General features: G+C 42.0%; 105 protein-coding genes, 2 other RNA genes and 2 pseudogenes (1 of these 109 running past the window's edge). 48 read left to right on the top strand and 61 right to left on the bottom strand.

Going from position 1 to position 115343, the window contains the following annotated elements:
- The 4 genes from CSQ79_RS14230 to CSQ79_RS14215 form a co-directional block, all read right to left on the bottom strand.
- Positions 1 to 1750, bottom strand: partial view of a PAS domain S-box protein gene (locus tag CSQ79_RS14230; RefSeq protein ID WP_099701834.1) — the 5' portion only. The gene continues 1772 nt to the left of window position 1, outside the view; the window shows 1750 of its 3522 coding nt (coding positions 1–1750); it begins with the start codon at positions 1748 to 1750; its stop codon lies beyond the left edge, outside the window.
- A gap of 59 nt (positions 1751 to 1809) precedes the next feature.
- Positions 1810 to 2238 (bottom strand): response regulator, encoded by a 429-nt coding sequence (locus CSQ79_RS14225; RefSeq protein ID WP_099701833.1) that lies wholly within the window; start codon positions 2236 to 2238, stop codon positions 1810 to 1812.
- A 116-nt stretch (positions 2239 to 2354) separates the two neighbouring features.
- Positions 2355 to 4625: an MHYT domain-containing protein gene (locus CSQ79_RS14220; RefSeq protein ID WP_099701832.1), complete on the bottom strand. Its 2271-nt coding sequence runs from the start codon at positions 4623 to 4625 to the stop codon at positions 2355 to 2357.
- 312 nt (positions 4626 to 4937) lie between these two features.
- Positions 4938 to 7088, bottom strand: a complete 2151-nt coding sequence (locus CSQ79_RS14215) for a PAS domain-containing protein (RefSeq protein WP_099701831.1) — start codon at positions 7086 to 7088, stop codon at positions 4938 to 4940.
- Positions 7089 to 7686: 598 nt separating this feature from the next.
- On the opposite strand from CSQ79_RS14215, the gene CSQ79_RS14210 reads away from it, so the two are divergent.
- Complete coding sequence (locus CSQ79_RS14210) at positions 7687 to 8409, top strand: response regulator transcription factor (protein WP_099701830.1); 723 nt, start codon at positions 7687 to 7689, stop codon at positions 8407 to 8409.
- 379 nt (positions 8410 to 8788) lie between these two features.
- Positions 8789 to 9220: a hypothetical protein gene (locus CSQ79_RS14205; protein ID WP_099701829.1), complete on the top strand. Its 432-nt coding sequence runs from the start codon at positions 8789 to 8791 to the stop codon at positions 9218 to 9220.
- 35 nt (positions 9221 to 9255) lie between these two features.
- Here the strand turns inward: CSQ79_RS14205 and CSQ79_RS14200 are convergent, their stop codons facing one another.
- Positions 9256 to 9681 carry a nuclear transport factor 2 family protein gene (locus tag CSQ79_RS14200; RefSeq protein WP_099701828.1) on the bottom strand — a complete coding sequence of 142 codons (426 nt, stop codon included), beginning with the start codon at positions 9679 to 9681 and terminating at the stop codon, positions 9256 to 9258.
- A 120-nt stretch (positions 9682 to 9801) separates the two neighbouring features.
- The gene (locus CSQ79_RS14195; protein WP_099701827.1) at positions 9802 to 10323 is read right to left on the bottom strand and encodes an orange carotenoid protein N-terminal domain-containing protein; all 522 of its coding nucleotides are present in this window, start codon (positions 10321 to 10323) and stop codon (positions 9802 to 9804) included.
- Positions 10324 to 10650: 327 nt separating this feature from the next.
- Here CSQ79_RS14195 and queG point away from each other — a divergent pair, with 327 nt between their 5' ends.
- On the top strand, positions 10651 to 11595 hold the full coding sequence (gene queG / locus CSQ79_RS14190) for a tRNA epoxyqueuosine(34) reductase QueG (protein ID WP_099701826.1): 945 nt from the start codon (positions 10651 to 10653) through the stop codon (positions 11593 to 11595).
- A 12-nt stretch (positions 11596 to 11607) separates the two neighbouring features.
- A complete protein-coding gene (locus CSQ79_RS14185; protein ID WP_099701987.1) occupies positions 11608 to 12300 on the top strand; it encodes an HAD-IA family hydrolase in 693 nt (230 codons plus the stop codon).
- 102 nt (positions 12301 to 12402) lie between these two features.
- Here CSQ79_RS14185 and CSQ79_RS14180 read toward each other — a convergent pair whose 3' ends face one another.
- Positions 12403 to 12771 (bottom strand): hypothetical protein, encoded by a 369-nt coding sequence (locus tag CSQ79_RS14180; RefSeq protein ID WP_099701825.1) that lies wholly within the window; start codon positions 12769 to 12771, stop codon positions 12403 to 12405.
- A 214-nt stretch (positions 12772 to 12985) separates the two neighbouring features.
- On the opposite strand from CSQ79_RS14180, the gene CSQ79_RS14175 reads away from it, so the two are divergent.
- Together CSQ79_RS14175 and CSQ79_RS14170 are read left to right on the top strand one after the other, a co-directional pair.
- Complete coding sequence (locus CSQ79_RS14175; protein WP_099701824.1) at positions 12986 to 13516, top strand: orange carotenoid protein N-terminal domain-containing protein; 531 nt, start codon at positions 12986 to 12988, stop codon at positions 13514 to 13516.
- A gap of 91 nt (positions 13517 to 13607) precedes the next feature.
- On the top strand, positions 13608 to 14657 hold the full coding sequence (locus tag CSQ79_RS14170; protein ID WP_099701823.1) for a hypothetical protein: 1050 nt from the start codon (positions 13608 to 13610) through the stop codon (positions 14655 to 14657).
- A gap of 126 nt (positions 14658 to 14783) precedes the next feature.
- Here the strand turns inward: CSQ79_RS14170 and CSQ79_RS14165 are convergent, their stop codons facing one another.
- The 4 genes from CSQ79_RS14165 to CSQ79_RS14150 all read right to left on the bottom strand — a co-directional run bounded on the left by CSQ79_RS14165 (position 14784) and on the right by CSQ79_RS14150 (position 19551).
- Complete coding sequence (locus CSQ79_RS14165) at positions 14784 to 15557, bottom strand: ABC transporter ATP-binding protein (protein ID WP_099701822.1); 774 nt, start codon at positions 15555 to 15557, stop codon at positions 14784 to 14786.
- Between the two features lie 97 nt (positions 15558 to 15654).
- Positions 15655 to 16704, bottom strand: coding sequence for a Rieske 2Fe-2S domain-containing protein (locus tag CSQ79_RS14160; protein ID WP_099701821.1), 1050 nt, complete (start codon positions 16702 to 16704; stop codon positions 15655 to 15657).
- A gap of 55 nt (positions 16705 to 16759) precedes the next feature.
- The gene (locus CSQ79_RS14155; RefSeq protein ID WP_099701986.1) at positions 16760 to 17977 is read right to left on the bottom strand and encodes an ABC transporter permease; all 1218 of its coding nucleotides are present in this window, start codon (positions 17975 to 17977) and stop codon (positions 16760 to 16762) included.
- Positions 17978 to 18087: 110 nt separating this feature from the next.
- Positions 18088 to 19551, bottom strand: coding sequence for an efflux RND transporter periplasmic adaptor subunit (locus CSQ79_RS14150; protein ID WP_099701820.1), 1464 nt, complete (start codon positions 19549 to 19551; stop codon positions 18088 to 18090).
- Positions 19552 to 19893: 342 nt separating this feature from the next.
- Here CSQ79_RS14150 and CSQ79_RS14145 point away from each other — a divergent pair, with 342 nt between their 5' ends.
- Entirely contained in the window at positions 19894 to 20952 is a 1059-nt protein-coding gene (locus CSQ79_RS14145; protein ID WP_099701819.1) for a mannose-1-phosphate guanylyltransferase, read from the top strand.
- Positions 20953 to 20979: 27 nt separating this feature from the next.
- Entirely contained in the window at positions 20980 to 22626 is a 1647-nt protein-coding gene (locus tag CSQ79_RS14140) for an ABC1 kinase family protein (protein ID WP_099701818.1), read from the top strand.
- A gap of 4 nt (positions 22627 to 22630) precedes the next feature.
- On the opposite strand, the gene CSQ79_RS14135 is transcribed toward CSQ79_RS14140, so the two are convergent.
- Together CSQ79_RS14135 and CSQ79_RS14130 are read right to left on the bottom strand one after the other, a co-directional pair.
- Positions 22631 to 23386 (bottom strand): peptidylprolyl isomerase, encoded by a 756-nt coding sequence (locus tag CSQ79_RS14135; RefSeq protein WP_099701817.1) that lies wholly within the window; start codon positions 23384 to 23386, stop codon positions 22631 to 22633.
- Between the two features lie 111 nt (positions 23387 to 23497).
- Positions 23498 to 23845 carry a DVUA0089 family protein gene (locus tag CSQ79_RS14130; protein ID WP_099701816.1) on the bottom strand — a complete coding sequence of 116 codons (348 nt, stop codon included), beginning with the start codon at positions 23843 to 23845 and terminating at the stop codon, positions 23498 to 23500.
- A 1258-nt stretch (positions 23846 to 25103) separates the two neighbouring features.
- On the opposite strand from CSQ79_RS14130, the gene CSQ79_RS14125 reads away from it, so the two are divergent.
- From CSQ79_RS14125 to CSQ79_RS14110, 4 genes are all read left to right on the top strand, one after another.
- Positions 25104 to 26918 carry a caspase family protein gene (locus tag CSQ79_RS14125; RefSeq protein ID WP_099701815.1) on the top strand — a complete coding sequence of 605 codons (1815 nt, stop codon included), beginning with the start codon at positions 25104 to 25106 and terminating at the stop codon, positions 26916 to 26918.
- A 117-nt stretch (positions 26919 to 27035) separates the two neighbouring features.
- A complete protein-coding gene (locus CSQ79_RS14120; RefSeq protein ID WP_099701985.1) occupies positions 27036 to 27758 on the top strand; it encodes a pyridoxine 5'-phosphate synthase in 723 nt (240 codons plus the stop codon).
- 72 nt (positions 27759 to 27830) lie between these two features.
- A complete protein-coding gene (locus CSQ79_RS14115) occupies positions 27831 to 28163 on the top strand; it encodes an MgPME-cyclase complex family protein (RefSeq protein ID WP_099701814.1) in 333 nt (110 codons plus the stop codon).
- Between the two features lie 28 nt (positions 28164 to 28191).
- Positions 28192 to 28812, top strand: coding sequence for a hypothetical protein (locus tag CSQ79_RS14110; protein WP_289501131.1), 621 nt, complete (start codon positions 28192 to 28194; stop codon positions 28810 to 28812).
- Positions 28813 to 28875: 63 nt separating this feature from the next.
- Here CSQ79_RS14110 and CSQ79_RS14105 read toward each other — a convergent pair whose 3' ends face one another.
- The 3 genes from CSQ79_RS14105 to folD form a co-directional block, all read right to left on the bottom strand.
- Positions 28876 to 29331 carry a divergent PAP2 family protein gene (locus tag CSQ79_RS14105; protein ID WP_099701813.1) on the bottom strand — a complete coding sequence of 152 codons (456 nt, stop codon included), beginning with the start codon at positions 29329 to 29331 and terminating at the stop codon, positions 28876 to 28878.
- A gap of 44 nt (positions 29332 to 29375) precedes the next feature.
- Positions 29376 to 30302 carry a geranylgeranyl diphosphate synthase CrtE gene (crtE, locus tag CSQ79_RS14100; protein WP_099701812.1) on the bottom strand — a complete coding sequence of 309 codons (927 nt, stop codon included), beginning with the start codon at positions 30300 to 30302 and terminating at the stop codon, positions 29376 to 29378.
- A 178-nt stretch (positions 30303 to 30480) separates the two neighbouring features.
- Positions 30481 to 31356, bottom strand: a complete 876-nt coding sequence (gene folD, locus CSQ79_RS14095) for a bifunctional methylenetetrahydrofolate dehydrogenase/methenyltetrahydrofolate cyclohydrolase FolD (protein WP_099701811.1) — start codon at positions 31354 to 31356, stop codon at positions 30481 to 30483.
- Between the two features lie 160 nt (positions 31357 to 31516).
- Between folD and CSQ79_RS14090 the strand changes: the two genes are divergently transcribed.
- Both CSQ79_RS14090 and CSQ79_RS14085 read left to right on the top strand, forming a co-directional pair.
- Positions 31517 to 31945 carry a hypothetical protein gene (locus CSQ79_RS14090; RefSeq protein ID WP_099701810.1) on the top strand — a complete coding sequence of 143 codons (429 nt, stop codon included), beginning with the start codon at positions 31517 to 31519 and terminating at the stop codon, positions 31943 to 31945.
- A gap of 8 nt (positions 31946 to 31953) precedes the next feature.
- The gene (locus tag CSQ79_RS14085) at positions 31954 to 32388 is read left to right on the top strand and encodes an NUDIX hydrolase (protein WP_099701809.1); all 435 of its coding nucleotides are present in this window, start codon (positions 31954 to 31956) and stop codon (positions 32386 to 32388) included.
- Here the strand turns inward: CSQ79_RS14085 and CSQ79_RS14080 are convergent.
- Positions 32366 to 33241, bottom strand: coding sequence for a DMT family transporter (locus CSQ79_RS14080; RefSeq protein ID WP_099701808.1), 876 nt, complete (start codon positions 33239 to 33241; stop codon positions 32366 to 32368). The two genes, CSQ79_RS14085 and CSQ79_RS14080, sit on opposite strands and share 23 nt — an antisense overlap.
- Before the next feature lie 565 nt (positions 33242 to 33806).
- Here CSQ79_RS14080 and mutS point away from each other — a divergent pair.
- Positions 33807 to 36389: a DNA mismatch repair protein MutS gene (mutS, locus tag CSQ79_RS14075; RefSeq protein ID WP_099701807.1), complete on the top strand. Its 2583-nt coding sequence runs from the start codon at positions 33807 to 33809 to the stop codon at positions 36387 to 36389.
- Positions 36390 to 36442: 53 nt separating this feature from the next.
- Here the strand turns inward: mutS and CSQ79_RS14070 are convergent, their stop codons facing one another.
- Positions 36443 to 37171 (bottom strand): metallophosphoesterase family protein, encoded by a 729-nt coding sequence (locus CSQ79_RS14070; protein ID WP_099701806.1) that lies wholly within the window; start codon positions 37169 to 37171, stop codon positions 36443 to 36445.
- Between the two features lie 343 nt (positions 37172 to 37514).
- Here CSQ79_RS14070 and CSQ79_RS14065 point away from each other — a divergent pair, with 343 nt between their 5' ends.
- Positions 37515 to 37715: a hypothetical protein gene (locus tag CSQ79_RS14065; RefSeq protein WP_099701983.1), complete on the top strand. Its 201-nt coding sequence runs from the start codon at positions 37515 to 37517 to the stop codon at positions 37713 to 37715.
- Positions 37716 to 37837: 122 nt separating this feature from the next.
- On the opposite strand, the gene CSQ79_RS27805 is transcribed toward CSQ79_RS14065, so the two are convergent.
- Entirely contained in the window at positions 37838 to 38029 is a 192-nt protein-coding gene (locus tag CSQ79_RS27805; protein ID WP_289501162.1) for a hypothetical protein, read from the bottom strand.
- On the opposite strand from CSQ79_RS27805, the gene CSQ79_RS14060 reads away from it, so the two are divergent.
- The 6 genes from CSQ79_RS14060 (at position 38010) to proB (ending at position 43726) form a co-directional block, all read left to right on the top strand.
- Positions 38010 to 39308, top strand: coding sequence for a GNAT family N-acetyltransferase (locus tag CSQ79_RS14060; RefSeq protein WP_099701805.1), 1299 nt, complete (start codon positions 38010 to 38012; stop codon positions 39306 to 39308). The genes CSQ79_RS27805 and CSQ79_RS14060 overlap by 20 nt on opposite strands.
- A complete protein-coding gene (gene ruvX, locus CSQ79_RS14055) occupies positions 39301 to 39846 on the top strand; it encodes a Holliday junction resolvase RuvX (RefSeq protein ID WP_289501130.1) in 546 nt (181 codons plus the stop codon). The genes CSQ79_RS14060 and ruvX overlap by 8 nt, the downstream gene beginning before the upstream one ends.
- A 188-nt stretch (positions 39847 to 40034) precedes the next feature.
- Positions 40035 to 40607: a DUF3727 domain-containing protein gene (locus CSQ79_RS14050; RefSeq protein ID WP_099701804.1), complete on the top strand. Its 573-nt coding sequence runs from the start codon at positions 40035 to 40037 to the stop codon at positions 40605 to 40607.
- A 70-nt stretch (positions 40608 to 40677) separates the two neighbouring features.
- Positions 40678 to 41760, top strand: a complete 1083-nt coding sequence (gene mltG, locus CSQ79_RS14045; protein ID WP_502693931.1) for an endolytic transglycosylase MltG — start codon at positions 40678 to 40680, stop codon at positions 41758 to 41760.
- A 107-nt stretch (positions 41761 to 41867) separates the two neighbouring features.
- A complete protein-coding gene (locus tag CSQ79_RS14040) occupies positions 41868 to 42404 on the top strand; it encodes a YqeG family HAD IIIA-type phosphatase (protein ID WP_099701803.1) in 537 nt (178 codons plus the stop codon).
- 218 nt (positions 42405 to 42622) lie between these two features.
- On the top strand, positions 42623 to 43726 hold the full coding sequence (gene proB, locus CSQ79_RS14035; protein ID WP_099701802.1) for a glutamate 5-kinase: 1104 nt from the start codon (positions 42623 to 42625) through the stop codon (positions 43724 to 43726).
- Here proB and CSQ79_RS14030 read toward each other — a convergent pair.
- The 19 genes from CSQ79_RS14030 to CSQ79_RS13940 form a co-directional block, all read right to left on the bottom strand.
- Entirely contained in the window at positions 43723 to 44505 is a 783-nt protein-coding gene (locus tag CSQ79_RS14030) for a DUF8692 domain-containing protein (protein ID WP_099701801.1), read from the bottom strand. The two genes, proB and CSQ79_RS14030, sit on opposite strands and share 4 nt — an antisense overlap.
- Before the next feature lie 963 nt (positions 44506 to 45468).
- On the bottom strand, positions 45469 to 46056 hold the full coding sequence (locus tag CSQ79_RS14025; RefSeq protein ID WP_099701800.1) for a TetR/AcrR family transcriptional regulator: 588 nt from the start codon (positions 46054 to 46056) through the stop codon (positions 45469 to 45471).
- Positions 46057 to 46121: 65 nt separating this feature from the next.
- Positions 46122 to 46568, bottom strand: coding sequence for a cyanase (gene cynS, locus CSQ79_RS14020; RefSeq protein ID WP_099701799.1), 447 nt, complete (start codon positions 46566 to 46568; stop codon positions 46122 to 46124).
- Between the two features lie 20 nt (positions 46569 to 46588).
- Entirely contained in the window at positions 46589 to 47470 is an 882-nt protein-coding gene (locus tag CSQ79_RS14015; RefSeq protein ID WP_099701798.1) for an ABC transporter ATP-binding protein, read from the bottom strand.
- A gap of 185 nt (positions 47471 to 47655) precedes the next feature.
- Positions 47656 to 48477 (bottom strand): nitrate ABC transporter permease, encoded by an 822-nt coding sequence (gene ntrB, locus CSQ79_RS14010; RefSeq protein WP_099701797.1) that lies wholly within the window; start codon positions 48475 to 48477, stop codon positions 47656 to 47658.
- Positions 48478 to 48500: 23 nt separating this feature from the next.
- Positions 48501 to 49988, bottom strand: coding sequence for an ABC transporter substrate-binding protein (locus CSQ79_RS14005; RefSeq protein ID WP_289501128.1), 1488 nt, complete (start codon positions 49986 to 49988; stop codon positions 48501 to 48503).
- Between the two features lie 225 nt (positions 49989 to 50213).
- Positions 50214 to 51383, bottom strand: coding sequence for an acyl-CoA dehydrogenase family protein (locus CSQ79_RS14000; protein ID WP_099701795.1), 1170 nt, complete (start codon positions 51381 to 51383; stop codon positions 50214 to 50216).
- Positions 51384 to 51489: 106 nt separating this feature from the next.
- Positions 51490 to 52032: an OsmC family protein gene (locus tag CSQ79_RS13995; protein WP_099701794.1), complete on the bottom strand. Its 543-nt coding sequence runs from the start codon at positions 52030 to 52032 to the stop codon at positions 51490 to 51492.
- Between the two features lie 140 nt (positions 52033 to 52172).
- Positions 52173 to 53045 carry a sulfurtransferase gene (locus tag CSQ79_RS13990; RefSeq protein ID WP_099701793.1) on the bottom strand — a complete coding sequence of 291 codons (873 nt, stop codon included), beginning with the start codon at positions 53043 to 53045 and terminating at the stop codon, positions 52173 to 52175.
- A 322-nt stretch (positions 53046 to 53367) separates the two neighbouring features.
- Positions 53368 to 53756, bottom strand: a transfer-messenger RNA (tmRNA) gene (ssrA, locus tag CSQ79_RS13985).
- A 122-nt stretch (positions 53757 to 53878) separates the two neighbouring features.
- Positions 53879 to 54823 (bottom strand): F0F1 ATP synthase subunit gamma, encoded by a 945-nt coding sequence (locus CSQ79_RS13980; RefSeq protein WP_099701792.1) that lies wholly within the window; start codon positions 54821 to 54823, stop codon positions 53879 to 53881.
- A 134-nt stretch (positions 54824 to 54957) separates the two neighbouring features.
- Positions 54958 to 56475 carry a F0F1 ATP synthase subunit alpha gene (atpA, locus tag CSQ79_RS13975; RefSeq protein ID WP_099701791.1) on the bottom strand — a complete coding sequence of 506 codons (1518 nt, stop codon included), beginning with the start codon at positions 56473 to 56475 and terminating at the stop codon, positions 54958 to 54960.
- Positions 56476 to 56595: 120 nt separating this feature from the next.
- Positions 56596 to 57147 carry an ATP synthase F1 subunit delta gene (gene atpH / locus CSQ79_RS13970; protein ID WP_099701790.1) on the bottom strand — a complete coding sequence of 184 codons (552 nt, stop codon included), beginning with the start codon at positions 57145 to 57147 and terminating at the stop codon, positions 56596 to 56598.
- Complete coding sequence (locus CSQ79_RS13965) at positions 57144 to 57701, bottom strand: F0F1 ATP synthase subunit B (protein ID WP_099701789.1); 558 nt, start codon at positions 57699 to 57701, stop codon at positions 57144 to 57146. The genes atpH and CSQ79_RS13965 overlap by 4 nt, the downstream gene beginning before the upstream one ends.
- A 105-nt stretch (positions 57702 to 57806) precedes the next feature.
- Positions 57807 to 58298 carry a F0F1 ATP synthase subunit B' gene (locus CSQ79_RS13960; RefSeq protein WP_099701788.1) on the bottom strand — a complete coding sequence of 164 codons (492 nt, stop codon included), beginning with the start codon at positions 58296 to 58298 and terminating at the stop codon, positions 57807 to 57809.
- 126 nt (positions 58299 to 58424) lie between these two features.
- Positions 58425 to 58670, bottom strand: coding sequence for an ATP synthase F0 subunit C (atpE, locus tag CSQ79_RS13955; protein ID WP_006102085.1), 246 nt, complete (start codon positions 58668 to 58670; stop codon positions 58425 to 58427).
- 116 nt (positions 58671 to 58786) lie between these two features.
- Positions 58787 to 59548 (bottom strand): F0F1 ATP synthase subunit A, encoded by a 762-nt coding sequence (gene atpB, locus CSQ79_RS13950; protein ID WP_099701787.1) that lies wholly within the window; start codon positions 59546 to 59548, stop codon positions 58787 to 58789.
- Between the two features lie 41 nt (positions 59549 to 59589).
- Entirely contained in the window at positions 59590 to 60087 is a 498-nt protein-coding gene (locus tag CSQ79_RS13945) for an ATP synthase subunit I (protein WP_502693930.1), read from the bottom strand.
- Positions 60088 to 60138: 51 nt separating this feature from the next.
- Positions 60139 to 61320 carry a class I SAM-dependent methyltransferase gene (locus CSQ79_RS13940; RefSeq protein WP_099701786.1) on the bottom strand — a complete coding sequence of 394 codons (1182 nt, stop codon included), beginning with the start codon at positions 61318 to 61320 and terminating at the stop codon, positions 60139 to 60141.
- Between the two features lie 503 nt (positions 61321 to 61823).
- Between CSQ79_RS13940 and CSQ79_RS13935 the strand changes: the two genes are divergently transcribed.
- The 7 genes from CSQ79_RS13935 to CSQ79_RS13905 all read left to right on the top strand — a co-directional run bounded on the left by CSQ79_RS13935 (position 61824) and on the right by CSQ79_RS13905 (position 70845).
- Positions 61824 to 65213: a phycobilisome rod-core linker polypeptide gene (locus CSQ79_RS13935; RefSeq protein WP_099701785.1), complete on the top strand. Its 3390-nt coding sequence runs from the start codon at positions 61824 to 61826 to the stop codon at positions 65211 to 65213.
- A 523-nt stretch (positions 65214 to 65736) separates the two neighbouring features.
- Positions 65737 to 66222: an allophycocyanin subunit alpha gene (gene apcA / locus CSQ79_RS13930; protein ID WP_015187506.1), complete on the top strand. Its 486-nt coding sequence runs from the start codon at positions 65737 to 65739 to the stop codon at positions 66220 to 66222.
- Between the two features lie 63 nt (positions 66223 to 66285).
- Positions 66286 to 66771 (top strand): allophycocyanin subunit beta, encoded by a 486-nt coding sequence (gene apcB / locus CSQ79_RS13925; RefSeq protein ID WP_099701784.1) that lies wholly within the window; start codon positions 66286 to 66288, stop codon positions 66769 to 66771.
- Positions 66772 to 67086: 315 nt separating this feature from the next.
- Positions 67087 to 67290 carry a phycobilisome linker polypeptide gene (locus CSQ79_RS13920; protein ID WP_099701783.1) on the top strand — a complete coding sequence of 68 codons (204 nt, stop codon included), beginning with the start codon at positions 67087 to 67089 and terminating at the stop codon, positions 67288 to 67290.
- A 178-nt stretch (positions 67291 to 67468) separates the two neighbouring features.
- A complete protein-coding gene (locus CSQ79_RS13915; RefSeq protein WP_099701782.1) occupies positions 67469 to 68641 on the top strand; it encodes an FtsW/RodA/SpoVE family cell cycle protein in 1173 nt (390 codons plus the stop codon).
- Between the two features lie 64 nt (positions 68642 to 68705).
- The gene (locus CSQ79_RS13910; RefSeq protein ID WP_099701781.1) at positions 68706 to 69443 is read left to right on the top strand and encodes a cytochrome c biogenesis protein CcdA; all 738 of its coding nucleotides are present in this window, start codon (positions 68706 to 68708) and stop codon (positions 69441 to 69443) included.
- A gap of 4 nt (positions 69444 to 69447) precedes the next feature.
- Positions 69448 to 70845 carry a cytochrome c biogenesis protein gene (locus CSQ79_RS13905; protein ID WP_099701780.1) on the top strand — a complete coding sequence of 466 codons (1398 nt, stop codon included), beginning with the start codon at positions 69448 to 69450 and terminating at the stop codon, positions 70843 to 70845.
- On the opposite strand, the gene queF is transcribed toward CSQ79_RS13905, so the two are convergent.
- The 5 genes from queF to CSQ79_RS13880 all read right to left on the bottom strand — a co-directional run bounded on the left by queF (position 70842) and on the right by CSQ79_RS13880 (position 72720).
- The gene (queF, locus tag CSQ79_RS13900) at positions 70842 to 71309 is read right to left on the bottom strand and encodes a preQ(1) synthase (RefSeq protein WP_099701779.1); all 468 of its coding nucleotides are present in this window, start codon (positions 71307 to 71309) and stop codon (positions 70842 to 70844) included. The genes CSQ79_RS13905 and queF overlap by 4 nt on opposite strands.
- A 5-nt stretch (positions 71310 to 71314) precedes the next feature.
- Positions 71315 to 71710, bottom strand: a complete 396-nt coding sequence (locus CSQ79_RS13895; RefSeq protein WP_099701778.1) for a hypothetical protein — start codon at positions 71708 to 71710, stop codon at positions 71315 to 71317.
- A 133-nt stretch (positions 71711 to 71843) separates the two neighbouring features.
- Positions 71844 to 72221, bottom strand: a complete 378-nt coding sequence (locus tag CSQ79_RS13890; RefSeq protein ID WP_099701777.1) for a phasin family protein — start codon at positions 72219 to 72221, stop codon at positions 71844 to 71846.
- A gap of 25 nt (positions 72222 to 72246) precedes the next feature.
- Positions 72247 to 72343, bottom strand: an RNA gene (gene ffs / locus CSQ79_RS13885) — signal recognition particle sRNA small type.
- Positions 72344 to 72453: 110 nt separating this feature from the next.
- On the bottom strand, positions 72454 to 72720 hold the full coding sequence (locus CSQ79_RS13880) for a YciI family protein (protein WP_099701776.1): 267 nt from the start codon (positions 72718 to 72720) through the stop codon (positions 72454 to 72456).
- Positions 72721 to 72776: 56 nt separating this feature from the next.
- Between CSQ79_RS13880 and CSQ79_RS13875 the strand changes: the two genes are divergently transcribed.
- On the top strand, positions 72777 to 73331 hold the full coding sequence (locus tag CSQ79_RS13875) for a 2'-5' RNA ligase family protein (protein WP_289501127.1): 555 nt from the start codon (positions 72777 to 72779) through the stop codon (positions 73329 to 73331).
- Between the two features lie 7 nt (positions 73332 to 73338).
- Here the strand turns inward: CSQ79_RS13875 and CSQ79_RS13870 are convergent, their stop codons facing one another.
- From CSQ79_RS13870 to CSQ79_RS13855, 4 genes are all read right to left on the bottom strand, one after another.
- Entirely contained in the window at positions 73339 to 74727 is a 1389-nt protein-coding gene (locus CSQ79_RS13870) for a RuBisCO small subunit-like domain-containing protein (protein WP_099701774.1), read from the bottom strand.
- A gap of 117 nt (positions 74728 to 74844) precedes the next feature.
- Positions 74845 to 75195, bottom strand: a complete 351-nt coding sequence (locus CSQ79_RS13865; protein WP_099701773.1) for a ribulose bisphosphate carboxylase small subunit — start codon at positions 75193 to 75195, stop codon at positions 74845 to 74847.
- 44 nt (positions 75196 to 75239) lie between these two features.
- On the bottom strand, positions 75240 to 75641 hold the full coding sequence (gene rcbX / locus CSQ79_RS13860; RefSeq protein WP_099701772.1) for a RuBisCO chaperone RbcX: 402 nt from the start codon (positions 75639 to 75641) through the stop codon (positions 75240 to 75242).
- A gap of 103 nt (positions 75642 to 75744) precedes the next feature.
- Positions 75745 to 77175 carry a form I ribulose bisphosphate carboxylase large subunit gene (locus CSQ79_RS13855; protein ID WP_099701771.1) on the bottom strand — a complete coding sequence of 477 codons (1431 nt, stop codon included), beginning with the start codon at positions 77173 to 77175 and terminating at the stop codon, positions 75745 to 75747.
- Between the two features lie 475 nt (positions 77176 to 77650).
- Between CSQ79_RS13855 and panB the strand changes: the two genes are divergently transcribed.
- Positions 77651 to 78427: a 3-methyl-2-oxobutanoate hydroxymethyltransferase gene (gene panB, locus CSQ79_RS13850; RefSeq protein WP_099701770.1), complete on the top strand. Its 777-nt coding sequence runs from the start codon at positions 77651 to 77653 to the stop codon at positions 78425 to 78427.
- 132 nt (positions 78428 to 78559) lie between these two features.
- Here panB and CSQ79_RS13845 read toward each other — a convergent pair whose 3' ends face one another.
- Both CSQ79_RS13845 and CSQ79_RS13840 read right to left on the bottom strand, forming a co-directional pair.
- Positions 78560 to 79840 carry an MFS transporter gene (locus CSQ79_RS13845; RefSeq protein WP_099701769.1) on the bottom strand — a complete coding sequence of 427 codons (1281 nt, stop codon included), beginning with the start codon at positions 79838 to 79840 and terminating at the stop codon, positions 78560 to 78562.
- A gap of 103 nt (positions 79841 to 79943) precedes the next feature.
- Positions 79944 to 82877, bottom strand: coding sequence for a zinc-dependent metalloprotease (locus CSQ79_RS13840; protein ID WP_099701768.1), 2934 nt, complete (start codon positions 82875 to 82877; stop codon positions 79944 to 79946).
- 250 nt (positions 82878 to 83127) lie between these two features.
- On the opposite strand from CSQ79_RS13840, the gene CSQ79_RS13835 reads away from it, so the two are divergent.
- The 3 genes from CSQ79_RS13835 (at position 83128) to CSQ79_RS13825 (ending at position 85864) form a co-directional block, all read left to right on the top strand.
- Complete coding sequence (locus CSQ79_RS13835) at positions 83128 to 83610, top strand: pentapeptide repeat-containing protein (protein WP_099701767.1); 483 nt, start codon at positions 83128 to 83130, stop codon at positions 83608 to 83610.
- Between the two features lie 219 nt (positions 83611 to 83829).
- Positions 83830 to 84990 (top strand): formate-dependent phosphoribosylglycinamide formyltransferase, encoded by a 1161-nt coding sequence (purT, locus tag CSQ79_RS13830; RefSeq protein WP_099701766.1) that lies wholly within the window; start codon positions 83830 to 83832, stop codon positions 84988 to 84990.
- A 4-nt stretch (positions 84991 to 84994) separates the two neighbouring features.
- Entirely contained in the window at positions 84995 to 85864 is an 870-nt protein-coding gene (locus CSQ79_RS13825) for an alpha/beta fold hydrolase (protein WP_099701765.1), read from the top strand.
- 64 nt (positions 85865 to 85928) lie between these two features.
- Here the strand turns inward: CSQ79_RS13825 and lnt are convergent, their stop codons facing one another.
- Complete coding sequence (gene lnt, locus CSQ79_RS13820) at positions 85929 to 87485, bottom strand: apolipoprotein N-acyltransferase (RefSeq protein WP_099701979.1); 1557 nt, start codon at positions 87483 to 87485, stop codon at positions 85929 to 85931.
- A 69-nt stretch (positions 87486 to 87554) separates the two neighbouring features.
- Positions 87555 to 90140 (bottom strand): DNA topoisomerase (ATP-hydrolyzing) subunit A, encoded by a 2586-nt coding sequence (gyrA, locus tag CSQ79_RS13815; protein ID WP_099701764.1) that lies wholly within the window; start codon positions 90138 to 90140, stop codon positions 87555 to 87557.
- A 365-nt stretch (positions 90141 to 90505) separates the two neighbouring features.
- On the opposite strand from gyrA, the gene CSQ79_RS13810 reads away from it, so the two are divergent.
- The 6 genes from CSQ79_RS13810 (at position 90506) to CSQ79_RS13790 (ending at position 94537) form a co-directional block, all read left to right on the top strand.
- Positions 90506 to 90694, top strand: coding sequence for a hypothetical protein (locus CSQ79_RS13810; protein WP_099701763.1), 189 nt, complete (start codon positions 90506 to 90508; stop codon positions 90692 to 90694).
- Between the two features lie 44 nt (positions 90695 to 90738).
- Complete coding sequence (locus CSQ79_RS13805; RefSeq protein WP_099701762.1) at positions 90739 to 91662, top strand: histone deacetylase family protein; 924 nt, start codon at positions 90739 to 90741, stop codon at positions 91660 to 91662.
- A 234-nt stretch (positions 91663 to 91896) separates the two neighbouring features.
- Positions 91897 to 92061 (top strand): hypothetical protein, encoded by a 165-nt coding sequence (locus tag CSQ79_RS27795; protein ID WP_289501126.1) that lies wholly within the window; start codon positions 91897 to 91899, stop codon positions 92059 to 92061.
- 87 nt (positions 92062 to 92148) lie between these two features.
- On the top strand, positions 92149 to 92538 hold the full coding sequence (locus tag CSQ79_RS13800) for a hypothetical protein (protein ID WP_099701761.1): 390 nt from the start codon (positions 92149 to 92151) through the stop codon (positions 92536 to 92538).
- 64 nt (positions 92539 to 92602) lie between these two features.
- Complete coding sequence (locus CSQ79_RS13795) at positions 92603 to 93952, top strand: UDP-N-acetylmuramoyl-tripeptide--D-alanyl-D-alanine ligase (RefSeq protein ID WP_099701760.1); 1350 nt, start codon at positions 92603 to 92605, stop codon at positions 93950 to 93952.
- Positions 93953 to 93982: 30 nt separating this feature from the next.
- Complete coding sequence (locus tag CSQ79_RS13790) at positions 93983 to 94537, top strand: GNAT family N-acetyltransferase (RefSeq protein ID WP_099701759.1); 555 nt, start codon at positions 93983 to 93985, stop codon at positions 94535 to 94537.
- Here the strand turns inward: CSQ79_RS13790 and mutL are convergent.
- Positions 94534 to 96246: a DNA mismatch repair endonuclease MutL gene (gene mutL / locus CSQ79_RS13785; protein ID WP_099701758.1), complete on the bottom strand. Its 1713-nt coding sequence runs from the start codon at positions 96244 to 96246 to the stop codon at positions 94534 to 94536. The genes CSQ79_RS13790 and mutL overlap by 4 nt on opposite strands.
- Positions 96247 to 96770: 524 nt before the next feature.
- Here mutL and CSQ79_RS13780 point away from each other — a divergent pair.
- Positions 96771 to 97217, top strand: coding sequence for a rhodanese-like domain-containing protein (locus tag CSQ79_RS13780; RefSeq protein ID WP_099701757.1), 447 nt, complete (start codon positions 96771 to 96773; stop codon positions 97215 to 97217).
- Between the two features lie 150 nt (positions 97218 to 97367).
- Here the strand turns inward: CSQ79_RS13780 and CSQ79_RS13775 are convergent, their stop codons facing one another.
- From CSQ79_RS13775 to CSQ79_RS13765, 3 genes are all read right to left on the bottom strand, one after another.
- Complete coding sequence (locus CSQ79_RS13775) at positions 97368 to 98870, bottom strand: thioredoxin-like domain-containing protein (protein ID WP_099701756.1); 1503 nt, start codon at positions 98868 to 98870, stop codon at positions 97368 to 97370.
- Positions 98871 to 99044: 174 nt separating this feature from the next.
- Positions 99045 to 99428, bottom strand: a complete 384-nt coding sequence (locus tag CSQ79_RS13770) for a hypothetical protein (RefSeq protein ID WP_099701755.1) — start codon at positions 99426 to 99428, stop codon at positions 99045 to 99047.
- Between the two features lie 317 nt (positions 99429 to 99745).
- Positions 99746 to 101305: a hypothetical protein gene (locus tag CSQ79_RS13765; RefSeq protein WP_289501124.1), complete on the bottom strand. Its 1560-nt coding sequence runs from the start codon at positions 101303 to 101305 to the stop codon at positions 99746 to 99748.
- Between the two features lie 552 nt (positions 101306 to 101857).
- Here CSQ79_RS13765 and psaA point away from each other — a divergent pair.
- From psaA to CSQ79_RS13735, 7 genes and pseudogenes are all read left to right on the top strand, one after another.
- The gene (gene psaA, locus CSQ79_RS13760) at positions 101858 to 104116 is read left to right on the top strand and encodes a photosystem I core protein PsaA (protein WP_099701754.1); all 2259 of its coding nucleotides are present in this window, start codon (positions 101858 to 101860) and stop codon (positions 104114 to 104116) included.
- 77 nt (positions 104117 to 104193) lie between these two features.
- Positions 104194 to 106407 carry a photosystem I core protein PsaB gene (gene psaB, locus CSQ79_RS13755; protein ID WP_099701753.1) on the top strand — a complete coding sequence of 738 codons (2214 nt, stop codon included), beginning with the start codon at positions 104194 to 104196 and terminating at the stop codon, positions 106405 to 106407.
- A 190-nt stretch (positions 106408 to 106597) separates the two neighbouring features.
- Positions 106598 to 108343, top strand: coding sequence for an ABC transporter ATP-binding protein (locus CSQ79_RS13750; protein WP_099701752.1), 1746 nt, complete (start codon positions 106598 to 106600; stop codon positions 108341 to 108343).
- Positions 108344 to 108726: 383 nt separating this feature from the next.
- Positions 108727 to 109377 (top strand): HupE/UreJ family protein, encoded by a 651-nt coding sequence (locus tag CSQ79_RS13745; protein WP_099701751.1) that lies wholly within the window; start codon positions 108727 to 108729, stop codon positions 109375 to 109377.
- 265 nt (positions 109378 to 109642) lie between these two features.
- Positions 109643 to 109924, top strand: coding sequence for a DUF6196 family protein (locus tag CSQ79_RS27790; protein WP_289501123.1), 282 nt, complete (start codon positions 109643 to 109645; stop codon positions 109922 to 109924).
- A 47-nt stretch (positions 109925 to 109971) separates the two neighbouring features.
- Positions 109972 to 110118, top strand: a complete 147-nt coding sequence (locus CSQ79_RS27785; protein ID WP_289501122.1) for a DUF6196 family protein — start codon at positions 109972 to 109974, stop codon at positions 110116 to 110118.
- Positions 110119 to 110204: 86 nt separating this feature from the next.
- Positions 110205 to 110447, top strand: a pseudogene (locus tag CSQ79_RS13735) (hypothetical protein); the annotation flags it as partial.
- An 83-nt stretch (positions 110448 to 110530) separates the two neighbouring features.
- Here the strand turns inward: CSQ79_RS13735 and CSQ79_RS13730 are convergent.
- The 6 genes and pseudogenes from CSQ79_RS13730 to CSQ79_RS13705 all read right to left on the bottom strand — a co-directional run.
- A complete protein-coding gene (locus tag CSQ79_RS13730) occupies positions 110531 to 111115 on the bottom strand; it encodes a hypothetical protein (protein ID WP_099701750.1) in 585 nt (194 codons plus the stop codon).
- A complete protein-coding gene (locus CSQ79_RS13725) occupies positions 111087 to 112328 on the bottom strand; it encodes an urease accessory protein UreH domain-containing protein (protein WP_099701749.1) in 1242 nt (413 codons plus the stop codon). The genes CSQ79_RS13730 and CSQ79_RS13725 overlap by 29 nt, the downstream gene beginning before the upstream one ends.
- Before the next feature lie 4 nt (positions 112329 to 112332).
- Positions 112333 to 112821, bottom strand: coding sequence for a hypothetical protein (locus CSQ79_RS13720; protein WP_099701748.1), 489 nt, complete (start codon positions 112819 to 112821; stop codon positions 112333 to 112335).
- 187 nt (positions 112822 to 113008) lie between these two features.
- Positions 113009 to 114352 carry a UDP-N-acetylmuramoyl-L-alanine--D-glutamate ligase gene (gene murD, locus CSQ79_RS13715; RefSeq protein WP_099701747.1) on the bottom strand — a complete coding sequence of 448 codons (1344 nt, stop codon included), beginning with the start codon at positions 114350 to 114352 and terminating at the stop codon, positions 113009 to 113011.
- 209 nt (positions 114353 to 114561) lie between these two features.
- Positions 114562 to 115194, bottom strand: coding sequence for a TenA family protein (locus tag CSQ79_RS13710; RefSeq protein ID WP_099701746.1), 633 nt, complete (start codon positions 115192 to 115194; stop codon positions 114562 to 114564).
- 47 nt (positions 115195 to 115241) lie between these two features.
- Positions 115242 to 115343: pseudogene (locus tag CSQ79_RS13705) on the bottom strand (IS1 family transposase); the annotation flags it as partial.

The raw sequence follows: 115343 nt of genomic DNA, 5'->3' as shown, positions 1-115343 counted from the left end.
CTACTTGACGTAGAGTTTTGTCTTCGTCTACGACATAGATGGTACACCAATCAGCTAGCTGAGGAACGATGAGATCAGCAAGATTTTCTAGTGTAGTTTGGTAATCTAAAGAAGATCCCAGCAAACCGCTAGCTTCAGCAAGAAAGCGTTCTTGTTCTTCAATACGCTTACGTTCGGTAATATCTAGATAAGCACCGATGCTACCTCGACATTGACCTTGCTCGTCGAATAACGGCGCAGCATAGGAAAGCAGCTTGATTGAGGAATTAGTATCAGTAACAACATCAAATTCTTGATCTAAAACATCAACACCGTGCGCAGCAGCATACTGCATTGGTAATTCTGCGGCTGGGATTTCTCTACCCTGAGAGTAAATCTTAAAAAATGGTTGTTCTTCAAGAGGGGCACTTTTGGAAGCGTTAGCGTCAATCGGATGATTGAGTAATTTGGCAAGGGCTGGGTTAATCCGCACAAATCGACATTCAGGATCTTGGGCGATCGCAATTCCAATTGGAATCACATCAAATAACGTTTGTAACTCGTTGACACGTAGTTCTAGATCGCGGTTTAGTTTAACAATTTCTGCTTCAGAACGCTTGCGATCGCTCAAATCTAAGACATAACAAATGCCAATTTCTTTAACGTTATCAATCAAAGCACCACCAATGAGAATTGGCACTCTACTACCGTCTTTACGAATGTATTCTTTCTCAAACGGCGTTAATATCCGAGACGAGCGCATTTGAGCCGCAGCTCGTCGATCAATTTCCTCGTATTCTGGTGGGGTAATGTCTTTCCAGTACAATCCTGAGATGACATCTTGTTTTGTGTAACCCATCATTTGTAGAAAAGCATCGTTGGCATCGAGGATTTTGCCTTGCATATCTGCAATGATGATCCCAAGTACGTTAGATTCTGCCAGATAGCGAAATCGCGATTCACTTTCTCTCAATGCATTTTCGAGTTGCTTACGCTCAGTAATATCACTGATCACTCCTGACATTCTCACTGGGCAATTGTTGGCATCGCGCTGGGCTTTCCCTCTTGCTAAACAGTAACGATATTCTCCTGAACTATGAATGAAGCGAAACTCTGCTTCACATTTTTCGTTATTTGTCAAGTGATGGCGAATAGTTTCACGGATACGCGGCACATCTTCGGGATGTATCCGTTCCATAAAAGCTGTCGTTGTATGATCGAATTCTGAACGCGATACACCTAAAATTTCTAGCAGGCGGTCATTACAATAAACCTGCTTTGTAGCACAATGCCAATCCCAGATGCCATCGTTGGCACCTTCTAAAACAAGTCGATAACGTTCTTCGCTTTCTTTTAAGCGTTGATTAGCGATCGCCGCAGCTTGTTCAGCACGATACACGCGGATTGTTTGTCGGAGGACTTGAGCTAAATTTTCTGGTGTGATGTTGGCTTTAGAAAGATAATCATGCGCTCCTGCTTTAATCAGTTGTACAGCTATTTGTTCGTCTCCTTGTCCTGTGAGAACTACCAAAGGAACTGTAATTCCCAAGGCTCTTAATTGCTGTACTAAACTCAAACCATCGCCGTCTGGAAGAAAGTAATCAAGGAATACACAATCAAAGAATTGCGTTTGTAGTGTTGCGATCGCTTTTTCACAATCACTAACTTCTGATAGTTCAGTTTGCACGCCAGCAGCCTTTAGCGCACGGCGTACTGCCATTCGGTCAACTTCATCGTCATCAACTACCAGAATTTTTACTGTTTGTTCCATAATTCAGTATTGGAAAGCGATTGGCGAACAACCAAAGAGCATGGTAAAAATGCCAACTGTCAGGGAATTTCACTTAAAGTCCAATACTTATTGAGAGTTGCCACAGCCTCCACAAAATTTGCGAAGGTAACTGGCTTCAGAATATATCCAGCGACATTCAAGTTGTAAGCTTCTACTTTGTCACGATCTTCGTTCGATGTTGTCAGAACAATCACAGGGGTGAAACGAAGTTCTGAATCAGCACGCAATTCTCGTAAAAATTCAATGCCATTCATTTTTGGCATATTTAAGTCGAGTAAGACCAGTCTCCTCTCATAGGGAATTTGAAAGTCACTGTTTTCGCCACGAAGCATAGCTAATGCTTCTAAGCCGTTGGCAGCCAGATAAAGTGGATTAGTAATGTTATTTTTTTTAAAAGCACGTTTGACATTCATTACATCCACTTCGTCATCTTCAACAAGCAGGATGTTTGTCATTTTATGATTCATCTTGATTGTAATTTATATTTATTTTTGCCGTTAATTTTGTTGATATACCTCAATCGTTAGCAAGATTTCTGAATATAGCAATAAATACTTAATACTTTTGAGCTATTTCTTATTACTTAGTTTTGAGTTTTTAACCAAGTGAAGTAAAACGCTGCGCCTTTTCCTGCTTGAGATTCTAGCCAAATGCTACCTCCTTGGCTTTCAACAATTTTCTTGACAATCGATAATCCAATCCCAGTATTTTCTTTTTGGTCGCGAGCAGATAAGGTCTGAAAAATGCCAAACACTTTAGCTTGATATTGTAAGGCGATTCCATCACCATCATCAGCTACTGTGAATTGATAGAAATCACCGACATCTGTAAATGAAATATGTATTGTGCCATCTAACCTAGGGTGATGTTTGATAGCATTACTGATGAGATTACTAAATACTTGCTCTAAGAGCAATCTATATGTCCATAGCGTCGGCAGATTTGATGCGACTTGAATCATAAAAGTTGCTGGAGGATCTAGGGAGTCAATAACTTCTGCAAGCAGAGTCGCAACTGACACAGAAGTCAGAGGAGTTTCAAGACGTCCGACTCGCGAGTATTGCAATAAACCATTAATTAAAGCCTCCATACGATAAACTCGCCCGCGTAATAAGTTCATTTGCTGGCGAGTTTCCTCTGTTAAACTTTCTTCTAGATCTTCTTCAATCCATTCAGATAAATTGGCGATCGCCCGCAACGGTGCTTTAAGGTCGTGAGAAACGACGTAACTAAACTCATCGAGTTCCTGATTGCGCTTTTGGATGTCGTAATTTGTTTGTGCCAGCATCGCAGTTAGACGAACGAGTTCAGCAGCGCGGTGGACAAGTTCTGCTTCAGTTTGTTTTTGCTGAGTGACATCTAAAATCAAAGACAGCACGGAAACTAAATTGCCCGCTTCGTCGAGTAATCCTGAATTATACCACTCACAATAAACGACTTTGCTATCTTTAGTGTAGTTACGATTGAGCGCAACATTGCGTTGTTGGCTGCCATCGATGAGTCGATCGATAACTTGAGTGACAGTTGCTCGATCTTCTGGAAAAATAAAATTCCACTCACTGGGTAGTTTTCCTAGCACTTCTGCAGCTTGCCAACCAAACAGCGTTTCAGCCGCGCGTGACCACCGCACCACACGAAAATCGCGATTCCATTCAATCACAGCAAGCGGGGAATTTTCGACATGAAAGGTCAGTCGCTGTAGTGCACTCCATAAATTCGCTTCAGTTTGCTTGCGTTTACTAATATCGCGATACGTAATGACAACACCATTAATACTCGGTTCAGTCAGTAAATTACACGCGATCGCCTCAAAATCACGCGGTTCTCCATTAACGTGTTGCAAACGAAACTCAGCAACTATATTAGCGGCAGGATGCGATAAAGCTTCTTGTAATAACTTTTTTGCCTGGGCGAGATCCTCTTGATAAACAAAAGTAAATGCCTGTTTTTCATGGCACTCTTGTGGCGTGTAACCTAAAATCCGTTGCATTGAACAACTGGTGTATGTCATAAACCCTGCCGCATTGACAACTTGAATGACATCAGAGGAGTTTTGTTCTAAGGCACGAAATCGCGCTTCGCTTTGACGCAAAATTTCAGTTCTGGCATTTTCAGCCGCGATCCGTTGGGCGATCGCTGCGCTGATGAATGTTAGTGCTAATAATATGAGAGTCGCAACTCCAATTGAGACAGCAAGTGTAGAGTTATCCGGTTGTGCCGCACTCAAAAAAGTTGACTTGTCAAGTTCAAACTTGACCGATGCCATTGCGGTGTAGTGCATTCCGGCGATCGCAATTCCCATGACAACTGCACTAGCCAACTTGCGAATCGTTCCTTGAGCGATCGTCTTGGTTTGATGATAAGCTAACCATAAAGCCGTAAATGAAACTCCAATTGCAACTGCAATCGAGAAAGTAACATTTTTTAAGCTATACAATGGTGTCGCTGCTAACCGCATTGCCTGCATCCCCGTGTAGTGCATTGCTGCAATACCCAGCCCCATAAATATGCTGCCAGTTGCTAGCTTTAACCAACTCAATTCCTGAATGACGAGGAATAAAGCACCTCCAGAAGCGAAAACAGCAAGAAGCATTGACACTTCAACAATGGGAAAGTTGTAACTTACTGGTACGGGTAAGCGATAAGCCAATATACCGATAAAGTGCATCGACCAAATGCCAATTCCCATTGCTAGCGAACCACCAATCAACCAAAGGGCAGTGCGCCATCCTGACGTTGTTTTGACTTGTGCCACAAGATCGAGTGCTGTGTATGAAGCAACGATCGCTATACCAATTGAGAGAATAACTAAGTTAAGGTTGTGTGTACCTGTGATGGTGTCTGGATTGGTCATGTGAGAGAGTTGAGCAGAATTTGATCGATAGCTGGATGACTAGCCGCTGAACAAACGAAGTCCACCTCCGTGGACTAATGAAGAAACAAAAGTTGTAGAAATTTATGAAGATAAGTCAAGTTTAGATTAGCCGAGGAGTCATGCGCTAAGCCTTTGCTGTCGAACTGACGTTGCTGGGATTTGACAAATATAGCAATGGTCAAGATGATTAAAATGTTATTTAAAGTTTTGAAGATTCAACACTCATAACTTTCTTCAACTCAAAACTCATAACTCATAACTCATAACTTCCTCACCCCTGCTATACTATTGCTACTTTGACCAAGTAAAGCGAAAAGTGGCTCCTTGACCTTCTTGAGACGCAAGATAGATGCGTCCTCCTTGACTTTCTACAATTTTTTTGACAATCGCAAGACCAACCCCAGTGTTTTCGACTTTATCACGCGCTTCTAATGTTTGAAAGATGCCAAACACTTTTTCGTGATACACTGCTGCGATGCCTGGACCATCATCTGCCACTGTAAACTCGTAAAAATCTCCTCGATCTGTTGCAGAGATCCTGATATTGCCATCAAGTCGATCGTGGTGTTTAATCGCATTACTGATGAGATTGCTGAACACTTGAAATAGTGGCATCTTTTGAGTACGCAGTGCAGGTAAATCCTGAGCGATCGCGATTGTAAATTCTGGTGGTGGTGCAAGCATCGTTAACACTTCATTGAGCAAGTTTTTCACACTGACAAATTCAGTAGGTGTTGCTATGCGTCCTACACGGGAGTACTGCAATAAACCATCAATTAATGCTTCGAGTCGATGTACGCGCCCGCGCAACAACTCCATCTGACGCCTGTTTTCGGCACCGAGTTGCTCTGCAATATCATCCTCAATCCACTGCGACAGATTAGCGATCGCTCTTAAGGGTGCTTTCAAGTCGTGGGAGGCGACATAAGCAAATTGATCCAACTCTTGGTTACGCTTTTCTAAAGCAGTATTTGTCGTTGCTAACATTTTTGTTAAATAAGTCAGTTCCTCGGCACGATGCCTCAGCGCTTCTTCATTAGATTTACGTTCAGTAATATCAATACAAGAGCCAATGTATCCCGCGAAGTCGCCACTTGGTGTAAAACGCGGTACACCAGTATCAACTAACCAGCGATACTCGCCATCTGCACGTTGAAAGCGATATTCCATCTCAAAGCGCTGACGGGTTGCAAATGCTTTGAGGTAAATATTGAGGCAAGGTTCTTTGTCTTCAGGATGAACTCTTTGTGCCCAGCCATCACCAACTTCTTCCTCCATCTTCCGTCCTGTGAACTCTAGCCACGGTTGATTGAACCAATGACATTGCGTATCGGTTCCAGATACCCAAATCATGACTGGCGCATTGTCTGCCATACTCCGAAAGCGGGCTTCGCTTTCTTTGAGGGCTTCCTCGAAGCGTTTGCGATCGTCAATGTCTGTTGCAGTTCCTACCCAAGACAAAATTTGTTCGTTAGTGTCGCGTACAGGTAAAGCTCTTCCTAAGTGCCAGCGATAGATACCATCTTTACGCCGAAAACGATATTCAATTTCATAAAAGGTTCCAGTACTGACAGCATGATGCCAATGATGGAGACACTCAGGTAAATCATCAGGATGAATAATTGCTTGCCACTGCGAACCTGTGTTTTGCTCAGGCGTCAATCCGGTATAGTCAAACCACCTTTGATTGTAATAATCCATTGTGCCGTCTGGTTGTGCTGTCCACACAATCAAAGGCATTGCATTTGCTAAATCGCGGTAGCGTTTTTCACTTTTTTTGAGTTCTTCCTCCACCTGCTTGCGTTCGTGAATATCCGCACAAATACCTACCCATTCGCGGATGGAGCCGTCTTCGGCAATAACTGGAACGCCCCGCGCCCAAAAATAACGATAGTTGCCATCAGCACCACGAATGCGATATTCAGTGTTGTAAAGCGTTTTGTGCTCTACTGCGCTATTCCACGTTTGCGCAGTGCGATCGCGGTCTTCAGGATGCACTGCACTTATCCAACTCCAACCTTGAACTTCGGCAACAGTTTGACCTGTATACGCCCGCCAAGCTGGTATATCGTCTACTTTACCTTCAGCATCAGTTGTCCAAACGATTTGTGATGTGGCAATAACTAACGAACGATATCGCTGTTCGCTTTCTTGCAAAGCTTTTAAGGGTTCTTCTAATCCATTCTCTTTGTCAACAGGAGTGCAACTGACTATCCAATCTTGAATTTGACCTGCTGCAATGACGGGTGTACCTTGTTCGCTGAACCAGTGATAGTGACCATCCGCAGCTAGTAATCGGTATTTAATTTCGTATTGTTGCCCTTGCGCGATCGCGGAGGTGCGTTGAGTTATCCGGTGTCGATCTTCCGGATGTAGTGCTTTAACGAAACCCCACAACTGATTTGCACCTAATTTATCACTGTCTTCTTGTCGAGTATCCATATGTCATGTTGTTAATTTATGCAACAATATTTTGCGGTACTGGCATTTCTAAACCACTTTTTGGAGTCATGTTCTACTTTTATAAATAACGCCGCTGATACTCGCTTGCAGGTTGAGTGTGAAGCTCTAAGAAACTACTACATTTGGCATTGACAAAGTAGGATAGCGAACAATAAAACATAGGCGCCGACTTGCTTGTCTTAAATACTGAAATCTAAGCCTCTCCAATTGATACAATAATCTCCACAACCCTTAGTAGCAAACATAAGAGCCTTATTAAAAATTAACTATGGCGAATTGAGATTATTTCACAAATTGAGCTAATGAATTGACGAACTTAGACAAGCCTCATGTGTTTGTGTACTTGTATGTATAACTAGGAGTAACAAAGCATACATTTTTCTGGTTTTTTTGAGCAGAGATTTTAAGCGATCGCTTGTTGAGGAGACGTTTCAGAAAAACTAAAAAAATTTGCCGTTAAATTGCTTTAGATTAGAGAAATCTCTACTTCTGTTAATGGGTGATCTTAACTAAACTAATCCTGTCAGATTAGTAAACTCGGTTTTAAATTTAAGAATTGTACAAGCGGTTATTGACAATGAATAAAATTCGTGTTGCTCTAATTGAAGACCATGACCTCACCCGTGTAGGTATTCGTACAGCCCTGCAACAGCGGCAAGAGATTGAAGTGGTTGGAGAAGCTGCTAATGCTAGTGAAGGGTTGAAATTATTACAAATCAGCCATCCTGACATCGCAATTGTTGATATTGGCTTACCTGATAAAGATGGCATTGAACTGACACGGCAAATCAAAGCGAATCAAGATGGTGATGATGATAGCAACACCAAAGTATTGATTTTAACGTTACGCGATAACAAAGAAGCTGTGCTAGCAGCGTTTGCTGCGGGTGCTGACTCTTACTGTATGAAGGATATTAGTTTTGACAACTTACTAGAAGCATTACGAGTGACACATGGTGGTAATTCTTGGATTGATCCTGCGATCGCACGGATTGTTCTCCAACAAGCCAAAGAAACTCCTGAAGCTATAGAGCCAGTCACTATAGATAGTAAAACAGTTGCAATTAATGCTGCTGATGCAGAATATGACCAAATGATTGCTGCTTACCCCCTCACAGAAAGAGAACTAGAGGTGTTACAACTGATTGTTGAAGGTTGCAGTAATGCAGTAATTGCAGAAAAGCTGTATATCACTGTAGGTACAGTGAAAACTCATGTACGCAATATCCTCAATAAGCTTTGTGCCGATGATCGTACTCAAGCTGCCGTTCGCGCATTACGTTCTGGTTTAGTAGGGTAATACGATTAGGACGATCAGCAGAGTTGTGTGGGCAGGCAAGACGCCTATCCCACATCTCCTATTATTTTTTTTAATCTAGTTTAGATACAGTATGAGAGTTTCAAGTTTTCCTTTGCTTCTGCTAACTAGTGTTTCTATCTCCCCATATAGCTTTCTTGAGCTTTCAGGTCACTACTTATTAGAATAAGTTTTCTGTATTACAGTGACTCTTTATTAATTATTATTATAACTTTTATTAAAAAGAGTTTATAAATACAAGTTTTTATTGAAAACTTGATCTTAATAGTTACACAGTATGGTAAACAACGTCTTTTCCATAAAAAGAAAAATTTGCTTTACCTGCGGTTAGTTGTAGATCGAGTTCATTAAAGCTTTTGTTATGACACCATCAATTTCTTTAGCACCTCGTTATCGTCTGGATGATGAATTGCCTTGGTTGGTAGGAATTGATCCAGCACGGTACTACTGGATTACAGTCAATGGTGATGTATATACACCGGTTGCACTGCCAGGATTAATGGTGTCTTCGCTCAGTGAGTTGAAACAGACAATTCGCAGATTTCGTTCGTTGCAACCGCAACAGCAAATGCAAGTAACGCGGACGGCTAGCAGTTGTACAATTCACTGCATTAACTCAAACTGCTACGCAGTAGAAATTGAGAGTGAAATACCTGTGTGGCATCTCTTCGATCAAGAAGCATTAGAAAGTTTATTGATGAGTGCTCACCCCGACTGGCAATGTGCAGAGCGAGATATCGATCTCGGACGTCAGATGCTCATGCGATCGCTCGAACAATCACTTGTAGCTTAAGAACAGAAAAATGTAAGCTGATTATTTCATCAGCTTTAAGGGCGCTGAATATTGAGTAATTCTTGAGGTGAAGCAAGAAGTTTTACCGTAGCTGCAAGAATTTCACGTTGTTGATTGAGTAAAAATATCCAAGAGACGTTGACACCACACCAAGAAGTTTGTACTTTTCCAGCGACTTGAACTTTAAATGCGTCGTCTTGTGGCTCAATGATGCCTTGAGTGGGTGCAAGACTCATGCCTTGTGCTTCTTGATGAAGGTAAGCAGCGATCGCCTCTTGCCCGACAATAGGAGATTCAAAAGGTGCTTTGAGTGTTCCATTAGCAGCAAACAATGCGGCTGTTTCATCAAACTTACCTGCGTTTAAAGTTTCAAAGTAATTTAATATCGTTGGCTCAGTGATGCCTTCAATACGCATCGAGTGTTCAATAGAACCTTGGGTTGAAGAGGGATCGGGGTTCATAAGCAGGCAGTCTAGGAGCAAGGTAAGACACAAAAAAAGAACAGGATAGCAACCTGCTCTTTTAAAAGATTGTATTAGAGAACAGTAATGGAAAGGGAAGAAAATTAACGTTACGTCAAGTTAGTCAGCTAAAGGATCGACCCCCATGTCAACTACTGTGTTACGAAGCACTGTAATTTGTTGACCAAAATCAAGACTCTTAATAGCCTGTAAAACTTCTGTTACATCTGAAGAAGGTTGGTATCCACGAGGCATTGGGGCAACAATGCCTTGTTCCATCAGCACAGAAAGTTCGTACCAAAAAGCTAGCTTTGTGTTTGTGCTCAAAACTCCGTAGCCACGGCTGATTGCAGTATTTCTATTTGCTGCTAAATCGCGCATGACCTGCAACTGCTCAGCATGGGACATTTTTTTGATCTGACTTAGTAGACCTTCAGCTAACTGCAAACGCGCAGCACCAGGGGCTGCAGGTGTAATTGAGCTTCCCATTTCAGTGTACGCATACCAAAGCAGTGCTAGCTGATCGTCCACACTGAGGCGCTTGAATAAAGCTACGGTGGCAGGCACGGCGTCAGCGAACTGAGTGCTGGAATCGAAGCGGTTAGAGAAAGTTGTTGAAGCTGACTCTGTTGTGTATGTCATGTCTGCTCTGGAGATTCTTGACAAGAGTTGGTTCGTATGCATGAATCTCTCCTCCTTGATTTCTAGTATGCAACGTTTCTTTACAAGTTGCAAATAAAATTTACAAATCAAACTATTAGGCAATGTTAAACAGACAAACAAAGCTTGCACTCTAGCACAAGGGAACTTGTGAACAGGGAAATATTGGCTCTTTATTGATTAGCAAAATGAATCAATCTCCAATTTCTTTTCTCTTTCCGTCTCCTAGTCTCATCTGTAGCAACTTGCAAGCAAAACAGTATGAGATGATAGCGTGGATGTAAGGCTTTGATATAGGAGAAGGTTGATATCGATACGTCTTGGATCAAGCAGAAAGCCTTAGAATTAGGGTTTCATCGAGTCGGTATTGCCTCTGTTGACGATGACGCAACAGAGAGTCAACGTTTACAAGCATGGCTAGCACTTGGGTATCAAGCAGATATGGCATGGATGGCAAACCCTAAGCGACAAAATATCCAATTAGTTATGCCAGACGTGCGATCGCTAATTTGTGTTGCCTTAAACTACTACACTCCACACCAGCGCCCTCTAGATCCTAAATATGCCAAGCTATCCCGTTACGGCTGGGGTAGGGATTATCATAAAGTTTTACACAAAAAGCTGAAGTTGTTGAGTCATTGGTTAGAAGCACAAATACAAGGAATTCAAGTACGATACTATGCCGATACAGGTCCAGTACAAGATAAAGTCTGGGCACAGAAAGCAGGGATTGGTTGGATTGCCAAGAATGGCAATGTGATTACACGCGAATACGGTTCTTGGGTGTTTCTGGGCGAAATCTTGACCAACTTAAACTTAACTCCAGATCGCCCTCACACAGAACATTGCGGCAATTGCACGCGCTGTATTGATGCTTGTCCGACAGGTGCAATTACACAGCCGTTTGTTGTAGATGCAAATCGTTGTATCGCTTATCATACAATTGAGAATCGGAGTGAAAAATTACCTGAAGCAGTAGCATCGCAACTCAACGGTTGGGTTGCAGGTTGTGATATCTGCCAAGACGTTTGCCCCTGGAATCAGCGTTTTGCTAAAGAAACAGATGTAGCAGAATTTCAGCCTTATCCCTGGAATATTGCCCCTACATTAGCAGAACTTGCTGAGATTTCTGATACCGAGTGGAACAAGCAATTTCCAGCTTCAGCACTACGGCGTATTAAACCAGAAATGTTACGGCGAAATGCTAAAGCAAATCTGCAGGGCACAGCGAGAATGTCCACAAGCCAACAATAAATGCGCCCTACAATGACAGCAAAAGTGATTATTTTTGATTTTGATGGTACATTAGCCAACACAATTGACGTTATTGTTGATATTACAAATCGTTTGGCATTGGAGTTTGGCTATAAACAAACAACTCAAGTCGAACTTGAACAACTAAAAAAATTGAGTTCCAGAGAAATTGTCAAGCACTCAGGAATATCAATTTTAAAGCTACCTTTTCTGATTAGAAAAGTTAGGGCAGAACTTAACAAGGAAATTAACAATATTAGTCCTATCTGTGAAATTACAGACATCTTGAGCGAGCTAAGTTTTATGGGACATCGCTTGGGAATTATTACGTCTAATTCAAAAGAGAATATTGTGGAGTTTCTCGAAAAGAACGATTGGCAACACTTATTTGATTTTATTTACTCAGGAACAACTCTTTTCGGTAAGAGCAAAGTAATTAATAATCTTATTAAACAGGAAGACCTGAACCGCGAACAAATTGTTTATATAGGCGACGAGACAAGAGATATTGAAGCAGCGAGAAAGAGTAACGTTAAGGCGATCGCCGTGGCTTGGGGATTTAATTCTCCAGAGGTTTTAGCACAACAGAACCCAGATTTTTTAGTGCATCAACCACAAGAATTATTATCAGCAGTCATAGCCTTAAATTCTAGCGAAATTCAGTTAAATTCTGATTTGAGTAATCAAGGCACATTGAAGTTCTAGCTATATGATCTCTTTTATATACAAACAAATAATGCTCAACTTACTGTAGTTGAGCAAAAGATTATAAGCTGTGATATCAATATAGTTTGACAGAAAGATTTACTATGAATTACCAGCTTTACCCTTGTCCATAGCTTTCTTGATTAGATCGTCAGAAACTTCTGTTCCAGATTCAGCTACACTGTCTTGTGCCATTTGTTTATAATCATCTGGATTACCTGTGGTTGCTTCAGTTTGAGTTTCTTCTTGCTGAGACACTTCAAATTGTGGTGCTGTTGCTTCTTGTGCAGCTTGTGCGCCTGCTTCTGTACGATCCACGTCACTCACACTCATTTGCTGAGCAGCTGCGTAATCAGCATCAAAATCTACATTTGTTACTTTCTCTTTGCCTGCAGCTATGTTTTCTGCTGCAAGTTGTGCTTCTTGAGTAGTTGCTTGCTCAGGGTTAGGTTTGATTTCTTCGTCAGCCATAAGTGTCTCCTATGGATTTTTTTTATTTATGCTGCGATCGTATCAGAGGGCGACTACACTGCCATAACCTCATTGAGATAGATCTTGTATCTCTGTTCTAAGAAGTATCCGTAATTAACAACTCACAAAACTAAACTCTCTCTCTTGGAGGGCGAATTAAAGTTGCAAACTTTGATACTCCTGATAATTAGAACGTTTTCTCTGGAGATAAGCTATGACTTCTAGCCCAAATACCAATCAGCCCCAAGCATTGAGTGATGAAACACAAAAAGTTGTTCAAGCTTTCGATGGGTTAGAAACTGATGCAAAACTAGCTTGGTTTTACTTGGTTTATCAGAAAATGGGTAGCTCTATTACTCCCGCTGCGCCAGCCGCAACTGATCCAGAATTAGCACCAATGCTGCTAGGAGACTACTATAAGTTATCGGATAACGAGCAACTTGCTGTTATGCGGCAAATTGTAAACCGAGAGGAGTCAGAATATTCACGTGCTTACGGTGCATTGAAAGAAAACAATCAATTGATGGTTTGGTATGCTTGGGCACAAGCTATGGGCGATAGTGTAGTAGGAATGCCTAATGACTATCAACCAACTGAAGCTATTAACAGCTTGTTGTCGCAAATTGAAGGGCTTGATTTTGACGATCAAATTTCAATTTTCCGAACAATTGCTAGCCAAATGGGTTACACCGACGTTAAACCAATTGAAACTCAAGCACAAACTGGAAAAACATCAAGCCTTTAAACTAGTGAGATTTAAGTCACAACTAGTAATTGCGTTTGAGCTTAAGCCCGCTGACACGGGCTTAGCTTGTATTTGAAAACATTACGAACAGATGACGACTTCTGAATATAACTTATCTAACTTTTCTGGTTCACAAGGTTTTTTAGTTTTAATTGCGGGAGTGTTACTAGCTTTTGCCTTTCAAATATTGCTAAGTAATTTCTTCATTGCTTTAGGAATTTCCTATTCAGACTCAACAGCGTTAGATTCTGATGTTAAGGATGACTCAAGCATAGACAACAAGATAGATAAGATTGGCATGGTAGTTGGGCTGAGGACTTTAGGAACTATCAGCATTACACTATTCGCAGCTTGTTTTTTGGCAGTCAAACTCAGCTTCACACGCGATCAGTTCTTAGGAGCAATTCTTGGGCTGATTATTTGGGCAGCTTACTTATCGTTACTTATCTGGGTTAGTTCAACCACTGTCAGCTCTGTCATTGGTACACTTCTTAAAACAGCAACTTCGGGTTTGCAAGGTATTGTAGGAACAGCAGCAATAGCTATTGGTGCTAAAAATGTTAGCGAGCAGCTTGTTTCCACAGCAGAAACTGCTGCTACTGTTATTAGACAAGAGTTAAGCTTAGCGGTAGATGCAATCAGTCGCCGCGAGGCAATCGACAACTATCTCAAAAAGTTACAGTTGCCAGAGGCAGATCGCGAAGAAATTCGAGAACAATTTGAAAGATTAGTTGCTGATCCAGCGATGAAATCTATTGCCAGAGAAAATCATTTGCGACAAATGGGTCGTCAAACTTTTGTAGACTTAGTGAATAGCCGTACAGAATTCTCAAAACAATCTATTAGTCAGGCTTTAGACTCTTGGGAAGGTTTTTGGCAGCAAGCTTGGAGTCAGCAGCAACTGCAAGGATTTCACAGTGGATTGTTAGATGAACTCAAGTCTGCGCAATTAGAATCACAGCCTAGTCAATTAACTCCTAAGCTAGAACAATTGATCGAAGCTACTCGCAAACAACAAGCCCAACAACAAGCAGAAGCTGCTCAAAAAGTTGCAAAAACTGCGGCTTGGTGGTTATTTGGCACAATATTTTTTTCTGCATCTGCCTCAGCGATCGCTGGATCTCTAGCGGTTTTACACTAACGCGATCGCTTGGCGACTTTAGTCGCGGTTAAGCAAACGTAGACGTGAAGCGGCTTCCCGCAGGGTGGTTCACTGATGTCGATTAACAACAGGGGTTAGGAAATAACCCTAAACTTGACTTCTTGTCTAGGATGTTGCCACTCTATTAATATCAGATGGAGTCAGGTGGGAGTGAATAACTTGACCATCTTTAAACCAGACAATGCGTTGAGTTTTACGAGCGACATCAGGTTCATGCGTTACCATGACAATCGTGATCCCACTGACATTGAGTTCGCCAAAAATTTCTAAGACTTCTTGAGTTGTTTTCGAGTCGAGTGCGCCTGTAGGTTCATCTGCAAGCAGTAGCACGGGTTGATTGACAATTGCTCTTGCGATCGCAACTCGTTGCTGTTGTCCACCAGAAAGCTGATTTGGTCGATTATTCAGGCGATTTCCTAAGCCAACACGTTGTAAAGCAACAGTTGCGCGATCGCGTCTTTCTGATGTTGAAATCCCTGCATAAACCATCGGTAGCATAACGTTTTCTAGGGCTGTTGATTGAGGGAGTAAGTGAAATTGTTGAAAGACAAATCCAATTTTACGGTTGCGGATGTGCGCTAACTCGGTATCATTTAAATTTGCAACGTCAACGCCATCTAAGTAGTAGTGACCTTTAGTTGGGCGATCGAGACAGCCGATAATATTCATCGCTGTTGATTTGCCAGAGCCTGACGCACCCATGATCGCGCAATACTCACCTTGTTCTACGGTCAAACTAACATCTGCTAATGCTTGCACTTCAGTTTCTCCAGCACCATAGATCTTAAAGACATTTTCTAGGCGTACTATCGTAGTTGCTACAGCATCGTCATCACGCTGGGCAATTCCTATAGGAGAGTGTGAGGAGTAGTGTTCCATGCAGAGTACTTATCCTAAACGCTAGATTAATGAGTTGAAATCTTCTCAAAATCAAAATTGGTAAAACTGTTCTCCATTTCCTTGCCCCTTTTATTGCCTACGATCGCCAACGCAGAACTTGGGTTTTGACTGGGTTGTTAAAAGGGCGTTCTTCGGCTGTAGCGCGGGCAAACTCAGCTTTTAACTGATAGTACCAACGTGCTTGAGTATCCGCATCGCGAATGAGTAGTAAAGTCGGATCGTATTTCAAGCCTTCTTGCTGCTTAATCACGACTTGACGATCTTGATCGAGAAAGGCACGGACAAAAGGTCTAATCAGTGGTTTAATTGCTGTAATCCAGGGTGTTGTCCAATAAAGCAGAGTTGTCACCTCTGTTTCGGTTTCCGATATGGGAGTAACTGCTGTTAGGTTACAGACATTATGCTGTGCTGTACTAACGTGTTCAATTCGTACACCAGGAAGACGAAACGAGATTTCAGTTTCTGGTGCACCACCACCAATGAGTCGATAGCCCAGTGCGACATTAGGAATTTGATGCCGCCGCATGGTAAAGCCATAAGGCGAAGGATCAAAAGCTTTGACTTCTTCAAATAGCGATCGCCCTGATTTCCACCACCAAGAACGATGGACATATGGTAGATGCGCTGGGTCCATTAAACCAATAATGGCATGATCCACATAACAGGGGAAATGTAGCGTGACGACCATTTGAGATGATTTGTCACCAAAAAAAGGAACGACAGGAACTTCCATATTTGGCTCCTGCGGTGCATTTCGCTCATTGGATGTCATATAAATCCAGATGTTGCCCTGCACCTCCCGCACAGGATACTGCTTAACTTGAAAGCGACTGAGATCGAGTGGATCGCCTTCAACTAAGGCGGGAATCTCAGTACAGCGTCCTGTTTGATCGAAACGCCAACCATGATAACAACACTCAATTTCTTGTCCGTCGAACCGCCCACAGCTTAGCGGTACTGCACGATGGGGGCAGATGTTGCGTAGCGCAAACACTTTACCTTCACGGCTACGTGCAAAAACCACTGGTTCACCTAGCAAAGTCTTTGCCACCATAGCTCCCCGTTTGAGGGAACCTCCAGGTAAAGCGTAGTACCAAACATTGCGTAAGAAATCGTTTTTTGCCATCACAGGTTGAAGTAATTTACTAATCAGTGCTCATCCAGAATCTAGAATTGTATGGCTAGGCGCTTCTTAGGGCAACAATTGGATCGAGTTGAGCAGCGCGACGGGCAGGAACTACACCAAAAATAATGCCAATACCACCAGAAACACCAACCGCAAGGGCGATCGCAATTGGTGAAACTCCAGCTTGAAACGGTGTAAAGGCTCCAATCAAAAGGACGCCACCAACTCCTAAGGCTGTACCGAGTAAGCCCCCAGCTGCCGAAAGAATCACAGCTTCAATCAAAAACTGAATTAAAACATCATCCTGAGTCGCACCGATTGCTTTACGCAGCCCGATTTCTTGCGTTCTTTCAGTGACAGACACGAGCATGATATTCATCACGCCAATACCACCTACTAACAAGGAAATACCAGCGATCGCCGCTAACATAATCGTCAAAGCACCTGTGACTGTTCCTGCAATCTCTAAAACGTCTTTTTGGCTTTCCACACTAAAGTCATCTTCGCGCGTAATCTTGTGCCGTAACCGTAGCAAGTTTGTAATTTGAAACTGGGCTGCATCAACACTTGCTTCATTTTGTGCCGACACCGAAATAAACGTTAAGTTTACGCCATAAGGAGAATTCTCACCGATAATTCGGCTTGCCATTGTGGTGATGGGAATGTAAGCACTGTCGTCATAGTTTGTCCCTAAGACTGAGCCTTTCGCCTCCATAACACCGATGACTAAGAAACTAACATTTCTGATTCTGATCTGCTGACCAATTGGATCTTGATTTCCAAAGAGGCGTTCGGCTAAATCGACACCCAAGGTAACAACTTGGTTATTTCGCTTAACGTCAAGGTCGGTGATAAATCTACCACGCTCAGTATCAAAACTACGTACGATAGAAAAGTCTGGGTTTGTTCCCACCATCAAGCTGTATGTATTGCGGTTACGGTAGGTGACGAGTTCGCGAGAGTGTAATTGCGGTGCAACTGCGGCGACGGTTGGGACTTGTGTGGCGATCGCTTCAGCGTCTTCTAAAACCAAAGTTCTTGGCAAATCAACAGTTGTCCGCTGCGCGTCACGGTTTCCTGGAACGATAAACAATACGTTAGTGCCTAAAGACTCAAACTGTCCAGAAACAAATCTCTGAGCACCTTCACCAATACCCACCATTGCAATCACCGACGCATTGCCGATGATAATCCCTAGCATTGTGAGCGTGCTGCGTAGCTTATTTGCTAGCAGCGTTTTTGATGCCATTTTGACACTTTCTAAAATATCCATTACTGATAATTTGGTAACAGGTAACTGGGTAGTAGGGTAGGCGGGTAGTAGTGAATAATAGCAATTAAATCTCTCAATCTCTAGAAACTCGCCCACACTCTCATTCGCCACTAATCACTCACTACTGCTTCGTTTTGTGTTGGTCGTTGCCTTTCTGGGAGGTCAATAAATACGCGATCGCCTTCGTCTAAACCGGATAAAACTTGCGTGCGATCTTGAAGGCTTGGTCCAATTGTTACCGGACGAAAAAGCGGCTGATTGTTTTGCCCTGGAACAAGGACACCAGTTTCACCGCGTTCTGTGACAATCGCCACCGTAGGAACCATCAGGGCATCAGATAGTTGTTCGCCAAGAAAGGTGACATCTACATTCATCCCTGAACGCAACTCTTGCGTGCCAGTTTCCAAGGCAACTCTTACTTGAAACGAAGTCACATTTTGTTCAACAACGGCTTCTGGAGCAATTAAACGAACGCGACCTTGAAAAACCTGCTCAGGGTAAGCATCAGCAATAATTTCCACCGTTTGCCCTTGCTTAATTTGTCCGACGTCTACTTCCGGAACTTGTGCCAAGATTTCTAAACCTCTGGCGATCGCAACAATCGATGTTGAGGTCGCTGATGCAGTGCTAGAAGCTGAGGTTGTTGGCGTGACAAAAGCTCCTTCGGTTGCGTATTTTTGGGTAACAATCCCATCAAACGGCGCGCGAATGATCGTGTCTTCTAGTTGTACTTGAATCGCTTGGACTTGACTAGCAGATGCAGCAACTGTGGCGCGGCGTTGGGCAATTTCTTCTGGACGCGAACCACTTTGAGCTTGTTGAAGGGCGGCGCGGGCTTCATTCACTGCGGCTTGGCGCTGAGTGATTTCCTCAGAACGGCTCCCACTTTGTAATTGTGCTAATCGCCTTTGGGCTTCTTGTAATGCAGCTTGCGCACTGCGATCGTCGGCGATCACCTCATCAAGACGATCTTGCGCGATCGCTCCTTCTTGAGACAATACGCGATTGCGTTGAACTCGGCTACTTGTCAAACTAACCCTAGCTTGGGCTGCATCTACTTGAGCTTGGGCTTGGGCAATTTCTTCTGGACGATTTCCAGTACGCGCTTGGGCAAGTTGGGCTTCGGCTTGAGCTAGACGCGCTCTTGCTTGAGCAATTTCTTCAGGTCGGCTACCCGCAAGTGCTTGGTCGAGTTGGGCTTGAGATTGAGCTAAGTTAGCACGCGCTTGGGCAAGTTGAGCTTGAAGTTCGGCGTTATCCATCCGCGCAATAATTTGTCCTTGTTTTACCGAATCGCCTTGTTCAACACTCAACTGTGTAAGCCGCCCAGAGGTTTTAGGACTGAGGTTCACACTCTGAAAAGGAACAACTTTACCGCTGGCAGTGATACGTAATGTTACATTTTGTGATTCTACGGGTACAGTCAGTTCTGCAACATTAATTCTTGGTGTTGTTCGACTCATAACTGCATAAGTACCACCGCTGACCACAACACCAGTTGCTAATAGCCCCATTAGCCAGCGACGTGGATGCTTGACTTTGCCAATTAAGGGAATTTCCATGTATGTGGTCATATGAGTGGGCAGATGATGCCAAGTAATAAGAAGGTCATCTTCGTTAAGTTGTTGCGAGCGATCGCGCTGACAAGCTAAAAATTGATAATAAACTTAATCTTTCTTGATCTTAACGACTAGCAGCCGGCTCTAGACAGTTTTTAAAGTAGTATTTCCCTCCCAATAACCGACGCAGAGGGTAGGCAGGTAAGTGGGTAGGTGAGTATGAGGGAAAATAGTAATTAGATCTCTCCCACACTCCTACTCTCCCACTAGCCACTCGCTTTGTGTCATTAAAATTCTTGCTATTACCAGTGAGGCGGGTAAACTTGCTTAAGATATCCACATCAACAGCTATACAAGATGAACACATTGATACCTGTGATTTTAGCTGGGGGTAAAGGAGAGCGATTTTGGCCCCTCAGTCGCAAACAACGTCCTAAACAGTTTTTAAGCTTGGACGGCAGCGGAAAAAGCTTGTTACAAGCAACTGCCGATCGACTGTTACCATTAGCAGAAGATTGGCAAAATCTCTGGGTGGTGACTTCTAGTCAACTTGTACAAGGTGTGCAAGAACAGCTACCAGATTTGCCAACGCTAAATTTATTAGCAGAACCTGAAGGACGTGATACAGCTCCAGCTGTGGCATGGAGTACACTAGAAGTTGCCAAGCGTTACGGAGAAGACGCAGTTATTGGCTTTTTTCCTGCCGATCCTTGGATTGACAACCAAGCCAACTTTCACAAAACGCTGTGTGCTGCGACATTACTAGCATCAACAGAAAAGGCGATCGCGACTTTAGGTATTAAGCCGACTTATCCTGCTACAGGGTACGGTTACATTGAGCAAGGAGATTTAGCTGGTTCTTTTGGTGGCTTACCCGTCTACCGCGTCAATCGCTTTACTGAAAAACCAGATCGCGAAACAGCCGAGTCTTTCTTAGTGACAAATCGTTTTAGCTGGAATAGCGGAATGTTTGTTTTTCGTGCTGGTGTTGTGCTAGAAGAACTACGAACCTACGCTCCAGAAATGATGCGATTACTAGAAACTGAAGGAGTATCGGCTTACGCACATCTACCAAAAATCAGTATTGATTACGCTTTGATGGAGAAAACTCGAATTGCCTATGTTTTGCCAGTCGATTTTGGTTGGGACGATCTAGGAGATTGGAACGCAATTGAGCGATTACTCAAAAAAGACTCCCTTAACGTCGAGTTAGCCAATCACGTTGGGTTAGATACCAAAGATACGCTGCTTTATGCCACGAGTGACGATGATGTGATTGTTACTATTGGATTAGAAGATGTCGTGGTGGTGCGCGATCGCAATGTCACTCTGATTGCGAGAAAAGATCGCACTCAAGACATTAAACAAGCACTCAAACTTTTGCAGGATAACCCCAAATTCACGGATCTGTTATAAAACGTCTGCACTACCTTATAAAAAGCTGTGTTTCTAACTCAAACAACATCTCGGCAAAGAGAAATTCTGGAAGTTTTCCTGCGTAATGGCTGGGACTATATGCGACGGCTGTTGACTGGAGGAAAAACTGACGAACCTCAATTACCTACTCCTGCTGTTCTGCGAAACATCTTGGTTGATCTCGGACCTGTATACGTTAAGTTTGGGCAGTTACTCAGTACTCGCCCTGACTTGCTTCCTGCAGCTTACATTGATGAACTGTCAATGCTGCAAGATGATGTACCACCCGTTAATTGGGCAGATATTGAAGTTGTCATTCGTCAGCAACTACCACAGTCGCTTGAATCTACCTTTACCACAATTGATCCGCGACCTGTTGCAGCAGGATCAATTGCTCAAACACACAAAGCTATCTTAATTGATGGGCGAGAAGTTGCAATCAAAGTTCAACGCCCTGGAATTGATGCGATTGTTGCGCAAGATATCTCACTCATTCGCGGTGTAGCCGACTTGGTAGCGCGCACTGAGTTTGGGCAAATGTATGATATTGACTCTTTGGCTGAAGAATTTACCAAAGCGTTAGAGGCAGAGCTAGACTTTATCCGAGAGGCGAGTTTTACAGATCAATTACGGCGTAATCTTACTAATAGTCGCTGGTTTGATTCTTCGCAGTTAGTCGTAGCAGAAATCTACTGGGACTTAACAACAGCTAAGTTGCTTGTTATGGAGTGGCTCGATGGAGTCCCAATTCTCTCAGGAGATTTTGGTAGCACGCAAAATGGTCAAGATCCCTATAAAAAACGAGCTGCTGTGACAAGCTTGTTGTTTCGTGCGTTCTTCCAGCAGGTTTATATTGATGGCTTCTTTCACGCTGACCCGCACCCAGGCAATCTATTTTACCTCAGAGATGGTCGCGTTGCATTGCTCGATTGCGGCATGGTAGGACGTTTAGATCCGCGATCGCAGCAAATTTTGACAGAAATGTTACTAGCGATCGTCGATTTAGACGCCCAAAGATGTGCGCAATTAACGTTGCAACTTGCTGATTCTGCCCAGCCAGTGATTTTATCGCGTTTGGAGAATGATTATGACCGAATGCTACGCAAATATTACAATTTAAGCTTGTCACAAATTAACTTTAGTCAAGTATTTTATGAAGTATTACAAGTAGCACGTAACAACAAGATTCGTTTACCAAGTAATTTGGGTTTATATGCAAAAACATTAGCAAATTTAGAGGGAGTTGCTCGTTTAGTTAACCCAGAAATCAATCTTTTGGATGAAATCAAACCACTGATTACAGACTTATTTCGACGTCAGTTATTTGGTGCTAATCCTGTGCAATCTTTGTTAAGAACTGCACTAGACTTAAAAAGTCTGTCGCTACAATCACCTCGCCAAATTGAGTTACTTTTAGATCGAGTCACGTCAGAAACACTTCAGTGGAATTTATCAGTACGCGGTTTAGATAATATCCGACGTACTATGGACGAGGCAGCTAATCGTCTGTCATTTAGTATTTTAGTTGGCTCTTTAATTATTGGTGCAGCACTTATTTCCAATAATGCCCAAACTACTGAATTATCTTGGTTGAGTACTATTTTATTTGCTACTGCCAGTTTGTTAGGACTGTGGCTAGTTTTTAGTACGATTCGTTCGGGAAGGTTGAAGTAAGTTACTAATGAGTGTGACCGAGAGCTTCCATCCAAATTCTATCAAAAGAAGATAGTTTTTGAATTTGCTCTTGTAGCCAAACTGTAAATAGTTCCTGTAATAACTTCCGGCGCATCATCTCGTCTAATTGTGCCGGAATTATCTTTTCTAATCTCACAATAAAAAACCATTCTCCTAATACTATAGGGCGCAATAGCTTTCCTGGTTGACTTGTTTTGAGTATTTTTGACAACTGTGGATGCAGTGTACCTAACTCTACTGGACCAACGATACCGCCAGTTTGTGCTTCCAGTCCTACAGAGAACTTCTTTGCTAATTCCGTAAATGATTGCTCTTTTTCATAAATTCGGAAATAAATCTCTTCAGCAATTCCTCCATCCTGAACTCTAATCAACGAACAAATGACTCGATCTAACTGTCCTTTACGCTGGAGAAAGTAAGTTTCTAATTTACTACCCCAAGTTAATTGCTTAAATTTTTCAATTTTGAGTTGGCGTGTTGCCATAGAAATTAATTGCCTTTGAGTTATACCATAATGCTCTAGCCAAGCTTGCTGTTTAGCAACGCTATCAAGGTGATGTTGCTGATAAAATTGCTGACAAGCACTCATAGTTTCCTCTGGAGTACAATCAATAGCGGCGATCGCCTGCTCAATAATCCTCTCACGCCACAATTGTGGCAATATTTGGCAACTCTTTACTAAAGACATGATTTCTTCAGCAGTGATGTCGGTTTCATTAGCGTGTAAAGTAGTTGTCATCGCTACTAAATCTTCTTTGCTCTATTCGACAATAGAAAAATATCTCTACAGTTTGTATCAATGCAGCCAGTTGATAAACAGTTGACTGCATCAAATACTCTCACTGTCGTGTTAAACGAGGAAGGTGGACGTATCAACAGGAGATGGAGGTAAAGTCTGGTCGTACACCAGTGTATAAGTACCAGTACTTCCGATCGCATCAGCAACCCCAATGTAGTATGTCCCGCTAGTGGGTGCAGTAAATTGCACCATAGGGTCATAACCCAATGCCCAGCTGTCGTCTTGATAAGCTAATAAGTTACCAGCACTATCAAAGATGCCAACCATAGGATCTGCTAAAGTTCCACCAGCATTTGAGGCACCAAGTACTGATATTGTGTAGTCTACTTGTCCAATAAACTCTACAGGAAAGAAATCCACTTCATCAGAGGTGCTAATACTATCTACAAAACTTGCCATGTCGTTTCTCCTGAAATAGGTGTTCTATGCGAGTATCCTATCGAAGCAATAACGGCAAAACTTTTCAGATTTAGATAATTTAAATGACCTACTTTGGTCGAGTTCTTTGCACTTCTGTGCAATTAGCTCATCTACTAGCATTGATGACGTACAAGGTTAAATGACTCTGATGCTATCACATGTGTCTTTAGTACACTGACTTTCCTTTCAGAATATTAGTTATACAAAATATAGACAATTCAGTTGTTAAGATTACAGATGAGTGTGAATTGAAAAATGCCCGTTTAGACTTGAAGCTTATCCTTCGAGAGAATGTAGTTTATACTTTCTCTCAACTGAGTGTTAATATTATAAAACTTACAAACATGAAACTAATAGTAAAAATATACTCTTTTTGTAGCAAAGTGATAATTTACTGATTTAATTTGAAACTAATAATTATAGATAGATAGTTTTGCCAAAAATAGATATCTTACAGGAATTACAGATGCTATTCAAATAAAGTTAAATTACTCAAAATTAGTGTGCAAAAGACAATTCTGGTAAGAATTTTATAGTAATTTTATAAAGAAGATAGGTAGAGTTTTTTTTAGTTGTAAATTTATTTATGATGGCATTCATGCAAGCTGTCTAATGTATAAATGGGAAGTCTTAAATTTACTGGATAAAGTGATATCCAACTTAGCTTTAATTTTGATGATAAATCGCACGCGATCGCAAATTTAATGCTAATAGCGTTACCCTTCCATTTGGATAATTGAGTTAAGGACTATGAATTGCTCCCAAAATGCAACCAATGGTCAAAACCAACGTGGTAATCTTTATTTTGGGTAATAAGAGTAGTCAGATGCCTTTTAGTAGAGATAGTAACAAGCTTGTTAATGCTTAGGAAAAGGTAAGATAACTAAAGACAGCGATCGCAATGTAAACAATATGACTACAAGTTTGTTAAAAAAACAATACAATTTTCACAAAAGTTCCGGTTAGTCGTTTGGATGAGAGTTATTTCATTTGCCTGCAGTAACCAAGGTAAGCTGTAAGCAACTTTCACGAAAAACAATTAACTATCTCTAGTATAGAGATGCTTTTTTTGATAAATTTTTAGTAAGTAAAAGTTAGCCCATATGTTTTTTCAAATAAAGATTTCATGAAGCAACTGCTAAATTTTTAAAGAAAGTTTAAAGTTTAAGCAAATCAATTAAGTTGCGTTAGTGTTCTTTTTTGGGGTTAGCATCTCTGGCAAATGTAGGAAATTATAATGGCTAAATTTGCACTACTTATTGGAGTTAGCCGCCACGGTACTGGCTTTAACACCTTACCTGGTGCAGTAAAAGATGTCGAGGCAATGCAACGTGTTCTGCAAAACCCAGATTTAGGATTTGATGAAGTAGAAATTCTACAAAACCCTGAACCTCTGAGCATGCAAGCAGCACTTGAGGCTTTATTTCGAGATAAGGCGCGTCAAAGTGATGATTTAGTATTACTTTATTTTTCTGGCTACTGTATCAGAGACTACAGTAATAAATTATATTTTGCGACAAATAGTACTAGTAAAAATCCTCAAAGGGAACTTATTAAATCAACAGTAGTACCGGCTGGTTTTATTCAAGATGTTATGAATGACAGCCGAGCGACGCAGCAAGTAGTTATTTTGGATTGTTGCTTTATTCAAGCTGCAGTGAATGTCGTTGCAGCACAGGCTCGTATCTCTGATGATGTTGCTAGGCAACTTGGAGGTAACAATAGAACTATTTTCTTATCTTCTGTAACTCAATCATTCTTTCAAAATAAAGGCAATGACCTTTCTACTTATACGCGTTACCTTGTTGAAGGTTTAGAAGGTGCGGCTGATTTGGATGGCGATCGCCAGATTGCAGTTGATGAGTTGCACGAATATGTCAGTCGCAAAGCAGAAGCAACTGCAGCTAATATAGAACCAGTAATTCTGAGTACACACAATAGCAGAATCTTACTTGCCCCTGTATCAGAAATACACTCACGCCGCGAAGAACCACAAGTACATCAAGCTAGTAGGGCAATCTTTGCACCAATACTCCAATATAGAAGTATCCGGCTGCTTTTAGGGGTTAGCTTGACAACGCTGGTCACTTTAGTGGGAGCAACCTATATTCTGCAACGACAACAATTGTTACAGTTGCCTTTTGGTGAATCTCTTGTTGCTGCACCAAGAGACTACAATCAAACTGCCCAAACACGCCTCGATCACTCTAAGACTGTTTGGTCACTGGCGACAACCCAGGATGGTCAAACCCTCGTTAGCAGCAGCGGTGACACAACAATTAGAATTTGGCATTTGCCAAGTGGTAGACCATTGCGTACGTTATCTGGACATACTTCGGCAGTTTGGTCAGTTGCGATCGCTCCTGATGGTAAATCATTAGTGAGTGGTAGTGGCGATAAAACAATTAAAGTATGGAACCTAGAAACAGGTGAACTGCTCCGAACTATGAGTGGATCGCAAGATACCGTTTGGGCAGTTTCAATTAGCCAAGATGGTAAAACTCTAGTCAGCGCTGATGGTAATAACACTATCAAAGTTTGGAATTTACAGTCTGGAGAGTTACTGCGAAGCTTTGCTGCAGAAACACCGCGGTTGAGAACAATTGCACTGAGTCCTGACGGACAAACCTTAGCGAGTGGCGGTCAAGGTCAAGACATTAACATCTGGGATGTTAATACAGGTAAACTAATTCGCACTCTAGCTGCACACAAAAGTAAGATTATTACTGTTGCCATTAGCTCTGATGGACAAACATTAGTCAGTGGTAGTAATGATGAAACCGTTGAAGTTTGGAACATACACACAGGTAAATTAGTACGAACTTTGCACGGACATACAGATCATGTAAACTCAGTAGCAATTAGCGCTGATGGTCAGTTTCTAGTCAGTGGAGCTGAAGATCGCGAAGTCAAATTGTGGAGTTTGCGTACGGGTCAGTTATTACACACCTTTCAAGGACATCCTGAAGATGTTTACTCTGTAGCAATTAGCCCCGACGATCAAACGGTAATTAGTGGCGACAAGGAAGGTCAAATTAAATTTTGGCGGTAGTTTGATCCCTAATTTTTTACCGGCTGGACGCTTATGCCATACAAGAGTACACACTGATTTTTGGAGATTTTCGCTACAATCTAGTGCTGAAACTTATAAATGCTAGGAGAAGTTAGATTGCCTACATTGGGAGTCAATATCGATCATATTGCAACAATTAGACAAGCACGACGAACTGTAGAACCCGATCCTGTCGCAGCAGCAGTCCTTGCCGAATTGGGAGGCGCTGACGGGATTACTGTACATTTACGCGAAGATAGACGCCATATTCAAGAAAGAGATGTGCAGTTGTTGCGGCAAACTGTACGAACGCATTTAAATTTAGAAATGGCAGCTACTGATGAAATGGTGGCGATCGCACTTGATATCAAACCGGATTACGTGACTCTTGTTCCCGAAAAACGCGAGGAAGTTACAACTGAAGGTGGATTAGATATTGTTGGTCAACTCGAACGTATGAACGAGGTCGTAGACAAGTTACAGTCTGCCGATATTCCTGTTAGTTTGTTTATTGATGCTGATCGCTCACAAATTGAAGCATCTGTCAAGACTAAAGCTCAATTTATTGAGTTACATACTGGGCGTTATGCAGAAGCCCACAACGAAGCAAATAGACAACAAGAACTTACAGTCCTTTCTCAAGGTGCCGAACAAGCGATCGCATCGGGGTTACGCGTCAATGCTGGACATGGATTGACGTATTGGAACGTCTACGCCGTGGCTTGTATTTCAGGTATGGAAGAACTCAATATTGGTCATACAATTGTTAGTCGAGCAGCTTTAGTTGGTTTAGAACGTGCTGTTCGTGAGATGAAACAAGCAATTCGTGGAGAGTTATAAAGTTCTCCTCAAATCAGTAAATGAAAGGTGAGATAATAACTACTCCCTGCGTCCTATTTTCTAGTCTCCAATATGCAAACTTACTACTACGTTCTGGCAAGTCAGCGCTTTCTCGTAGAAGAAGAACCATTGGATGAGGTTCTCAGAGAACGCACGCGCAATTATCACGAACAAGAAAAAGAAATCGATTTCTGGTTAGTCATGCAGCCAGCCTTTTTAGAAGCACCTGAAATGGCACAAATCAAAGCTAAATGCCCTCAACCTGCTGCAGCGGTGATTTCTACGAGTTCTCAATTTATTACTTGGCTGAAATTACGATTAGAGTACGTCATCACAGGAGAATTTCAAGCACCGTCACAGACAATTCCTAATCCCTTAGCTTCGCTGGCGTCAATGTCGTCATAAAATGAAAAGCAATATCAGTGAGGAGGCTATGTACCAACGTGGAGCAATGCCACTACTCGGCTTAATTGTACTCTCTGCTGTCCGTTGGGTTATGAGTATGAATGTGGCAGTGGCTCAATCAACTCCTCCTGATTGCCAGCCACCAAGAACGGGCGAATATCTTGTATTAGTGCGATCGCCAACGCCAGAAGCACAAGAAAAACTACGTCGTGCTCTGCCACCTAATACTAATACTATCGTTTGCCGCTATCTCAACGAGACAGTAACGCGCACTGGCACTTTTACACAATTAGACAATGCCAACTCGCAAGTACAATCGATTCGCTCCTTAGGGGTAGCAGCCTTTGTTGTCCGTCCTGCTACAAACCCACAAGCATCAACAGTAGCAGATCCCCAACCTTTAGGTGCAGGATATGCGGTATTAGTTGAATATTTCAACCGTCCTGAAACTGCAGCACAGGTACAGCAATTTTTAGGGACTGACGTCGGTTTAACTTTATATGTCCAGCGCCCTTACTTACTCGCACTACATACAAGCGATCAAAATAAAGCAACCGAAACTCTAAAAAGACTCAGCGATCAGGGCTTCTATGCTTTGTTAGTCAATAGTCGCCAAGTTACCCTCGTCCGCCCCAAAGCTTCACCGTAAAATTTTACTTTCAACTTAGAGAGTACTATTAATCATTCCCTCGCTCCTCACTCCTCGCCCCTCCTAATATGCCGGACTTGCTAACCAAGAAATTGTTACGCCGAGAACTGAGCCAACAATCACTTGAAACGGTGTATGTCCAAGTAATTCTTTGAGTCGATCTTCATTAAATTCTTTGTTTTCGTGGAATAGTTCGTCAATCATTTGATTTAAAATGCGTGCTTGTTTACCTGCCGCTTGACGAACTCCAGCAGCATCGTACATCACGATAATGGCAAAAATGGTAGCGATCGCAAACTCACTACTTGCCCACCCAGAAGTTTGACCAATACCTGTAGCTAAGGCTGTAACGAGTGCTGAATGTGCGCTAGGCATTCCGCCAGTTGTGACAAGAACGCGCATATCAAACTTGTGATTTTTGATTAATTCTATGACGAGCTTTGATGCTTGAGCGATGAGACAAGCTATTACAGCAACCAGCATTACACTGTTGTCTAGAATGTCGCCAAAGTCCTGCATGGTGTTTTGATGTCGGTTAAAAGATAGGCTGATAGCTGATAGCTTTAGTGCGTGCGGCTAGTGATAAATTTGGCGATCGCTTGTAGTGGAAGTGCTTTTTCTCCAAAAGAATCAAGTTCCGCAATTGCCGCTTGAATCAGTTGTTGTGCTTGACGCTGAGATTCCTCCAAGCCCCAAATACTCGGATAAGTTGCTTTTTGTGCTTGTAAATCTTTACCAGCAGTTTTACCGAGTTCTTCTTGAGTCGCAGTAATATCCAAAATATCATCAACAATCTGAAATGCTAACCCAATATTTTGTGCATAGCGCGTTAACCGTTGCAAATCTGCTTCTGGCGCACCCGCTAAAATCGCTCCACAAACAACACAAGCTTCTAACAAAGCTGCCGTTTTGTGATTATGAATAAAGTTTAGCGTGTCAATTGAGACATCTGCTTTGCCTTCTGATTCTAGATCGACAACCTGACCGCCAACTAGACCTGCAGCACCAACAGCACGTCCTAGGCGACTAATCACTTGTAAAACTCGCTGTGCTGGCACATTTTCTGTACTAGCCGCAACGTACTCAAATGCGTAGGCTAACAAACCATCTCCTGCCAGAATTGCGATGTCTTCTCCATAAACTTTGTGATTTGTCAACCTCCCGCGTCGATAATCATCATTATCCATTGCTGGCAGATCGTCGTGGATTAATGACATCGTGTGAATCATCTCCACAGCACAAGCTGTTGGTGTTGCCATTTCTGCTGTACCTCCAGTAAGTTCGCAGGTAGCAAGACACAGAATTGGACGTAGCCGTTTACCGCCAGCTAATAATGAGTAGCGCATTGCCTCATAAATCTTCTCTGGATAAGTGACTGGCAAAGCACGATCAAGCGCCGCTTCAACTTGAGATTGCCGCTGTTGTAAATAAGCTGGTAGGTCAAATGGTACTTTTTCTTGAGGCGTTTGTAGGTTATCCGTTACTACCATTCCTGAGTTCCTTCAGCTGCTGTGGTATCCGTAACAATTTTACGGGGCTTTGGGAAGTTTATGAATGACAAATTCAGCATTTGTCATATCATCTCTGTTTAAATAACCAAGCTATCGGCAATACTGCTAGTAGTTAGTGGTTAGTTGCTAGTGACTAGTCACTAATCACTGAAGTTGCTCACTGATGGCGTTGTCGATAACTTGTGACCGTATTTTGTAATAACATCGCTACAGTCATTGGACCAATTCCACCAGGAACAGGAGTAATATACTCTGCCACATTTTGCACGGCATCGAAGTTTACATCACCTACCAAGCGGCTACTACCACTTCCATCAGTAACACGATTAATTCCTACATCAACAACAACCGCCCCAGGTTTTACCATATCCGCTGTAATTAGTCCAGGACGACCAACAGCACCGATTAAAATATCCGCAGACCGCGTTATTGTACCTAAATTTTGCGATCGCGAATGCGCAACTGTCACTGTAGCATCTTCTGCAAGTAACATTAAAGCTAAAGGCTTACCAACTAAAATACTACGCCCAACCACAACAGCTTGCTTACCTTTTAGCGGAATTTGATATTCTTGCAACAACCGCATGACTCCTGCTGGAGTACAGCTACGCAAACCTTGTTCTCCGCGCACAAGTTTTCCTAAGTTAGTGGGATGCAATCCATCTGCATCTTTGTCAGGATTGATTTGGAGTAGCAGCCCAACTGCATCTAAGTGTTCTGGCAAAGGTAACTGCACTAAAATGCCGTCAACTCGTTCATCTTGATTAAGACGGTGAATTGTCTGTTCTAATTCTGCCTGCGTCACTTCAATTTCAAAATGCTGCCCAAACGAAGCAATTCCTACATTAGCGCAAGCGCGTTCTTTATTACGAACATATGCAGCACTCGCAGGATTATCTCCTACCATCAATACTGCTAAGCCAGGTGGACGATTAAATTGAGATTTTTGAGTTTGAATTTGTTCTTTGAGTTCGCTTTGAAGACGTTGCGCCAAAGCTTTACCATTCAACAATTGTGCTTGCTTCATAACCATTTTTGGCACCTTCCTCTAGCAAGGGTACATTAAGTAACCTTGTACTCGTATCAAAAGTATTATGTCTAATTGAGACTAATTTTTTCTAACAATACTGGGCGATCGTAATTTCTCCGCATACGATTGAAATCTACTCACTTCATTAGTTGTGATGGTGCCAATGACTACGCAATTTCTCCGTCAGGCGATCGCGCCACAACTGAAACCTCTGTACATTCTATCTTCTCTCTTGCTGACTGGTCTACTTGGCTGTAGTGGTGTACCTTCTGCACTCAACAGCATTAATGTAGGTTTTGGAGTTGATGTTTCTCAAATTGGTGATATTGAACCAACGCGCGATCAAGACAAAACAATCTATGTTCAGGGTAAAGTTGCGGCGCTGGTGCCTTTAGTCGATTGGTTGGCTTACCAAGTTCAAGACTCTAGTGGCACAATTTGGGTGTTAACCAATCAACGAAACATTCAACTTGCAGATCAAGTTTTAATTGAAGGAAAGCTACGCTATCACAGTATTCCTGTTGCAGAACAAGATTTCGGTGAGGCTTATGTCGAAGAACACCGCCAAATTGAACGCACTCCTTCCCAATAAACTAACGTATGAATGACCAGATTCATGTTGCGATCGCTGTTCTCTATCGCCAGAACCAATTCCTTATGCAATTACGCGATAATATTCCTGGAATTCTTTATCCAGGTCATTGGGGTTTATTTGGCGGACACATTGAATCTGGAGAAGTCCCCGAAGTTGCAGTAATACGAGAACTACAAGAGGAAATCAACTATACTCCACCAGCGATCCTAAACTTTAGCTGCTATTACGATGAAAAAGTTGTACGTCATGTTTATCACGCACCATTAACCGTAGAACTCGATCACCTTGTTCTCAATGAGGGATGGGATATGGCTTTGCTAACACCTCAACAAGTTTTACAAGGTGAATGTTATTCTGCCAAAGCTGGCGGCTATAAGCCTTTAGGTGCTCCTCATCAAAAAATCTTGCTAGACTTTATCAAGCTTGAGCCTTATTCGTAAGTAATACTCCTACCACTACTAAAGCACCCCCTATTAACAAGCTAAGAGTGATTTCTTCTTGTAATAAAACTGCTGCTAGCAAAATTGCTGATACGGGTACCAAATTGATAAAAATTGCAGCTTTAGCAGGTCCAATCGCTTTTACGCCTTCAGAATACCAAATAAAGCCAAGCGCAGAACTTAAAAATCCTAAATATAAAATAACTAACCAAGTCGCCAAATCAATCTGAATCAATTCTTGAAGAAAACCTTCCATTGCAGCTGGAATAAATAAGGCAACTGTACCAATAAGACAAGCATAAGTTGTTGCCACCAAAGGAGAAAGCTGCTGCATCGCAATTTTACCAATTAGTGTATAAGCGACCCAGCTAAATACGCATCCAAAAAGAAAAAAGTCTCCCAAACTTAAATTATTATCTAAAGTATCTAGTAGATTCCCTCTACTAATTGCTAGAGCTGCTCCTAACAGAGAAGTAATAATTCCTATCGTTTTTAAAGTAGTAAGTTTCTCTTTAAAAAATAAGACAGAACCAAGCGCAATAAAGGTAGGATTTAAGGCAACAATTAATGCAGCGCGACTAGCCGCAATAGTTTGTAAGCCAAGAAAAAAGAATGCATTATATGCAAAAACCCCTGTCATTCCCAGTAGAAAAACTTGCAAAAGTTGCTTCTTGTGAAGTTGAGGTAGGTGCCCCTCTATTTTAAATGTGAGTAGTAGCAAACAAATTGAGGAAACAGCAAAACGACAAAATGCCGCTGAGAAAGGTTCTAAACTTTGTACTACTAGCCTTCCTGCAACAAATGTACCGCCCCAAACTACCGCAGTTAGTACTAGTTTGATATAAATTATCAATATTAAAACCCAAATATTAGCATTTGCTTTCTATTGTCTCATATGTTTAAATATCAAGGACAGTAGTATTCTTACCTAAAAAATAAAGTTCTTGTAATTTTTAACTTTATATTAGAATCAAATGCTAAATTGAATAATTAGAATTAGCCAGAAGTAAGTAAAAATAAACATTAAAAGCTGTTAAAGAGAAAATTGCTAATAGTCGATTAGCTAGCTATTAACCACGAATTAGTATAAAAAGTGCAATCAATAGTTATGTATACTTGCTTAATTATCGAAAGTGAGATGAGTATTTTACTTGTTTGTACTTGAATTGATAAAGTTTTTAAAAACTAAAGGCTGTTTTAATACTTAAATTAAAATTAAATTAAGATAGTATAATCTATTCAAGTGTTAATAATTTTTTTTAACTAAAAACTAAATGTGCAGATACTGTCCTACACTAGGATAGCTATCAGTGAACTGATTAACTACCTATATTAAATTAAACGAACAGGGCACACAACTGATTGCGATGAATACCTCCTCCTCTGCATCTACTTCCGTGGAATTTAATAGTAAGCCGATGCTGCGTAACGCTGACTATCGGAAATTGGATATTACCAAACTTTCACCAATGTACCAGCACTTTGTAAAAGTGAAAGAACAGTATCCAAATACAATACTACTGTATCGATGTGGAGATTTTTTTGAGACCTTTTTTCTTGATGCGCTGACGGTTTCGCAGGAATTAGAACTTGTCCTCACGAGTAAAGAAGGAGGAAAGGAAATCGGGCGAGTGCCAATGACAGGAGTGCCGCATCATGCACTAGAGCGGTATTGTGCAATGTTAGTTGAGAAGGGCTATGCGATCGCAATTTGCGACCAAGTTGAAGATGCAGAAGTTGCCGCAGCCCAACATCGTCAAGTACGCCGAGAAGTCACGCGGGTACTTACTCCAGGAACACTTTTAGATGACGGAATGCTGCAAGCACGGCGCAACAACTTTTTAGCAGCAGTCGTCATTGCAGGCAATCATTGGGGATTAGCCTATGCAGATATTTCTACAGGGGAATTCTTAACAACACAAGAAAGTAACTTAGAGCAGCTAACGCAAGAATTAATGCGGCTACAACCTTCAGAGGTGCTAGTGCCGACTAATGCTCCAGATTTAGGTAGTTTACTACGTCCTGGAGAAACTTCTGAACATTTGCCATCTTGTTTGCCAACTTCATTTTGCTATGCGCTGCGATCGCACACTCCATTTACTCCAGCAGAAGCGCGACAGCGTTTAGTCCAAAAATTTCGATTGCGATCGCTTGAAGGCTTAGGTTGCGAACATCTTCCTTTAGCAGTGAGAGCTGCTGGTGGGTTATTACAGTATTTAGAAGAAACACAAAAAGAAAATCCAATTGCGCTCCAAACCTTACGCACATACACTATTACCGATTATTTAATATTAGATCACCAAAGTCGGCGAAATTTAGAAATCACGCAAACAGTCCGCGATGGTACGTTTCATGGTTCACTACTATGGGCATTAGACCGCACTAGCACAGCGATGGGTGGACGAACCTTACGTCGCTGGTTTTTGCAGCCACTTATAGATATTAAGGGGATTCGTGCCCGACAAGATACAATTCAGGAATTAATTGAAGATAGTTCACTACGTCACGATCTACGTGCTTGTTTGCGGCAAATCTACGATTTAGAAAGATTAACAGGTCGTGCGGGTTCTGGTAGTGCCAATGCTAGAGATCTTGTTGCTTTAGCAGATTCGTTGGCGAGACTGCCTGAAATTGCTCATCTGGTAGAAAATGCAAAATCGCCATATTTACGCGCTTTACAAAAAGTTCCGCCTGTGATGTCAGAACTAGGTGACAAACTCCGCAACCATCTTGTTGAATCACCACCAATTTTACTTTCTGAAGGCGGATTGATTCGTCCTGGTGTCAATCCACAACTTGATGAGAGACGCACCACTGTAGAAGCCGATCAGCAGTGGATTGCGAATTTGGAGATCGAAGAACGCACTAAGATAGAAATTCCAACACTTAAGGTTGGCTACAACAAAACTTTTGGATATTACATTAGTATTTCTCGTAGCAAAGCTGATCAGGTTCCTAAGCATTACATTCGCAAGCAAACACTAACGAACGAAGAACGCTATATCACTCCTGAGTTGAAAGAACGCGAAAGTCGCATCCTCAGTGCTAGAGATGATTTGAACCGCCTAGAATATGAAGTATTTACGCAGTTGCGTAGTGAAGTCGCCGAACACGCTGAATTGATTCGTAATATTTCACGCGCTGTAGCCGCTGCTGATGTGTTGTGTGGTTTAGCCGAAGTAGCAGTTTATCAAGGTTACTGCCGACCAGAAATAGTCGAAGGGCGAGAAATCATCATTGGAGATGGACGTCATCCTGTGGTTGAACAGTCTTTACCCGCAGGCTTTTTTGTTCCCAATTCTGCGCATTTGGGTAATAGAGAAGAATCAAGCCAATTACCAATTACCAATCACCAATTCCCTGACTTAATTATTCTCACAGGTCCTAATGCAAGCGGCAAAAGTTGTTATTTGCGCCAAGTAGGATTGATACAGTTAATGGCACAGGTGGGTAGTTTTGTGCCAGCCAATTCTGCCCAATTGGGGATTTGCGATCGCATTTTTACGCGAGTTGGTGCAGTAGATGACTTAGCAACAGGTCAATCGACTTTTATGGTTGAAATGAATGAAACAGCCAATATTCTCAATCATGCTACTTCGCGATCGCTCGTGTTGCTAGATGAAATTGGCAGAGGAACTGCAACATTTGATGGTCTTTCAATTGCGTGGGCAGTAGCTGAATACTTGGCAACAGAGATTCAAGCGCGGACAATCTTTGCAACACACTACCATGAGTTGAATGAACTTGCTTCAATTTTGCCGAACGTGGCTAATTATCAAGTCACTGTCAAAGAATTACCCGATCAAATCATCTTTTTACATCAAGTACAGCCAGGAGGCGCAGATAAATCTTATGGCATTGAGGCAGGGCGTTTGGCAGGATTGCCACAAGTGGTGATTCAACGCGCCAAACAGGTCATGGGACAAATTGAAAAGCATAGTAAAATTGCTGTTGGACTGCATGAGGGTGTAGATGTCAAACAAGCTTTAAAGGCAAACTAGTATCAAATCCAGTTAATTAGTAATGACAATAAATGGTAACTAACCACTAGTAACTAGTCACTAGTCTGGTTATTTAACCCTGACCTCTGATCTCTGCCATAGGTATCTGACTTGCCTGGTATTAAAACGTTTCCTGCTTGATCGCTGATGCCAGCTTTCGCGACTCCATGAACCAGAATCTTACCGCCACTAATTGTTTTAGTATATTGTTCGTGGTGATGACCGTGAAACACAGCTTTTACTCCTAGTGCTTCAGCAAGTTCGTCAAGTTCTTTAAAGCCGTAGCGATGGCATGAAGGTGCTTCATGAGTCACTAAAATATCTGCTTGTTGATTCCATAGTGCTGTGTAGTGTTGCCAAAAAATGCTGGCATGATGTTTGCGAGGAATACCACCCCGCCAGCGTTCGCCTTTACCACAAATTGATAGTAAGTCATGATGGCTAGGAAATCTCGGTGCAGCAGGAGGACGCCAAATTTTGGCACGAAATACACCGCCTAATCCAGCAACTCGCTGACCAGCAATTTTAACAACACGACCATGTAAATTACGATGCGCTAGCTGCGATGAAAACAAATGGTCATACCAACAATCTTGATCTGCGTCGTGGTTGCCGTGAATGAACCAAACTTCGGTTTTATCCAAAATGGCAGCTAGTTCTTCCTCTAGCGATCGCGCTAAGTCGAAATCGCCTAGCAAAACAACTGCTTGCGGAGAATATGTTTTTACTGCCCGAAGCACGGGTCTGAAATCACCATGCGGATCTCCACCGAATAAAATCATTAATTAAGTTGAAAATGCAACTCTTTATGATAATAAGGATCGCACATCTAGAACCTATGTTCCTTACCCAAAAGACGGATCGACACTGAAACACAACTATCGATAGGAAAGAAATCAAGCAGTTGCTTTGCATTTGAAAAGGCAACAAATTGAAAATTGAGCCTTTCTCCTCAATGTTTTTCTTCCCCTCACCCCTCACCCCTTCTTTCGTAACTATTCTTAATAAACTACGGCATAAAGCATTACACTTCATTGCAAAGTGAAAGATAATGTGAGACAGCGCGTGATAATTGCGGATGTGGATGAACCCGCACAGAATTTAGGAAAGGAGAACCCCGTGGCAATGCAATCAAAGGAGCTAAAACAAAATTCGGTGCATGAAGATTTCAGTGAGTATGTAGCTCATCTTCAACTTCATATGACTTTACAAGCTCGGAATTTAGTTCCTACCCTCAAGCCAAAGGTAATTGATAGCCGCGAACAGTTACTCCATCAAACTCAAGCAACTGTTGAAAAGTTGATTTCTCGCCAGAGAATATTCTAGATAGTACTGCGCTGCTGTTTAACACGAAAAGCAACCATTTTATAAAGGTTAATCGAATAAAAGTAATTCAGACACCTTGAAGCACGCAGAACGCGCATCAAGGTTTTTTATTTAGGCTAACCTCATAAATTTTTGTGGCAGATCACTAGCAATAAATGCCCTAGAAAGCAGACATAGCAAGCATTTTGCTGTCTTCTATTTGTACGGTTAAGAAATCCGTACTTAAGCTGAACAGCGATCGCTGAGCTTTTGCCGTTAAGATAATGGCAGCGAAACCTTTTCATTTCAGGCTGAATGGCGGCCCGATCTAACATGACTTCCATGCCTCCCCAAAACCAAAGCCTAGTCATTAGACCAGTTCAATACCGAGACCTTGAGGGCATTGAACGGCTTAGTGCCGAGTCATTCGAGGTGGATCAATCAAGTCCTGCCGAAACGTCAGGGCGATCGCATCTAAGCTTACTGCGCCGCTGGTTTGGGTTAATCAAGTGTTTGAGCATCTTTCCCAATCCGCTACAGTACCGTTTCTGCATTTACGTAGCTGAGCAATATCGGCAGGTTCAAGGGATGATTCAAGTCACCCCTTTTAATCGTACCCGCAGTACTTGGAAAGTTCAGCAGGTCGCGGTAGACACCAAAGCTCACACCCAAGGAATTGGTTCCCAACTTTTGCGTCACTGTTTTGAAGCGATTGGTGAAGCTCGCACATGGTTATTAGAAGTCAATATTAATAATAAAGATGCCTTGGCTCTCTATCGCCAAAATGGTTTCCAAACCTTGGCACAATTGACTTATTGGAAAATTAAGCCGAGCTTATTACAAGAATTGGCTGCTAGAGAACCAGATTTGCCAAACTTGCTGCCTGTCAGCAATGCTGATGCTCAGTTGCTCTACCAGTTGGATACTGCCTCAATGCCGCCTCTGGTTCGCCAAGTCTTTGACCGCGATATTCATGATTTTAAGACTAGTCTTCTTGGTGCACTGATTGAAGGACTACGACAATGGCGGAGTAAAACTGAAGTTGTCAGCGGCTATGTATTTGAACCGCAGCGGAAAGCAGCAATTGGTTACTTCCAGCTGAGAATATGCCGTAAAAGCCAAAAACCACACGTTGCAACATTAACAGTACACCCTGCCTATACTTGGCTTTATCCTGAGCTACTATCTCAACTTGCACGAATCGTTCAAGATTTACCACCACAATCTTTGCAACTAGCTTCTGCTGATTATCAACCAGAACGAGAGGAATACTTAGAGCAAATAGGTGCTGAGCGTGTAGAACATACACTTATGATGTCGCGCTCAGTTTGGCACAAAATCCGCGAGTCTAAGTTTGCATCTTTAGAAGGCTTACAATGGCCTGAAGTGCTTCAGGGTCTGCAACCAGCACGCAAACCTGTCCCAGGTGGTATGTCTTGGATGCCACAAACTTCGTCTGCCCGCTCAAAGATAAAAATGAACTCGCAATACCAATTTGCGAATCAAGTAAGTTCTTCACCAGAATCATTACATCTGAGTAGTAGCACCGAAGAATATTCCTTGCCACAACATCACCTTGACGACGAAGGAGAAACAAAAAACACGAATGTCTAAAGCTACCCAGCAGCAAACCACTGACACTCATGAAAACGCCAACAGTGTTGTTGTGAGTTCGCAACCAAAAAAGCAATCTTTTATTTCAGCTTTAGGCTTAGATATTGGTCGTAAGCGAATCGGTGTGGCTGGATGTGATGGCACAGGTTTGATTGCCTCAGGATTAACAACAATTGAGCGCAAATCTTTTGAGTTGGATCTAGCACAACTCAAGCACCTTGCCAAAGAGCGTCACGTTCAATTATTGGTTGTTGGTTTGCCATATTCTATGGATGGCTCTTTAGGTAAGCAAGCTCAAGAAATTCAAAAATTAGCGACGAGGTACGCTCAAGCTTTACAGTTGTCGCTAGAATATGTAGACGAACGACTCACTTCATTTCAAGCTGAGCAGCTACTGCACTCACAAAATATTTCGCCATCTCGGAACAAAGGACTTATTGATCGCAAAGCCGCTGCTTTGATACTGCAGCAATGGTTAGACGAACGTCGTACTTCTTTAGCAGCACAGAGAAAGTCTGAAAAGAAATTACCTTTTTAATTTTGTTTGATTCTGTTTGGAAAAAAGCCTGTAAATCTAGTAGTAGGTTAAGTGCACTAGCGTGATATTCTGAAAGCTAACCAACAGTGCCTAGAAAAAAGTTGCATTAGCAGGTTTTGTCTAGTATAGGTAAACTAATTTACCGACGATTTTCTTGTTAGATAAGTTGACGGTTCTTACTATCGACTATGTTTCCATCCGAATTTTCTGAAGATAATGAGCAATCCCCTGCTAGCTCCGTCACGCTGACGGATGATACAGGGCGTGAATTGAATTGTTATGTAGAGCGATCGCTTTATGTAGATAGTCAAGAATATCTATTACTGATCCCTGTAGATTCCGCAGTAGAAATCTTTGCTTGGCAGGGTGATGGCGATGAAGAAGAAGCTGTTCCTGTTGAAGATGAAGAAACTATTGAGAGCATCTTTAGCACAGCAGAAGCTGTCCTTGCTGAGCAGAATTTAGTTCTGAAGCATAGTGCTTTTGCCTTGACAGTTGCTGGCGAGTTACCGCCTGTTGAAGAAACTGAGCTATTTACACTGGAAATCGAAGAAGACGGAACAGAGTTAGAACCTGAACAATTGCAGCTATTAGCAAGCTTTTATCATGAAGAACAAGAGTACGCGATTTATACTCCTCTAGATCCGTTGCTGTTCTTCGCGAAAGCAAATGGTTCTGGTAAGCCAGAGTTGCTTTCTCCAGAAGAATTTCGTAAAGTACAACCACAGTTAGAAGAACAGCTATTTGACGAAATGGAATAGTTCATAATTGACACGTAGGCACATAGCAAACGTTTTAAGCTGTTCGTAGCTACCAGCTCAATTAGCAAAGATGGTGCAAAGAATATTCAAGGGGTCGCTTATTTTAGGTCTGCCAGTAGCATTAGGATTAAGCCTATTGGCTGGCAGAAATTGGTGGAGCTCTGTAAGTTCACCACCGCAACTGATAGAAGCATCTGCTGTACCCGAAATAGCTGAAGCTAGGGTAGTACAGTTTCGCATTCCTCAAGGTACGCCAACCCAGCAAATTGGACGCGATCTTGAAGCAGCAGGGTTAATTCGTTCAGCAAGAGCATGGGATTTATGGGCACGGTGGCTAAGATGGCAAAATCCTGATGGTGGGTTTAAAGCAGGCACATATGCACTGTCATCAACGCAGCCATTAACAGCGATCGCAGAGAAAATTTGGCAAGGTAGAGTTGTCGAGCTAAGCTTTACAATTCCGGAAGGTTGGTCGATCCAGCAGATGGCAACTTACTTTGAAACGCAAGGCTTCTTTCCTGCGGCAGATTTCATTGCGGTAGCTAGTACTGTTGACCGCAGTAAATACTCTTGGCTTCCTGCAGACTTACCTCATCTCGAAGGCTTTTTATACCCAGATACCTATAAACTGAATGGCGATCAAGTTACACCGCAAGCAGTAGTTGATCAGATGCTGCAACGATTTGAGCAATTAGCACTGCCAGTGTATGAGCAACACCGCAATCAAACACAGTTTGATATCCGCGAATGGGTTACTCTAGCAAGTATTGTTGAAAAAGAAGCTGTTGTCGCTGACGAACGTCAACGCATTGCCGGAGTTTTTGTCCGGAGATTAGAAGAAGGACTGTCTTTAGGAGCAGATCCCACAGTAGAGTATGGTTTGGGTATCCGGCAAACTGCCGATCAACCTTTGACCCTTGCTCAAGTCAATACGCCTTCTCCTTACAATACATATATCAATGCAGGGCTACCGCCAACTCCGATCGCTAGTCCTGGAATTGCCAGTTTGCAAGCAACACTTGATCCTGAAGAGACTCCTTATCTTTATTTTGTTGCTCGCTATGATGGCACTCATGTCTTTAGCCGTACTTTATCGGAACACGAAGCAGCACAAGCAGCAATTCGCAGGCAACAGCAATCAAGAAGTCAATAATGCGCAAAATCAAGGGAAGATGGCTAAAAAAGATACTTTGCTTACTGTAGCTGATTATTTTCTAAAGAAAGTATACTTGACTTCTTTATCTTCACCTTGAGCAGAATATGGATTGGAACAAACTATTACAGCCAGATCTCATTCTTGAAGGTTCTGTTCTGTGTTTAACACCTGATGTTCTGCAGCAGCATCAAATTAAAGGGCTAGTGTTAGACGTTGATGACACTCTTGTGCCTTTTAAAGTAACGCAAGCATCTCCAGATTTGCAGCATTGGGTTACACAAACTAGAGAAGTTGCCCAAATGTGGTTAGTTAGCAACAACACTAGTAATACGCGCATTGGTGGTATTGCTCGTTCTTTGGATCTTCCTTATATCTATGGTGCAGTGAAACCTTCTCGCCGCAAATTAAGGCAGGCGCTAGCTGCTATGAATTTACCTGTTGAGCATGTTGCTATGGTGGGCGATCGCTTATTTACTGATGTGCTGGCAGGAAATCGGTTGGGAATGTTTACGATTTTAGTAGAACCATTTGTGACTCCTGGTGAAGCCGTTCGTTCTCATCCAATACGTAACTTTGAAGTATTGCTGTCACAGTTTATTGGCATGTCACTACCAACCACAAAACAGCCAGTGAAGAAATAAGCTGCTTTCAAAAGAACAATCTTAAGAAAAAATTAAATTACTGCAGTTAGCTGTCAATATCTGAAAATCTAGAAGATAGTTCAAAAGGGTCAGCCTAATAAAGACCCTTGCCATAATACATACCCATATAATTAGGTAGAGCGTCAGCCTTCAATAATATGAAGTTCTGGCGCTTTACAATTTATACTTAAAATACTCGATCGAGCCTCTCTTCCTGAATGCCACAAACATTGGTTGTCAAAATTGGCACTTCAAGTCTGACACAACCTGAAACAGGTCAATTAGCGCTTTCCACGATCGCTATGTTGGCAGAAGTTTTAACTCAATTGCGACGGCAAGGTCACAAAGTTGTTTTGGTATCATCTGGAGCAGTAGGAGTAGGTTGTGCGCGATTAGGTTTAGTCGAACGTCCACGAGCGATCGCTACAAGACAAGCAGTCGCCGCAGTTGGGCAAGGGCGGTTAATCCGCATATACGACGATTTATTTACAACTTTGCAGCAACCCATAGCACAGGTACTACTCACTCGTAGTGACTTGATGGAACGAAGCCGTTATCTTAATGCTTATAACACTTTTCAGGAACTGCTAAGTTTAGGAGTCATTCCTATCGTTAACGAAAATGACACAGTTGCTGTCGAAGAACTCAAGTTTGGTGATAATGACACGCTGTCTGCATTAGTTGGAAGTTTAATTGAAGCAGATTGGTTATTTTTACTTACAGATGTCGATCGGCTCTATTCTGCCGATCCGCGTTTTGTACCAGACGCTAAACCAATTATTCTGGTTGAAAATATCGCACAGTTAGCTGATCTACAAGTAGGCGATCGCGGTTCGCAATGGGGCACAGGTGGTATGCTTACTAAAGTCTCAGCTGCAAGGATTGCAACTGCTGCGGGTGTTCGTACTGCAATTACTGATGGCAGATCTCCTCATAATATTAAACGAATTTTGCAAGGCGAACCGCTAGGGACACAATTTGAACCACAACTTCAACCAACGAATGCCCGCAAACGCTGGATCGCCTATGGTTTAATTCCCTCTGGTAAGCTTTACCTAGATTCAGGCGCTATTACAGCAATTTGTCAAGGTGGAAAGTCTTTACTAGCGGCAGGAATAAGTGCCGTTGAAGGAGAATTTGATAGCCAAGAAGCAGTGCAGCTATGCGATCAGCATGGTAATGAAATTGCCAGAGGTATTGTTAATTATAGTAGCAGCGAACTCCGGCAAATCCGTGGGCAACACTCTAGAGAAATTGCCACAATTTTAGGATATGAAGGTGCAGAAACTGTCATTCATCGCGATAATCTAGTACTTATTTAGACTTTGGGATGAAGTAATTGTGTATTTGGTATACATTTATGTACAGCAATTTTAAAATGTATGCTTAAGCCTTTCATCACGGAATCTACGTGTGATAGCAATGCGTAAATAAAAACAATGACACCCAGCATCTCTAAAAATTCTTCTACACCTGCTATCATTGCGTAAGCCATATTTCGTTCGCCGTAAAGATGTGCATAGTATCCACCAATGGCTTCTACACCAATCGCACCACTTACGAAGATTAAGCCTGCCAGAAACATTAGTTGACGCGTTTTGGTTGGCAAATAGCTAAGAAACTTTCTAAATGCTAATAGGCACAATAGTACAAATATAGCACCAGGAATGATCCAAGCATAATAAAGTAAACCACCAGCATTAAGCGCAGAACGTAAAGGCATTGTCATTCGCTCATGAATACTGATAACTTCGTCAATTGCAAGACAAAGAAAAAGAATCGACAATGCAGTCCAGTAATGAACTAGGTGATCGCCTCTCATTTGCTTAGCGTAAGCAATGACCGCTAGTAAAATTGAACTTATTAGCAATAAACACATTGCATAAAGGGTTGGAATATTAAGTTCCCGATTTAAGTTAAAAAGTTCTGCAAGGAAATCTCTTGAGAAGTAGTCGGGTAAAAAGTACTCAGTAAATTGCCCCAACAAGTGAGCACATAACAGGGCAACTGCAATGAAAAATAGTAACCGAGAGGTTTTTTGAGGAGAAATAGGAATTTCTAATTTTTGGTGTGGTACGTTTGCCACCGTTTGTGTAGCCATTGATTGTAACTTAAATTGGTGATGCCTTTAAATAAAGAGATTTTTATAAACCCACTCTGGCAAAACAACCTTGCCATCGATTACTCAAGCGTTTGCTGTTTGACCTACTCTTGGCTTACTAAAATTTCTCTTAAACGTTTCTGCGCTATTGAGCAACTAGTGTTGCTTGTAATTGCTCTAAACTAATAATGTTAGTTCCAAGGAAATCCATCCCCAACGTCTCTCGCTGCTTGCTGCCTTTTTTCAATCTAATCATTGACAATTCCTTATCCTGGTAATTACGTAGCCACGCAACAGGGACAACGTATTATTTTTACTCCTAACCTCTATAATGCCATCTTTTAAGGTTTGGTTAAGGCAAGTTTAATGAACCTTTAATTTAGAGCAAGCTTAAATTAATTTTTATTAAAGATTAATACACCTTTAAGTGTTACATGATAATTTCATTGGATGAATACTTCTGCTTTAGTAGCTAATTAGTTCAAGCAAAAGCAGTTTGTCTACTTTAAGTGATCTTGGGAGTAGCATTCCATAACCCAACAACTCTCCAACATTTGTACTCTATAGACATATTGAAATCGTCGTGGATTTAATATTAATTCGAGTGTAGAATCAAACAAAGGTTGGTTTAAATACTGCAAAATTGGAAAGTTAGTAATTGTATACTTTAAATTCATAGTTATTTTTTGGATATATATGGTGACAGGCAGACTTTACTGAGAATAAAGAACTCAAATATAATTTACTGCTGATTCAACAGTGCCATAACTCCAATTTATTTTTCCTGGTGAAGATCACTGAATATTTAAACGTTTTTGGGCTTACATCTGTAATTTTGCGGTTGTAATTGAGCTATAGTTGTGTTTTAAATAAAAATAGCTTGAACAGTAAATATTAAAAGTTGGTAGTTTTGATAAACGTTGGCTGTGAAGTTCAATATCAGCAATCAGCAAAATTACTCTGTTAGTAAAGTGCTGCTCTCAAAAAACATCGAATATTGTCAAAACCTCGGTGTAATCGCGCAGGCTGTTTGTAAAGGCGTTCCATCAGTAAAACGCCCTCAATCATCGCGAGCAGTTGTTCTGCTAATTCTTCAGGGTTAATATTTGGCAGAAGTTGAGTTTGACCTGCTTGTAGTAGTTGTGCGATCGCATTTTGCCACTCATTAAAAACCTGAACTAAATGTTCTTGAAAAGAGCTATCGTGTGCTACTAAATCAACGATCAAATTACCCAAGAGACAGCCTGCACAATTAGGATCGGTAAGATGCTTTTCTTCTAAGCGATCAATCATCCAAAAGAGGTTAGCAATTGGATCTTCAGAAGCATTCATTGCAGGGATGAGGATAGCAGCTTTAAGCTCGTTCCATTTAAAGTCAATAAGCGCGTGAGCAAGTTCGTCTTTTGACTCAAAGTAGTTATAGAAACTACCAGAAGACACCTGACTTACTGCAAAAAGTTCCTTCAGTCCAGTTGATTGAATACCCTGGCGATGAATCAGTTCTCCCACGGAGGACAATATGTCCTCACGAGTACGCTTGAGGTTGACCATACATGTAAGTAGCTGCTATCTCACCACTTTCTATCTTATTTCTGTTATTTCTGTTACAGCAAATGTCACCACTTCTTATAAGGCAAAAATTTGCCATTCATAATCACTTTGACGCGATCGCCTTTGGGGTCTTCTTCTTTTTCCACCTCTAGCGTGAAATCAATAGCACTCATGATGCCATCACCAAACTTTTCATGCACTACCTCTTTGATAGGCATTCCATAAACTTGCATAATTTCGTAGAAGCGATAAACCAGCGGATCAGTAGGTACGACTGGACCTAATCCCTTTGCTGGACAAGCTGTAAGTTCTGGCACTAAATCTTGACTGAGATTTAAGGCGTGTAGGATTTTACTTGCTTCATCTTCCGAAGCGCTAGCTTGACGGTAAAGCACTGTAGCAATCCAGACTTCGTCACGTCCAACAGCCTTTTCGAGATCGGCAAAGCTGATGCCTTTTGCTTGCTTTGCAGCTAGTAGTTTTTTGGTAATTTCAGGAATCTCAACTGACATTACTTACTCCTTGCATTTTATTAAGGTTTAACTTTGATGCGTGCTTCCTCCACAGCACGAGTTTCCTGGGATAAGTGCATTTCTAACTCAGCTTTTAGCTCGTGGTAGGCTGCGTATTGATCTAAGGATTCACGCCTGCGCGGTCGTGGAAAAGGAATATCTAAAACTTCAGCAATTCGTGCCGCAGAACCTCTTGTCATCATGACAATCTTGTCAGAGAGTAACAATGCTTCTTCGATACTATGAGTGATGAGAATAACGGTTTGTCGCTGTTGTTCCCAAATTCGAGCAACTTCGTCTTGCAGAAAACCACGAGTGAGTGCATCTAAGGCGCCAAACGGTTCGTCCATAAGCAAGATTTTGGGGTTAATAGCTAATGCACGAGCAATACCTACCCTTTGTTTCATACCTCCTGATAGTTCGTGAGGATGCTTACGTTCAGCACCGCGTAGCCCTACTAAATCAATGTACTCGCGGGCAATGTTTTTCTGCTCAACAATAGTCATGTGTGGATACACTGTCTCAATGGCAAAGCGAATATTCTCAAAAACAGTCATCCATGGCATCAATGCGTAGTTTTGAAAGACGACTCCGCGATCGGGACCAGGTTTAGAAATTTCAACTTCATTGAGTTTGATTGAACCGCGAGTTGGTGGGGTAAGTCCAGCAATAATGTTTAGTAGAGTCGATTTACCACAGCCGGATGAACCAATAATTGACACAAAGGTGTTAGCTTCAACTTCTAGATTGATGTCTGCAAGCGCTACAAAATCTGGTGAAGTCCGTCGTAGTAACTTGTCTTGCCAACTTTGCCGTCCAGGATAAACTTTGAAGACATGATTCAATGCAAGTTGAGCAGAAGTAGAGCTAATATCAACAGGATCAACGTGTGAAGAAATCATAATACGTCAAATTGACTTAGTTAAAAATCGCAGTCCTGCGACTGAAGTTGAGGCTACCCAAGCAAAGTTTTGAGTTTTAAATTTTGAATTTTCTTAACTCATAACTCAATACTTCACGACTCATAACTCTAAATTGGTGAACTTTGTTTGTGTATTAGCGAAGTCATTCGCACTCGCATTCATGGTTATCGTTGTCCAAAAGAAACCCAAGTTTGTAGTAATCCAAATAGTCGATCTAGCAGTAAACCAACTAGTCCAATAACAATAATCGCGGTAAGAATGCTAGTAATTTCTAAGTTGTTCCACTCGTTCCAAATAAAGTAGCCTACTCCAGTTCCGCCAACCAAAATTTCTGCTGCTACGATCACTAACCAAGCAATTCCAATACTGATGCGTAATCCAGCAACAATACTAGGTGCAGCTGCAGGGAGAATGACTTTCCAAATCGTTCGCCAGCGCGAAGCGCCCAAGGTACGCGCTACATTAAGTACTGCAGGATCGACATTGCTCACTCCAAATTTAGTATTAATCAGAGTAGGCCAAAGGCTAGTAATCGCGATGACGAATAAAGCAGTGTTTTCTGAGTTTTTGAGCAAGCCGAGTCCTAATGGCAGCCATGCAAGAGGAGAAACTGGTTTGAGAACTTGAATATAGGGATCTACAGCCTTAGAAATAACGTCAGATAGTCCGATTACAATACCCAAGGGAATCGCGATCGCAGAACCAATTAAAAATCCTGTCACAACCCTTCTCAAACTTGCCAGGACGTGCCAGCCAATGCCTTTATCATTGGGACCGTAGTCGAAGAATGGATCAGAAACCCAACCCCAAAACGCTTGTAATGTTCTACTCGCAGATGGCACTAGTTGAGAAAAGACATTTAACTGAACTCCTAATTCCCAAGCGCCCAGAAACACAATCAACACAACCAAGAACAAAGCCAATGCTTGTAAGTTGCTGTTCCAGATAGGTACGAGTTTACGGCGTTGTGGTAGTGAATTAGCCATGAATCTAATAAATGGCATCGAGCTTAAACGTTGAATTTTTGATTTTGTTGTTCTAAATAAGCAGCAGGATTTGCTGGATCAAAAGTGTCAAACTTCAGATTTTCTACTCTAGTTTCTTCATTCGGAGGATTTTGCCCTAATTCTTGGGCAAGTTCTCTTGCTAAATCAGTCATGTAAATCTGTTCGGCAATCTGGGGATAGTCGGCTTTCTCAGTTGGCATCAAATCCCAGCGCACTAACTGCGAGGAGATCCACTTAGCAAAGCTTTTCCAAGGATAAGGATCAAACCCCACGCGATCCGGCACGTTTAACGTATTTCCCAATCCGTCTTCAAAGTTACCTGTCATCACTGCTTGCAACACAGGTTCGGGCTGGTTGAGGTAGCGACGTTCTGATAAGACTTTGGCAATTTCTGTACGATTTTCAGCAGCGTTGGCGTGTGCAGCACCATCAATAATTGCTTTGTTGACTGCGCGGAAGGTGTTAGGATGCGCATCAATCCACTGTTGGCTAGCAGCAAAAGCACAACAAGGATGACCATCCCACAGATCTTTTGTCAACGTATGGATGTAACCAATGCCTTCAAATACTGCACGCTGACCGAAGTTATCAGGCATCAAAAAAGCATCAATCTGCCCTGCTGACATTTGGGCAACGGAGTCTGGTGGTGGCACAATCTGGATAGCAACATCGGTGTCTGGATTCAAGCCTCCAGAAGCTAAATAATAGCGTAATAGTAGGTTGTGCATTGAATAGGGAAAAGGAACTGCAATTGTCATTCCCTTAAAATCCGCAGGACCTTGAATTTTGTCTCGGTGTTTAAGAGCAACAGCAATCGACTGTCCATTAATGTTTTCGATGCTTGCAAGTTGAATTGGGAAAGTTGTCGAACCTAAACCCAGCGTCACGGCGATTGGCATGGGCGAAAGCATATGATAGGCATCAAGTTCACCTGCGATCGCTGACTCTCTTACTGCTGCCCAGTTAGGCATTTTCCGCAAGGTTACGTTTAAGCCATGCTTTTGATAAAAGCCTAAGGGTTCTGAAATGACAATCGGAGTTGCACAGGCAATTGGAATAAAACCAATATTTAAATCTGTTTTTTCTAAGTTTCCAGGAGTGCTTGCTTCTTCTAGTGATGATTGTGAAGTATTACTATTATTCTCGCCCGCACAGCTTGCTAGCGTCACAATCGCTGCTGTTGCTGCCACTTTGATTAAAAAATCTCTGCGCCGAAATTTACTCGCTCGCAAAGTATCATTAAAAAAGCCTGTTGCATGAGAACCAAATGCAGCTGCGAATGCTTCTTCTAGTCCTCCTGCTTGTTTGATTAGTTCGTTACATATTTGCTGCTGTCTTGGTTCAGCTTTAGCGAGTATTTGTTGTACTAAAGCTTGTCTGAGTTCTGCATAAATATTTTTTTCAGCTATTTTTAACGTTTCAGGTTCGTATTGCCCCATTGCAATTAGATCTGCAACTAAATCTACTGGATCTTGAGGCATTCCTTCCATGAATTTCCAATGTTCTTCTGATGTATGAAAACCACCACAAGAGCAGCTTGATATGAAGCTATTTAAATTATAAGTCTTTCTAACTTTAGTATTGAGGTAAGCTACCATGATTAATTGATTTTTATTTAATTAAATGTTTTTCTATGTTGCTTTCTAGTCGAAGTTTTGAATACCTAAACTTCTTTATCTTCAAATATTTTTGAAACAATAACTCTATTCAATCGATTAAACAGCAGTATCTGTCATCTGAGACAAAACCTTTTTTAAATGCTTTAATGCAGGAGTTACAATTGCTACAAAATAAGCTTCTCGCAGCTTTCTAGAAACGGTGCTACCTTCTAAATAAGCTTTAGCACCTAAATGTAACATTGCAGATTGCGCAGCACGTAAAGCAAGTTCTGAGGCTGTTGCACGAGCTTGGACAACTTTTTTAAAGAAATCATTTCGGATAGATTCAGGTGACTGTATCTCTGTTGCCAAGATATAAGTATGTAAGCGTAGAGATTCAAGTTCATTTTCTAAATCTTCTACGCAATCATCAAGAAAACAATTGACATGAGCTAGACGTTTATTTGCTTCTTGCATCAACTCAATACAGCTGGAGACTAATCCTAAACCCATTCCTACCTGAGTTAAAACGAAACCAGCTCTAATTTGTTCAACATACTCTTCACAAGGTGCTGCTAAAACAAATGTATCAGGTACAAAAACATCTTTGAAAATACAGGCGTAAGTATTGCTACCTTCTAAGGCAATAAAATGAGAATTGCAACGTAAAGTTAATCCTGGGAAACTGTCAGTAACAATTGCCATTAAGTAGTCATTAGAATTAATTATTTGAGCTGCGATCGCAAAGTAATGCTCTGCACCAATATTGGATACCCAGGGTAAAGTACCATTAATTAAATATCCACCTTTCTTACGCTGCGCAACTAAAGCAATTTTCTCAATTCCAGCAAAATGCTTCATGGGGTTAGATAACCCTGTACCTGCTATGATTTGTGCGCTTGCTACTTTGGGTAAAACGTTTCTTAGCAAGTATTCATTATCACTATTTTGTAGATACCACGTACAGGCAAACTGACACCAAGTAATAAACCCTGTGTTTAGGCATTCTTGAGAAATTGCCTCAATCATCTGTACCGGAAATTTTAGCCCTTGATGTCCAGCACCACCGTATTGTTTGGGAACACTTTGCCCAAATCCACCAATCGCACCAAGGTTTTGTAAAAACGCTTTTGGATATTCACCTTTCTCATCAATATCTTTGACTCTAGGCTTTAATTCTAAGTTAATGAGATTTTGAATACTTTGAGCGATCGCATCACTATTTGAGTCTGGTAATGGCGTATTTTCAACTAGCAAATCTTTAACCGTATGAATATGGGAATGCATCGCAAATTCTCTTTCAAGATGATTATAAAAATATAGGCTCAACCCCAATATTTATTTTGTTGCTACTCATAGGATTGAGCCTCATGCGACTAATCAGATAAAATATCTACGCCAGAGTAACTTCCATATTGACAGGAAGCCTGAGTGTATTAGCAACTGGCGACCAGACATTAGCATGAGCAACAAGTTCCTCTAACTCTTCACGACTAGCATCACCGTCTAGTTCAACTTTGACTCGAATATCTGTAAATCCCAACCGCTTGTCTGACAAGTCACCAATTCCCCAAACACCTGTAATATTGATATCTCCCTCAAGTTCCAATTCCAACTTTGTCAAGGTAATACCACGCATGGCTGCATTAGCATGGATTCCAACCGATAGACAGGAACCTAGGCAAGCTAGTACGGCTTCAGAAGGATTGGGTGCTGTGTCTTGTCCTAATAAAGTTGGTGGTTCGTCAATAACGTGTGCAGGTAAATCACGTACGTAAGTTAGATTGCGAAACTGTCCTTCGCAAACTGTCTTGACCTTGAGGGACTTAACAACATCTGGGTTTGCTTTGGCACTAGCAGCGAGTTTTTCTAAGCCCTCTTTGCTAATTGGACGTAGTGGAGATTTAAGTTGTGTTGTCAGTGTAGTTTCAGTCATTTTTTAAATAGAATGTTCTATCTAATTCAATCAGTAGTAACTGTAAAAAACAGTAAATTGTGTTACGCTATGCAAGTCTTCGCAGCATAGTCAATCCGCGAGAGGCTTACTATGACCTTTTTTACAGTATTCTTTAGTCGTTAAACTGATGCAGGAATCTTGCGATCGCTCGGTTCTCCTGTCTCAATTGGTAATGATCCATCGCGCGACCATTCATTCCAAGAGGCAAAATAATTGCGCACATCCTTGACTCCAGCTTCCTTTAGTGCAATGAGTGTATTAGAAGCTCGCGAACCTTTAAAGCAATAAATGTATACTGTAGAATCAGGTGTAATACCAACCTCTTGACACATTGCCATAATTTCATCGGTAGAGCGAAACATTGGTATTTCAGAATTTGGCTCCATCATCTGATACCACTCGATCCAAACTGCCCCAGGGATTCTACCTTTACGCGGACAAAAATCTACACCATACGGAGAAGAACTTTCTCCTCGCCATTCATCGGCATCTCTAACGTCAAGTTTAATAACTGCTGGATTGTCTAGTGCTTGCAGCATTTGCGCAGTAGTTACCATCATTGAAGAATCAATACTGGCTGTGAAAACTTTGTTTTCAATTACAGGAACTTCTGTTGTAATTGGTAAACCTGCTGCTAGCCAAGCTTGATAACCACCATGTAACACAGAGACAAAAGGACAGCCAAAGTACTTTAGTAAAAAATAACCGCGACAAGATTGCCCGTATCCAGTATTTAAGGCATCTTCATATATGACAATGCGTTCTGTACCACAGATTCCTGCTGCACTCAGAAGTTCTACAAATTGCGATCGCAACTCAGCTAATCCTTCAGGTGTAGAAGTTGCTAGGTAAGTAAACATCTCTCGCAGATTAACTGCACCAGGAATGTGAGAAACAGCATACTCTTCAGGTGCGCGAGTATCTATCACGACAACACATTCTTGTGAAAGACTTGCAAGTTCTGAAGGAGAAATCAGAGGTTTAACTTCCATAATATCTATCTAAGTTAGTGAATTAGCCCTAGCAAATTTGATTCGCTAGAACGACTGTGCAAGTAAACCAGTTTTCTCAGCTATACAAGAATAGAAACACTCTTGCTGCGGAAAACATAGCTGGAATAAAAAGCTCTAAATTTCGGTGTTCTACTTCAGACTATTATGTAGAACGTTCTATCTAATTAATAGAATAGTTGATTGTGAGAGACGGTGTCTTTTACTACTAATTAAGGCAATTGTCTTTAAATGCTCACATACAACATCAGACAGCAAAAAAGCCTGCCTTTTCATGAAAAGACAGACTTCTAAGTAATTATGGTAATGGAGCTGGGCAGGATCGAACTGCCGTCCGTAATGGGTATTAACCCCCCGTTCATTCACAGGCTTAGCCTTTCTAATCCTCAAGGCGGGAACCACCCATTATCCCGAGTGGTAGGATGCAGTGGTTAAGTCTTAGCTAGCAAGTAACCAGAGAAACCTCACTAGGGCATCCGTTGGGGGTTGGTCTATAGCCCTTAACGGAGTCAGACTACAGACGCTCGAATCTTTAAGAGATTGTTATGCAGCTACTAGAGCTTGCTTACGAGCAAAAGGAACGATGTTGTTCGCAGTTACATTTTTTTGAGTCTGGTATTAACGAGAGAAAACTCGCTCTCGACCTGTATCACAGAGCAATGTTCGCCACCACGTCGAAACCATTACAGCCCCATGCATTTATACTTCCATTATAGTCAGCTATATAGGAATTGACAAGTTATGAGAATTTGAGAGAAGTCAGAGGTCAGGGGAATAACTTAGAAGAATTCTTTCAACTAACCTCTAACCTTCTTCTAACCAAGTGCTTGGGCACCGCCAACCACTTCAAGAATTTCTTGGGTAATTGCAGCTTGCCGTGCTTTGTTGTAAGACAGCGTGAGAGTGTCAATTAATTCACTAGCATTATCGCTGGCATTATTCATTGCTGTCATTCTTGCTGCAAGTTCACTGGCTGCTGATTCTTGCAGTGCGCGCAAAAGTTGGTTGTTCAGGTATAGAGGCAATAGTGCATCTAGAATTTGGACAGGATCTTGCTCAAAGAGCATATCTCGTGGAAAGCTGCGGACGGTAGTACTTACTTTTTGACGTTCAACTTCAAATTCGCCACCGCGAGTAGTTAAACGAAAAATTTCATCATCAGCATCTAGACCTTGAGCGTCAAGCGGTAGTAAGGTTTGCACAACTGGTCTAGAACTTACCAATGAAACAAATTTAGTATAAACTAGCTCAATCCGGTCTACACTTTCTGATAAAAATAGAGAAAGAAGTTCATCAGCTATGCTAGAAGCTTCAGCGGCAGTAGGAATTTGCTCTAAGCCTGTATAGGTAGCGTCAATTGGTTGGTCGCGACGTTGAAAGTACTGATTGGCTTTACGTCCTACTAAAACGTATTTGTAGTTTAGACCTTCTGCTTTCAACTCTTTCGCACGATTTTCTGCACGGCGGATAACATTAGTATTATAAGAACCGCATAAACCGCGATCGCCTGAGATAACTAACAGCCCTACTGATTGGACTTCCCGCTTTTTCAGTAAAGGTAAATCGACATCTTCAAACTGCAATCGACCTTGTAGGTTGTAGAGTACTTGTGCCAAGCGATCTGCAAAAGGACGAGTTGCCGTTACTTGTTCTTGGGCACGGCGTACGCGTGCTGCAGCCACTAGACGCATGGCTTCAGTAATTTTTTGAGTGTTCTTGACCGACTGGATGCGATCGCGAATTGCTTTTAAGTTAGCCATAGTTTTCTCAACTGTCAGTTATTGGTAGCCGGAGGCTAGGAATCAGAGTTCAGGGAAAACACACGCGATCGCTATTGCTTTCAACCTCATTAAATTCCCTAACCTCTCACCTCTGATCCCCAACCTCTATAAAATTAGGCAGCTGCCAAGAATGTTTGCTTATATTCTGTCAGTGCTTCTTTAAGCAGCTTTTCTGCATCTTCGGTTAACTGTCTCTCTTTTTGAACTATTTCACCAAACTGTGGCTTACCCGTTTTCAAGTAGTCGCGCAGACCTTTTGTAAAAGTTGTTACTTTATCTGCAGCGATATCATCAAGATAGCCATTAATTCCGGCATATAACAAAGCAACTTGCTCGTAGACTGCTAGTGGGGAATACTGCGGCTGCTTCAACAATTCGCGCAAGCGCTCGCCACGGGCTAACTGGTCTTGTGTTGCCTTATCTAAATCTGAAGCAAACTGTGCGAAAGCTTGTAAGTCGTCAAACTGTGCTAGTTCTAGCTTTAGTTTACCAGCAACTTTTTTCATTGCCTTAGTTTGAGCAGCAGAGCCTACGCGCGATACAGAAATTCCAGGGTTGATTGCTGGACGAATACCAGAGTTAAACAAGTCAGCAGACAAGAAAATTTGTCCGTCTGTAATTGAGATAACGTTTGTGGGGATGTATGCTGATACGTCGCCTGCTTGGGTTTCAATAATGGGTAGTGCTGTCATACTACCTCCGCCTAGATCGTCACTTAGTTTCGCTGCTCTTTCGAGTAACCGCGAGTGGAGATAAAAGACATCTCCTGGATAAGCTTCCCGACCTGGTGGACGACGCAGTAATAATGACATTTGACGATAAGCCTGAGCTTGCTTGGAAAGATCGTCGTAGATGACTAGTGTGGCTCTACCTTTATACATGAAGTACTCAGCCACACTCGCACCAACATACGGAGCTAACCACTGCAGTGGGGCTGGATCATTGGCGTTTGCCGCAACGACGACAGTATAATTCATTGCACCTCTTTCTTGTAGCACGTTGACGACATTTGCTACAGTAGAGGCTTTCTGACCAATGGCAACATATACGCAAACAACGTCACCGCCTTTCTGGTTAAGAATTGTATCTACAGCAATTGCGGTTTTTCCTGTTTGGCGATCGCCGATGATCAATTCGCGCTGTCCTCTACCAATGGGAATCATGGCATCAATTGCAGTAATTCCCGTTTGCATTGGTTCATAGACTGAACGGCGTTCCACAATTCCTGGTGCAGGAGATTCAATCAGGCGGCTTTCAGAGGTTTGAATATCTCCCTTACCATCAATGGGACGACCTAAAGCGTCAATGACGCGCCCAATCATGGCTTCTCCTACTGGTACCTGAGCGATTTTTCCAGTTGCGGTTACGGAGCTACCTTCTTGAATTTCGCGACCTTCTCCAATAAGCACTGCACCTACGTTATCTTCCTCTAGGTTCAGCGCAACGCCAACAGTACCATCTTCAAATTCTAATAGTTCACTTGCCATGGCTTTTTCCAAGCCATAAATCCGAGCAATACCATCTCCTACTTGCAGTACAGTACCAACGTTAGCTACTTTAACTTCTTGGTCATACTGCTCAATTTGCTGTTGAATTATGCTGCTGATTTCGTCAGGTCTAATGCTGATCATTTTGGGTGTTAGGTGTTGAGGTAAAGGTTATGAGTATGATTTAGGAGTTGCGGGTTAGGAGTCACAAAGTGCCATTGCGAATTTTTCTAGCTTTTGCTCCTAGTTCCTCACCCCTTATATTTATGTATTACCGCTCAGGCGTAAAGAAAGGCGGCGTAGTTGACCGCGGATACTTGCATCAAAGACTTGAGAGCCTACTTTAATGATGACACCGCCGATCAAATCAGGATCAATTTTGGTGTTTAATTCAACTTCTCTTGCACTTGTCATCGCGATCACTTTCTCACGGACAGCTTGTTGCTGTTCATCTGTAAGATCTACGGCAGAAGTCACTTCTGCTAAAACTGTTTGATTTAACTGACGTAGAATCGCGAGAAACTGCTGACAAATGTCTTTGAGCAAAAGAATCCTGCGGCGATCTACTAGTAACATGAGGAAGTTTCTTAGATACGGATTAACTTCACTAGCTACGCGCTGTAGCACAGCTTTTTTGTCCTCAACGCTAACAAATGGATTAGCAAGGAAATCACGCAGTTGCTCGGAATTCTCTAAAATATCAAGTAGAGCACGGATATCTCCACCAAACTGCTCGGTTAAATTGTTGTTACGCGCTACTGACATCAACGCTTGAGCATACGGTTCAACAATTTGGGTTGCGGCACCACCTTTCATGAACGACCTCCCAACAGCGCGATACTGCGGTCAATAAGTTTTTGCTGCGTATCACTGTCTACGCCAGTTTGCAACTGAGATTCAACTTTTTCTAGCGCCATCGCGACGACCCGCTGACGCAACTGGGCGATCGCGCGATCGCGTTCTGCATTCAAGTCTTGACTTGCAGTTTCTTTCATGCGTTCAACGTCAGTTGCTGCCGTTGCGAGAATTTTTTCTCTGGCGACTTTGGCATTCTCTTGGGCATTATTGCGGATTTTTTCAGCTTCCGCTTGCGCTTGAGCCAGCTTCTGTTGTTGTTCTTCTAGTGCCGCTTTTGCATCGGTTGCGCGCTTTTGTGCATTAACAATTGCTGTTTCGATCCGTTCGCGGCGATCGCTGAGAGTTTTCCCGACAACTTTGCGCCCGAAGAAAAACAGTACGCCAATAATAATGACAAGGTTAATCAGATTTGTTTCTAAAATGTCAAAATTCAGCCCAAAACCGTGATTTCCCTCTGCCAATTCAGCATTCACAGCGCTGGCTTCTGCCATCAACAATAAAAAAATTTCCATTGTACCCGTCCACATCTGCGCTGCTTGAGTTCGTCTTGTGAATGATTGCCTTTCCCAGTTTCGGCATTAAGCTTCTACTCTAGTTTTTTGTCATCTGAACTACAACTAGCGTTGACCGACAAGCTGTGTCCCTAGCAGTTTTTCCATAATTTGCTGGCTGAGGGTATCAACTTGTTGTTCTAATGATGCTAAAGCTTCTTGCTTTTGTTGTTCAATCTCTTGCGCTGCTTGTTCTCGCTGAGCTTGTGCTTCTTTCACTGCTGCGGCAATTTTTTCTGCAGCAACTTTTTCAGCTTCCGCTTGAGCATCAGCGACAATTTGTTGCGACTGTCGGCGTGCTGTAGCGAGTTCTTGCTCATATTGAGACGCTAGTTGCTCTGTTTTCGACAAGCGTTCCCGTGCATCCAATTGATTTTTACGGATGTATTCATCCCTTTCATCAATTGCTTTACTCAGTGGCTTGTAAAAAGTAGCGTTCAGAACCAAAACCAAAAATAGAAACTGTATAGCCATCAAAGGCAGGGTGGCGTCAAGATCAAATAGCCCGCCTTCTTTACCTGCTGTTTCTGCTGCGAGTAAGATTATTGAATGTGTCATAGTCTCATACCCCTTTGATGTCATTCTAAGGGGCTATGTAGGTTGAGCAGAAGTTAAATTAGTTTATATCGTGGCAATGTAGAGACACTTTACAAAAAGTGCCTCTACACTTTAAAACACGAGCAATTACGAGAATGGGTTGGCAAATAGCAACACAAGAGCAACAACCAGACCGTAAATTGTCAACGCTTCCATAAATGCTAAGCTCAACAGCAAAGTACCGCGAATTTTGCCTTCTGCTTCTGGCTGACGGGCGATTCCTTCAACAGCCTGACCTGCTGCATTTCCTTGACCAATTCCAGGACCGATAGCAGCTAATCCTACAGCAAGAGCAGCAGCTATAACTGAAGCAGCAGAAATCAATGGATCCATGATTTATCTTCCTTACTTGACAAAACTGAAATTACAAATTTATTTGAACTAACTCGCGTCAGTTGCGTATGAGGTAATGGGTGTACAGGTACTTCCCTATTCCATATTCTCTACGTTTACGCATGTTCCCCATGTTCTTCACCATGCCCATGATCTTCCATCGCTTCGCCGATGTAAGCTGCGGCAAGTGTAGCAAAGATCAGTGCTTGAATTGCACTTGTAAACAGACCTAAAGCCATCACTGGCAAGGGAACAAACAATGGTACTAGTAATACCAACACACCCACTACTAGTTCATCAGCGAGAATGTTACCAAATAATCGAAAGCTCAGGGAGAGGGGCTTAGTAAAATCTTCGATAATTTTAAAAGGCAGCATAAAAGGTACAGGCTGCACGTAATTACCAAAGTACCCTAGACCCTTTTTGCTGAAACCGGCATAAAAATATGCTAACGATGTCAGCAAAGCCAGCGCCACAGTGGTATTTATGTCGCTAGTAGGAGCTGCAAGTTCGCCTTCTGGTAAGTGAATAAGCCTAAAAGGAACGAGTGCCCCTGACCAATTTGACACAAATATGAATAAGAATAAAGTGCCAACAAAAGGCACCCACGGGCGGTATTCTTTCTCCCCTATCTGATTTTTTGCCAAATCTCTGATGAATTCTAGGGCATACTCCATGAAGTTCTGTAGCCCACGGGGAATTCGGTTGATATTTCTGGTAGCAGCAATTGACACAATGACTAGCAAGGTAATCACGAACCATGATGTCAAAAAAACTTGACCATGAACTTTGAGATTACCAATCTGCCAATAGAGATGTTTGCCTACTTCTAATTCGGCAAGGTGAGCAAAGTTGGTGATGCGCAAAATATTCAGCATTTTCCCTTCAACTGGATTCCCCAAGTGAGAATAAAACTCTTCTAGGATTGCCCGACTTTGTGAGAGTCAGAGACAAATGCCGTCCGCAGTACGTAGATGATGAGCGAAGCTTTATAGGTGAGAAAGCCCAGAAATATAGGCAGTATTTGCAGTTGATTCCATCGACTTGCGAGTAGAATTAACCCAATTAATAAAGCTAACCGAGTTTTGCTCAGCTGTCTTTTTTCTCCACCTAGTCGCTCAACATCTTTTGCTAACATCCTCAAGTAAACCACACCTGTGCATGCCCCGATCAGGTAGTTCAGGGCAATATTAAGTGAATAGAACATCCAGACAAAGACAAAGATCATTCCTGTCAATGTGAGAGTCCAAAATAACAACTCTTGAGCAAGCTGATAGAAATCTTGCATTGAGCTGTTTGGCTTTGACGAAGCAAAACCAGTGGGAGAAATATCTCCCTGGGAAGGTGCGGGTTCTGAGGAGTTGTTTGCCAAGTTCACGGGAAACGCAAACCAGTACGGTTGATTAACTTGACTCATATGAGCCAGTTGAAATCATAACATGTTGTGGTAACAATACTTAAAAAACAATTAACTCGGACTTAGAATAATCAGTCCAGATTTCAGGAGCGATCGCACTCCCGCTAAATCTAGCTTCACTTGAGACAAAATTTCGCTTACGCTATGTTGCCAATTGTCATCACAAGCTTGCAAAAATTCAAATTCTGCTTCGGATAAATTGACAATTTGGTAGTCGTAGTTGAATAAACAACAACTTGCCCATCCTTCCATGCATGGATGACGTTCGGGAATCGCTGCAAGCAGTGTCTCGTCAGCTGACCAGTCGGCTTTGGGTAAGGGAGGGCGTCCGAGGAAAAATTCATAATGTGTAGCGCCTGCAGGGTCTAGCAGTTCAATTAAACGATACAACGCGCGATCGCTCAAACCTTGTGCGCGTTGCATCAACGTTGGGTCTTTTCCCAAAAGTCTCTCTAATTGCCAGAAACCCGGATTGGAAAAGCCTAAAAAAGCTAAACCCGAAGCATCAATCAGTTCAAAGAGTGTCTCGATATTGTAGTCAATCTCTTGAGGATGAACGTACATATCTGCAAAATTTGCGTCACGCTGATTTTCTAAAGACCAGCGTTCTTTTTCGCGTTTGACAAGGCGATTATCATCCGGCAGGGCTGCAAAGATTTTTCGTCCAATTTGGACACCATCTTGATAATTTGCACTTTGTTGAAGAAGGGCGATCGCTTTTTGCATCAATTGAATTTCCCAACGTCCCAGTTCTCCGTAAACAAAGACGTGCAGTAATCCACCAGGGGCAAGTTTAGCAGCTAAGGCTTGGATTCCTTTGATAGGGTCTGCGAGATGGTGGAGTACACCAACACAGTTAATCAAATCAAATTCACCTGGTACTCGTGCGACATCATATAAGCTGAGGTGATGAAATTCGACCTGATCAGCACCGGAACGCTGGGTGCGATCGCGCGCTATTGCTAATGCCCCTGCACTTAAGTCAATTCCGACGACAGTAGCCTGCGGGTTGAGGTGTACAAGATACTCGGTTCCCACTCCTGTCCCACATCCTGCATCGAGAATACGGACATCTTGCTTGTCAGGTTTTTGACCCGTACAAAAGTTATAAGCAGCCGTCCAATTCCAGCGCCAGTTGTAACCAGGAGGTGGGCTATCTAAAAGTGGTTCTGGAGGAAACGGATATGTATCATATAACCGCTGTACGGCAGAACTAATATCTTGAGCTTCCATACGCTAAAAGTAACAAAACTTATCTTTTTTCTCAGGCGTTCTGCCTATATCCACTATGATCTCCTACGTAACCTCTATAAAGTTACGTATAAATCTAAAGCAATAGTCAACTGTCTGCCTGCCTTGGTAGGTATGAGACTGAATAAACCATTACAGTTTGTTAAGTAAACGGTTGACTGCGAAAATCTCCTTCATCCTTTACCCTAGGGCACACTTGACCGTTATAACAGCGAATCGAGTGGCAACTTGCTTGATAGAAGTCAGGATAGGTTGGGAAGGCAACAGGAGAAGCAATTCAAGTTTCAGCTTCGTTCTTGGCTGTTCAACAATAAAAAACGAACATCATTAAGTTCTGTGGGACAGTAGTACCACTCCTACTTGACTTTCTTTACCAAAAATATTTTGGGTGGAAGATCTAGTGGGAAAATAGTAAGCAACAGAAACTAGTACTCTAGTCAGATTGATCGCTGTGTTGTGATCTCAAGGGAGTTTTAGGAATAATAATGAGTGTTAAAGCAAGTGGTGGAAGCTCAGTTGCACGCCCGCAACTATATCAAACACTAGCAGTCGCCACAATTTCCCAAGCGGAACAACAAGACCGCTTTTTGGAACGTGGTGAACTAAATGAATTAGCAAATTATTTTGCATCAGGCACAAAACGATTACAAATTGCCGAGACACTAACCCAAAACTCAGCATTAATTGTGTCTCGCGCCGCTAACCGCATTTTTGTAGGCGGTTCGCCAATGGCGTATCTCGAAAAGCCACGAGAAGCTGAGATGGCGGCGGTAGGTGCCCAAGAAGCAGTACAAGATGCATCTCGACTAGGAAATATCACTTACGTTGAAAGCCGTGGAGGATTTCTAGAAGGGTTGCGATCGCTGTTTAGTGCTTCGCCAAGTGGGGGTGGCGCGACACCCCCAGGATTTCGCCCGATCAACGTGGCGCGCTATGGACCAAGCAACATGCAAAAGTCACTGCGCGACTTATCGTGGTTTTTGCGTTATGTCACTTATGCAATCGTGGCTGGCGATCCAAACATCATTGCGGTTAATACGCGGGGTTTACGCGAAATCATTGAAAATGCCTGTTCTGGTGAAGCTACAATTGTTGCTTTACAGGAAATGCGGCAAGCCGCAGTCTCTTACTTCCGCAGGGATCAAGAAGCAACAGACATTGTGTCGCAGTACATGGATGTCTTAGTTACAGAATTTAAAGCACCAACGCCTTCAGATAAGCTACGCCAAACTGCTTCGTCTGATAAGCAAGGCTTGCAACTGCCGCAAATTTACTTCAATGCAGCGGAAAGACGCCAAAAGTTTGTCATGAAACCAGGTCTTTCTGCCTCAGAAAAGCAAGAGGTGGTCAAAGCAGCCTATCGACAGGTTTTTGAGCGGGATATTACTCGTGCTTACAGTCAGTCGATTTCTTACCTAGAATCTCAAGTCAAAAACGGCGATATCTCAATGAAAGAGTTTATTCGCCGTATAGGTAAATCACCACTGTATCGGAAACAATTCTACGAGCCGTTTATTAACAGTCGCGTCGTTGAATTAGCTTTTCGCCACTTTTTAGGTCGCGGTCCATCAAGTCGTGAAGAACTACAAGAATACTTTTCCATCATCTCGCAAGGTGGTTTACCTGCTTTAGTTGATGCATTAGTAGATTCTCAAGAATATTCGGACTACTTCGGTGAAGAAACAGTTCCTTATATTCGCGGTTTAGGTCAAGAAGCCCAAGAATGCCGTAATTGGGGAGCACAACAAGATCTCTTAAATTACAGTGCGCCATTCCGCAAAGTACCGCAGTTCATTACGCTATTTGCAGGTTACAATCAGCCGCTACCAGATCAGCATCCTTACGGCTCAGGTAACGATCCGCTAGAAATTCAGTTTGGTGCGATCTTCCCGAAAGAAACTCGCAATCCGAGCACGCGACCAGCTCCTTTTGGCAAGGACACTAAGCGGATCTTGATTCACCAGGGACCTGCAACTAACAACCAAAACAGCAATCCTAAAGCACGCGGTGAATTTCCTGGAACACTTGGACCTAAAGTTTTTCGTCTCGATCAGTTACCTGGTATTGGTAGCAGAAGAGCACCAACAACTTCGAGTGTCAAATTCTCGGAAAGCTCGACACAAGCAGTAATTCGAGCTGCGTATTTCCAAGTCTTTGGACGCGATGTTTACGAAGGACAGCGCCTGAAGGTGTCAGAAATCAAGCTAGAAAACGGCGAAATTAGTGTTCGAGAATTTATTCGCCAATTAGCAAAATCAGATTTGTTCCGGAGTTTGTACTGGACTTCTTTGTATGTCACAAAGGCAGTTGAATACATTCATCGGCGCTTACTAGGACGTCCTACCTACGGTAGGCAAGAAACAAACAAATACTTTGATATTTGTGCCAAGAAGGGCTTCTACGCGCTCATTGACGCTTTAATTGATAGTCCAGAGTACAATGAGACCTTTGGAGAAGATACTGTTCCTTATGAGCGTTATTTAACTCCTGCTGGTGTGGCATTGCGATCGCTACGTGTTAGCAGTATTCCCGAAGATATTGTTAGTACTAAGGTCGAGACGGAAGAGACACCACGCTTTGTTGAATTGGGTGCGGTAGCAGAAACTCGCTCTGAACCAAATATTCAATTCCGAGTTAATCAAGGTGTTTCGCGACAACGCGAGCAAACCAAAATTTTCAAACTGGGAAGCACTACGGATAAGACTGATGTTCAAATCATTATTCGGGCTGCCTATCGACAAGTCTTTGAGCGCGACATCGAACCGTATATTGTTGAGAATGAGTTTACCTCATTAGAAAGCCGACTCAGTAACGGTGAGATTACTGTTAAAGAGTTTATTGAGGGGTTAGGTAGTTCTCAGCTTTATATCAAGGAGTTTTATACACCTTACCCAAATACTAAGGTGATTGAACTAGGAACCAAACATTTCTTAGGTCGCGCACCAAAAGACCAAGCCGAGATTCGCAAGTACAACCAAATTCTTGCTGCTCAGGGTATTCGTGGCTTTGTAAGTGCGATGGTAAATAGTATGGAGTATCTTCAAGTGTTTGGAGAAGATACAGTGCCATATCGCCGTTTCCCAACACTACCAGCTGCTAATTTCCCCAATACAGAAAAGCTCTATAACCAGCTGACTAAGCAAAATGATGACTTGGTTGTGCCGAGCTTTGAGCCAGTCAAACCAAAAATGGATGCGGCGAAAATGCCATTAACTGCGAAGGCGATCGCTGATACAGCAGCAAAAGCCCGACAAATGGATCGCACTCGTCCATTATTTATTGAGCTTGGTCGTTCCTTTAATGATGGTCGCGGACAATCAGTTGAGGTTGGTGTGGGAACAACTCGACGCAGACCTGCACGGATTTACCGCGCTACTCAAGGAGCAAATTCGGCTGAAATGGCGCTCGTTGTTGATGCGATCTACTGTCAAGTGATGGATTTGTTTAGCGGTCAAGTCCCAGACAGCTTGCGACGTTCTGATCTAGACAGCAAGCTGAAAAACGGTGAAATCTCAGTTAGAGAATTTATCCGTACCCTAGCAAGTTCAGATATCTACGTGCGGCGCTTCTACACGCCATACCCAAACACTAAGGTGATTGAATTCTTATTCCGTCATATTTTGGGTCGAGCACCAGCAACGCAGCAAGAAATTCGTCAATACAATAAGTTATTAGCTGATGGCGGTCTGAAAGCTGCTGTTGATGCAATGGTAGACAGTGCTGAGTACGCTCAATTTTTTGGCGAGGATGTTGTACCTTATCGTCGCTATCCCTCTTTACCAGCCGGTAACTATTTGGGTAGTGTGAAGGCTGCTGCTGATCTGGTTAAGCAATCTTGGTCTGATTTGTCTCCTTCGGTTTTAAACCGCTTCTAGAGTCTAAGCTTCATTTAGTCTGAGTAGGCTACTAGTATCCTCTGACCAGTCAAGACAAAATGACTGGTTAGAGCTTCTTGTCTGTTAGAAAACTGAAAATTAATGTTAAAAACTGTTAACAGGTGACTCAGAAGATGAACTAAATGCCGCAAAATATTTGCGGAAGGTAACTGTATCTGCAAGCTTAATGTATCTCTAGTTACGCAGGTAGCTGGTAAATGTCTAGACGAAAGCAGTGAATTAGCTGGCAAGTCAAAGCAAAACGCTTAAGCATAGATACAGCTAGCCAAGGTAATACTACTGTTATAAAAAACACCTTGGAAAAATTGGGAACTCTCCCCAAATGGAGTGCGCAAGTAGCGGAATTCCGCGCAGTAGCATCCAGAAAGTTGAGTAAATTTCTACTAGCAATACCCAGCACTTGAGTAACTCAAGGTGTGTGCTAGCAGTCTCGGATTACTGTCAAAGTAAGTACGGGAAACTAAATAAACCTGGTTTCATTAATTTTTGGAGGAATCGGTTAATGAGTATCGTCACGAAATCGATCGTGAATGCGGATGCCGAAGCTCGCTACCTCAGCCCTGGTGAGCTTGATCGGATCAAGAGCTTTGTTACTAGTGGTGAGCGCCGTTTACGGATCGCTCAGACCCTAACAGACAACCGCGAGCGTATTGTTAAGCAAGCCGGCGATCAATTATTCCAAAAGCGTCCTGATGTTGTTTCCCCTGGTGGAAACGCCTATGGTCAGGAAATGACTGCAACTTGCTTGCGTGATATGGATTATTACTTACGCTTGATCACCTACGGAGTTGTCGCTGGTGATGTTACACCAATTGAAGAAATTGGTGTTGTTGGCGTCCGCGAAATGTATAAGTCACTCGGCACTCCGATTGAAGCAGTTGCTGAAAGTGTCCGAGCAATGAAGAATGTTGCTACCTCGATGATGTCTTCGGAAGATGCTTCTGAAGCTGGCTCTTACTTTGACTATCTAGTCGGTGCTATGCAGTAGGGTGTGAGAACCTACTTCTCAAACTAACAATTGCAACACGGTGGGAAATAAGGAATTAAAACCATGCAAGACGCGATTACATCAGTAATTAATGCTTCAGACGTACAAGGTAAGTACCTTGACAACTCCGCAATGGAGAAGCTAAAAGGCTACTTCCAAACAGGCGAACTACGAGTACGTGCTGCTACAACAATCAGTGCTAATGCGGCAGCAATTGTCAAAGAAGCAGTAGCAAAGTCTCTGCTTTACTCTGATATCACTCGTCCAGGCGGCAATATGTATACAACTCGCCGCTATGCTGCTTGCATCCGCGACCTTGACTACTACTTGCGCTACTCGACTTATGCCATGTTAGCGGGAGATCCTTCTATCCTTGATGAGCGCGTACTTAACGGTCTTAAAGAAACATACAATTCTTTGGGTGTTCCTATCGGCGCAACAGTACAAGCTATCCAAGCAATGAAAGAAGTAACTGCTAGTTTAGTAGGTCCTGATGCTGGTAAGGAAATGGGTGTTTACTTTGACTATATCTGCTCTGGCTTGAGCTAAGCTTTATTCCTCTTGATAACAGAGGATAGCTAAAGCTTCAAGGTAATTCTCCTTAAATTAAGGTCTGGAAGTTGATCGTGAGTGCTCAGACATGTTACCGCTTATTCAAAGCCTCAGTGTGAGGCAATAAGTGTTAAGAGGTTTGGCATTGACGCTTTACTTCCAGCCTTTGAGCAATTAGCTGAAATTGTTCGCTTATTAAAGAATTGTGTAAGCAAAGCATGAGAAAATAGGGTAGCAGTGGTATTTTGTTGCCCTCAAATCAATTGAAATCAAAAATTTTTCTAATTCAATAATCCAGGAGAGAGTTAACCAATGCGGATGTTTAAGGTTACTGCCTGTGTTCCTAGTCAAACACGGATTAGAACACAGCGGGAGTTGCAAAACACCTACTTCACTAAGCTCGTTCCTTACGACAACTGGTTTCGGGAACAGCAACGGATCATGAAAATGGGTGGCAAGATTGTAAAGGTGGAACTGGCCACAGGAAAACCTGGAATGAATACAGGGCTGCTGTAATTAATTTTTAGATTTAATTAGTGTTGATTAGTGTTGAGAGGTCTTAAAAGACCTCTTTATTTATATCTGTAGTAAGTTAACAATTCTTATAAAAACTTTTGACGTGGCACTGAATAATGCGATCGCATTATTCAAATAACCGCTATACTCCTAATGTTATAAATTCGACTTAATTGCCGTGCAGATCCGTCAACTCATTCCTTTCTTTGACAAATCTGTGACTGGATGGGTCAACGAAGCCCGTCTATTGCGCTGGCTAACTTTACTATGGTTATTCATGGGGTTAGTCATTCTGTTTTCTGCGTCCTATCCAGTCGCTGATGTAAAGTATGGAGATGGGCTGTATTTCCTCAAGCGCCAACTAATAGGAGCAACTATTGGTTTAGTAGCATTTAACTTTCTTGTCCATTCACCTTTACGTTCAGTTTTAAATATCGCGCATTGGGGTGTATTAGTTCTTTTAGGATTAATTTTTTTGACACTTATTCCAGGCGTGGGAGTAGAGATTGAGGGGGCTAGACGTTGGTTATCTGTTATGGGGATTTTGATTCAACCTTCTGAGTTAATCAAGCCGTTTCTAATCTTACAAAGTGCCCGTGTTTTTGGGCAATGGCATAGAATTCGCTGGAATGCCCGCTTATTTTGGCTAATAGTTTTTGCGTTGATGTTGGCAGGAATTCTCCGTCAGCCAAATTTAAGCACAACAGCGCTTTGTGGAATGGCACTTTGGTTAGTAGCACTTGCAGCAGGTTTACCTTATTTTCAGTTAGTAGGAACCGCTTTACTCGGTATATTAGTAGCTGTAACAAGCATTAGCTTAAATCCTTATCAACTTGTGCGAGTCATTTCCTTTCGCAATCCTTGGATAGATCCGGCAAAGAGTGGCTATCAGTTGGTTCAAAGTCTGCTTGCAGTTGGTTCGGGTGGAACTTGGGGTGCTGGATTTGGACTATCGCAACAAAAATTGTTTTATTTGCCAATTCAAGATACTGACTTTATTTTTGCAATTTTCGCAGAAGAGTTTGGCTTTGTTGGGGGCGTGTTATTGTTGTTTCTCTTGGTTGTATATGCAACGATCGCTTTAGTTGTGGCACTCAAAGCATGGAACCCAGTAAATAGATTAATCGCAATTGGCGCAATGATTTTCTTAGTAGGACAATCAATGCTTCACATCGGCGTTTCTACAGGAGTTTTACCTACAACAGGTTTACCACTCCCCTTCGTTAGCTACGGTAGTAATTCTATCATTGCTAGCTTAATGATTGCTGGATTACTGATCCGTGTTGCAAGAGAGAATGCGGACACTCAAGTTGTGACACTACCAGGACGTGCCACGAGTAGACAACTTTAACGCCTTACTTGGATGTGACTAAGCTAAGATTGAAGCAGAATCAGCCTTTCAATGTATCTGCTCCATGCTTGAGATTTGGCAAACTCGGTTATATGAACTTGAACATTTTGCAAATACACTAGTATCCAACCAATTGACGCATCTTGGTTGGTTTAGTGTTGGTATCATTTTTACTGCTGGCTTATTGACTAGCTTGACACCGTGTATGCTATCGATGCTACCGATTACAGTAGGCTACATTGGTGGTTATGAAGCAGAAAACCGCTGGCACGCCATGCGAATGTCTACTTGGTTTGCTCTGGGTTTAGCAACTACCTTAGCAGCCTTAGGCATTGTCGCAGCTTTTTTAGGACGAGTTTACGGACAAGTAGGTATTGGGCTGCCTATTATTGTCAGTATTGTCGCAATTTTAATGGGGCTGAATCTACTTGAAGCATTGCCCTTACAATTTCCATCATTCGGGAGTGTGGAATGGTCGCAAGATTTACCCCCTGGAGTTCGTTCCTACCTTGTTGGTTTAAGCTTTGGTGTGGTTGCTTCGCCGTGTAGTACACCTGTATTAGCCACTTTGCTTGCTTGGGTGGCAACAACGCAAGATTTAATGCTTGGTGCTACTTTACTTCTTGCATATACAGTGGGTTATGTCATGCCGTTAATCTTGGCAGGAACTTTTACAGTTGCTATCAAAAAACTGTTAGAATTGCGCCGCTGGTCAAGTTGGATTACACCTGTAAGTGGAGCGCTACTTGTTGGTTTTGGTGTCTTTTCGCTTTTGTCTCGTATTCCAGTAGGAATTATTTAAGTCAATGTCTTTGGATTCTGCTAAGTCAAATTTGGGGTTGTCACTGCGGCGCTTTTTTCGGCGTGAGTTTTTACCTGTACTGACGGATTTGCGTTTGGCAATTGTCTTGTTGCTAGCGATCGCCGTTTTTAGCATCTCTGGTACTGTCATTGAACAAGGACAATCAGTTCCGTTTTACCAAGCAAATTATCCTGAAGATCCAGCATTGTTTGGCTTTCTTAGCTGGAAAGTCTTACTGAGTTTAGGGCTAGATCATGTTTATCGAACATGGTGGTTTTTGGCACTGCTGATTTTGTTCGGTTCTAGCTTAACTGCTTGTACATTTAGACGCCAATTACCTGCACTGAAATGGTTTGCGCGGACTTGGAAGTTTTACAAACAACCACAGCAGTTTCGGAAGTTTGCATTGAGTGCAGAAGTTGACCGCACACCCTTGGATAACTTGGTACCTTTGTTGGAAAAACGCTATCAAGTCTTTCGTGAAGGAGACGCGCTTTACGCTAGTCGAGGTCTTGTTGGACGTGTTGGACCAATTGTTGTCCATGCTAGTATGATTTTGATTCTTGTGGGCGCAATTTGGGGAGCGTTGACAGGCTTCATGGCGCAAGAAATGGTTGCGAGTGGAGAAAGTTTTAAAGTTCAAAATATTGTTGATGCTGGTCCTTGGGCAACACCACAAATTCCTCAAGATTGGTCTGTACGAGTTAATAGATTTTGGATCGACTATACGCCTACTGGCGGAATCGACCAATTTTATTCAGATTTATCTGTGATTGACAATCAAGGGCAAGAAGTTAAGCACAAAAAGATTTTTGTTAATGAACCACTACGTCATCGTGGTGTCACTTTTTATCAAACTGACTGGGGAATTGCAGCAATTCGCATTCGACTGAACAAAAGCCCCATTTTGCAATTACCAATGGCACGGTTAAACACCAATGGACAAGGACGTCTTTGGGCAACTTGGATTCCCACAAAACCTGACTTGAGTGCAGGGGTTTCACTTGTTGCTAGAGATCTACAAGGAATGCTGCTGCTATACGACACAACGGGGCAATTAATCAATACTGTGCGCCCTGGAATGGCTGTTGAGGTCAACGGTGTTAAGTTGAAGATCGAAGAAGTTGTCGGTAGTACAGGATTACAAATTAAAGCAGATCCAGGGATTCCCTTTGTTTATTCAGGTTTTGGCTTGCTGATGTTGGGTGTCATCATGAGTTACGTCTCTCATTCACAAGTTTGGGCATTACAAAAAGATGGCAAGCTTTACATCGGTGGTAAAACAAATCGCGCTCACGTTGCTTTTGAACGAGAGTTTTTGACGCTATTAGAGCAGTTAGGACAAAAACAGATAATAGAAGAACACAACTCTGTGCAGGCGATCGCTAACCAGGATGCTTAGTTTTTTACAGTTAATGTATTACTCGACTCGCGTTTATGAGTTACTTCGATAACGGTGTGAACGTTGCCACGAGGATTAAAGTCACCCTTGATTGAGACTTCCAACGGATCGCAGGCGGCAACAAAGTCATCTAAAATTTGATTAATAGATTCTTCGTGTGAAATATAGCGATCGCGGTAACTATTGATATATAGTTTAATTGCTTTAAGTTCTACAACTCGCTCGTTAGGAACATAAGTAATATAGATTGTGGCAAAGTCAGGATAGCCAGAGAAAGGACATTTACAAGTAAATTCTGGTAAAGTAATGTGAATGTTGTACCAGCGTCCAATCCGAGGATTAGGAAATGTAATCAGCTTTCCATCAGCGATTTGACGCTCTCCATACTTTTGCTCAGTAGCTGCATTACTATCTGCTAAGCTCGAATCTGATGCACTTTGCACTAAGCTTGAATCATGACTCATAGTTTTTAATACTGCTCCCAATCTGGACAGTTATTATCATCCCAACCATAAGGATGCATTGCACAAACTAATAAGTTTCCGTTGTACACTTGACCGTGGTAATGATGACAACCAATACAGGCAGGATTTTGCTCTGGGCTAGGCTCAACTTCGTACGGAAAAGAATGTTCAGCTTCTCCTACAAATTCTTCTAATTCCCAGTAAACTTCAAGCAATGGATCAACTAAGTCATTTAAATATTGGTCAATTTCTATGGCGATCGTGTTGTGTACTTGCTCAGTTATTTCTTCAGAAATCTCAAATACTGAATCTACAGCGTCTGACACTCCTTGAAAAAATCGTTCTACTTCATCTGCTACTGTTTCTAGCATTTCAAAAAGGTCTTTTTGCCACTTTTCCATAAACGAGTACGTCCTTGCTTACTCCCAAAGGGACGCGATCAGCTACCGATTTAGTTAAGTCAGCCTGCCCTATTCAATCTATAGTCTAAAAACAGTAGTGAACACAAGCAGTCATTAGATTCTATTTAGTTCGTTATTGTTGTCGCTTCAGTCTTTGTAGTTCTTCTTGTAGTCCTAATACTTGCTGACGCAGGTTATCTACATCTTGGTCTTCCTGCTGTACTGTAGTTGGTTCATCGTCAGTCAAGATCTCAATGCGGCGTGGTTCTCTATTTTGCGCACCAGAGCTTGGTTCATTTGCAGAGGGTTGTTGCGCTTGTTGCATCAAATCTTCTACAAATTTCTTGGCTTCATCAGTGGTCATCTCACCACGAGAAACCATTTCATCGGCTAACTTTTGTGCTTGCGATCGCAACTCTGCTAATTTGACACCTGCTTTCTCACCTGCATAAGAAGCTAGCCCAACGCCGAGATAAAAAGCTCTTTGTACTACATCTCCAAATCCAGGCATGGCAACGATCTGCTCCCTAAACTAAGGCGACCCGGAGTCTACGCCTATCACAAGCATCCCGTATTGCTGCTACCTTCCGGTCCTGACAAGGTTTGGGCGTTATGATCGCATAGGTCCAGGTCTAACCCTAGCATAACACGGACTTTTGAGTTTTGAGTGTTCTTTGTCAATAACCAATTAGCACTTAGCAATTACCTTCTTGAAGTTAGTTTTTTATCCATCTACTCAATTCCTACTCAACTACAACTTGCCATTGGTAAAGCTGATATTGCACACAACCGTTTTGAATTAAAGGATCTTTTGCCACGATCGCTTTTGCTTCTTCAAGTGATTCGGCTTGAAAGATCATCATGCCGCCGCCACGCTGTGCCCAGTAGCCACTACGGGCTTGATGTCCGTTGGCAATTAATTCTTTGACGTAAGCTTTGTGAGCAGGTATGTGTTGGTCAAACTCCGGCTTTTCGACGATGCCCTTCTCAATTTTGACAAACCAAGGCATTTATGTTACAAGTCCTCAGCATTAATATAAAGAAGAAGTTTTTACAGGTTATCAGATTGGCTCAAATAACCAATCGCTATTTTATTGCTTTATTGCCACCACTGGAAATTCAAAATTCTGTGCGAGACATCCAGCAACATTTTGCTGAACATTATAATAGCCGAGGTGCATTGCGATCGCCACCTCATATTACATTACAGCCACCATTTCTTTGGGAGGTTGAGCGTGTTAATGAACTAGAAAGTCATCTCAAAAATTTTGTTCAGCAGCGATCGCTAGTACCCATTGTCCTAGATGGATTTGGTGCTTTCTCACCACGTGTCATTTACATCAATGTACGCAAATCTCCAGAACTACTAAATGCGCAAGCTGACTTAATGACGCATTGTGAATTATTAGGAATTGTCGATCCTGTTTCTAAAACACGTCCTTTTGCCCCACATATGACAGTTGCATTTCGAGATTTAACGCGGCAGAACTTTAAAGCAGCATGGACACAATTTCAACACCAGCAGTTGTATTTCGAGTTTATAGCAAGTGGTGTGACGTTATTAATACATAATGGCAAGTGGATTGTGCATACTATTTTTCCATTTACTTTCAACAATTAGGTAACTGCTAATTATCATCTGGTCTTTGTACAATTGTTTCCATAATTCGACGCTTATTTTTAGGATCGACACCAAAGATCCGCACATAATCGCCGTTATGCTCATCCAGGCAGGTTTCTAAGGCAATTACAGCTTCTGACTCACCAAAAATCGCAGGGCTACAGCTTTGCCATGAGTTAGTACGAAAACGTCTTTTATCTACATATTCAATACCAATATGATACCCTTGAGCAATTAAGTTTTTGACTTGTTCTAATGTTGCTAAACCAACTCTTCGTGTCAATACTTCGTTATGACGGTTCATTGAAGTGTTAAATCCGTTATAGCGCGGCGGATTTAAAGAACTAGGTTCATATTGCTTTGGTTGAAAATACGTTGGTTTCCTTGATTCAAGTGTGGGTTGCTCGATTTGTGGTTGTGCAGCAGGCTGTACAGACGTTTTGTTTTCTGGTGCTGATTTGGTTTGAGGAGGTGTTTGTCCTCGGTTAGCACTAATCGGATTGCGATTTGCATAATACAAAGCTTGGTTATATTCATGAACTAGGCGCGAATTGTCCACACGTTGCTGTTCTTGAACCATAAAATTGCCTTGTTCAATCAGGCGTGACAAACCAAACTCAGGTTTTTTGAATATTGGCGATCCTTCGGTACTATTTACCACACGTAATGACACATGTTCTACACCAATCTCATGGATAAAGCGACGAATTTGTTCGTCATAAATACGCGATCGCAACGCACTGAAAAAGTCCACTGCCTGACTGGAAAAGGTATCAACAAGTTGGGCGATTTCTTGAGAAGATAGTCCATCATTGGAGAAAATTCCCCCAACAATACCAATTTTATCGTCGCGATCTGGTTCCCAATAGAACTTTTCCATGCGCCCTTCACGAATCAGTGGTGCATACAAAGTAGAAAAGTCATTGCCTGTAACGATAATTGGGACGCGGTGCAGTGGCGTAGAGTCGTAGCTTCCAGGAAGTTGCACATCAGTAGGATTATCAGCAATATTCATCAATGTAGCGTTTACTAACTGCGTGTTGACTGTATACTGCGTTCCTTCGTCAAATCTTCCCGCCCCAGCATCGAGATCATTAATCATTAAAGCAACCATTTTGCCACGCACTTTAATTAATTCCGCGGCTTCGCGATAGCGTAGACGGATCAACCTTGCTGGATCTCCAGCATCTGGACTTTCAAGTTCTCCGCCTGAAATGTGGATAACCTCAATTCCCATGCGCTCAAAAACCAATCCGCACTGGAATGTTTTACCTTCTCCTTTACGTCCATGAATACCTAAAATCACTGGTACTCGAATTCCTGGAAGATCGAGAAAGTTTTTTGTAATGTGAACTGCAAGTTTATCAAGAAAACGAGGAGAAATGTAGTAACTCATAAATTTACGATTAACAATTTAAAGCTTAATTCAGCAAAAAAAGAGGCAGATTTGCTACCTCTTTTACCAGGGGATAGACGACTCAGTTACAGCTTCCCCATATATTCAAACACCAATTTAGTATCTACCGCCGTAGCTGCTATTTTGATTTGGTTTATGCACGATAAAGCTCAGAATTTGACATTGCTTAACGTTATCAAAGCCTACTACGCGAATGTAGCAATTGCTATACTGTGAACGACAAGCTTGAACCTCGTTGAGTACTTCTTGAGTACTTTTAGCACCAAATAAAGGTAATTTCCAAAGTGTCCAATAGTGTTGCTCTGGCTCAGAAGATTCGTTGAACTCAATTCCTGGAATATAACCTTGATTCAGAATGTACTGGATCTGCTTATTAATCTGAGCATCGCTTAGAGGTGGGAGATAAGACAGGGTTTCGTAGCGACGCTCTTTGGGTAAAGTTTGCATATCTTCAAAAAAAGTGTTTTGCTCTGATCGATTAGGGTGTTGTACTAATTGGAGGGATTGTCCAAATTAGTCTCAGTTGTTGCTTGTTCCTCATAGCTGGGGTTAGATTCAAGTTGCGTAATCCGCTCTAAGTGCTGTCTGCGGTGTTCCATGTTGGCTTGTTGAATGTCAAGCAGAACCATCTCAGGAAGAAAGTCAACAACTTCCTGTGCTATGTGTTCTCTGACAACCATGATCCGCAAAGCTAAATCAGGTTTCTCTTGAAACAACTTATTGATGTATGCTTCTCCATCTTGAATGACTTCTTGAGAAGAAAAGCGATGCAGCCAAAATGCTAGAGGCGGATTAGTTTCGCTGATCTGAGCTAGTACCGTTCTCATTGCCTGATAAGTCAGGTAGCTTGAGAGCGTTTTAGCTGTATCTTTCGCAATTTTTTTTAAATCCATGCTTGACCCCAGCCGAACAAGAGGGGCGAGGAGCGAGGGGCGAGGAGCGAGTTAGATTCAACTTCATCTCTACTGTTACCTCTTGCCTCTTGCCACTTGCCTATTAGAGTGTATCCATTGCCTCAAACTCAAACTTGATTTCTTTCCAGAGTTCGCAAGCAACAGCAAGTTCAGGACTCCACTTAGCGGCTTCGCGGATAACATCATTACCTTCACGAGCCAAACTGCGACCTTCGTTACGAGCTTGAATACAAGCTTCTAGTGCGACGCGGTTAGCAGTTGCACCAGGCGCGTTACCCCAAGGATGTCCCAGAGTACCGCCACCAAATTGCAAGCAGGAATCATCACCAAAGATTTCTACTAGCGCTGGCATATGCCAAATATGGATACCACCAGAAGCTACAGGCATAACACCAGGCATAGAAGCCCAATCTTGAGTAAAGAAGATACCGCGATCGCGATCTTGCTCTACATAGTTTTCGCGCATTAAGTCAACGAAGCCCATTGTAATGCCGCGCTCACCCTCAAGCTTACCAACTACAGTACCAGAGTGTAAGTGGTCGCCACCAGACATCCGCAAGCATTTTGCTAATACGCGGAAGTGCATACCGTGGTTCTTTTGACGGTCGATGACTGCGTGCATCGCACGGTGGATGTGTAGCAGGACACCGTTATCGCGACACCAACGCGCCAAAGTGGTATTAGCAGTAAAACCACCAGTTAAGTAGTCGTGCATGATAATGGGCATATCAAGTTCTTTAGCGAACTCAGCCCGCTTCATCATTTCCTCACAGGTAGGAGCAGTAACATTGAGGTAGTGACCTTTAATTTCACCTGTTTCTGCTTGAGATTTATGGATTGCTTCTGCTACGAACAAGAAGCGATCGCGCCAGCGCATGAAAGGCTGCGAATTAATGTTTTCATCGTCTTTGGTGAAGTCTAATCCACCACGCAAGCATTCATAAACTGCACGTCCGTAGTTCTTAGCCGATAGACCAAGCTTTGGTTTGATCGTACAACCTAGTAATGGACGACCATACTTGTTTAGTTTGTCACGCTCAACTTGAATACCATGCGGAGGTCCTTGGAAGGTTTTCAAATAAGCAACAGGAATCCGCAAGTCTTCCAAACGTAATGCACGTAGCGCTTTAAAACCAAATACGTTACCTACAATCGAGGTCAACATATTGGTAACAGAACCTTCCTCAAACAGATCCAATGGGTAAGCAACGTAGCAGATAAACTGGTTGTCTTCACCTGGAACCGGTTCGATATCGTAGCAACGACCTTTGTAGCGATCTAGGTCGGTTAATAAGTCTGTCCACACTGTTGTCCATGTACCTGTGGAAGACTCAGCAGCCACAGCAGCTCCAGCTTCTTCTGGAGGAACTCCAGGCTGAGGAGTGACGCGGAACGCCGCTAGAATATCCGTATCTTTAGGTGTGTAATCTGGGGTGTAATAGGTTAGTCTGTAATCTTTAACCCCTGCCTGATACCCAGTTTTTGTCTGAGTCTTTGTTTGAGCGTAAGACATATTTTCTTCCCAAGAAGTCACTCACTTCCACTTGCTAAGTAGCAAGCTTCCTTAGGAAAACTATACCAAGGATTTAATAAGTTAAGATTTAAATCTGCTGTATAGTTTGATAATTAAACTTTATAAATCTTACGAAATATTAATTTTTGTGATATAATATTTGAAATGTAGTAAAAAATACATTTTCCAAATTAATTAAGAAATCGTTGGATTTGGGAAAAATATAACTAAAAGTAGTAAATCTCTTTTTAAAGTGCTGGCGTAATGCAGTGAAGTTTTAGTTCTATGTTATAGACAAATAAAAACAAAAAGAGATACTACTTAACAAAACTCAATAGCATAGTGCGATGTGGACAGCGACAACTTGCCAGGACTGCTTTGAGAGCAAGTAGCTAAATTTAATCTGGCATACTTAAGATAGTGCTCTTTTCACTCAGTATATTTCTGACTGCCTTTCGCCAACGACCAGTGACATATGCCCATCACTACCCAGCAACTTATCCAATGGAAACAACAAGGGCGAACAATTGTCGCTCTTACTGCTTGGGATTACACAACAGGAAGGTTATTAGATAAATCTGGCGTAGATTTGATCTTAGTAGGTGATTCGTTGGCAGGTATGCTAGGTTACGAGACAACTATACCTCTGACACTAGAAGAAATGTTGCATCACGCAAAGGCTGTACGCCGAGGTGTGAAAAATGCGCTAGTTGTGTTCGACTTACCTTTTTTGACTTATCAAGAAAGCTTTCAGCAAGCGATGCATTCAGCGGGTAGAGCTTTAAAAGAAGCAGGGGTACAGGCTGTAAAGATTGAAGGTGGATATCCGGCAATTGTAGAGACTGTAGGGCATTTAGTCCAAGCTGGAGTTCCCGTAATGGGACATATTGGTTTAACCCCCCAATCAGTTCATCAGTTAGGGTTACGTCAACAAGGCAAAACATCAACAGATAGCGAAAGGTTGATTACTGAAGCGATCGCTTTAGAAGCTGCAGGCGCATTTAGTATTGTCCTAGAACATATTCCTTCAGAGTTGGCTGCTCAAATTACGCAGAAACTCACAATTCCTACGATTGGAATTGGTGCTGGTTCTGGATGTGATGGGCAAGTATTAGTCACGTCTGATTTGTTGGGTTTATCCGAGAAACAACCGCCTTTCGCCAAAATGTATGCCAATTTGAGTGAGGCGATCGCTCAAGCTGTACAGAGTTTTGCAGTGGAAGTACGCGATCGCCAGTTTCCTAAAAAGTGAATTATAAATGCTCTTCGAGGTTGCCCAAACAAAGCGAACAAGTGCACATTCAAGAGTTAGAGTTTTGTTTGTAAGTCCGTAGAGGTAGACTTTAATTTATGTCGCAGCGAATAAATTCGCTAAACATTTATGCTATCGAGCAATTGATATTGACTCTTCGACTGCCACAACAGATTCGTTAGTTACTTTGTGCCGTGCCAGAACATATAAAGCAAGAATACCGCAAAGAGTACTTAGAGCGACAACTAACCATGAATGGTGAGAAATATTTTGTGGTTGATCTATTGCCCAACCTCCAACAATAGGACCAATAAAATAACCAATAGACCAACATTGGTAGCTGATTGCTAGATACACTCCTCGTAGTGAAGGCGGTGCTAACTCGGCAACAATTGCTGGAGCAAAAGGTTTATAGATAATGGAGGCAACTGATAACACGCTAAATGCAGCAACTATCAATGCAAACCGGATTGATGAATCTACTCCAGTAGCCCAAACTAAGAAAAATCCTGTCCCCCACAATAGCATAGAAATCATTAAAACTTTGATTTTTACTAATGAGCCTAAAATTTGGACAAGAGGTAACTGTAAGACTGCGCCCAAACCGACATAACACCATGTAAATAGATTGGCAACACTTGTTAATGAGCTTGCTGTATTTTGAGTTGTATTCTGCGGTAGCAATGTGAAGTATAGAGGTAAAGTGCTGCTAACTAAAGCAACATAAGTAGTAAACAGAACATTAACAACAACAAATAGCCTCAGAGCGCGATCTTTGAGAGCGATCGCAAATCCTTGAAGTGTATTGGTATCATGAGAAGTGTCATGCCGTGTTTCAATAATCGCAACTTGAATGAGCACCAGAAATACAAGAAACAAAACTCCACTCAAAACAAAAAGTGCTTCAATGCGATGAACCAGGGTAAGCAATAATCCCCCGCTAAAAACTCCTAGACCATTACCTATACTGTCTGCTAGAACTAAAATTGCGAATGCATGGTGACGCTGTTCTGAAGTTGTTACATCAATCACTGCAGCATCAGCTGCAGTCCAATAACAACCCGCACTCAAACCCATAATTAAGTTTGCAACAACTAGCAGTGGTAAATTGTGAGTCAGCACCAAAACAAGTGCAGCAAAGATTGACAAAATAGCAGAGATGAATAGTGTTTTTTTACGACCATACTGAGAATCTGCTAGATAGCCACCCAAGAAATGACCGATAACACCCGCAAGGGAACCACTACCAATTCCAATTCCGACTGCAGTTGCAGATAAACCTATTTGTTTAACGAAGATCAGCGGAATGTAAAACTGAATCAACCCATAACCTGTTTGGTAGAGTAATCGACCGATCGCTTGAAACCAAACTTGTCGGTTTGATAGTTGAAAGAAATAGGGCAAATAAGTCATGTGGCTAGTTGCTAGTTGCTAGTGACTAGTTGCTCATCACTCATTACTAATCACTAACCACTCTAGATATTAGATACTACCTATCTACCCTAACTTCTTATGATTATCGCGATTGCATTTGAGCATTGAGTGTTTTTTCGATGCGATCGCGTGTTTCTTCTAAATGGGCTTTTGTATATTCATCAAACTTATTTGAGCGCGATAAAGTTCGATTCAAGTGACCGCGAAGTTGTCTTAGTTTATACCAAGCAAGTGTACGGGCATCTTCTGGTACAGAGGAGTTACGTAGCACCATTGCCGTGAGAATCTTTAGGTGTTCTCGTTGTAAAGCACGACGTAGACTATTAATATCAGGATTGCGTCGGTCTGGTTCGATGACTTCTGTCCAAATATCATTTTGGAGAGTATCAAATAACTCTGGTAGCGTTAATACAGTTTCAGCTTCACTTTTGAGTTCAATATCACGCAAACGAACCAAGCGATCGCCTGAGAGTAACTCTTTGAGTACCAAACTTTGCATCAAGTTCACACTATCGTGAATTGGGTAGTCAAGACGCCCTAGCGTGACATCGCTACCCCAGTGTCGCCATCGTGACGGTGCTAATTTGTTGAGTAAATCGGGTGGAAAATTAAAAGCATCCGCTGCAAAGATGTATTTCTCTAATGTTGCTAGCGCTTGACGCTGTTTTTCTACAGGTACAGGTTCAAATGGTAGTCTCCCGTCAGGATCTCCAGCATGGTTGCGTGAGAAAGTTTGCCCACCAATGTATTTCGTTGTGTAGTAAGTATGGCGCAGGTAATGTAGAAACACCGCATCAAATAACTCACTCAATTTGGCATAACTTTCTCCTGTTTTTGGATAACGTTTATGCAAGCGATCCCACATCACACGCGAGTTTTCCAATTGCCACTGTGAGTAACGCAGCACATCACTACTATTATCCCAAGCATTCACTTCGGGATCGAGGTCAAACAAATCTTCATCAGTAGCATAGGCGAGTTCTGATTGTGCGGAACGCTGTGCGATTTCATCTAAAAACGGCTTTTCAGCGATCGGGTGTGCTGCATCAGTTGGGGTATAGCCATATTGAATTGCCCAAACATCGTAAGGACCAACAACTGAGGGAAAATAATCTCCTTGCTGCATTCCTTGTGGTGCTAAATTTGGTGGAATGTAATCCATCACCGAGGTTGTCAAACCCCTAATTTGGGTAACAGTTGTATTATTTAATTCTTCTGGTTGCAATAATGTGCTACCACGGAAATTGTGCCGTAGACCCAAAGTGTGTCCTATTTCATGAGCGATAATGAGTCGTAAGTATTGATGAATATAATCTTTCATCTGATCGCTGTTTGGTGCTGTGTCTTGAAACAGCGATAGTGCTAAGGACCCGATCGCAAACTGGTTGAGTGCCTCAATGCCATAACACAGATCGTATTCTATTGCCATTTGTGATAGCGGTGACAAACGCGAAGGAACTGGGCTGGCAATACCAGCGGCACTTGCTAAGGTTGGTTGTGAGTCACCCTGGCGTAACTCATTGGTACAAAGATTACCAGAAGCCCCCATCATATGAGATAGTAATGATGTTGGTTGTGTTTGATGTTGTTGGATTAAATTACGATATTCGTGCTTAAGTCGGCGGACAAAGCTAGCATCAACTAAAATATCGGCATCTAAGATTTCTCCTGTTAAAGGATTAACGCGAGATGGTCCTAAAGCAAAAAAGCCATCGACGGTGTTAATCCAGCGAATTGTGTTATAGCGCACATCAGCAGGGTCCCACTTAGCATCATTAGGCATTTGCTTGACTTGTATAGCATCTTTAAATCCTGCTTTTTCAAAAGCTTGGTTCCACATCAAAACGCCTTCTTTGATCGCTTCGCGGTATTCTAGCGGAACAGCATTTTCAATCCAAAAGACAATCGGCTTTTTGGGTAGTGATAGCGGGGCATTGGGATCTTGTTTTTCGAGATCCCAGCGATTAATGTAACGAACGAAAGGATCGCTGCGATCGTCATTGGAAAAGTCCTGATAAGCTGTAATAAAATAGCCCACGCGTTCATCAGCTAGACGCGGACGATAATTGCTGTTTTTGGGTAATTCAGAAAAACTGTAGCGGACGCGCAGAGTTAAGGCGCGGCTATCTGGTATTGTTGATAAATTTGCTGGATTACTACTATTGGTTGAAGAAAAGCCATAGACTGACTCGATCTCAACATTTAAGGGAAAAGCTTTAGCATCACCAAAATGCGATTTTTTGCTGTCAAGTTGATAGGGAACTGACAGCATTGTTGACAGGTGCGACGATAACCCTGGAACATCACTGAGGAGAAGATCTCCTAAATCTACAAGAATTGTTTGATTTTGGGGATGAATGCTTTTGATCGGTAAAGCGTAAAGAACCGAATCACTAAACGAACGTGCTAGCGATCGCGCTTGCGGATCTCCAGGACTTGTCCGAAAGTTTACGTTGCGTACTACAAAATGTAAGTTATTGTTAACACGACGAAAATAAAATAAGAAGTCTTGTAAAGGCATTCCACTATAAATTCCACGTTCGCCAATACCCGATTCCATAGTAATCGTGCCCAAGAAGTTTTGATTTAACTGCTGCGGCTTGATCTCCAAATAAATTTTGCCTGTATCTTTGTGCGTGTAGAGAGTATATAATCCTGCTACTTTTGTTGTATCTTTAACAACCTCATGAAACGGTTGTAAGTCAGCTTGCTTATTTGTATTTTTTGTTACTAAATATTCTGGAATATTAGGTTTGTTTTCGTCTTTGACAGGTTGTAAAAATGGCTGTTTTGCCGTTTTGTCATTATCTGCTACCCAAACAAACGGTTGACGCTGTGGCTTGTCATCTTGGAGTACCCACACTCCTGGTGGTAGCTTTTGCAAAGGGTTGTCCTCTGTTGGAATCTCTGTTAGTTGTGACTGCGAAGGTATAGCAGCAATCCCAGCGATCGCCGGTTTAATCCCAACAAATAATAAACTTTGTAGTAATACAATATATAATGGTAGCCTCTTCATCCCACCAATTCCTTCACTGGTTTCTCAGCGTTTAAATTTATATAGCAGTGTTTACTAATTCCTTCATTTCCTCACCACCACAAGCTATCTTGTTATCCTGAGTTAACACGAATATTAGACTAGAAGCCCTGCTTGCTAGTGTGTATTATTCCCAAAAATTGTTATTTTATTAACAGTCATATCTTACTTTTACATTTAATTCAGCAGGATGCTGAGAAGTTATGTACAAAATTAATTGTTATTAGCATTAATGTTAAATTCTGCAACTCATAACCTCTACGACGTGTGCAAGCAGTTTCTCCAAAAAGATAGCTGTCAACGTTCACTACAACTTCAGCAGCTTGGTTTAGCACGTTATGCTGATTTCTTAACGCAAATACACTTAAACGAAGCAAACATAGCTTGTGTTATGCGTTTTTTTCAAAACCCTAGTCGTGTCAAATTTCCTCAGCTTCAAGGTGCAGATCTATCTAATTTAATTTTAGACCACAGCAATTTGATTCGGGGCGATTTATCTAGTGCAAACTTGCAAGGTAGTAGTCTTGTTAATGCTGATTTAATATTTGCCAATTTTACGAGGGCAAACTTGAGAAATGCTAATTTGACTGGTGCAACATTAAATGCAACGATTTGGTTGGAGACGATAGTTGAGAACTGTAATTTTGGTACGGGTATTGGACTAACTGATATTCAGCGACAGAATTTAATAATACGTAACGCTCAGTTCGATTGAATTATATTTAAAATATTTAACTATTCAAAGTATAAAAAAACACATTAAGATAGCTTACTTCAGTGAATATACTTATATACCCTTTGTTTATTAGATAGCAACTTCAGAATTGTGAAGGGTAGTTTTAGCTTATCTTCAATAAAAAATGAATGGGTCATACAGAGGGTTTCGCTTTTGGCGTAAAGTGTTTTTAGTAAAAAGAATTCTCAAGCAAAAGGCATGATTTTAACACTTCCGCGAAAGTTTCTGTTACTTGGTTCAGGCGAACTAGGTAAAGAATTTGTGATTGCAGCGCAACGGCTAGGAAATTTTATTGTTGCGGTTGATCGTTATGCTAATGCCCCAGCAATGCAGGTTGCTGATGGATGTGAAGTTATTTCTATGTTGAATGGTGATGATTTAGAAGCTGTTATAGAGAAACATCAACCCGATTTCATTATTCCAGAAATTGAAGCAATTAGAACTGAAAAATTACTTGAATTTGAACAACGCGGGATTACTGTTATCCCAACTGCTAAAGCAACTAATTTTACAATGAACCGCGATCGCATTCGCGAACTAGCACACGTTCAACTTGGAATTCGGACTGCTAAATATGCTTATGCGGCTAGTTTAGATGAATTAGTTACCGCTGCTCAAGTTATTGGTTTTCCAAATGTAGTTAAACCAATTATGTCTTCATCAGGAAAAGGTCAAGCAGTAGTTTATCAACCTGAGGAAGTAACAACAGCTTGGAATTATGCCATAAAAAATTCCAGAGGAGATAGTCAAAAACTTATTGTTGAAGAATTTATTCAGTTTCAAACTGAAATTACACTCTTAACAATTAAGCAGTGGAATGCGCCAACATTTTTTTGTCCAGCAATTGGACATCGTCAAGAAAATGGAGATTATCAAGAATCTTGGCAACCTGCTAAAATTTCAAATGAGTTATTAGTTGAAGCACAGGCGATCGCCCAAAAAGTTACTGATGCTTTGGGTGGTGCAGGAATTTTTGGAGTAGAGTTTTTTGTTACCAAAGATGAAGTCATATTTTCGGAACTTTCACCTCGACCTCATGATACAGGCATGGTAACATTAATTTCGCAAAATCTTAATGAGTTTGAGTTACACCTGCGGGCTGTTTTAGGATTACCGATACCGCAAATTGAATTGTTAGCACCTTCAGCAAGTGCAGTTATCTTAGCTCATGAATACGCCAATCGAGTTTCATATACTGGTGTTGCAGAGGCTTTAGCAGAAAATGTTGAATTGCGCTTATTTGGCAAGCCAGATGCACGCCCAGGGCGACGAATGGGAGTAGCCTTGGCTAAAGGTATAAATGTAGAGGAAGCAAGAGAAAAAGCACTACAAGCTGCCAGCAAAGTTAAAGTTGTTTAAAAATATGTTTCCTACCTTTCTACCATCGCAAGTACAGCTACTTAAGGAAAAGGCAGCAATTGCTTTAGCTCAAAGTATTCAGCGTAAGTCGATTGTAACTTCGTTGAGTAAACAGGCGATCGCGACAGCTTATGTGTGTCAAGGTACAGGTAAACCAATTTTACTGCTACATGGATTTGATAGTTCAGTCTTAGAGTTTCGCTATCTTCTACCATTACTCGCTAAATCTCGTCAGACTTGGGCAGTCGATCTACTCGGATTTGGTTTTACTGAAAGAATGAGAGAAATTGAATACAATCCAAACTCAATTAAAGCTCATCTTAATAGTTTCTGGAAGCTGATCGATCAACCATTGACATTAGTTGGTGCTTCGATGGGAGGCGCAACAGCAATTGATTTTGCATTGGATTATCCGCAAGCAGTGGAAAAATTAATTTTGATTAATAGTGTAGGTTTTAGTGGTGATTTTCCGCTTGGTAAGTTTTTGTTTTCACCTTTTGATTATTTAGCAATAGAGTATTGGCGACAGCGTAAACTTCAAGCACTCTACTGGGGAAATTACTCGGATTCTCTAGAAGCAATACGTTGTGCATCATTACATTTAGATATGCCTAATTGGTATGAAGCAATGCTGAGTTTTATGAAAAGTGGTGGATATGGTGATTTAGCAGATAAAATTCACGAAATTAGTCAACCTACACTGATTTTATGGGGAGATCGCGATGATACTTTGAGTGTAAATGATGCAACGAAGTTTCAACAGGCGATCGCACATTCTCAACTAATTTGGTTAAAGAATTGCGGTCATGTTCCCCAATTAGAACAACCAAAAATTTTAGCTAATTATATTCAAGCGTATTTAAATGATGTGTAGCTTATGTAATATCTATTTAATATTAAGATGTGGGGTAGATAACTTGCTTGCCTATACTTAACGGCTATCTTTCACTTGAATTAGGGTAACTTACATACAATTCAGTCAATTTAACTACTACAGCTAATCCTAATAGTAAAGGTGTCAGCCAATCTCCCCAACGAACATATAAAGTTTGTGTAGTACGTCGATAGATTGTTTCTGCATGTAATTCGTAAGTGTTGATGTCAGATATCCACAATGTTCTACCGTGCGGATCGACAATACCTGAGTAACCTGTATTTGTTGCGCGTACTGCCCAACGCTCTGTTTCTATTGCTCGCATGGTATCTTGAGCATGGTGTTGTGCTGGCATTGAAGGGCTGTAATGTGCGTTGTTTGCAGCGCTGAGGATAAATTGTCCGCCTGCTGCTGCTTGATATCGTACTTGTTCAGGGAACGCAGAACTATAACAAATTACGGCGATCGCACGTCCAAAAGGTGTGTCAAATATTTGATCTGGCAAACCTGGTACTTGTCTAGCTTCTAGGGGAGACAACCGTTGAATTAATCCTCCTAAAACCTGTTCAAATGGAATGTATTCACCAATCGGTACTAATTTGACTTTGTCGTAGCGACTGAATTCGCCTTTTTCAGTAAGAGTAAATATGCTGTTGGTGTAACTTTGTCCTTGTTCGCCAAATGCACCGATCCAAGCGGTTACGCCTTTTTCTTGTACGGCCGAGTACAAAGAAGTACGCTGTACCTCACTCCACATAAAAGGTAAAGCCCCTTCTGGTGTCAGAACTGCCTCAACTCCTTGATCAACTAAGGTAAGATAGCCTTCAGTGTAACCTGCGATCGCTCGTCGCAATCCTTCAGGATAAAGTTTGATCGGATTAGGAATATTACCTTGAATAATTCCTACTCTCAAAGCAGTCTCTGGTTGTTGTACCAAAGGGCGATTATATAAACCAAACCCAACAAGATGTAACGTCACAAAAAGTATGCAGCCACTGGCAAATACTCTTATTGCAGCCCTTTTATCCTTGATCCCTGACCCCCAACCCCCGCCTGATCTCTCATATTTCATCCATGCTTCAGCTAATAAGGCGTTGACTGCAACAATTGCAGCTGTAACAGTGAGGGAACCAGAAAGTTGTCCTAGATGGAGAATGACTAAGTTATGAGGGCTTTGAGTGTAGGACAGTGAAGTCCAGTATAAAGGTCCTAAACTCCATAAACTTTCTAAACCACACCACAATGCAATGCCAATGAGAATGCGGGTGATTCCTGAACCTTGGCTGAAAACAGTCATACAGACTGCCCAAATTGTTACTAAGACTGCGCCCCAAAGTGTAATCGCAGCCCAGCAAAATAGTGCGATCGCAATACTTGCAAGCCACGGGACTCCCATCCACATCATCGGATGAACGCCAGTAATCCAAGATAAAGCGATACCGTGATAGCCAATTCCCCACAGTACCGCTGAGAGTAGTTTAGTTTTTCGTTTTGTGGGAGATGCAACCAATACCCATAAAGGGACTAGTGCGATCCATGCCAAAAACCATGCTTCGACAGGGGCGACAGTCAGCCCCATGAGCATACCACCAGCTAAAGCAAGAAAACCAGAGGCAAGCATTGCCCACCTCTGATCGTACTGTTTACTCAATCTCGTTTTCACAATCGGCATTTTGCTGGTCTGTAGCCCTTAGTTATCTGACTCTGTTGCTTCGCTAACATCAGGAGGAACTAAAGCAACAGCAGCGATCGCATCGTCTTCGTCTAAGCGCTGCACGCGTACGCCAGTAGCAGAACGCGATTGTGGTGATATAGCTTTGACAGCTTGACGGATAATAATTCCGCGACTTGTCACCATCATGAGTTCATCAACTTCATTCACAATCCTCAATGCGGCTAGTTGATCTTTAAATCCTTTGCGTGCTTTGAACTTAGTTGCAATCTTACCTTTTGTTGCTCGATTGTATAATTTGAATTGAGTGACTGGTACGCGCTTACCGTAACCACCCATTGTAATAATTAACACCCACGGACCTTGCGTGCTGTTTTCCAGCAATTCGCCATTGTCTTCTGTCTCATCCTCAATCTCAATATCTTCTTCAGTATCCGCAGTGACACTATCATTAATGTTTGCCAAGACTGAACTAGGAAGAATATCCATACCGATAAGTTCGTCTCCCTCACGCAGTTTCATTGCTTTTACACCGCGTGTTGCCCTACCAAGAGGACGTAGTTGCTCGTGATCAGTTCTAAAATGAATTGCCATACCATAGCGCGAACCGATGATAATGCTATCTTCTACACGTGCCCGTCGTACCCAACGCAGTTGATCGCCTTCTTCTAAAGAAATTGCAATCAAGCCATTTGCCCGAATATTACTGAAGGCACTGAGTTCAGTTTTTTTGATGTAACCGCCCCGCGTCAGCATGACGAGATATTCATCACTACTGAATTCGCTGACTGGAACAACCGATGTAATTTTTTCTCCCTTGGGAATTGGTAGCATTTGGACAATTGGCGTACCGCGACTTGTCCGCGAACCAATAGGAATTTGGTAAGCTTTGAGGCAATAAACAACACCGCGATCGCTAAAGAATAAAACACTATCGTGGTCGCAACATGTTAAGAAATGCTCAATGCCGTCATCTTCTTTCATGCGGGTTGCGGCTTTGCCACGAGTTGCCCGACTTTGTGCCTCAAAGGCATTCACTGGCATTCTCTTGATGTAACCTTGCTCAGTAACAAGAATTAAAGCTTTCTCGTTTGCAATTAAATCAGTATCGCCAATCTCACCTTTATCAGGTTCAATAACTGTACGGCGCGGCGTTGCATGAGCTGCTTTAATCTGAGTAACTTCGTTTTCAATAATTTCTAAAACACGTTCGCGGCGTGCCAAAATATCGCGTAAATCGGCGATCTGTACTTGTAATTCCTCGTGTTCTTGACGAATTTTCTCAGCTTCTAATGCTGTGAGGCGTCGCAATTGCATTTGTAAGATTGCATCTGCTTGGGCATCAGATAAACCATATCTTTCGATCAGTTCATGACGTGCAGTTGGGGCATCTGCTGCATGGCGAATTAATTCAATAATTCCATCCAAGTTGGCAAGAGCAATTAATAAACCTTGCAGTAAGTGATCGCGTTCTTCGGCTTTGCGCAGTTCATAGCGCGTTCTGCGACTAATTGCTTCAATGCGGAAGTCTAAGAAGACATTTAGGAACTGCTTGATGGTGAGTAATTGCGGTTCGCCATTTACCAAAGCCAGCATATTGGCTCCAAAGTTGGCTTGTAAAGGCGTTTGCTTATACAAGTTATTGAGAACAACACGCGGGTAAGCTGTGCCTTTCAACTCAATGACAACTCGCATCCCATCGCGATCGCTTTCGTCTCGGATATCAGCAATACCTTCTAACCGCTTTTCGTTAACCATTTCCGCAATGCGTTCGATCAATGCGGCTTTGTTGGTTTGATATGGCAGTTCAGTAATGATAATCGCTTCGCGATCGGGTCGTCCGCGTTGTTCGATTGTTTCCAGATTAGCGACACCACGCATGGTAATAGAACCACGCCCTGTCGTATAAGCTTCGCGAATTCCACTTGTGCCTAATACCTGTCCTCCTGTAGGAAAATCAGGTCCAGGAATGTATTGCATTAACTGGTTATCAGTAATTTCTGGATTGTGAATCAATGCAACTAATCCATCAATTAATTCACCCAAGTTATGTGGAGGAATGTTTGTCGCCATTCCCACCGCAATTCCTGAAGCACCGTTGAGTAAAAGCTGCGGAACTCGTGCAGGTAGGACAATTGGTTCTTGTTGCGAACCATCAAAGTTATCGGTAAAGTCTACGGTTTCTGATTCAATATCTCGAAGGAGAGCATCACCTGTAAAGGCTTGCAAACGACATTCTGTGTATCGCATTGCTGCTGGTGGATCGTTATCTACGGAACCAAAGTTTCCGTGTCCATTGATCAATGGCAATCGCATTGAGAAATCCTGTGCCATCCGTACCAGTGCGTCATACACCGATCCATCACCGTGAGGATGGTATTTACCTAAAACTTCCCCAACAACACGAGCACATTTCCGAAACGGGCGATCTGCGGTTAAACCCAATTCATGCATTGCATAAAGAATGCGGCGATGCACAGGTTTCAGACCATCCCTGGCATCCGGCAGCGCCCGACCTACAATGACGCTCATAGCGTACTCTAAATAGGAGCGGGACATCTCATTACGCAGATCAGTTGGGATAATCCTATCCTGACTTGTCATATGGTGAAAAACTCCAAAAATCTAAGATTTTTAGTCGTTAAAGTGGAAAAACGCCAAATTACTCCACTTTTCTGCTAAATATTTGTTAAATAATGATACAATTCTAGCATATTTTCTCTACGACTGGAGGAAGCAGCTTGGCGAATGAATTCGCTGCTAGATAAACAAAGTCCACGGATTTAGAGTCTTGAGTTTAAAACTTAAAATTCAAATCTCTTGAAACTTCGTTGAGGTAGCGCAAAAGAGAGTCGAAGGGCATCTGTGACTGATGCAGGAGATTTAGAGCATAAGAATTTAAGTCGCAAGGTAGTGTGTAAACTTGAAAAAAGCAGTTTAAGCTGTGGCAAGTTAGATAGAAAGCTCCCATGACAGAAAAAGAACGCCCAGAAGATGTACTATCACCAGAAGTGTTAGACAAAATCAAACATCCGCCAGCAATTGATGATGTCATGCAACAATTGCCAACAGAAGAAGTCACTGGTAATCCAGCAATGACACCGCCAATGCATGATACGCCGATGGATGATAGAAGCGACTTGAAACGAGATGAGTAAGGCTACAATTTAGATTCAGTAGTCCATGCTGTTTTGTTTGTAATATGCTGCCAGTGATCTATTCGGATGAGTTTTTGGAACACAAAACTGGACGGTTTCACCCAGAAACACCTAAGCGATTAAGCGCGATCGCAACAGCACTACAACAATCAAAGTTTGCACACCATCTAGAGTGGCGATCGCCTACGCCGGTAAATGAATCTCCAGCATTAGCATTTGTAGAACGTATTCATACACCGAAGTACATCGAACTTGTTCGCTACATAGCAAACACTGGCGGCGGTTATTTAGAAGCAGATACACTCGTTTCGCCACGCAGCTATGACGTTGCCTTGTTAGCAGTCAGTGCGTGGCTAGATGGTGTTAGCATTGTTTTAGAGAATCACAATCCAGCTTTTGTTCTAACACGTCCCCCAGGACATCATGCTGAAAGCGATCGCGGTATGGGTTTTTGTCTTTTCTCCAACGCGGCGATCGCTGCACACTACGCTTTAGAGCAACCTGATATTAACCGAGTTGCTATTCTTGATTGGGACGTACATCATGGTAACGGTACTCAAGCGATCGTCGAAAATCATCCTCAGATAGCTTTTTGCTCACTTCATCAGTCTCCTTGCTACCCTGGAACTGGACAAGCATCTGAGCAAGGTAAATATAACAACGTTCTCAATCTACCTGTGTCTCCTGGTAGTACAATGGCAGTCTATCAACCCTTGTTTGAAGAAAAAGTTGTTCCTTTCTTGTCCAACTTTCAACCAGACTTATTAATTGTTAGTGCAGGATACGACGCCAATGCGGCTGATCCTTTAGCAGAAATCGCACTACAACCTCATGATTACAGCAAGTTTACTGAATATTGTCTACAGCTGACTCCCAAAGTCGTTTTTGGCTTAGAGGGTGGCTACGACTTCGCAGCACTTTCTCAATCAGTTGTCGCTACGTTGGAAAAATGCTTGATTAGTATTTAACTCGATTTGTAGCAAGAACATACATGGCTTTTAAATATAAACGGTAATTCAATATACATTTGAAGTAAACTTATCGAAAAAAACATTTTCTTTGAAAAGAAAAGCTTTTAGCCGTATAATTACAGGTGTAACAAATTGTTAAGCAGGTAGATATAGTAATTTCTCTGTGGAATTTAACCGTAATAGCGTGGAGAAATAAGGAAGAGCTACCATCTAAAGTTGAGTGTAAGAATAATGACAACGTATATTTTGTTCGAGAATGCCCTAGAAATGCTAAAAAATGCATACCTTGCATCTACGCTTGGATTAATTATAGTTTCTGGGATTGGTTTAGTAGCGATCGCACTTGTAGAGAAAGACACACCAGCTTCTAAAACACAGCAACATCATCACGTCTAAACATTTCATCCATCCTAGGGTACATTTTCCTCCTTCTTTGGATATACTTATCTGAACTAGATTTCTGCCACAGAAGGAACTTTGGGTATGACCTGCGTAGAGTTGGAAAGAGAAATTGCCAAAATAGTCATGGCGATGATGACTCGGAACATACAAATTGGACAAGATTTAATCAGTCATCTCAACTCCCAACTTTCTACAGAAGCAGCAGCAGGAGTCATAATTATTTGCATTGAGCGTGTATTGTGGTTAGATCCCAGTGCGGTAATTTGGACAATAGCTCATCTTTTGCCTGTTGGCATCCGACAAGAGATTCAGAAGACTTTTCTTGTACACTTCTATAAGCACTTAATTTTTCAAGGTTTTCTTCCTGGCAAAGACTTTAGTGTTGATGGCAACAGTCAGTTACTGTTGAACTCGCAAGCTAAGTTAGCCATCTTTGGTAATTCAAAATTGAAAAACATCAAAAGTACTTAGTAACAGAATCGCTGTAAAGTAAGAAACAGAGATTCCCTAATTGATCTGTTCATTACCCTTACCTATGCCTTGTGGCACGTTAAATCAACTTATTCAAGTTTTAGCTGCTAAATCAGTTTTGTCCGATACTGAGTTAACTTTTCAGTTTACAGGTGTTAATACAGATACTCGCATTATCGAACCAGGTGATATTTTTGTTGCACTACGAGGGGAAAAGTTTGACGGTCACGCATTTGTAACAGCAGCTTTAGACAAAGGTGCGATCGCCGCTATCGTTGATTCTAAATTTCAAGCACCAAACGAATCACTACCACTACTGCAAGTAGAAAATACTTTAGAGGCTTATCAAAAAATTGCGCATTGGTGGCGCCAGCAATTTTCAATTCCCGTCATTGCAATTACGGGTTCTGTTGGCAAAACGACAACTAAAGAGTTGATGGCTGCAGTTTTAGCAACTCAGGGTCATGTTCTCAAGACACAGGCAAATTACAATAATGAAATTGGCGTCCCTAAAACCTTACTGGAACTGAGTTCTGAACACAACTACGCAGTCATTGAAATGGCAATGCGTGCGAAAGGAGAAATTGCCTTATTAACACAAATAGCTTGTCCGACGATCGGCGTGATTACAAATGTAGGAACTGCACATATCGAAAGATTAGGTTCAGAACAAGCGATCGCTGAGGCTAAGTGTGAGTTATTAGCGCAAATGTCAAATTCAGCGATGGGGATTCTCAATCATGACAATTCCCGTCTGATGACAACCGCTGCAACAGTATGGCGAGGTCAAACTGTTACGTATGGTTTAGCAGGTGGAGATGTACGCGGAGAAATTACTGACAATCAAATATTAGTCGATGGCAGGTATTTGCCTTTACCATTACCAGGGCGACACAATGCCATAAATTTTCTTGCTGCTTTGGCTGTTGCCAAGGTTTTACAAATTGATTGGTCAAACTTAATTGATTTAGTTGTTGATATGCCAAGTGGGCGATCGCAACGTCACGAATTACCCAATGATGTGGTACTCTTAGATGAAAGTTATAATGCTGCACCAGAAGCTATGCAAGCAGCGCTGCATCTACTAGCAGAAACACCAGGAAAGCGGCGGATTGCGGTGTTAGGTGCGATGAAAGAACTGGGAGAGCGATCGCGGCAATTGCATCAAGAAGTTGGTAATTTAGTAAGTCAACTTAATATTGATTTATTGATAGTTCTAGTTGACGGTGAAGATGCAGAAGCGATCGCAACAAGCGCAGTAGAGATTCCCACTGAATGTTTTTCTAACCACGAAAATATCGTAAAACGCTTGAGAGAGGTTGTCAAAGAAGGCGATCGTATTCTTGTTAAAGCTGCACATTCGGTAGGACTCGATCGTATCGTCAATGATTTTCGTAACAAGTCAAATTTGTAAGTAATAAGATATCCATTTTTCTACTTATCAATGGAAATTTGTAATTTATCCTCTAGTAAATCAATTCTTATTCAACAAACAGCTACCTTATTATTTGATAGTTTTAAAGAACATTGGGCAACTGCGTGGACAAACTTAGATAGTGCTTTACAAGAAGTACACGAATCACTAGCACCAGATAGAATTAGTCGGATTGCAGTTGATGATAATGGTACAGTTTTAGGATGGATTGGTGGAATTAGTCAATACAACGGTAATGTATGGGAACTTCACCCTTTAGTTGTGCATAGCGAGTTTCGCCATCGCGGAATTGGCAGGGCGCTTGTTTTGGATTTAGAAGATAAAGTAAGAGAACGTGGTGGAATTACGCTGTGGGTAGGAACAGATGACGAAGATAATATGACATCTCTTTCAGGCGTTAATCTGTATCCTAAGGTATGGGAACATATCATTAATATTAAAAATTTACGCAATCATCCTTACGAGTTTTATCAAAAATTAGGTTTTACTATTGTTGGTGTAATGCCTGATGCAAATGGCTTGGGAAAGCCTGATATTTATATGGCAAAAAGTTTAAGAAACTAAATACCATGACTTTTACCAATGACCCAGTGACGACGGAAAAAACGAGATAAAGCTGACTCGTCTAAAGATAAGTAAATTGGGCGTCCATGCGGACAAGTACGTGGATTACGGGTACGTTGCCATTGGTTTAAAAGCGCTTGCATTTCTTCTAAATTCAATTCTGTACCATTACGAATCGCACTACGACAAGCGACAGCTACTTGTGCAGTTTGTAAGTCTCCACCCAGACTAAGTTCTAATAATGCCTCGGCACAATCTTTCCGCGTTTGTAACATTGCTGGAATATTGCGGATCGCCCACATTTGTTCGCCAAAAGTCTCTATTTCTATACCGATACGTTCAAGTTGCGATCGCTGTGTCGGCGAAAGATTATTTAAAATAACTGATGGTTCTAAAGCAACAAGTTGCCAGTTATCAACTAATTGTTCGTATAAAACACGTTCGTGCGCAATATGTTGTTCAACTAGCCATAGTCCTCTTGGATGTTCTGCCACGATATAAGTGTTGTTCACTTGGGCAACAGCTTTGAGAATGTAAGTAGGAGGATTGCTGTTGTGAACTACCTCAGCATCCGATTGTATTTGACGATTGAAACTGTAACCGCTGGTAGATTCTGCAGCTTTAATCAGTTTACCAACTCTAGAATTATGTAAAGATTCAGGAATCGTTGCAGGATTAATGCGTAATGCTTGTTCAATTGCTTGCGCAACTTTTTCTTGCCAATAATCAAGATGATGTAAATAAATTTCTGCTTTTGCAGGGTGACGATTCCAATTAATTTGATTAGGAGAAACTTGTAGATGTAAAAAACAGACTGGATAGCGATCGCGTGGTAGCGTTCGTGCAGTAGCAGTCAGTATTGTTTGCTCAATCTCTGGTAATTTTACTCTGCGTCCGTTTACTGCAACTTTAATCCAGTCAGGGCGATGACGATGGCAGCGATCAGGTAAGCCTAAAACTAAGTTCAGAAAAGCATGTGTAGCAATCTCATCTTTACAGTTGAATAAATTATCAGGATGAGGAACTTCAATTTTTAGTTCTTGCAAGTCGCTTAAATGCACTTGGCGGAGAATTTGTGGTAAGACATATTGAGATGATTTTCCAGCACTGAGAGTAAACCATTCGCGGTCATCGTGCCAAACTTGCCAAGTAACATGAGGATGACACAATGCAATTTGCTGAATTGTCGTTTGTACTGCTTTCAACTGCTGTGCGATCGCAGGTAATCCTTCGCGGTAGTTTGGTAAATTACCAAATAAATCTGATACAGTCACAACTGTTCCAGGGGCGATCGCTGCTGTTGTCGCTTCTACAATTTCTCCTCCTGTCGCATAAACAACATGCCATCCATCAGATGTTAGGGCAGGGCGACTTAAGATTTCTAATTGTGCTAGTTGTGTCAAACTATGTAATGCTTCACCGCGAAATCCTAAGCTGCTAATTTTCCATAAGTCATCAGAATTACGAATTTTACTAGTACTATGTGCGATCGCTGCTTGCTGCAAATCGGTTAGTTTCATCCCGCAGCCATTGTCTGACACTCGTACCCGCCACTGTTGTGTCCACAAAGCGACGACAATTCGCGTTGCACCTGCATCAAGAGAGTTTTCTACTAATTCTCGTACAACAGCTGCTATTGAGTCTATTACCTCGCCAGCAGCGATTAAATTAATAACTTCTTCAGGTAGAGTGTGAATACTGGATAGCATAGAATCCAGTTTTTTATGAGTTAACAAGAGTACTTAATTAAATATTAGATGTTTTCTTTTAACGTCAGCCATGAATTTTTAAATGCTGAAATTAGCCTGTTCTAATTTCCTGAATATAACTAATTTCATTTGTCATACAATCTAAGCTAGAGTTGAATAAATGTAGCTAACTTTGCTTAGAGATTATCCCGTTCTTATTACTATTTTCTTTTACAGTAACAACAAATCAAGCAATGCACAAAATCAATAGCTAATTAAGTATTTACATAAAAATTAACATACATAGCCTCGAATAATTTGTAAGCATGAGCTTCTTATTCTTCTCCTATGCCTCTGTGACAGCCTGCGGCAAGCTACTACCCGTCTATGTTTCAAAAAATTATAGCCCGAACACGATCGCCATATGTTTTAAAAATTCCAACTATTCCTAAAGAAAGATATTATAAACGTTCATTCTAAAGAAGGATCGTATAGGTTGTATTACTTGATAGATTGCGAAAGAGCAGATAAGAGAGGATTAATGTATGAATAACCCTTTAGGCGGTATCATTCCAGACCAACCACCTATTGATCCCCAGTCTAACGTGCACGAACTTAAATCACGTTTAGAATGGGGAGAGCCAGCATTCACAATTTTAGATATACGCGATCGCAACACATACAATGACGGTCACATTATGGGCGCTATGTCCATGCCAATGGAAGAGTTGGTAGATCGTGCAGGCAGTTCATTAGCAAAAAGTCGTGACGTTTATATCTACGGTGAAACTGATGAACAAACCACTCAAGCTGCACAACAGCTTCGGTCAGCCGGATTTGAACACATATCAGAACTAAAAGGCGGACTTCCAGCATGGAAAGCAGTAGGTGGTCCTACAGAAGGTGTTTTAGAATCCAGAACTCCAGCAGGCGCAGACGACTATAATGTTGTTTCTCGTATGCAAAACCAAGCAGAAACTCAACAAAAGTAAGTCTTCGTGAATGTAAACTTATTCTGCAGAACTGACGTTTATCATAATAGCCATTAACTAATTCTTTGGATTAGAAACGCTCCTATCTCAGTAAGTATGTTTGAGGTAGGAGATTTAGTTTTTTATTTTCAATTATTGGTTTTTTAAAATTCAAGGGAAACAAAAATCTGGAGCGCATAATTGTGGGAAATTCATAATATTAACTTCCCATGTATTAATATTTGCACGCCGAATGATGTGATTATTGGTATCAGCAATGAAGAGGAACGAATCGATACCGCTTAAGCCAGAAGGTTCTGAAAACTTAAGACTCATTGATTCATCTTCGCGCTCGCCTGTGCCGCCTCCTAATACAGTTTCACAAATACCTGTACAAGTATCGACTCGCTTGATTTTATTGTTATAAGTATCTGCTACCCAAAGATAATCTTGAAAGTACTCTACTCCTAAACAGTGTTGTAAGCGTACTTCTGCACCGCTACCATCAACATCACCAAAACCAAATAGCTCGCCGCTACCGCAGATTGTTCTTACTTGTTGTTCTGCTAAATTGATACCACGAACAGAACTAACTTCACTATCTGCAATTAGCAACTCTTTTCCATCAGTCGTAATTCCGCTAGGTTGAGCAAAAGCCGATTTAGTAAGACACCCATCAATACAAGCTTCTGCACCTCTACCAGCATAAGTTGCGATCGTCAATGTTTCTAGTTGTAATTCCCAAATTTGGTGTGCACCTGCCATTGCAATAAACAAAGAGTTACCTATTTGTTGCAAATCCCACGGAGAGTTTAACTTTGTTGTTAATCCAGCACCTCCATGAGGTCGAATATTCTGGCTTTGTTTGCCTGTACCAGCAATTGTTTTGACGACTTGGCGTTGCAAATCAATCTGGCGTATCGCATGATTTTCGGTATCGGCTACATACAATAACTGATTTTTTGCGTCAAATGCCATTCCTTGAGGACTGGAAAACTGTGCTTCGCTAAAACAACCATCCACTAATCCTGATTGACCTGTTCCAATCAAATGCTGAACTTCTCCCTCTAAAGAACTAATAACAAGTCGATGATGACCCGAATCAGTAATAAATAAGCTTGCTGTTGTAGCTAAAACCTTTCCAGGAAAAGCCAAGGGAGTTATCAGCGGTTGGCGTTGTTTCTCTAGCTTCAAACTGAAATTTTGAGCAGAAAATGTTCTTTTTCCTTGATGTTCCTGAACCAACTGCTCTACTATTTGCTCTAAATCATCGCGATGACCTTCACCAGCGACACAGCTAACAACGTAACCTTCAGGATCGATTACCATTAAGGTTGGCCAAGCCCGCACAGCATATTGTTCCCAAACTTCAAAGCCACTATCAATAAGTACTGGATGCTCAATGTCATAGCGTAAGATTGCTTGACGAATATTCTCAACGTCCTTCTCGTTGTCAAACTTGGCCGAATGAATTCCAATAACCGTTAGCTGATCTTGAAATTTTTGTTCTAAGTATTTTAAATCTGGTAAAACATGTAAGCAATTAATACAGCAGTATGTCCAAAAGTCTAAAATAACAACTTGACCGCGTAGTTGCTGTAATGATAAAGGACGATCTATATTTAGCCAAGCTTGATTAGAGGGAAGTTCCGGCGCTCTCACTCGCATAATAATATGCTTTTTGGGTTTTATCTAAGTTATTTGCTAACTGCAAATCGCTATTTGATATAAATAACCTGGAACTGACTGTATAAAATACACAGTGTCAACTCCAGGTTACACTAGCTCTCAAAGTAGATATTGCTTTCAAAAAATACAGAAGCGCTAGAAAGCTTTTGCCTATCTTGCTTAGTTTCTCTCAGCTTTGCTTTGAGCTTCTTCCATAGCAGCTTTCTTATCTGCCTCATTTGGGTTAAATGTGACACCTGTTTGACGTGCTTTAAGTTCCAAGGTTTCAGGAATGTTTTCTCCAAGCTTTTTCAGATTCTTTAAACCTGTATCACCAATAGGACGTTCTGCGCTATCACCAAAATCTTCAGCTTTTTCTTTAATGCGCCTTACGGTATCACTTGTAACAGGATTCTCGTCTACTGACGCAGCAGATGCAGCGTGTGCTTGTGAGAATACACTTTCATTGAAGGCTGGAGCCACCAAAAATGTAATTGCTACCAATACAACTGTGATAACACGACGTAATCCACTGCTCTTCACCCAATTTATCATTGATTTCATTTCTCTCTCCATTCATTTTGGATTCTAACTTTCTAACTCTTTACTTTTTTTGAGATAACATCTTCTCCCTAGGGTTAGAAAGTTTTGATCTTCAAACTCATGGTTTTGAGGAATTACGCAATTGAATGTCTTGCGCCTCCTTAGACCCATGAACAAGCTTTTTTCTTCATCTTCTCTTCAGAATTGGGAAGCCAGGCGAAAGGTGCGGGGTTCCCCTAGTTATAGGAACTAGCGTAGAGTTAGAGAGCAAGAGAGTTTTACTCTAAGCTGTAAACAGATGCTTGCTCAACCTCGACAGCTTCCAAGTTAGGACTAACTTAAGGCAGAACCTTCTCTTGTAAATCTAACTTGAGTTCAAGTTCATCGTCTGCTGCATCTTCTTCGTGTGCTGATTCGACTGTTTCTGGCTGTGGTACAGGTAAATCAATCACTTCCGATTGTGATGGCTCAGACGATGGCAGAATCACTGAACGACGGCGAAAACGATTAAAAAAGCCATCTGGCTGCTTTTTCAAGGGTTTTACACCTTCTAGCGCTGGTGTTGGTGCTAACGGTGATGACGTTAATGGTTCAACATCAGAAGAACTTTGCGGTTCTGGAGGTTCAACAGGAATAGTTTGTTTCGGTGCAGGAATTATAAGTTCTTCAGGAACTGTTTCTGTGTCTGGAATCTCACTCTCTTCAGGTACTTCTGGTATTAAAGGTGTCTCACTTGGGACAGGTTCAACTTCACGACGCCGAAAGCGATTAAACAAGTTATTTGGTTTAGTTTGTTCAGGTTTCTCTAAATCAGTTTCAAGTTCTTGTTCAGGTTGATTAACTTCTATTTTGTCTAATAGGGGTTGTTCTGGTTTAATTTCTTCTACAGAAGGTAGTTCAGGAACTGGACTAGGTGATGGCGTGGGAGTTGGTTCAATGATTGGAGATTTATAGACATAATTTTGGTCTACAATACCTCGTGCTTCAGCTACCGACAATTGTCCTGTTACAAGTTTTCCTAAGCTGTCTTTTGCAGGCGGCTCATAAGTGATTAACCGAATTGTGTTATTGAAAACGTTGGTTAAAGGTTTGCCTTGTTCGTCAATAAACTCTAACTGAACCCAATTTTTACCAGGTTGGAAACCTCGTAAATAAAGTGGTTGCCAACGCTCAAGAATAAAGCTATCCCCGTTAATTGTACAGCGTATCCGCCAATCAGTAATGTCATTTTGTTGATGTTCCTGAGCAACTAAGTGTAGGGGCGCATTAGTCAAGTAGAAATCGAGAAGAACGGGTTCAGCACTGAATGCTCCTTGAGGAGCGTTATAGGTTAATAGTGGTTTATTAAGTGCAGGAGTGTTGTTATTATCTTTCGCGAAGATATGAAAAGTTGTTTGGGTATAAGCACCTTCATTTTTAAAGCTTTCATCCCAAGGGTAAGTGGCAAAAACTCGCAAAGTATGCGTTCCAGGAGTTAAATCAGAAAAAACCAACGGTTCAGTTAGATTGTAAACATTTGTATAAGGTTGGTTGTCTAAAATAACGTTGAGATGAGGACCTAAATCGAGTTTCTGGTTTTTGAAAATAGGGAAATCTTGAACCTGCAAGCGGACATTAACTGTAGTATCTTGAAAAACTTCGTCTGGCTGTGGACTCAATATTGTTACTTGCGGACGATGATTTTCTAAGCTCTGGTGTAGTTGCTGAATTACTTCTGGTGGAGAGACTTCAGCAATCTTAGTAGGACGTGGTACAGAGTTGAGTTGTGTATCATTGCGATTACGTATTTCTGCAACTGAGCGATCGCTGCAACCAATTAAGCTCACAATAACAAGCCCTGTAAATAAAAATGAAGCAGTCGCTTTAATAAATTTTCGCCACCAATTTATGCCAAACACCCAATTGAACTCCTCGTTTATTAAAAATAAATCTTTCTGCCCTTAGTGCTTAAATATCATCTCCTTTTGATTTTAAGTGTTAGTGACTACTATGCCAGTACACAGAAGCGGATAGTCAAATAGGTAGCAAACATCTATCAAATATAGAGAAATGAATACTGCTCAAAGCTTTGCTAATAAAGACCCTGAGCTTATTGAATGGATATTGAATTTTGCTATTTATTTTTATTAATCTGACGCAATTTTAAACGATAAATTTTACGAATCTTTGAGGTTTGTAAATTATATGAAGATACTATTGACTTTTTTTCCATTGGTTTGAACTTACATAGCAGGACGGACTTACTCTCTAGACTTTTTGAATTATTGTTAAAAAACTTCCAACACTCTGGTAATCATGACCCTATAATTCATCAGAAAGCACTTTCCACGGGCGACCTTCATGACTGGTTCAGCCTAACCCTAAATTTTAGGAAGATTGGGCAACTCAGTCAGAAGACAGCTAGTGGTGTTCCACAAGTTCTGTTTCCTTGTCTAGAGAGGAGAGTCTAAATGACGATGAGTCCTCCGGAGCGAGAGGAAAAAAAGGCAAGGGTTATCGTCGATAACGACCCGGTACCAACCTCATTTGAAAGATGGGGACAACCAGGTCATTTTGACCGCACCCTAGCTAAAGGTCCCAAAACCACTACTTGGATTTGGAACCTACACGCCCTCGCCCATGATTTTGATACTCATACCAGCGACCTAGAAGACATCTCGCGCAAAATCTTTGCAGCGCACTTCGGTCAGTTGGCTGTGATCTTCCTCTGGTTGAGCGGCATGGAGTTTCATGGCGCTCGCTTTTCAAACTACGAAGCTTGGCTGAGCGATCCAATTGGTATTAAGCCAAGTGCGCAAGTTGTTTGGCCAATTGTTGGTCAAGACATTCTTAATGCTGATGTTGGTGGTGGTTTCCACGGCATTCAAATTACCTCTGGCTTATTCCAAGTTTGGCGTGCTGCTGGTTTTACAAATTCCTTCCAGTTGTACGTAACGGCAATTGGTGGTCTAGTGGCAGCAGCTTTAATGCTCTTTGCTGGCTGGTTCCACTACCATAAGCGCGCTCCTAAACTGGAATGGTTCCAGAACACAGAGTCGATGCTGAACCACCATTTGGCAGGGTTACTGGGCTTAGGTTGTTTATCTTGGGCTGGACACCAGATCCACGTAGCTTTACCAGTTAATAAGCTATTAGATGCTGGAGTAGCACCAAAGGATATTCCCCTACCTCATGAATTTATTCTGAATAGCAGCTTGATGGCAGAGTTGTATCCTAGTTTTGCCAAAGGATTAACACCCTTCTGGACGTTAAATTGGGGACAATATGCTGACTTTCTCACCTTCAAGGGTGGTTTAAACCCAGTAACAGGTGGTTTGTGGTTGACCGATACAGCGCACCATCACTTAGCTTTGGCTGTGCTGTTCATCGTTGCAGGTCATATGTACCGCACAAACTGGGGCATTGGTCACAGCATTAAAGAGATTCTAGAGAACCATAAAGGTCCCTTCACAGGTGACGGACATAAAGGTCTCTACGAAAACATGACCACATCCTGGCACGCGCAGCTAGGAACAAACCTGGCGATGCTCGGTTCGCTGACAATTATTGTGGCGCATCATATGTACGCGATGCCTCCGTATCCGTACTTAGCAACTGACTACGCCACTGCGCTATCAATCTTCACTCACCATATGTGGATTGGCGGCTTCTTAATTGTTGGTGGAGCAGCCCACGCAACGATTTTTATGGTGCGTGACTACGATCCAGCAGTAAACCAAAACAACGTACTGGATCGGGTGATTCGTCACCGCGATGCGATTATTTCTCACCTGAACTGGGTATGTATGTTCCTAGGCTTCCACAGCTTTGGTTTATACATCCATAACGATACAATGCAAGCTCTGGGTCGTCCGCAAGACATGTTCTCGGACACAGCCATTCAGTTGCAACCCGTGTTTGCACAATTTGTTCAAAATATCCACACCTTAGCACCTGGTTCTACAGCACCTAATGCTCTCGAACCTGTGAGCTATGCTTTCGGTGGTGGTGTGGTTGCTGTAGGTGGCAAAATTGCCATGATGCCGATCGCATTGGGTACGGCGGACTTTATGATCCACCATATCCATGCCTTCCAAATTCACGTTACAGTATTAATCCTACTGAAGGGCTTCCTATTTGCTCGCAACTCGCGTTTGATTCCAGATAAAGCGAACCTAGGTTTCCGCTTCCCCTGCGACGGTCCAGGTCGCGGTGGTACCTGTCAAGTATCAGGTTGGGATCACGTATTCTTAGGCTTGTTCTGGATGTTCAACACCATTGCGATCGCGGTCTACCACTTTAGTTGGAAGATGCAATCGGATGTATGGGGAACCATTGACTCAGACGGTACGATAGCGCATATCACTGGTGGCAACTTTGCCATGAGTGCAAATACCATCAACGGTTGGTTGCGTGACTATCAATGGGCACAAGCAGCCCAAGTGATTCAGTCTTATGGTTCGGCACTCTCAGCATATGGTTTGCTGTTCCTAGGTGCTCACTTTGTTTGGGCTTTTAGCCTCATGTTCCTCTTCAGTGGACGCGGCTATTGGCAAGAACTCATCGAGTCCATCGTTTGGGCACACAATAAACTAAAGGTTGCACCAACAATTCAACCACGCGCACTAAGTATTATTCAAGGTCGTGCGGTTGGAGTAGCTCACTACTTGTTAGGAGCGATCGTGACAATCTGGGCGTTCTTCGAGGCGCGCATAATTTCAGTAGGTTAGCATTTTAGCCATCAGTGACTCAGCGTTTAGGGCGATGTGTTAGCTGATGGCTTAAGGTCAGAGGATTCACTAAACCTATGGCAACAAAATTTCCAAAATTTAGCCAGGATCTCGCGCAGGACCCGACAACACGGCGTCTGTGGTACGGGATTGCTACAGCGCATGATTTTGAGACCCACGATGGAATGACCGAAGAGAATCTGTATCAGAAACTCTTTGCAACTCACTTCGGTCATGTGGCAATCATTTTCTTGTGGACCTCCAGCCTCCTGTTCCACGTAGCCTGGCAAGGTAACTTTGAACAGTGGATCAAAGATCCACTCAATATCCGTCCGATTGCCCACGCAATTTGGGACCCTCACTTTGGTAAAGCTGCAGTTGATGCATTTACCCAAGCAGGTGCAACATACCCCGTTAACATCGCTTACTCTGGTGTTTATCACTGGTGGTACACGATCGGGATGCGGACAAACAACGATCTCTACAGCGGTGCAGTCTTTCTGCTGATTCTTGCTGGAGTGTTCTTGTTCGCAGGTTGGTTACACTTGCAACCAAAGTTCCGTCCTAGCTTGTCTTGGTTTAAGAGTGCAGAGCCTCGCCTCAACCACCACTTGGCAGGTTTGTTTGGCGTTAGCTCGCTTGCTTGGACTGGTCACTTGGTTCACGTTGCTATCCCCGAATCGCGCGGACAGCACGTTGGTTGGGATAACTTCTTAACAACACTTCCTCATCCTGAGGGCTTAAGACCATTCTTTACTGGTAACTGGGGTGTTTACGCTGCTAATGCTGACACTGCCAACCACGTTTTCGGTACATCACAAGGTGCAGGAACGGCAATTTTAACCTTCTTAGGTGGATTCCATCCCCAAACTCAGTCGCTGTGGCTGACTGATATGGCACATCACCATTTGGCGATCGCTGTGATTTTCATCATTGCGGGTCACATGTACCGGACAAACTTTGGAATTGGTCACAGCATCAAAGAGATGCTCAACGCCAAGAACTTCTTTGGTACTAAAACCGAAGGTCAGTTCAACCTGCCACACCAAGGGTTGTACGACACAATCAACAACTCACTACACTTCCAGTTGTCCTTAGCACTTGCTGCATTGGGAACCATCACTTCTTTGGTAGCCCAGCATATGTATGCAATGCCCCCGTATGCCTTTATGGGTCAGGACTTCACTACCCAAGCTGCGCTGTATACTCATCACCAATACATTGCTGTATTTTTGATGGTAGGCGCATTTGCTCACGCAGGTATTTTCTGGGTAAGAGACTACGATGCTGAGCAAAACAAAGGCAACGTCCTTGATCGCGTACTACAGCACAAAGAAGCGATTATCTCGCACTTAAGCTGGGTATCGCTCTTCCTAGGTTTCCATACCTTAGGTTTGTACGTTCATAACGACGTTGTTGTTGCCTTCGGTACTCCTGAGAAGCAGATTTTGATTGAGCCAGTGTTTGCTCAATTCATTCAAGCTTCGCATGGTAAAGTACTTTACGGCTTGAACACCTTGCTATCCAATCCAGATAGCGTTGCTTCTACTGCTGGTGCAGCTTGGCTACCAGGTTGGTTAGATGCAATTAACAACACGACCAATTCGCTATTCTTAACGATTGGTCCTGGTGACTTCTTAGTACACCATGCCTTTGCACTAGGTATTCACACCACAGTTCTTGTTTTGGTTAAAGGTGCTTTAGACGCTCGTGGCTCTAAACTCATGCCAGACAAGAAAGACTTTGGTTATGCTTTCCCTTGCGATGGTCCAGGTCGTGGTGGTACTTGCGACATCTCAGCTTGGGATGCCTTCTACCTATCCTTTTTCTGGGCTTTAAATACGGTAGGATGGGTCACATTCTACTGGCACTGGAAACATCTGGGTATCTGGCAAGGCAACGTAGCACAGTTTAATGAGTCTTCTACATATCTCATGGGCTGGCTGCGCGATTACCTCTGGTTGTACTCAGCACAGTTGATTAACGGTTACAACCCATACGGTATGAACAACCTAGCCGTTTGGTCTTGGATGTTCTTGTTCGGACACCTTGTTTGGGCAACCGGCTTCATGTTCTTGATCTCTTGGAGAGGCTACTGGCAAGAGTTGATTGAAACTCTTGTTTGGGCACACGAACGGACTCCACTTGCAAGCTTGGTTCGTTGGAAAGACAAGCCAGTTGCGATGTCTATCGTCCAAGGTCGTTTGGTTGGTTTAGCTCACTTCACCGTTGGTTATGTCTTAACATACGCAGCGTTTGTTATTGCCTCAACGGCTGGTAAGTTTGGTTAACAGCTTTCTAGAAGATTAACCACATTCCCTCACGATTACAGTGGGGGATTTTTTTTGGCAGAATGCGAGTGCGAACAAATCTGGAGGAGTTAGCAAAATAGCTTTTGTGCAGCTTGTTACAAGCAGTAGCTCTGATCCCTTCGCTGTGTTTATGCTAGTTCTAGAATGAAAAAGTTATTTATATGCTTTAATGGCAAACTCTAGGCTCGCTAAACTTGGTTCCTATCTACGTCCCCATTGGCGAACGTGTACAGTGGGGATTTTGGCTTTATTGGTTGTTAATGGTTTAGGCGTTTATATCCCGCTACTGATTCGTAACATTATTGACACGCTGCAAGTTACATTCAGTTTTGGGCAAGTTATCCAATATGTCGTACTCATTGTTGTTCTGAGTTCCGTCATGTGGGTAATTCGCATGGTGTCACGGGTTGCGCTATTTGGTGTCGGTCGTCAAGTTGAGTTTGACCTCAAACAGAAAATCTTTGAACACTTATTAAAGCTGGAACCATCATATTTTGCGGCAAATACTGCGGGCGATCTCATTAACCGAGCAACAAGTGATGTTGATAATATCCGACGGTTGTTAGGATTTGCTGTTCTCAGCATAGCCAATACAATATTTGCTTACGCCTTAACACTTCCAGTTATGTTGGCGCTTAGCGTACAACTGACATTAGCAGCGATCGTCGTCTACCCAATCATGATGTTTCTGGTGCAGTTGTTTAGCGATCGCCTCCGCAAAGAACAACAACAGGTACAAGAAGAACTCTCAACTGTCAGTGAACTCATTCAAGAAGACATGAGTGGCATTGCCCTGATCAAAATTTACGCTCAGGAGCAAAACGAACGCCGTGCCTTTCGTCACAAAAATCAGCAGTTACTCAACGCAAATCTAAAATTAGCAAAGACACGCAATACTTTATTTCCACTTGTCAGTGGACTTGCCTACGTTAGCTTACTCATCCTCTTGTGGCTAGGTTCAGGACAGTTGATCGCTGGTACTCTTTCTGTAGGTGATTTTATTGCTCTGATACTATACGTCGAGCGACTTGTTTTTCCAACTGCCCTATTAGGATTTACAATCACAGCTTATCAACGTGGCGAAGTCAGTATTGATCGCATTGAGTCCATTTTGACCGTATCACCAAAAATTCAAGACACCGATGAGGCGATCGCAATACCTCAACAAGTCCGAGGTGAACTAGTTGCTAGAAACTTAAACTTTACCTATCCTGGTTCGACAATCCCAGCCTTAAAAGAAGTTAGCTTTAAAATTGCGCCAGGAGAAACTGTAGCAGTTGTTGGACCAATTGGTGCAGGAAAGTCAACGCTTGCAAATGCTATGCCCCGTCTCCTTGATATTGAAGCAGGACAACTCTTCTTGGATGGCGATGATATCACTCAAATCAAACTACAAGATTTGCGCAGTGCGATCGCCTACGTTCCTCAAGATAGTTTCTTGTTCAGCACCACAATTAAAAACAACATCCGCTATGGCGATCCTTTAAGCGAACAAACTGAAATTGAATACAGCGCCAAACAAGCCCAAATTCACCCAGAAATTCTGAATTTTCCGCAACAATATAAAACTATCGTTGGCGAACGCGGAATTACGCTTTCCGGCGGACAAAGACAACGTACTGCTTTAGCAAGGGCTTTATTAGTCGATGCACCTGTATTAATCCTCGACGATGCCTTATCGAGCGTAGACAACCAAACTGCAACCGAAATTCTCAACAATCTTTCACACGGAACACAACGCAAAACGGTTGTCTTTATCTCGCACCAAATGTCCGCTGCAGCAACTGCTGATCGCATCTTTGTCATGGATCAGGGTCGAATTGTGCAAACAGGGACACACGCTGAACTTTTGCAACAGCCAGGACTATACCGTACACTGTGGAATCAGCATCAAATGAAAGAATTACTGCAATAAAGCTTCTCAAAACTAAATCAGTTGCGGCTGCTTAACAGTGATAAAATAATTTTTCCATCGGTTCAGTTGGATACCAGAGGTAACGGGGAAAGCTTGGCGAATTCATTCGCCTCTAGACAAACGAAGTCCACGGAGGTGGACTATATTGATCAAAGTCTTACCAAAAGCGTGTACTTTAGCAAAGGGCATCTGTGATTCATCCAAGAGGACTAGTAAGTCAATCTAACTCAAAACTGAGAACTCAAAATTTAAAGCCAGAATGCCCGCCGAAGGGAGTCTACACCAAGCTGCGATCGCCCAGAAAACAGAACATTTTGTTGTGAATTTATTTCTGCAGAAATCAGCTAGGCATTAATCAAGGATTTATCTGCGAGGTACAGAGTATGTTCAGTAAGCATTTTGCGCCATTTCGGCAACTGAATCCTTTTGTTTTAAGTGCTAGTCTAGGAATTCTATTTTTAAGCACAGCACAACAAGCTTTAGCACACCACGCATTAGGAAGTGAAACTCCGACTAATTTTTTTGAAGGATTTCTTTCAGGTTTAGCGCATCCAGTCATTGGTTTAGATCATTTGGCGTTTGTTATTGCAATTGGTTTCATCGCCGCAGGGCAAATAAACGGCGCTATGATTCCCGCAGGATTCGTTTTAGCCGCACTTGTCGGAACCGCAATTCACTTATTTAGCGTAAATTTACCATTAACAGAAATTGCGATCGCATTATCGGTAGTCATCTTTGGTGCAATGCTAGCGATTCCGCATAAACCCGATTGGATTGTGTTACTAATTTTAGGTGCGATCGCTGGTTTATTTCACGGCTATGCTTACGGAGAAGCAATTATCGGTGCAGGAATGATGCCTTTAGTTGCTTACTTACTAGGATTTAGCTTAATTCAGTATGCGATCGCAATGTTAGCGCGTGCGATAGGTAATTTGATCATTCACAAAACACCAAATCGACAAATCATGCGACTTTGTGGTTTAGCGATTGGCGCAATTGGTATTGTTTTTATGACTAATTTACTCTTTGGGTAGCCACACAAGGAGTTTCCATCGGAACTGGTAAAGAAGAGTTTCTGCTTCAAAGTCCCACTCATTGAGTGAATCACTGTCTTCTTAAGTGGTTTGATATTGTAAAGTATCAATTGTGAGTAAAATTGGTGGATTCAAGGGGCTACCCTTCGAGACTGTTTGTAAGAATTAGATTTAGAATTAAGATTGGCAAAGTTTCTGATCGCGCTCTTTTCCCAATCATTCATAGAAAGCTTCTCACCTTCTCATTCCTGAAAAGGATCTGCATATGGTTCAAATTAGTCGTGAAACTTACGAACAAACCGAACAGAGGCTTTTAATGGTTCTTGCTCAAAGTGACTTCAAAATCCATGAAAGGAGTTACTCTTTTGAAGAGTTTCCTTCAGCCGAATTTTCTATAAAAGCCAAGCAAGATGCCTTAGCAATCATCCGAGATAACGAAGTTTGGAGTCAGCATATATATTCGGGCGCTGCTTCTAAGGAGTTGTTCAAGGTTGTTCCTTCCATTTTGATAGATTTTCTGGTAGCAGTGGTTTTGTGGGTTGATTAGCAAGTCATTTAAAAGCAAAACTGGGAACAGGTGTATTTATAACTTGTGTGGAAAATTTTAGTCGTGGTGGAATCTTCGATTACTGGGGATATCCAATCGAGTTAGCCGAAGAAGTTATTAAGGAAATTCAAGAACTGGTTGACTTAGGAGAAAACTTACTTACTAAGCAATCATCTTTGGAGTTAGACAAGTAAGAGATCGCCACATAACAAATCGCTGAACTGGAACGGAGAATATGTTACTCGACTTGAACCAATCTGTGCTTAATTGGGCATAATAATTTTTGTGGCGCAGTAGTCTTCGCGCAAAAGCTGATGTTGACGCGATTTATATTGCAGCCGCAATCGTTCACGGTATAGATTACCTGCTGAGGTGGAATTGCAAGCACATTGCTAATACTCATATTCAAAGAAAGTTGGCAGAGATTAGTTTTGATTGTGGATATGAGTTACCAATTCTTTGTACACCATATGACAAGAATTACCCATCACCGATTACCGACCTCAACAATTGTGATATTTAATTATGCCCACATACTTACATATAGTGTGTTTATTGTAAATTTAATCGCAAGCCAACTAGTCGCTATCTAAGCTGCGATCGCAATTATTTCTTATGCAATTTTCTTACCCTTAGTCGCCATAGTGCCAAGATCAGCCCCAAAACAACGAATGTTGATGCGATCGCACTTATCAGCCATTGTTTTTCTGTTGGCTGTGGTTGTGGTGGTAACTGTGCCACACTTGGCGATGGTGAAGGCGCGACTCCTGGTGCAACATTCACCTCATAACTTAATTCAAAAGGTTGAAAACTTCCAGCAACTTTAGGGGAACCAGTAAACTGCAATCGATAAGCGCCAGGTTGCGGAAAAACGATTTCAGCAGCAGGAATATTCTCAAAGCGTTCTGCTGAGATGGCTTTCAACGACGGTTCTAGTAACGGCTGAGATGACGATGATTCTGCATAAACTGCTAACTTGCAATCGCACTCAGATAAAGGAATAATTTGTCCTCCCTTACGAGTCAACGCAAACCAAGTCAGTGAAGATTCTCCAGATCGCGGATTATCATTTGGTTCGATGTGTAAAGTTGCACCGACATTCGCAGCAGTTTGAACTTTGTGCGCCAAAATAGGTGTAGCCAAAAATGTGACTATGCCAAGACTACTTATCGTAGCGTAGCGGGGGAGCATAAAACTTCTCCAATGATAATATTGACCAAACCCAGCGCGATCGCACTAACAAGACTCCTAGTGTCAGTAAGCCTAAACCAGCGACCAATAGATAATTACGCCACGTCTGTTGCAAAGTTCCTAAATAATGCGATCCAATCAACACCACATGAATCGCACATAAAACTAAAGCTGGAACACTTAACAAGTGAAGTTGTCGCCAGTGCTTACCCAAAGCTTTTTGCAGACGATCAAAACTCGTAAAAGCTGCTGGAGTCATTAATAGTAAAGCCGTTATTCCACAAGCGATCGCAATTTGATGTTGCGGCAACATAAAAAATACGGCTTCCCAATTCCAACCCAAGGTATGCTGAATTGTGTGACCAACATGAACAAGCGCTAACACAAACGCCCCCACCCCCAACGTACGACGGTATTTTAACGGTTGCGCCCACACACGCCGCAGCGGACGTGCAATCAACGCCAGCATCAAACACAACAATGCACCATGACCTGTAATATAAATTAACCCGTGACCATCACCCGTCCGCACCAGCGTCAACACGCCAATAAAAATCGTTAACCAACCTGCCAAACGATACAACTGGCTGCGCCGATCTGTACCCACAACCGCAGTCGAGACACCTACACCCAACATTGTCGGTGCTGTACCTAAACCAAAAGCAAATAAGATCGCCGCGCCACGCCAAAGACTTCCAGTTTCCGCAGCTTTAATTTGTGCAGCATACAAAAAACCACATGGCATTAAACCCCAAACTATACCTAAAGCTGCTGGTGTCCACCATTTAGTATGAAACGACAGCCTTACCATTGCTGCACTTAAGCGATTGTGTAAATTGCCCTGAGATAATGGATGCAGAAACGGTAAACGTGGCAAAAATTGTGGTTTAACCTGAACAATGCCAAACCAAATCAGCATCAATCCCGTCAAAATTGCTATTCCCTGGCGTAGCCAACTGCCATCTCCCGCCATTTGTCCGCCAGCAATTAAGACAGAACCCAAAGCCCCAATTCCAGCACCCACCAAGGTGTAGCTTAGCAATCTACCCAAATTTAGTAAAAGATGGAATATAAACTGTTGCTGCCAAACAGGAGAAGTTTGCTGCTGCGTCAATGACAATGAAAACGCTGTCGTCAATGGAACACACATTCCTACGCAGTGCCCAAAACTCCCTAGAAACCCCAGGGTTATCATTAACAACAAGTCAACCATTAAATCATTTTTGTGATTGAGTCACTCCAGGAATATTAACAACTTCAGTATCAGAAATTCGCTTTCCATTATCAGCTAAAGCCATATGATTGTTAGCATTTAAACTGACTGTAATCTCGTTTTTTCCTGGTTGTAAATTTTCTAAATAGTACCAAGAGCCATACAAGCGTGTAAGTTTTTGGTTATTAATATAAATATGTCCGTGACCTTCTCCAGGTACAGCTGCTGTATTAACTCTTTCTGGTGCAAATTTAAAATTAGTTACTTTTACTTCTAAGTTATAGCCTTTCATGGTATCTTTATGCACAACTAAGTTAACTGTTGGTACAGCTTGTCCTGAAGGAATTTCCATGATTTGATCGTGGTTATCCGATTGATTATGGTTGCTAGGACTGTGAGAAATAATACTTTGCGTTCTTATATTTCCTGCATGAGTACTAATACTTGTAACACCGAATAATGCAGTGGCTGCAATCAAAATTTTGAGAAGCATTCTTGAAAACAAAACTCAAATCAATAGGGTTAAATAGGTTTCTAAATTTATACCAACTCTTTGACGTTTACTATTAAATTAAAACCTAGATATTGTTCAGCATATTATTTTGATGAATTGGTACTATATCAACACTTATAATTATTTATTGAGTTTGTCAAAAGACAAGCTGTCATACTTGTTGAGGTTAAACTAAAGCAAGGCAAAGTTCGCGAAAGCGATCGCCTCTTTGTTCAAAATTTTGAAATTGGTCAAAACTGGCACACGCAGGCGACAATAACACAACACGGGCATTCGTTTGTGGGGCTAATTCAGCAGATCTTGAGACAGCCCTTTCCATAGTTTCGACGATTTCGTAGTGAGAGTATCCCACATCTTTCAATCGCTGAGCAAAACGAGGTGCAGCGTCGCCAATTAGTAAGACAGCCGCAGCTTTTTCTTGAATTGTTTGCAGCCAACTTGTATCATCACCAGCTTTCGCTTCACCCCCAGCAATTAAAATTACAGGGCTAACTACCGCCGATAAACCCACTTGCGCCGCATCATAATTAGTTGCTTTACTATCATTAATAAAATCAACTCCAGCGATTGTGCAAATGTGTTCCAAACGATGCGGAACACCAGGAAAATTAGTAACGGCTTGAAAAATCGCTTCTTGATCAATTCCTGCTAACCGCGCGGCTGCTACCGCCATCAAAAGATTTTGGTGATTGTGTTCTCCCACCATGCGTAACGCTGAAACTTGCACAATGCGATCGCCTTGAAACACAACCCAACCATCTTCTATATAAGTTCCTTGGGTATTTCCAATTAAATGCGCCTTTCCTTTAACACTCGTCCAATACGCATCTTGCCAATTTGCGCCGATTTCCTTTAAATATGCATCATCGCCATTAAATATTTGCAACTCACTTTGACGCAAAAGCTGAGCTTTAATGTTGTAGTAATTTTCTAAGGTGCAATGACGACTGAGGTGATCTGGTGTAAATGTTGTCCAAATACCAATGCGAGGCGCGATTGAAGACGAAGACTCAATTTGATAGCTGCTAATTTCTGCAATTACCCAATCTAGCGGTTTAGCTGATTCTAAAGCTAATTCACACGCAGCATAACCAATGTTGCCACACGCGGGAGCATTCAGCCCAGTGGTTTGAAAGATTGCTGCAATTAATGCTGTTGTTGTTGTTTTGCCATTTGTACCTGTAACAGCTACCCAAGGATGCGATCGCAGGTTGCGCCAAGCTAATTCCATTTCGCCAATTGTTTCAATACCTTGCTCGCGTGCCGCGATTAATGCTGGAATATCCCAAGGAACACCAGGACTGACAACTACAAGTTGAGTAGAATCATCAACATCGGGATGCCATGAGTAACCGAGTTTAACAGCAATACCCTCACTTTCTAGTCGCGGTTGTTCTGGCGAAGCAGCAGAACTGCGATCGCTCAACGTTACCTCCCAACCTTGCCGTTTTAACAGTTGTGCAGCGGCAATACCGGATTTTCCCAATCCGATCACATGAGCATTCGGCATAAATTGAATGGTAATCGTAACAACATAATCTTACCTGAGAGGGGCGAGTGATGAGTGAATAGTGATTAGTTGTTAGAGTAGTAGCACTAGTTGTCATCGTCCAATAAGTTAAACTACATTCTGAGACGCAAAACCACGACTGAGCTTCAGAATTTAAACTGTATACTGAATTATATTTCTCATTACAGCTAGTAACTAGCAACTAGTCACTAATCACTAGTCACTTCTTCTTCCCATGCGGCTTGAAAAAAATCGCGTTCGCACAACATAGCGTAGCGATATGTTGATTGTGCTAGAGGTGTCATGCTGGTATAGCGATCGCACAAAGATTCTAACTGCATCGCAAGTTGCTCAAACTCAGAACCGCTATAAGTCCGAATCCACTCACTATAAGAATGTTCTGCAATGCCATTTTGTGCTAACTGCTGTCCTAAAAAACCATACAAACACATACAAGGCAACATCGCCACCGCAATCAACCCAACATCACTACCCCAAGCAGTCGCCAATAAAAAATCTGTATAACGCCGCGTCGCAGGCTGCGGTTCTACATTGCGCAAGTCAACATCCCAAGCCTTTGCATAACTTTCGTGCAAACGCAGTTCTTCTAACACGCCATTGGCTAGATTATGAAAAATACTAAACCCTTCCCAATCTGGTGCTTTCGCTGCTGCAATACTATAAGCACGGGCAAAAGCTTCTAAGAAAAAAGCATCTTGTCCTACATAAAATGCAAATTTATGTCGCGCCAGCGTACCATTCCCAATACCTTGAACAAACGGATGTTCTAGACAAGCTTGAGCTAAATCTTGGTTTGCTTGCCACAATTGAGCAGATACCATAAGAAAGATTAGGTAGTAAAAATAGGTGTTGCACAATAAAGTCATGATTAAAGTGGCAGAGGGATAGTCCAATACTTAAGATAATCAAGTAACAAGCGAACGGATGCTTTTAACATTTCAGTAGACTTTGAGTAACACAAAGTTTTGCG

The sequence above is a fragment of the Gloeocapsopsis sp. IPPAS B-1203 genome (genome assembly GCF_002749975.1).
GTDB lineage: Bacteria > Cyanobacteriota > Cyanobacteriia > Cyanobacteriales > Chroococcidiopsidaceae > Gloeocapsopsis.
This window is presented reverse-complemented; position numbering and strand designations above follow the sequence as displayed.

Bases quoted from the DNA above. Each gene is read 5' to 3' on its own strand.
- purT (WP_099701766.1), top strand. From the start codon at position 83,830: ATGATTTTAACACTTCCGCGAAAGTTTCTGTTACTTGGTTCAGGCGAA.
- CSQ79_RS13920 (WP_099701783.1), top strand. From the start codon at position 67,087: ATGCGGATGTTTAAGGTTACTGCCTGTGTTCCTAGTCAAACACGGATT.
- CSQ79_RS14130 (WP_099701816.1), bottom strand. From the start codon at position 23,845: ATGGCAAGTTTTGTAGATAGTATTAGCACCTCTGATGAAGTGGATTTC.
- cynS (WP_099701799.1), bottom strand. From the start codon at position 46,568: ATGTCAGTTGAGATTCCTGAAATTACCAAAAAACTACTAGCTGCAAAG.
- CSQ79_RS14065 (WP_099701983.1), top strand. From the start codon at position 37,515: ATGCAATCAAAGGAGCTAAAACAAAATTCGGTGCATGAAGATTTCAGT.
- psaA (WP_099701754.1), top strand. From the start codon at position 101,858: ATGACGATGAGTCCTCCGGAGCGAGAGGAAAAAAAGGCAAGGGTTATC.
- CSQ79_RS14060 (WP_099701805.1), top strand. From the start codon at position 38,010: ATGGCGGCCCGATCTAACATGACTTCCATGCCTCCCCAAAACCAAAGC.
- CSQ79_RS14015 (WP_099701798.1), bottom strand. From the start codon at position 47,470: ATGATTTCTTCACACGTTGATCCTGTTGATATTAGCTCTACTTCTGCT.
- lnt (WP_099701979.1), bottom strand. From the start codon at position 87,485: ATGCTTGCCTCTGGTTTTCTTGCTTTAGCTGGTGGTATGCTCATGGGG.
- CSQ79_RS14225 (WP_099701833.1), bottom strand. From the start codon at position 2,238: ATGAATCATAAAATGACAAACATCCTGCTTGTTGAAGATGACGAAGTG.
- CSQ79_RS14135 (WP_099701817.1), bottom strand. From the start codon at position 23,386: ATGACAACTACTTTACACGCTAATGAAACCGACATCACTGCTGAAGAA.
- CSQ79_RS14110 (WP_289501131.1), top strand. From the start codon at position 28,192: ATGTACCAACGTGGAGCAATGCCACTACTCGGCTTAATTGTACTCTCT.
- CSQ79_RS14090 (WP_099701810.1), top strand. From the start codon at position 31,517: ATGACTACGCAATTTCTCCGTCAGGCGATCGCGCCACAACTGAAACCT.
- CSQ79_RS13935 (WP_099701785.1), top strand. From the start codon at position 61,824: ATGAGTGTTAAAGCAAGTGGTGGAAGCTCAGTTGCACGCCCGCAACTA.
- mutS (WP_099701807.1), top strand. From the start codon at position 33,807: ATGCTGCGTAACGCTGACTATCGGAAATTGGATATTACCAAACTTTCA.
- CSQ79_RS13730 (WP_099701750.1), bottom strand. From the start codon at position 111,115: ATGCTCCCCCGCTACGCTACGATAAGTAGTCTTGGCATAGTCACATTT.
- rcbX (WP_099701772.1), bottom strand. From the start codon at position 75,641: ATGGATTTAAAAAAAATTGCGAAAGATACAGCTAAAACGCTCTCAAGC.
- proB (WP_099701802.1), top strand. From the start codon at position 42,623: ATGCCACAAACATTGGTTGTCAAAATTGGCACTTCAAGTCTGACACAA.
- CSQ79_RS14220 (WP_099701832.1), bottom strand. From the start codon at position 4,625: ATGACCAATCCAGACACCATCACAGGTACACACAACCTTAACTTAGTT.
- CSQ79_RS14180 (WP_099701825.1), bottom strand. From the start codon at position 12,771: ATGGCTGACGAAGAAATCAAACCTAACCCTGAGCAAGCAACTACTCAA.
- apcB (WP_099701784.1), top strand. From the start codon at position 66,286: ATGCAAGACGCGATTACATCAGTAATTAATGCTTCAGACGTACAAGGT.
- CSQ79_RS14215 (WP_099701831.1), bottom strand. From the start codon at position 7,088: ATGGATACTCGACAAGAAGACAGTGATAAATTAGGTGCAAATCAGTTG.
- CSQ79_RS13720 (WP_099701748.1), bottom strand. From the start codon at position 112,821: ATGCTTCTCAAAATTTTGATTGCAGCCACTGCATTATTCGGTGTTACA.
- CSQ79_RS13855 (WP_099701771.1), bottom strand. From the start codon at position 77,175: ATGTCTTACGCTCAAACAAAGACTCAGACAAAAACTGGGTATCAGGCA.
- mltG (WP_502693931.1), top strand. From the start codon at position 40,678: ATGGTGCAAAGAATATTCAAGGGGTCGCTTATTTTAGGTCTGCCAGTA.
- atpB (WP_099701787.1), bottom strand. From the start codon at position 59,548: ATGCTGAATATTTTGCGCATCACCAACTTTGCTCACCTTGCCGAATTA.
- CSQ79_RS14030 (WP_099701801.1), bottom strand. From the start codon at position 44,505: ATGGCTACACAAACGGTGGCAAACGTACCACACCAAAAATTAGAAATT.
- CSQ79_RS13800 (WP_099701761.1), top strand. From the start codon at position 92,149: ATGACCTGCGTAGAGTTGGAAAGAGAAATTGCCAAAATAGTCATGGCG.
- CSQ79_RS13880 (WP_099701776.1), bottom strand. From the start codon at position 72,720: ATGCCTTGGTTTGTCAAAATTGAGAAGGGCATCGTCGAAAAGCCGGAG.
- CSQ79_RS14170 (WP_099701823.1), top strand. From the start codon at position 13,608: ATGACGACTTCTGAATATAACTTATCTAACTTTTCTGGTTCACAAGGT.
- CSQ79_RS13870 (WP_099701774.1), bottom strand. From the start codon at position 74,727: ATGAGTTACTACATTTCTCCTCGTTTTCTTGATAAACTTGCAGTTCAC.
- CSQ79_RS13750 (WP_099701752.1), top strand. From the start codon at position 106,598: ATGGCAAACTCTAGGCTCGCTAAACTTGGTTCCTATCTACGTCCCCAT.
- CSQ79_RS14115 (WP_099701814.1), top strand. From the start codon at position 27,831: ATGCAAACTTACTACTACGTTCTGGCAAGTCAGCGCTTTCTCGTAGAA.
- folD (WP_099701811.1), bottom strand. From the start codon at position 31,356: ATGGTTATGAAGCAAGCACAATTGTTGAATGGTAAAGCTTTGGCGCAA.
- crtE (WP_099701812.1), bottom strand. From the start codon at position 30,302: ATGGTAGTAACGGATAACCTACAAACGCCTCAAGAAAAAGTACCATTT.
- CSQ79_RS14210 (WP_099701830.1), top strand. From the start codon at position 7,687: ATGAATAAAATTCGTGTTGCTCTAATTGAAGACCATGACCTCACCCGT.
- CSQ79_RS14185 (WP_099701987.1), top strand. From the start codon at position 11,608: ATGACAGCAAAAGTGATTATTTTTGATTTTGATGGTACATTAGCCAAC.
- CSQ79_RS13725 (WP_099701749.1), bottom strand. From the start codon at position 112,328: ATGGTTGACTTGTTGTTAATGATAACCCTGGGGTTTCTAGGGAGTTTT.
- CSQ79_RS14040 (WP_099701803.1), top strand. From the start codon at position 41,868: ATGGATTGGAACAAACTATTACAGCCAGATCTCATTCTTGAAGGTTCT.
- CSQ79_RS13825 (WP_099701765.1), top strand. From the start codon at position 84,995: ATGTTTCCTACCTTTCTACCATCGCAAGTACAGCTACTTAAGGAAAAG.
- CSQ79_RS14195 (WP_099701827.1), bottom strand. From the start codon at position 10,323: ATGACATACACAACAGAGTCAGCTTCAACAACTTTCTCTAACCGCTTC.
- CSQ79_RS13770 (WP_099701755.1), bottom strand. From the start codon at position 99,428: ATGAAATCAATGATAAATTGGGTGAAGAGCAGTGGATTACGTCGTGTT.
- CSQ79_RS14050 (WP_099701804.1), top strand. From the start codon at position 40,035: ATGTTTCCATCCGAATTTTCTGAAGATAATGAGCAATCCCCTGCTAGC.
- CSQ79_RS13890 (WP_099701777.1), bottom strand. From the start codon at position 72,221: ATGCCTGGATTTGGAGATGTAGTACAAAGAGCTTTTTATCTCGGCGTT.
- CSQ79_RS13945 (WP_502693930.1), bottom strand. From the start codon at position 60,087: ATGAGTCAAGTTAATCAACCGTACTGGTTTGCGTTTCCCGTGAACTTG.
- CSQ79_RS13910 (WP_099701781.1), top strand. From the start codon at position 68,706: ATGCTTGAGATTTGGCAAACTCGGTTATATGAACTTGAACATTTTGCA.
- CSQ79_RS14005 (WP_289501128.1), bottom strand. From the start codon at position 49,988: ATGGAAGGAATGCCTCAAGATCCAGTAGATTTAGTTGCAGATCTAATT.
- CSQ79_RS14085 (WP_099701809.1), top strand. From the start codon at position 31,954: ATGAATGACCAGATTCATGTTGCGATCGCTGTTCTCTATCGCCAGAAC.
- CSQ79_RS14105 (WP_099701813.1), bottom strand. From the start codon at position 29,331: ATGCAGGACTTTGGCGACATTCTAGACAACAGTGTAATGCTGGTTGCT.
- mutL (WP_099701758.1), bottom strand. From the start codon at position 96,246: ATGCTATCCAGTATTCACACTCTACCTGAAGAAGTTATTAATTTAATC.
- CSQ79_RS13845 (WP_099701769.1), bottom strand. From the start codon at position 79,840: ATGACTTATTTGCCCTATTTCTTTCAACTATCAAACCGACAAGTTTGG.
- CSQ79_RS13710 (WP_099701746.1), bottom strand. From the start codon at position 115,194: ATGGTATCTGCTCAATTGTGGCAAGCAAACCAAGATTTAGCTCAAGCT.
- atpH (WP_099701790.1), bottom strand. From the start codon at position 57,147: ATGAAAGGTGGTGCCGCAACCCAAATTGTTGAACCGTATGCTCAAGCG.
- ruvX (WP_289501130.1), top strand. From the start codon at position 39,301: ATGTCTAAAGCTACCCAGCAGCAAACCACTGACACTCATGAAAACGCC.
- CSQ79_RS13805 (WP_099701762.1), top strand. From the start codon at position 90,739: ATGCTGCCAGTGATCTATTCGGATGAGTTTTTGGAACACAAAACTGGA.
- CSQ79_RS27790 (WP_289501123.1), top strand. From the start codon at position 109,643: ATGGTTCAAATTAGTCGTGAAACTTACGAACAAACCGAACAGAGGCTT.
- CSQ79_RS14200 (WP_099701828.1), bottom strand. From the start codon at position 9,681: ATGAACCCCGATCCCTCTTCAACCCAAGGTTCTATTGAACACTCGATG.
- CSQ79_RS13865 (WP_099701773.1), bottom strand. From the start codon at position 75,195: ATGCAAACTTTACCCAAAGAGCGTCGCTACGAAACCCTGTCTTATCTC.
- CSQ79_RS13780 (WP_099701757.1), top strand. From the start codon at position 96,771: ATGAATAACCCTTTAGGCGGTATCATTCCAGACCAACCACCTATTGAT.
- psaB (WP_099701753.1), top strand. From the start codon at position 104,194: ATGGCAACAAAATTTCCAAAATTTAGCCAGGATCTCGCGCAGGACCCG.
- ntrB (WP_099701797.1), bottom strand. From the start codon at position 48,477: ATGGCTAATTCACTACCACAACGCCGTAAACTCGTACCTATCTGGAAC.
- CSQ79_RS14025 (WP_099701800.1), bottom strand. From the start codon at position 46,056: ATGGTCAACCTCAAGCGTACTCGTGAGGACATATTGTCCTCCGTGGGA.
- CSQ79_RS13905 (WP_099701780.1), top strand. From the start codon at position 69,448: ATGTCTTTGGATTCTGCTAAGTCAAATTTGGGGTTGTCACTGCGGCGC.
- CSQ79_RS14070 (WP_099701806.1), bottom strand. From the start codon at position 37,171: ATGATTTTATTCGGTGGAGATCCGCATGGTGATTTCAGACCCGTGCTT.
- CSQ79_RS14145 (WP_099701819.1), top strand. From the start codon at position 19,894: ATGAACACATTGATACCTGTGATTTTAGCTGGGGGTAAAGGAGAGCGA.
- CSQ79_RS14175 (WP_099701824.1), top strand. From the start codon at position 12,986: ATGACTTCTAGCCCAAATACCAATCAGCCCCAAGCATTGAGTGATGAA.
- CSQ79_RS14125 (WP_099701815.1), top strand. From the start codon at position 25,104: ATGGCTAAATTTGCACTACTTATTGGAGTTAGCCGCCACGGTACTGGC.
- CSQ79_RS14160 (WP_099701821.1), bottom strand. From the start codon at position 16,704: ATGGCAAAAAACGATTTCTTACGCAATGTTTGGTACTACGCTTTACCT.
- CSQ79_RS13965 (WP_099701789.1), bottom strand. From the start codon at position 57,701: ATGGAAATTTTTTTATTGTTGATGGCAGAAGCCAGCGCTGTGAATGCT.
- CSQ79_RS13840 (WP_099701768.1), bottom strand. From the start codon at position 82,877: ATGAAGAGGCTACCATTATATATTGTATTACTACAAAGTTTATTATTT.
- queF (WP_099701779.1), bottom strand. From the start codon at position 71,309: ATGAGTCATGATTCAAGCTTAGTGCAAAGTGCATCAGATTCGAGCTTA.
- CSQ79_RS13960 (WP_099701788.1), bottom strand. From the start codon at position 58,298: ATGACACATTCAATAATCTTACTCGCAGCAGAAACAGCAGGTAAAGAA.
- CSQ79_RS13795 (WP_099701760.1), top strand. From the start codon at position 92,603: ATGCCTTGTGGCACGTTAAATCAACTTATTCAAGTTTTAGCTGCTAAA.
- apcA (WP_015187506.1), top strand. From the start codon at position 65,737: ATGAGTATCGTCACGAAATCGATCGTGAATGCGGATGCCGAAGCTCGC.
- CSQ79_RS14150 (WP_099701820.1), bottom strand. From the start codon at position 19,551: ATGACCACATACATGGAAATTCCCTTAATTGGCAAAGTCAAGCATCCA.
- CSQ79_RS14165 (WP_099701822.1), bottom strand. From the start codon at position 15,557: ATGGAACACTACTCCTCACACTCTCCTATAGGAATTGCCCAGCGTGAT.
- murD (WP_099701747.1), bottom strand. From the start codon at position 114,352: ATGCCGAATGCTCATGTGATCGGATTGGGAAAATCCGGTATTGCCGCT.
- CSQ79_RS14205 (WP_099701829.1), top strand. From the start codon at position 8,789: ATGACACCATCAATTTCTTTAGCACCTCGTTATCGTCTGGATGATGAA.
- CSQ79_RS13745 (WP_099701751.1), top strand. From the start codon at position 108,727: ATGTTCAGTAAGCATTTTGCGCCATTTCGGCAACTGAATCCTTTTGTT.
- CSQ79_RS27795 (WP_289501126.1), top strand. From the start codon at position 91,897: ATGACAACGTATATTTTGTTCGAGAATGCCCTAGAAATGCTAAAAAAT.
- CSQ79_RS27805 (WP_289501162.1), bottom strand. From the start codon at position 38,029: ATGTTAGATCGGGCCGCCATTCAGCCTGAAATGAAAAGGTTTCGCTGC.
- CSQ79_RS14155 (WP_099701986.1), bottom strand. From the start codon at position 17,977: ATGGATATTTTAGAAAGTGTCAAAATGGCATCAAAAACGCTGCTAGCA.
- CSQ79_RS13980 (WP_099701792.1), bottom strand. From the start codon at position 54,823: ATGGCTAACTTAAAAGCAATTCGCGATCGCATCCAGTCGGTCAAGAAC.
- CSQ79_RS13990 (WP_099701793.1), bottom strand. From the start codon at position 53,045: ATGGAAGTTAAACCTCTGATTTCTCCTTCAGAACTTGCAAGTCTTTCA.
- CSQ79_RS13895 (WP_099701778.1), bottom strand. From the start codon at position 71,710: ATGGAAAAGTGGCAAAAAGACCTTTTTGAAATGCTAGAAACAGTAGCA.
- CSQ79_RS13810 (WP_099701763.1), top strand. From the start codon at position 90,506: ATGACAGAAAAAGAACGCCCAGAAGATGTACTATCACCAGAAGTGTTA.
- atpA (WP_099701791.1), bottom strand. From the start codon at position 56,475: ATGATCAGCATTAGACCTGACGAAATCAGCAGCATAATTCAACAGCAA.
- CSQ79_RS14000 (WP_099701795.1), bottom strand. From the start codon at position 51,383: ATGCATTCCCATATTCATACGGTTAAAGATTTGCTAGTTGAAAATACG.
- gyrA (WP_099701764.1), bottom strand. From the start codon at position 90,140: ATGACAAGTCAGGATAGGATTATCCCAACTGATCTGCGTAATGAGATG.
- CSQ79_RS13835 (WP_099701767.1), top strand. From the start codon at position 83,128: ATGTTAAATTCTGCAACTCATAACCTCTACGACGTGTGCAAGCAGTTT.
- CSQ79_RS13995 (WP_099701794.1), bottom strand. From the start codon at position 52,032: ATGACTGAAACTACACTGACAACACAACTTAAATCTCCACTACGTCCA.
- panB (WP_099701770.1), top strand. From the start codon at position 77,651: ATGCCCATCACTACCCAGCAACTTATCCAATGGAAACAACAAGGGCGA.
- CSQ79_RS13940 (WP_099701786.1), bottom strand. From the start codon at position 61,320: ATGGAAGCTCAAGATATTAGTTCTGCCGTACAGCGGTTATATGATACA.
- atpE (WP_006102085.1), bottom strand. From the start codon at position 58,670: ATGGATCCATTGATTTCTGCTGCTTCAGTTATAGCTGCTGCTCTTGCT.
- CSQ79_RS13790 (WP_099701759.1), top strand. From the start codon at position 93,983: ATGGAAATTTGTAATTTATCCTCTAGTAAATCAATTCTTATTCAACAA.